Origin of the sequence: Paenibacillus nanchangensis (assembly GCF_046543445.1) — a bacterium.
Classification (GTDB): Bacteria; Bacillota; Bacilli; order Paenibacillales; family Paenibacillaceae; genus Paenibacillus_AQ; species Paenibacillus_AQ nanchangensis.
In genome coordinates this window covers 1-115343 of sequence record NZ_JBHOFD010000012.1, presented here as the reverse complement: position 1 = coordinate 115343, position 115343 = coordinate 1, and the positions used below count along the sequence as shown (strand labels likewise).

Here is a 115343-nt window from a genome sequence, read left to right as displayed (position 1 = left end):
AATGATGCGGATGACCTCGCGTTTGCGTTCCCCTAAGTTGCGGAGATACGTCAGCCGCTCCTCAATGTCGCGCAGCGCGTTTTCATCCAGCTCCCCTGTCATTTCCTTACGGTAACGTGCGATAAACGGAATGGTGTTCCCTTCGTCCAGCAAACCGACCGTCGTGCGGACCTGCTTGGCCGACAGTCCCAGTTCCTTGGCAATCTGCGCGGTGACGGCTTCCTGTTCCCGCCGCGCCGTTTCCGTTTCGTCTACCGCCAGCTTTACGTCTTGTTCAGTCAAATGACAATCCCTCTTTCTTCATAGGTAACCCGGTGCAGGGCGCCGGCCCAATCCGGCCGTTCGCAAACCCTTGTCTCCCTGCCGCAGACCGGCCCAACCTTCCCCGTTCCGCGCTATCCCTAAAAATAAGTGCTCTATCCCAAAAGTGCGGATTTTGCAGCTATCGCTTCCGGGTTCCGTTATGTAAAATAGTATCATACCTGTCCTCAGGTTATCCAGCGGCAGCGGGCGCCGCATCTTCTTCTCCTTCCTGCCCGGCTTGGCTATTCGGGCGCTCCCCCCGCCTTATCAGATCCTTTGCTCCCAGCGTTTTTCAGCAGCCGAATATCTGTTTATCCGTGGTTCATCCCGCTCAGACGGGTAAACAAAGAGTAGGGAACCCTCCCGGCAGAGACCGGGCGATGGGAGATTACGGCAATCGGACCCGCTAACAGCCATATTTTTTGATCCTGTACTGATCTTCCGCAATTTGCTTAACCGGGCGGCGTTTTCCCGTCAGCAGGATGGACCGTATAGTCCATGAACACGCCGGTTTGTACCCGGAGCGAATGTATCCGGTATTTTGCATCTTCCCGCGGTTTCATCCGTTCAAGCGGTGCAAAATGCCTGTTCAACCAACCAATCGACGACTTATGTAGGAGGGATACCGGCATGAACTGGACGATTACCCGCAATGAACTGGAGCTGGAGGAGCTGCTGAATCTGGAGAGCATTTACGCGCTCGGCAACGGTTATCTCGGTGTTCGGGGGAATTTTGAAGAGGATTATGGTTACGGTCTGTCCGGCAGTATCCGGGGAACGTACATCAACGCATTCCACGATGTAATCGATATTCCGTACGGAGAGAAGCTGCACGGATTTCCCGAGACCCAGCAGAAGCTTGTAAATCTGATGGACGCCCAAAGCGTCCGGATCTATTTAGGCAAGGAAGAAGAGCCGTTTTCTCTCAGTGTGGGCACGATCCTCTCCTACGAACGCAACCTCCATATGGACGGCGGCTACAGCGAACGGATCATCCATTGGCAGGCGCCTTCGGGCAGAGAAATCAAGCTGCACTTCCGCCGGCTGGTCTCGTTTACGCACAAAGAGCTGTTCGCGATCGACATTCTGCTCGAACCGGTTAATTTCAACGGCGACATCCGGATCGTCTCCGGCCTTGAAGGCGAAGTCCGCAATTATACCAACAGCAACGATCCCCGGGTCGGCGCCGGACATGCCAAACGCCTCAACGTAACGGAATGCGGCCTGCGCGGCAACGACCTGTACGTTCAGGACGAGACAATGGCCTCCGGTATGGCGGCAGCCTGTGTTACCCGCCATCAGGTGACCGGCCAACACACGGAGGAGACCATCGCGGGCGTAACTTCGGCCACTTTTACAGCCATGTTTGAACTGACGGAACCGGTACGGTTCACCAAATGGAATATCTACACCGACACGCTGCGGCACGACAAAGACCTGGTCGACCGCGGCTTCGCCATTCTGAATACGCTGGAGGGCTTGTCTTTTGACGATGTGCTCAAGCAGCAGCGGAATTATCTGGCCGATTACTGGAAAGCGGCGGACTGCATCATCGAAAACGACGACGAGCTGCAGCAGGGCATCCGGTTTAACCTGTTCCAGCTGCTGCAGTCGACTGGCCGCGACCAGTGCAGCAACATATCCGCCAAAGGCTTGTCCGGCGAAGGTTATGAAGGCCATTATTTCTGGGATACGGAAATATACATGTTCCCTGTTTTTCTGCTGACCCGGCCCCAGCTCGCCAAGCAGCTGCTGATCTACCGCTACTCCAAGCTGGACGAAGCGCGGGCGCGGGCCAAGGAAATGGGGCACGCCAAAGGAGCGCTGTTCCCGTGGCGGACCATTTCGGGCACGGAATGCTCTTCTTTTTTCCCGTCGGGGACAGCCCAGTATCACATCAGCGCGGATATCGCCTACAGCTATATTCAATATTACCTGGCGGAGCAGGATCTTCCTTTTATGCTGAAGCACGGGGCGGAGATGCTGTTTGAAACCGCGCGGCTGTGGATGGAAATCGGCCATTATCATCAAGGCGCGTTTCATATCGACGAAGTGACGGGGCCGGACGAATACACCTGCCTGGTGAATAACAACTACTATACAAACGTGATGGCCAAACACAATTTAAAATGGGCCCGCCGCATTTACAACCTGCTCCATTCGTTCGACGAAGATGATTTGAATGCGCTCTGCATCCGGTTGGGCGTATCCGAAAAGGAAACAGAGGAGTGGGACAAAGCAGCCGAAGCGATGCTGCTGCCGTATGACGAGGAACTTGGAATTAACCCGCAGGACGACACCTTTTTGCGCAAAGCGGTCTGGGATCTCAAAAACACACCGCGCGACAAGCACCCGCTCCTGCTGCATTACCATCCGCTGACGATTTACCGTTACCAGGTGTGCAAGCAGGCGGATACGGTGCTGGCCCATTTTCTGCTGGAGGATGAAGCCGATCCGGAGACGATCCGCCGCTCATACGACTACTATGAAAAAATCACCACCCACGACTCGTCCCTGTCCTCCTGCATCTTCAGCATTATGGCGTCAAAGACGGGGCAGCCGGATAAAGCCTATCACTATTTTATCGAGACCGCCCGGCTTGACCTGGACAACACACACGGCAACACAAAAGACGGACTGCATCTCGCCAATATGGGCGGAACGTGGATGGCCATCGTTTACGGATTTGCCGGCTTCCGCCTGAAAGACAGCGGCATCTGCCTGTCTCCGGCACTGCCGGCGGATTGGGGACGCTACTCCTTCCGCCTTACTTACCGCGGCCGTCTGGTGGAAGTGTCCATTTCCGCCGAAGGGGTGGAGCTGCAGCTGCTTGAAGGAAGCAGTGTGGAGCTGACGCTGTACGGCGAGCAGGTTACGCTCGAACCGGGCAGCTCTGTGAGCCGGCCCCTTGCCGGATGAACTGACTAGAATAAGGAGGCTGATCGTATGAGTAACACAACCAGACTGCAAGCCGTGATTTTTGATCTGGATGGAGTAATCACCGACACCGCCGAATTTCATTACCGGGCCTGGGATGCGATTGCCCATGAGCTCGGCCTTCCGTTCACCCGGGAGTTCAACGAGAATTTGAAAGGCGTGTCCCGCATGGACTCCCTGAAGCTGCTGCTTGGATTGGGGGAACCGCGGAATTTTACGCCAGCCGAGCTTGAGGCCCTGGCAACGCGCAAAAACGAGCTGTACGTCGAATTGATCGGGACCATTACTCCGGACGACCTGCTGCCGGGTGTACGCGAATTTCTGGATGATATCCGGGCGGCGGGGATCCGGACAGGTATTGCGTCGGCCAGCCGAAACGCGTTTACCGTAATCGACCGGCTGGGTGTCGGCAGCGACTTTAACGTTATTGTGGACGCGGGCAAGCTGAAACGGAACAAACCCGATCCCGAAGTATTTCTGACCGCCGCCGAAGCGCTTGGCGCTGATCCCCGTTTTTGCATGGGCGTTGAGGACGCCGCGGCAGGAATCCAGGCAATCAAGGCTGCCGGCATGTTCGGCGTGGCGCTGGGGCCGGAGGAGGGGTTCCCCGGTGCGGATGTGGTGCTGCCGGGAACGCGGGAGCTGCATTTTGGCAGATTGCTGCAGCAGTTTGAAGCGTGGCTGGGTGCGCCGCTTAACAGCAGTCCGTCCCAGTGAGTTGGAGCTTACAAATGAAAAACCTCGAATTGTCGGCGGAAATCCCGCCAAAAAAGGCGCATTGCCCTTACGGCAGTGCGCCTTTCCATGATTATGTTATAAAGTGTCCGGTCAAAAATCGATTAGACCGAGACTGATTTGCAGCGAATCGTCCACCTTTTTCATCGTATCCTCGTCCAGGTGGGTAATTTTGTCGGTCAAGCGCTGTTTGTCGATCGTCCGCACCTGCTCCAGCAGCACTACGGAATCACGGTCAAACCCGTGCGACGCCGCGTCGATTTCCACATGAGTCGGCAGCTTGGCCTTCTGGATCTGGGCGGTAATGGCCGCCACGATGACCGTCGGACTGAATCGGTTACCGATATCGTTCTGGATGACCAGTACCGGTCTCACTCCACCCTGTTCGGAGCCCACTACGGGCGAAAGGTCAGCGAAAAAAACGTCGCCGCGTTTAACGATCAATGTCTACACCCCGCTTACTAAGCGGACAAGAGTAGTGTCTGCATCTTCCTCCGCGAGGAATGCCTCGCATGCCATCGTCAGATTGATCTTGGCCATCTCCATGTAGCCGCGCTGCATGGATTCCCGGATCGACCGTTTTCTCCGTTCGCTCAGGTACAATTTCATGGCCTGTCTGATCAATTCGCTCCGGTTGGAATTCTCCAACTGAACGATCCCGTCCACTTCCTGCAAGAGATGATCTGGCAAGCTAATCATAATCCTTTTGGTGTTCTGCAAATTGGCCAACTTCTCTTCCACCCCCACAAACCTTCTTGCCCTTGTCTTTCCAGTGTAACATTAACCGCGGAAAATTATACAAGGAATATATGCCGCCGGTATATCAAGTATGCTGCATCCCATTATAAACTACAATCGGCGGTTCGTATAGACTTTGCGTCACTTGTTTGTTTACGATTTATTCCTGTTTAATTCCGGTCGGCTGCGGTTACACCCGTCAGGGCTTCGGTTTGAAGGAGCGGATTAACCCGTTTCACCGCTGCTCCACCCTGTATATATACGCGCGGTACACGGTGGGCTAGCATGCAGATCACTTCATAATGAATCGTTCCCAGCTGGAGGGCCAACTCGTCCGCCGTAATGCATTCGCCGGACTGCCGGCCGATGAGCACCACTTCTTCACCCGCTTGAATTTGTTCGGATTCCTCCGCAAATGATTTAAGCGAAACCATACACTGATCCATGCAGATCGTTCCGGCTACGGGAACGCGGCGTCCGCGTATAAGTACCTGCGCCTTGCCGCTTAACATGCGGGAATAACCGTCCGCATACCCGATCGGCAGCGTGGCGATTTGCTCCCCCGCCTCCGCAAAGTAGCGTGTGCCGTAGCTTACGCCCCATTCGGTCTGCAGTGTTTTGACATAGACGATATTCGTCTTCAGCGTCATTACCGGGTCCAGCGCCACCCGCTTGCGGTTCACCTCATCCGATGGATACAACCCATACAAGCTGACCCCCACCCGCACCATATCGTAGGTCAGGCCAGGCGTATCAATGGCTGTGGCGCTGTTGCCCGTATGTATGATCGGGATATGAATTCCTCTGTCCCGGATCGCTTCGACCACGCCCGTAAACCGCCGGTACTGCTCCAGTGTATAGCTCTTATCCTGTTCGTCCGCCTTGGCAAAATGAGTAAACAAGCCTGTCAGCCGCACGCCGGGGATTTCAGCAAGCTCCGCGATGTAATCCGGCGCCGCTTCCGGCAGAAGCCCGATGCGTCCCATGCCGCTGTCGACCTTGACATGGACATTCAGCCTGCGTTCCGAATCGGACGGCAAACGCCGCGCCGCCTCCAGTCCTTCCCGGGTAAACAGGGTAACGTCCACATCATGTTCCATCGCCAATGCCAGGTATTCGGGGGATGTATGCCCCAAAACGAGAATAGGAACCTTGAGGCCAGCCTGGCGAAGCTGCAGCGCTTCATCCAGAAAAGCGACGCTGACATAATCCGCGCCCAAACGCTCCAGTTCCCGGGCAACCTCCACCGCCCCATGGCCATAAGCGTTGCCTTTGACGCAGCCCATAAACTTGATCCCTTCCGGCAAATACTGCCGGAAAGCAGTATAGTTCGCCTTCAAGGCATCCAGACTGATTTCGGCTTCTGTCGGTCGATAACTTGCCTGCACTTTCGGTCACCTTCTCATGATGAAATCAAACCAATGGTCTAATGGTAATCCCAACGGAAGGGGACTGTCAATGAAAGCAGGCTCCGGCTGCGTACCCTAAGTTTACCCAATTGAGGCAAGACGCAAGCATACCGGCTTTATGCAGCCGGCGTCTTCCAGACACAGGAAAAACGGATACCGCGCTGTAGGGGAAGCTTCCTACAATCTAACAGTATCCGCCTACATTTCATTATTTACCCGTTTGCCCCTCCATAGAAGCGGCAATTTGCATCATTTCGTCAAGCGGCAGATCGGAACTTGTAATCCGGTATTCGATGCCGTCGCTCATCCAGGTCAGCGTGCGCTGTTCATCCCCTGTGAGCAGCCCGGCGGTAAAGCCCAAATCGATCAGTGTTCCGGGAGCCAGCGATACGGCACGGTCAAGCGGCCGGGCCTCCATAATGGTGTACCGGTAAGTGCCGTCGTACCGGAGCAGCACGGCATGATCCTTGCTGTCCTCGATTTTGTTGGAGTCCTTGAACTGGACGCCTTCCGGTGTATATCCCGGCTCAATAATTCCGAAATCGCCCAGCTGTGCGCCCGCCGTCTCCGGCAGGGAGGCCGCTTCGCCGCCGGACGGCAGCGGGTTGCCGTTCTCGTCGACCTGGGCAACCGTGCTTTCGGCTGCGCCGCCTCCGGCCATATTTTTTTGCATATCGAACGCGTCGTCGCCAAACTTGGGCTCAAACGTGAAGCTGTCGAATTTTACATCCACAACCACTTTGGCTTCGGAATCGGATACCTGCACTTGTTTAGGCGCATAGGATTTCCGGTCCAGCCAGATTTTCTGGCGGATCAGCGAACGGCTCTGATAATTGGCCGCTACATCAAACACATAGCTGTCCTTCTCTTCGGCGAACTGGCGGTTGTTGTCGGAGACAATGCCGCGGACCAGCGTCTGGTACAAATAGACTTGCCCCTGATTGTCCGGCCAATCGCTTTGGAACCGGAAGCTTTTGTTCAGGCTCGGCGTCAGCACAAACACGCCTTCGTCGTTGCGGAGCACGATCTGCGTAATGTTTTTTTGCGTATTGGACAGGCTGATGCGGTAGTAAGAAGGGTTTTTGTACCAGACCTCCACCTTGTATTCCTGCGGCTGCTCGCCGGTATACAGGGTCATCGTACCCGCTCCCTGATAAGCCCCTTGCTTGCTCTCCAGCTTGTCGGCCACGTCGTTCAAATCATTGATCACGGATGCCGCGTCCTTTTTGCCGCAGCCCGTCATCACCAGGACCACGCTGATAAGAATCGCGAGTGCCCATGATATCCGGCGCATGACATCATCCCCTTAACATGTTTTGAATTCGCATTGATTAGTACATGTCTATGAGGGACTTGGCCGCATTATGCAGACGGGCATGACAAGCTGGAGACTCGGACTCTTTATGCAGATGGACATGACGAGACGGAGATCCGGCCGCATTACGCAGGCGGGCACGACAAGCCGGAGACTCGGACTCTTTATGCAGACGGACAAAGAGCGGCCGCAACTCACTGCATGACTTACACTACCGGCTTAAGCAAATGTTGGCCACCCGCTGAGATTTCTGCAAAAGCAATCGCGAGTACGGAAAGCTCTATCGCTCTTATCCTCCATCATTCTCCAGATCCCGGAAGCGCTTCGCGGACAATGGACCCAACTATCGCCGACGGATCAAGGTAGAGGTCCGCGCTGTAGCGGACTTCCCCGATCCGGCACCCCGGACCGATCCGGACCACGTTTCCGCATACCCGGTCTGCCGTCGTATAGGACAGCTCCACTTCATCCCCTTCCACCTCTGTGCAGCGCAGCCTCCGGAACGGAGCCGTGAGCCAGGCAAGCGCCCGGGAAGACGGAGCGACGGTAATCTGTCCCCCGGCGCGTATCGTTCCGGCGGTACTGCGTCCCCGCAGCCGGAGCTCTGCCGTTTCGGCAGCGAGCAGACTGCCGATCCGCAGCGCGCCTTCGGCATACAGCGAACGGACGGAAGCTTCGTCGTCCACGGCGAAGTAGCCTGCGGCGTCTACCCGGCCGCCGGATAAGCTGGCCGAGCGGAAGCTGCCTGCCGACCGCAGGCTCCGCGCCCGGCAGGCCTGCCGGATCCGACAGCTTCCATTGACATGCAGCTCGCCGGTATCCAGCGAGCCGGAGAGCCGGAAGCTGCCCGTTACCCGGACGGCGCTTCGGGTCAAGTCTCCACGCTGATGCAGCGATCCGGCAACCTTCAGGATTGGATCAGGGTTTATTGCTGACGGGGTAAAGCGGCTGGGATTTGTCATATGCGGCCTCCATTTATTTTAATAATTAAAATATATTATTAGTATAATATATAAATACTAAAATTAAAGTCCTGATCCCCCTTATGCGCCAATCTATCCCCCGGGAATAAAAAAACAGCCAACCCGTTAAACGGATCAGCTGCTCCACCTTATCGCCTTTCATCCAATTTCTGCCCGAAACTTTACTCCAGCACCCCAGCCATCAGCTCCTGGACTTTGGCGAGCGCCTGCGCAGTCCTGGCCAGCTGTTCTTCGCCAAAGGTATCAAACAAATCCGCCACCCGGCTCTCCCCTTCCGCGGTCAACGCAATCCGCACCACCCGCCGGTCTTCCTTTGTCCGCAGCCGCTGCACCAAACCTAAGTCCTCGAGCTTGTCGCACATTGAAGAGGCCGCTCCCGGTGTGATAATAAACCGTTCCGCCACATCGGACACATTCAGGCTTCCGCTAAGTCGCAGCTGCATCAGCAGCATCGTCTGGTTCTGCGTAAGGGAAGAACGTTTTGTAATCCGTTCCGAAAAAGCCTGCGAGCTCCGCTGCACGGCCGCCATCTGATTCATCACTTCTATAATTAAAGCTTCTCTCGAATCCCCGCTCATTTTTCCGCCACATCCCGTATGGTTTGGTCAGCATTTGTATGGTTCCCCGAGCCGTCCTCTAACCGCAAGTAAAAACGGGACAGTTCATCGAAGAAACAGGCTGTATCCGGAGAGTAAACTCACCCGATAATCCATCGATATGGACTTGATGGATGCAAATGCCAACAGTGACTAAAATATATCGGCGTTCGAACCGGGTTGTCAAGCGGACCCGGCGGACCTTCGTGCCATCGCCCATCCCTTTAGAGCCGGCGGAAAGCCGAAGAGCAAAATGATGCAGCACTGCCTAACTTACTGCCGTACGGATTCGGCAATCCGGATCAGTTCTTCCTTGGTGATCTGCCCTCCCATCTGTTTTGCCGAAAGATAATACATCACGCCGTCCGCTTCCCACTCAATAAAGGTTCCGTTTGTTACGGCATCCGCTCCGTTCACCTTCACCTGTTCCAGCTTGTCGGTGGTCGTGCCGTCTGTAGCATTCTCCCGGCTGGCATACCGCTCCTGAAGGAAGAGGCTGCCGCCGGCGGCATCGGTGAAATAAAGGTTCAGATATTCCGGGTTGGCGTTCCCTTGCTCATCCAAGTATTGTTCCCCCCGGTCAAACGCATACCCTTCGGGGAGGTACGCCGGCAGCCCCACAGCAAAGCGGGTATAGTCATTCAGCCGGTCCGTATCGGTCAGCTTCAGGACATCGTGTTCCTGCTGCCCGTCGGTTCCAGGCGCGGACGTCATCACCCCGTTGCCCCAGTCGATGCGGGTGACCGCAGCGCCGTCCGGCCCGAACAAGGGGCCGGTGTCCGGTCCAATCTCGCTGACCGGCTGACCGGCGGCGTCAAATAATTGATCGCGCAGCGATTCGGGAACCGGCAGGACCTTCACCTCAGCGGCGGGCTCCTCCTGCGACATGGTGCTATAACCCACAGAAAACGTAGCGATTACGCGGTCCAGCAGGCTGCTGGCAAATGACGGCTGGGCAAACAGCACGCCAGCCGCCATCGCCGTGCAGACCGCAGCCGCAATTCCCCCGGCATACCGGCTTTTACGTCCGGTACGCGGCTGCGTCCGGCGGCCCCCCATGCGGATTTTACGCATCACGCCTTCTTTATGCGCCGCTGCTCCGAGGTCCGCCGCAGCCAGGCGCCGGCCAAGCTGAAGCAGTCCGGCATCCGGCACTGCGCCGGATTCATCCGTTAACCGCGGCCGCTCCTCCAGCCGTTCCATCAGCTCGGCCGCTGCTTGACGCTCCATTTGTCGTTTACTCATCGTTATCTTCTCCTTCCAGCTCCAGCTTCAGCTTTTTCATCGCCCGGTACAGCAAAACACCAACATTGCTTTCGCTGATCCCGGTAATTTCAGCGATATCCACGTTTCGTAAACCTGCTCCGAACTTCAGCGCTACTACGTGTTTTTCTTTGCTTCTAAGGGTGTTGACCGCCCGGAGCAGCCGATCTTCCGACTCCCGTGTGATAGCCAACGATTCCGGCCCTTTTTGCACGGAAGATTCAAGCCGGCAGTCGTCCAGCGGAAGCAGCCGGCGGCGCCGCTGTGTGCGGAAATAATCGTTCACTGTATTCCGGGCCAGCGCAAACAGCCATACTTCAAGCGGCGAACGGTCTGCCCTGAACGTGCTCCGTTTGGCCGCCATTTTTTCAAACACCTGGCTTGTCAGGTCTTCCGCCGTGTACCGGCAGTGCACACGATAGCGAATATAGTTAAAGATCCGTTCATAGTAGGTTTCAAACCGCTCGGCATCTTCCGCCTCCCAATAGGACGTGCCGGCGGGTGCCTGTTCGGGCAGGGAGTGAGACAGCGCGCGCTGCTGAATCATGTCTCGCCCTCCTTTCGTCAGTTCACGGCGGGCTCCGCACACTTGGCGGGAGCTCTCTACCGCTTTGTTGTCCATAAAAACGAGACGCTCACCGGTCCGTAAAATGACCCGCGCCTTCCATGGCAGACGCCAGCATTTTCCGTCACCGCATGGGTCTTGGTTCTGGACATACTTAATACGCTTCAGCCATTCTTTTCCTTACAGGGTTCGCGCAAAAAAAGACGGCTCCTTCAAAGAAGCCGTCCCCATCTCTGTTTCCTGTTCGCGGTTGAACTATAGATATAAAGGCGAGAGCGCATCACTCCTACAATTCTAAATTGCCTCCGCGCCATCTCCGCTTACCTGCATTTCAGCGGTTCAGTCTTTAAAAGCCGTAGGACCTTTAGCTAAGCGTCTCACCTGCCGCTTTGGGGCGCAACGTCTCCGGGTTGTCTTGGACGAAATCTGGCTGTCTTATGCCAGCGTCCCGTTCAAGTTGACCCGTGTCCGCCTGCCCCTGCCCCTGCCCTGTCTCCGGCCACAACCGCCGGCGCAGCAGGACACCAGCTGCACCAAGTACAGCTACCGCCGCGCCGATCCCGATGAAAATCCGGGATGCGCCAAGCGACTGCACGCTGGCTCCGCCAGCCAGAGGCGCAATCACCATCACCGTGCTCAGCACGGTATGCTGAATGCCGAAGACCCGGCCGGTCATGGCGGGCGGCGTTTCTTTTTGCAGCGCATAGGTAAAGGTTACGCTCAGCAGTCCATTCCCCAGTCCCAGCAAACCGCCTAACAGCAGCACCGAAACGGTCGGGGCTCCGGAGGGCAGCCAGCCAAGCCCCGCCAGCGAAACTCCGAGCAGCAGATAGCCGATTCCGAACTTGCCGCCGTAATTCGAGCCCCGGTTCCATTTGGACATGACCGCCATCATCGTCACGGCGCCAACCCCCGAGGCTGATACCATCCAGCCCAGCAGATAACTCCGCTCCGGGTCCAGTTCCCGGAAAAGGCTCGTGAACTGAAAATCGACGATTTGTATCGCGACCGTCGCCGTAAAGCAAAACAGCAGCGTATTCATCAACGTGCGGCTGCTGCGGACAAACCTCCAGCCTTCGCTCCACATTTTTGCGGCAGGTTCCGCCGGCTGGGCGGCATCGTTCCCGGACCGGGCCGGGGCTGATGCTTCCCGGCTTACGCCTCCCGGCCGTCCGGCCAGGCGGAGCAGCAGATAGGACAGCAGCCGGGCGCAGGCGTTTACGGCGATGCACCACATCGGCGAAAGCACGAGCAGCGCAGCGCCGCCCAGCAGCGGGCCAAAAATTTTGGAGCCCTGGTTGACAAACCCGTTCAGGGAGGAGGCCTGCATCAGCTGATCCTCGCGCACCAGCCGGCGGGTCAGTGATTGATGGGCCGGCATGGCGAATGACGATACCGCCGACCGCAGCGCCAGAATCGGCAGCAGCGCAGCCATATTCGGCGCCGCCAAAATGCATACGGTCAGCAGCGCCGTCAGCAGGTCGCAGATACGCATCAGCTTCAGCTTGTCGATCCGGTCAGCCGTTACGCCTGCCCAGGAGCCCAGCAGGACGCCGGGAAGCGCCAACGCGACGGGAATCATTGCCAGCATGATGGGGCTTACTCCCCACCGGTAGCCGGCAAGCACCTGGATGGCCAGCGCATCAAACCAGTCTCCGAAGACGGCCAGCGCATAGGCGGCATACACCCGTGTGAATCCTTTGTTCCGCAGCAGGCCGCCCGTATTTGGATTTTGTAATCTCATCAAAAGTCCCTCCAACTTGTCTTAAGCATCGGATCATATTCCGTACGTTGATCCTAGTCTTCGATTGTCAGAGGAACATCAGAGGGAGAGCGCTCCCCGAATCACCTGGTCCAGGCGGCCGGGCAAATCCGGAACGCCGGAGTGATAGAGATTCCGTTCGACCAGACGGGAGTATCGTTCGTGCAGTGCCGTCTCTCCTCCAAATCTTTTCGCAAATTGAACAATCGTTATCGCGGCCTGGAGAACCATCGGCACAAAACCGGATGCTTCCAGAACCTGCATTCCTTCCTCTATGCCGGCCCGTCCGCCAGCCTTGGAGCCATGACGCACATCGACAAGCCCCCTGAGTACTTTGTAGCTCCCCGTCTCCCTTAAGTAAGGCCGGTTTGGAAGCAGGCTTTCAATATCCCCGGCGATTTCGTACAACACGGCTGCCGGCTCATCCGCCATCAAACGGGCGGTCAACTCCGCATTCCGGGTCGCAAGCAGAAACTCGGAGTAGTCGGAATCGCTTCCGATCAGCCGGTAGCTTTTTTCAAGACGCTGCAAGGCCGCTGTATTATCCCCCGCAAGGGTGTGGGCGTATGATAAGTTCAGCACATCCAGCTCGGTATGCTTTTCAGGCGACAGCAGACGAAGCGACAGCGCACGTTCACCGTACCGAATCGCATCCTCCGCCGGCTCCATGCAGATCCGCATCAGCAGCAGATAATACAACCGTCCCAGCACGGACGTCTCCTCCGTCTCCAGCAGCCATTTCCAGTCTCCGCGCACAAAATGGACAATCACGTCGTAATCAGGATTCAGCCGGTATCCCAGCACGTCCTGTTGTCCGGCCAGCGTCAGAATCGACCGTCCTTGTCCATACAAATGGTATTTGCCCAGCACCTGGGTCATGGCCGTCTGCAGCTCCTCATCCCGGGCGGCGGGATGGGTATCAATTCCTGCAGGCGGCCGCTCGGTAAGACAATAACCGTATCCGCGCACCGTCCGGATTTCCAGCTGCCTTAGGGGAGCCAGCTTCTTGCGCAGCCGGTAGATGTGGTCGTCCACCGTCCGTTCGGTCGGATAGTCAAGCGGCCACACTTTTTCCAGCAGATGCTCCCGGCTGAAACTCTGCCCCCGGTGGGCGTACAGAAAGGCAAACAAAGCGTATTCTTTAGGCAGCAGAGTGACGGACACCCCATCCGAGGCGATTGTATATTGATCGGGCAGCAGTTCCATAAAATCCGCCCTCCTTTCAATTCATGCTGGTATGTAAAGGGATGCGCAGGCCTAAAAAAGCCCGGATAGGCTGACGGAGAACCGCAGCTTTTTTGCAGTTCCCCGTTTGGATTTCTAATCCTACATTACACTGGCATGAGATGTCAGGCAATCCGTTACCACGGCTGGGCTTGATCCCTCGGCCACGTGTCCGGCCCCTTTTAACTGGAGGCGTCCGCAAAAAAGTCCGCAAAAAAACCACCCGCCGGCAGCGGGTGGTTGTGTCGTTTATCAAATTACCGGGTCAAGGTCGCCGTCTTGGTGCTGCCGGACCACTTCACCTGGGCGCCAAACAGTGCGGGAACATCCTTCAGCGCAATCATCAGCCGACCGTTCTCGTTCGTAGAAGCTGTCATCTTAACATTAGCTCCATTCACAAGCGCCGTCGACGCCAGCGGCCGGTGCACAATCGTGCGCCCGCCCTGCGACAGCGTGAGCACGCCATCGGCTCTGACTGAAATGCCGGCTCCGAGCGCCTTGGCCGTCTCCCGGAGCGATACATACACACGGGCGTCTTCCATCAGCATGGGATCGGAGAGCCGGATTTTTTGCCCGTTTACGACGAGGGAACCGGCAAACGTCTTGCTGTTCAACCGGTAACCCGCCTTGGCGGCAAGGGTGTCCATCGATTTGCTGCTGGAAGTTATATATACCTTCGTATTCCGCTGTACACGCGGGAATAGCCAATGTATATCGTCGTTATGCATCCGGATACAGCCGGCGCTGACATATTTTCCGATGGATCTCTCGTTGTTGTTGCCATGAATGGCGTACGTCGTGCCTTTGGTGCCGTTAACCTCAAGGCCCAGCCAACGGTCCCCGAGCGGATTGGCGGGGTCTCCCCCTGGAATATGTTCTTTATAATAAGGCCGGTTCTTGATTTTGTTGACGATGGGGAAAGTGCCCTCAGGGGTTAACTCCCTCGTCTTGCCGGTTGCGACAGGAAATTCCTTAACCAGCTTGCCTTCGCTGTAAAAGGCCAGTTTGTTCGTTTTCTTGTTGACGATAATCAGATCCGAGCTTGCCGCCGCTTCCGCTGATGACGGAACATAGACGGCTGCAATCAATCCGATTACCGCCAGTACGGCGGCCATCCGCCGAATAAAGTGTTTCACTTGACCATCCCTCCAGTTGTCATGGGTACGCATAAAGCCATTGTATTCGCTTAAGGCGCTGTCCCATCCCTGTTTTCTCTGTTTCTTTGTATAAAGCCGACTGCGGTTACAGGGATTATTACCCAGCTGTATAGGCCGCTGAAATGCATGCTTCTTCCTTATTAACGGAAGATAAAGCTGAAGGTTGCAGTTTGTTTTGTATATTAGGCGCATACTCTCCGCTTTTCCGGTGCAAGTTAACCGCAGATTCCAATATACGGAGGTGCCCTGATTGTTTTACTACAAGGAAAAGTTGATTAATCCGATTGTCCCGGATAAACCGGACCCGTCGGCGGCCAAAGCGCTGCAGGAGATCCTGGGCGGGCATTTCGGCGAAATGCGCACCATGATGCAGTTCTCGTTCCAAACGCCCACCAGAACGCTTACGCAAAAGCGCTGGAGACGCTGGGCGTGAAGTGGGGCAACGTCCTTCCCGTGCCGGACTATGATCTGAACCAGTATCCCGAATGCCGCAAATACATCGAACAAGGCTGGAACAATGTCCAGTTCAATTTCAGATTGGATCCAACCCGGATCGGAGACATCTTCCAGGGAACTTCTCCGGGCCGTCACGGCGGAACACTGTCGGTTGTGGATCCGCCGGAAGGAGCACCGGTTCCGCTGCTGCCTGATCGCCCCATTGAACACAGCCCAGAGATTCCAAAGCCGCCGCTCAGCTAAAAACCTCCCGGTTCTTCCGCGGGACAATGTTCGCCCAGCCTACCGTTGGCATAGGCTAACGCATACCTATAAGTCGGAGGGATCGGATTGTTTAACGAGGAACGCAAGCCCGAAAAGCAGCAGCACCTGGCCTGGCATGAAACGCTGGAAATGCACGAACTGACAGCGTTTCAATCGAATTTCCTGATGGAATTCAAAATGGTCGAAGCCGATATAAAAGACGCCAAGCTCAGGGCGCTGTATACCGAAGCCATTCGCGGAATCGAGCAGAACCTGAAGGAGCTGCTCCAATATTTCCCCAAGGCTCCGCTGTATACCCGAAGCAGTGCACCGGAAGATATGACCGCCTATTACGCGGCTCACCTGCTGATTTTCGCCAAGACCTCCGTGCGAAACTATGCGATTGCAATTACGGAAACGGCCACGCCGCAGCTGCGCGAGACGCTCTGCAAGCAGCTCAACAATGCGATCGCGCTGCACGGCAAGGTCTATCAGTTTATGTATGAGCGCGGGTTGTACCCATCCTACGACCTGTCCCGCCTGCTGGCGAACGACGTTAAAACCGCCAATCAAGCGCTGTCGATGTAGGACTGTAAAGGCTCAATCCAATCAAGATGTGAAGGCGGCTGTCCGGGAACTTCCGGGCGGCTGCCTTTTCTTTTTTGCTGCGATATATTATAGAATCCCGAATGTATAAGGCTGGACGGCGGCTGAGATACTAAGCACGCAACACACCACTGCCAATTTGAGGAGGAAAATAATCTTGAATCAGAATATGAGCAGCCAAATCAACCAATGTGAGCAAATCGTCCAGCAAATGATGCGTCAAACGGAGCAGGCGAGCCAAATGTACCGCCAAATGCTGCAGCAGGAGCAGCAAAACGCCATGCGCCTGGAAGAACTGGCGCAGCGTGAACATAAAGCCGTACAAACAATCCAGACTGCACTGCACGGCCATCAGGTAGCGATGCAGCAGCTTCAGCAAGTCTCCCAGATCTGTAGAGAGCTGGAGCAAAGCAGCCGCCAGACCAGCTTCAGCCCATCTTACGGTTCACAGCCGTTTCAACAGCCTTCTGTAATGCACTCGTCCTTCCAGCCGTCCTCCGTTTCCGGATTCGGCCAAGCAGGATCGTCTTTTGGAAGCTCTATCGCTTCCCACAGCCCGGTCAGCAGTGTAGGCTCTGCGGGATCGGCGGGTTCTTCTTCTTTTGGCTCCGCGGGCTCCTCGTTTGGCCCGGTAGGATCTTCTTCCTCCATCGGATCCGCAGGAAGCTTCGGCAGCATGGGCTCGATGGGCTCCGTTGGATCCGCAGGTTCCTCGAACTTTGGATCGTCCTCGATCGGCTCGATTGGATCGGCCGGTTTTTCCTCCAGCCAAAACCGCAGCTTCCAGTAACTCGCGGATCGCGCCCGGAAGATGCAGGAAGACAGGCCCGCCGGCCTGTCTTCTTTGTTTACCCTGCCCTTTTTTGTCTGCCTATGCTCCATCAGGCCCGCCCGCCAACCGGCAGCCAATGGGAACGGCTTCAGACTACAGTCTGATCTTCAGCACTACTTTTTTGACAGATTCTTGGCTTGAGCTCATTATTCCGGTCATATGGCCGTCCTGTGGATAGCAGACGACAACATCGCCCGGCTGGACCGCCACTGCGGACTGCAGAGGACCGCTGAAAAACACTGCATCCCGTTCTGCACTGTACGCTTCTTTCAGCTCCAGCCGCTCAATCGGCGCGTAGCCGATGGATTCACCCCCGGAGAGCAAGTAGTGAATGTCCAGGTAAACGCGATGGGCTTCCCAGAAGCACTCTTCCGCCGCTTTTGTCTCGTATTCGTTAATAAAATAAAACAGGTCCGCGTCCACCTCATGCCGTCCCGCAGCCTTGCCCGAAAAGTCGGTATTCCGCAAAAATTCCAGCCCCCGCGCCAAACGGGGATCCAGTGTGTCTGCTTGTGCCGTCAAATGAACCAGAGTATCCGCAATCATGTCTTATCCTCCTATAATAAAGGACTGTCCGCCGGTAAAAATACTACCTGTCCCGTCTTACGGCTTGTCCTCCGCGTCTGCCGGTAAAAAGCGCCGGTCCTCTAACGATAACGGACCATTCGCTGGCAGTACTATGTTTTTTCTCACGCTATCCGGCAGCAGCCTCGGTCATCCGGATGTTCATAAAATAGGTACAGTTTCATTTTCGCTTCCTCCTTCTGTTCCGTTCCGGCCGGACCCGGCAGGGTGATTGTTTTCGCCGTGTTAAATTTTCAACCGCCTGGGAAACAGGACAGGTTTTTGGCCGATCCGGGTGGAATACAACAATACCCCATGTCTGCTGGGATATTCAACTAAAGTAAATAACGGAGGCGTAGCACTGTGATGAAACAGATCGTTAATTTTGCCCACCGGGGCGCTTCGGCCGTCTGCCCAGAGAATACGATGGCCGCTTTCAAGACGGCTCTTGAGCTTGGTGCAACAGGCATCGAAACCGATGTACAGATGACGAAAGACGGACGGTTGGTGCTGATCCACGATGAAGACATCCGGCGCACCACGACTGGTGAAGGGCAGGTTCAGCACCTCACGCTGGAGGAAATCCGGCGGGAAGACGCGGGCTCCTGGTTCGGCGAGACGTTTGCCGGACAGACGGTGCCGCTGCTGGAGGAGCTGCTGGAGCTGCTGAGCGGCCGAAACACCGTGCTGAACATCGAGCTGAAGAACGGGATTGTTCTCTATCCCGGCATGGAGGAGAAGGTCGTAGCCGCCGTCCGGGAAGCGGGCATGGCCGGCCGGGTAATTTTCTCCAGCTTCAATCACTACTCCATGGCATACTGCAAATCGATTGCACCCGAAATCCGGACCGGGCTGCTTTATATGGAGGGACTGTACCGGCCGTGGGATTACGCGGCTTCGGCGTCCGCCGATGCGCTGCATGCCCATCACTACGCCGTCCTTCCGGAGTTTGTGGCGGACGCTGCCGCGCACGGCATTGACTACCACCCGTTTACCGTAAATGATCCCGAGCGGATGAAGCAGCTGATTGAAGCAGGCGTCTCCGGTATCATCACCGACCACCCTGACGTGCTCTCCGGCCTGCTGGAGATCCAAAGGAGTGTGAACGGGTGAAAAAAGTCGGGCTGCTTGGCTTCGGATTTTTTAGCATCAGCATCACTTGGGCGTTATACAACGCGTTTGTTCCGTTTTTTCTCGAAAAATATGTGACCAGCGTTGCCCTCATCAGCTTCATGATGACGATCGATAACTACTTCGCCTTGTTCCTTCAGCCGTGGGTCGGCAACCGGAGCGACCGCACCCGGTCCCGCTTCGGACGGAGAATGCCTTATCTTCTGATCGGCATGCCGCTGGCGGCAGTGCTGACGCTGCTCATTCCGTATCACACCGGCCTGTTCACGCTGCTGCTGTACATGATGCTTATGAACCTCGCGATGAGCCTGTACCGCTCGCCGACGGTGGCGCTGATGCCGGACATCACGCCGGAGCACAACCGGACCAAAGCCAACGGCCTGATCAACTTCATGGGCGGCATCGGCTCGATTCTCGCCTTCGGCATCGGTTCCCTGCTCTACGACGCGAACCCTGCCCTACCGTTTCTGTTTGCCGGGCTGATTACCCTGCTGTCGCTGTTTGTGGTGTCCCGCTCCATTAAGGAAAGCAGGGATGGCGTGAACGCTGACCCCCAGCCGGAGAAACCGGCTGCCCCGGCCGCCGGCCGTGTGTCCTTTAAACGGCAGCTGAACCGGACGACGGTATTTCTGCTTGCGGCGATTTTTTTCTGGTTCGTCGCCTATCAGGGAGTCGAAACGCTGTTCACCTTGTATGGCAAAAACCATCTGGGACTCAGCGAAAAAGACGCGTCCTTTTCGCTTACCTTCTTTTCGCTCGCCTTTGTGCTGTTTGCGCTGCCGAGCGGCTGGCTTGGCGCGAAATACGGCAAACGCAATGTCATTTTGACCGGCGTCTGCGGGCTGTTTGCGGTATTTCTTCTTGTCTCCTTTGTGGACAATCTGGTGATGCTGAGAGGCCTGCTGCTGCTAGGCGGCCTGTTCTGGGCCTGCATCAATATCAACTCTTACCCGTTTGTGGTCTCCACCGGACAAGAGGAGAGCATCGGCACCCGCACCGGGCTGTATTATCTCGTCTCCTCCCTTGCGGCAATCGCTTCCCCGCCGCTGCTCGGGCTGCTGATCGATCTGTTTGGCTATTCGGTGTTGTTCTACGGGGCATCGGCCAGCATGCTTGTCGCGATGTTCTGCCTGCTCCAGGTCAGCCGCGGCGAGCGGAACGTCCAGACTGCGCCTTCGCCGGAAGTATAACGCTTTTATGTACATCGGCAGACCGGGCAAACAATGCCGATACGGGATGCCCAATATACAGCAATGACCTCGTCCTCCGCATTAGCGCGGAAGGCGAGGTCATTGTTATTTGCAGGCTGATGCAGCAGGTTAGGGCGGGCGCGCCGGGGCGCCGCAGGCAGTGAATGCGGATGCAGCACGCGTACTGGGTCAACATAAGTTCGGGATCCAGTTGGCCCGCCGGGAGCACCGCCGGTAAGCGAACCCGGCAATCAGGTTCCCGAGCCTGTCCGCAGGTTCCAGTGGATTTCACGCTGAGTGCCGGTCTGGCCGGGATGATAGACGGAGTATCGGCCGGTTCCCAGCTGCTTGGCGTTATACATTGCCGAGTCGGCTTCTTTCAGCAGTTTGGCAGGATGCACCTTACCGCGGCTCATCGCGATGCCGATACTGGCTGACACATTTAGCGAATGCGAATCCAGCTGGTAGGAGCGGGTCACCTTCTCCAAAACGCGCACGGCAAGCTGCTCGGCTTCTTTGCGCGAACTCTTCCGGGCAATAATAACAAACTCATCGCCGCCGATCCGGAAAATATGGCGGCGGCCTTTGCTGGAAAATTGGCTGAGCGTTCCGCCAACAGCCGTGATGAGCTGATCGCCCGCATGGTGGCCAAGCTTGTCATTAATTGACTTAAACCGGTTAAGGTCAAGGTAAAGCACAGCAAGCGGCTCGTTTTCCTTGCAGCGGTTCCAGAAATGCTCCATTCCATTTTTGTTCAGCAGGCCGGTAAGCGAATCTTTGTAGGCCAGCTCTTTAAGCTGTTCCCGTTCCGCGTAAACCGAGCGGACTCGGGTGATCAGCACGGCCAAAGCGGCCATGGTCAGACCGTATCCCGCCAGCGGGAACAGCAGTGTATCGGGATCGGAGGAAGCCCCTCCGGGACGGAAGCGGCCTGCGGCATGCATCGCCGCCAGTCCTCCGAGCAGCAGAGCTGTCCCCGCCGCAAACCGCAGCGCTTTGCCGCGCCAGGACAGGTGCGCGATATCCCGGAACATCCGCAGCACACCTAAAACGGCCGCAGCGGCGATAGCCAGCGTCAGCAGACCCAGACCGTAATTATAGAGCTCCTCCATTGGTTTTTCCTCCTTCAACCCTTCCATTTACAGTACCGATATCAAACAGGTATCTATTATATCGGAACATTCTGAACATTTTCTGAACGTTCTGAATGATTAATATTTTCCAATCCAGCACCTGTTGTTTGGTTAGGACTGGAGTGCGGCACACGAGTAAACCTCCGGCAGGGACCTGTGCGCAAATCCTCCGCATCCCGCTCTAGTGATCCGGGTCCTTTTTTGATAAGGTAGAGCGTAGAACCGGACGGGAGCCAACTTCCCCCGCTTCGGTAAAACGGATCTGGAGGAGCACACATGAGTGAAATCGCAGTGGTAGGAAGCATTAACATGGATATCGTGAACCGGGTAGAACGCCACCCGCAGCCGGGGGAGACGGTTCAGGGACTGGGCTGCGCTTATTTCCCCGGCGGAAAAGGAGCAAACCAGGCCGTCGCGGCCGCACGCATGGGGGCTTCCGTGTCGATGGTGGGAGCGGTCGGCACCGACGTTCACGGCGAGGCGCTGCTTCATACGTTGCGGGATACCGGAATCGAAACCGCGCACACGGCGGTCGTAGAGGGATCATCGGGCATCGCTTATATCACCGTGGACCAGGCCGGCGAAAATACCATTGTACTCGACCGGGGAGCAAACGGCAAAATGCTGCCGGACCGGGCTATCCCGGCATTGGAACGGCTTGAAGGCCTGCAGCTTGTCCTGCTGCAGAACGAAATACCGCAGGAAACAAACGAAGCCGTGCTGAAGTTCTGCGCGGACCGGGCCATTCGGGTGCTCTACAATCCCGCTCCGGCAGCCGTCATCCCGGACTCGCTTTATCCGCAGCTGCATATGCTGATCCTTAACGCATCGGAAGCGGAAACGCTGACCGGCACCGCCGTGTCAGGCGAGCCGGAAGCGATGTCCGCATGCCGACAGCTCCTGGACAAAGGCGCCGGGCAAATTGTGCTGACACTGGGCAGCCAAGGTGTCGTATATGCTTCCCGTACGGAGGCATTTCATATTCCGGCGCTGAAGGTCCAGGCGGCGGATACAACGGCGGCAGGCGACTGTTTTATCGGCGCGCTGGCAGCCGAATACTTGCAGGGACGGAGCATCCGGGATTGTCTTACCTTTGCCGCCGCAGCAGCCGCTTTGAAGGTGACCCGCCGCGGTGCCCAGCAGTCCATTCCTTGGCGGCAGGAAGTCATTGAATTTACCTCCAGCCGCTCAATTTGACGGGAAACCGGGCCCAAAGTGCTATTTTCCAGGCCAAAGGACTTAACAAATAAGGCCGGTCAGCCGAAAAAAAGCAAGACGGGAAAAAGCCGTCTTGCTTTTTTTATTCCGCGACTGTCTTGGTCTACCCCCCATCCCGTCGCATATTGTCAAACAAGGAGACTCGAATGTACATGAAGAAGTTTGCTTCCCTGCTGCTTGCCAGCGTCCTTACCCTCGGTCTGTTCGGCGGGCATGCCCCGGCCGCCAGCGCGGCCGCGGCACCCAAATCGCTTGTCTATGTCGACCCGGACAGCCGGTCTTACCTTCCGCTGCGCGCGCTGAACGGCTTTGCAGGGATGACAGCTGTCCTTAATCCCGCGGACGGCAAGATTCAAATTGTAAAAGGCGATACGTCTTTGACCCTGACCAAAGGGAGCAAGTCCGCCACGGTAAACGGCAAGCCGGCCGTGCTCCGCGAAGCCCCGTTCACCGGACTCGGCACCACCTTCGTTCCGGTGTCGGCAGTCGCCGCCCCGCTAGGCGTTACTGTAAAGTGGAACCGGGAAGCCGGCTCCGCTCTGCTGACTATCGGCAAGGACAGCCTGGAGCTTCCCGTCCACAGCGGAAGTTTATCCGCGCTGGAGAGCAGCCCGGTTGTAGTGAAGCAGCAGACCCTGAAAGCGGCGGGACGTTCCTTTTCCGTCCGCACCGTCACCGTTTCCCTGCTGAACCCGAACGTCTCGCTGGGCGTCGTGCTTGCCGGCGATCAGGTGGGCCGGACGGAAGCGCTCGGAAGCCTTGCGAAGCGGCATCAGGCTACCGCCGCAGTGAACGGAACCTTTTTTGACGCTTATACAAGCAGCAGCTTCAAAGCTCCTTACGGTTACCTCGTTAACGGCGGACGAATGCTAAAAGACAGCCCCGGCGACCGCCGCGCCGTCTTTACGTATGACCGCAATCATCTCGCGCGGCTCATTCCGGGAACGGAATTTGATCAGCGGTTCGACGCCGGGCTGATCTACGGGGCGGTTCAAGCCGGTCCACGCCTGCTTACAGACGGCAAAGTAAGCCTCGATGTGAAAGCAGAAGGCTTCCGCGATCCTAAAATCCTCACGGGCGGCGGCGCCCGCAGCGCGCTGGGCCTGACCCGCGACCACAAGCTCATATTGCTGACCACAGGCGGCGCGACCATCCCGCAGCTGGCGCAAATCATGAAAAGCGCCGGCGCCTACCAGGCGATGAATCTGGACGGCGGTGCTTCAAGCGGCCTGTACGCCGGCGGCAAATACCTGACCACGCCGGGCCGCCTGATCAGCAATGCGCTGATTGTCAAAACCCAGTAGCCCGGGGCAGACATACGATGATATAGAGAGGGCGGCCGCACGGCCGCCTTTTTTATACCGCTGTTTGGAGCTTCCGCATCACAATACAGGGCTTTCCCACTGGTTCATGGTAACTACACGCCGGAAACCGATTTGCTCGTAAAACGGCTGTGAGGGTCCGGTAAACACCTTGACGGCCCCCTTGTCCATTAGCCGTTTAAAGCCTTCATGCAGCAGTGCCCGCGCAAGTCCCAGCCGGCGGTATCCGGCATGTGTGCCGACCGGCTCCAGCGAGCCGATCCGGTTTGCCCTGTCATAAAAAATATTGCAAAATGACACGACATCACCTGCCTCGTTCAACAGGCACAAATCCAGCTCCGGGTCGTAATCCGGCGCGTTCCGTAAATTGCCGTACGTGTGCAGCGTAAGCTCCGCCCGCGGATCGGCGGCATAGCCAAACGCGTGGATATGGCCAAGCGCCTTGGCGCGGTCATCGGCTTCAGCTCCGGCGCACAGCCGGAAGCCCTGCGGAATGCGGACGGGATACCTGCCCGCCGAAGCTTTTGTCAGCTCCATGCCGTTCACCTCGTCAAAGCTGCCGGTTGGAGCATACCCTCTGGCTTTTGCGGCATTCTCCAGCGCCTTCAGCCCATCGGGGATGCAGACCTGGGCCAACGCGGCCCCCTCCTCTTTTGCGCATCGTTCGGCAAATCCGAGCATCTCATCAACCATCCGGCCGTCCGGCTCCAAAGTATCAAACTGAAAATACATGTCTCCGTCGCGGCAGGCTACACCGGCAAGTCCGCCGTCCTCCCGCTCCCACAGTCCCGCGCATTGCTCCCACCGCTTCAGCGTTCCGTTCTGGGTCTCCTGAAAATAAATCACAAACTCCCACCGGTCGATCAGCCAGCAGTTTGGCCGGCCGAGCGCCGTGTAGATACCGCTGAGGAAATCCCTCACCCGCACCAAATCGTCTGGAGTATAAGGCTTAAACCGTACGCCCATGCTTCCGCCTCCTTTTTTTCCATCATACGCGCAACCGATCTCTCCGGGATAGAGCCAGTTTAGCTTAAACTGTTTTTGCCGCCGCTCTTCCGGCGTGGTACTGTTAAGGTATTCCAATAACCGACACGAAAAAGGTGAAACAATGCAGACCCTATTTATCGTCGAGGACGATGCCAAACTGGCGGCGCTGCTGGCCGACTACCTCTCCAAATACGATTACCGCCCTGTTATTTGCAGTGATTTCGGCAGCGTGCTGGACCAATTTGAAGAGGCCGGACCGGATCTGGTCCTGCTGGACGTCAACCTGCCGAAATTCGACGGTTTTTACTGGTGCCGTCAAATCCGCAGCCGTTCGCTGTGTCCCATCCTGTTTATCTCCGCGCGCGACAGCGGAATGGATCAGGTGATGGCGCTGGATAACGGAGCGGACGATTACATCACAAAGCCGTTCCATTATGAGGTGGTTTTAGCCAAAATCCGCAGCCATCTGCGGCGTGCCTATGGCTCGTACGCCCAGGGCCCCGAAGAACGCCGGATCGTCTCGGGCGGACTCAGCTTTTACCCCGAGCGTTATGCCGTGCAGTATGCCGGCGCGTCCGCAGAGCTGACCCAAAAAGAAGCGGTCCTGCTGGAAGCGCTGCTGGAGAAAAAAGGCCGGGTGGTTACCCGGGAGCGGCTGCTGGACCTGATGTGGGAAGACCAGCATTTTATTGACGACAACACGCTGAACGTCTACATTACCCGGGTCCGCAAAAAACTGAAGGATCTCGGTGTTCCCGATCTGGTCGAAACAGTGCGCGGCGCGGGCTACCGGCTGAATCCGGAGGCGGATTCCGAATGAAGTTGTTCTGGAGGGACCAACTGCCGCTGATCCTGTTCTACCTCCTGCAGATGCTGCTGATTCCGCTGCTTTACTGGCTGTCCGGAGAAGGCCGTCCGATCACCATCGTCCTATACGGACTCGCGCTCAGCTCTGCTGTGCTGACCCTCTATCTGGTCTTCCGGTATACGCAGCTGCGTGCGTTTTATTCCCGTCTTGAAGGCGGCGGGGACGATGCCGACCCGCTCGCGCCGATGGGCGGTGCGCCGCTGGCCGAGGCCGCCCACAACCTTCGCCGGCGGGACGACCGGATCTTCCGGGAGAAGCTGTACGGGCACTCCGCGCGTATCGACCGGCATATCGAGTTCATCAACCGGTGGGTGCATCAGATGAAGACCCCGATCTCCGTTATCCAACTGACGCTGAAGGATCTGGACGGACCGGCGGCGGACAGCATCGAGGATGAACTGGAACGTCTGCGCAAGGGGCTGGAAACCGTGCTGTACACCTCCCGGCTGGACCGTTACGAAGATGATCTTCACATTCAGCCCGTTGCGCTGCGCCAAGCGATCAGCGAGACGGTTGCGGAGAACCGCCGGCTGTTCATCCGCAAAGGTGTGCTCCCCGACATCCGCGTGGAGGAATCCGTCCGAGTCTACTCGGACGCCAAATGGCTCCGGTTTATCCTCGCCCAAATCGTAACCAATGCGGTCAATTATTCCGAAGGCTCCGGTAAAACCGTCTCATTTACCGTTCGTCCGCAAGACCGCCGGCTTGTGCTGGAAATCGCCGATCAGGGCATCGGCATTTCTCCGGAGGATATCAAGCGGGTATTTAACCCTTATTTTACCGGGGACCAGGGACGGCATTACCGTGAATCGACCGGCATGGGCCTCTATCTTGTTAAGGAAATTTCTGACCGGCTGGGGCACAGCGTCGGGCTGGAGTCCAAGCTGAATGAAGGCACCGTTGTCCGGCTGACTTTTGCTCCAGCTCCGTCCGATTAGCTCCCAGTGGCAAATCCGTACAACAGCAGCCGAATTAACGAAGCAGATTTACAAGGAAGGCGCCCCCCCAAAGCGCCCTGGCTCCGCCGGGACGCTTTTTGGCATGCCTGCCCGGCCGCTGTACGCGAACACAATCTTAAACAAAGTGTAAGATATTTTTAAGCTAACCCGATGGCAGACCTCCGGCCAATTAGGATAGAGTAAAAGCATGAAGTCCGCCGGTCACCGCGCCACAGGCGGCAGGCAGGAAAGGAAGGTAAGAGTATGAACATTTTAGAAGTTAAGGCTCTGAACAAGGTTTATCCGGGGAAAGTGTCGACCCACGCCCTAACCGATATTCATTTGAATATTGAAGAAGGGGAATTTGTCGGGATTATGGGACCGTCGGGCAGCGGCAAAACCACCCTGCTCAACATGGTATCCACCATCGACGAACCAACCTCGGGCGAAGTGAAGATCGGCGGGAGCAACCCGTTTCTGATGAACAAAAAACAGCTTGCGCTGTTCCGCCGCAGACAACTCGGTTTTATTTTCCAGGATTTCAATCTGCTCGACACGCTGACGGTCGCCGAAAATATCGTGCTGCCGCTTACGCTGGACAACCGCCCGCTGCGCGAAATGGACACGATGCTGAAGGCCACCGCGAGACGGCTTGGCATCGAAGAGATTCTGAACAAGCGCACCTATGAAATTTCAGGCGGCCAACGGCAGCGGACGGCCATCGCCCGCGCTATCATCGGTTCTCCTTCGCTTGTGCTGGCGGACGAGCCGACGGGTGCGCTGGACTCCAATTCCTCGCGAATGGTAATGGAATCGCTGGAGAGCATCAATGCGCGTGAAGGGACCACGCTGATGCTGGTCACCCACGACCCGCTCGCCGCCAGCTACTGCAACCGGATCGTCTTCATTAAGGACGGCAAGCTGGCCGCCGAGATTCACCGCGGGGACAACCGGCAGACCTTTTTCCAAAAAATCATCGACACGCTGTCGTTCTGGGGAGGGAACAGCCATGAGCTTTCCTCAATTCGCGTTTAACAACATCCGCCGGAATGCACGGGCGTACATTGCTTTTTACTTAAGCAGCGCATTTATGGTCATGATTTTTTTCGCGTATTCGGTCTTTATCCATCACCCGTCCGTAAGCTCCGCCAAAATGGGCTCGAACGCTGCGGCGGGCATGTCGGTCGCTTCGTATATCGTTTATATTTTTGCCTTTTTCTTTGTGCTGTTCTCTATCAGCGCGTTTCTGAAGTCGCGGAACCACGAGTTCGGCATCCTGACGATCCTCGGGGCCCAGCCCGGTCAAATCAACCGGCTGGTGTTCATGGAGAACATGCTGATTGGCACGCTCTCCATCATCACCGGGGTGGCTGCGGGCATGCTGCTGTCCAAGCTGTTTCTGCTGCTCAGCACCCGGATTATGGGGATGGATGAGCTGCCGTTCTACTGGCCGGTTAAAGCCCTGTATGTAACGGCGGGCCTGTTTATGGCGCTTTTCGTGGTGATTTCGGTGTTTACGCTGCTGTTTATCCGCAAAAACCGCGTACTTGAGCTTCTGACCGGCACCCGCAAGCCAAAAAAAGAGCCGAAGGTCTCCTGGCTGCTGGCGCTGCTGTGCATCGCCCTGCTGGGGACCGGGTACTGGGCGATCCGGCAGCCGCTGGAGCTCCAGTGGATTGTGATCGCCGCGGTGACAGGCATCGCAGGCACCTACCTGTTCTTCTCGCAGCTGTCGGTGCTGACGATCCGGCTGCTGAAGCTGAGCCGGCGCCGGGTGTGGCGGCGCACGAACCTGATTTGGATCTCGGAGATGGCTTACAAGCTGAAGGACAACGCCCGGATGCTTTTTATGGTCACTGTGGTCACTTCACTTGCCTGCATGGCGACCGGGTTCCTGTTGTCCATTAATGCGCAGAGCCGGGAGGCTTATCTTCAATCGCCGTTCGCTTTTATGTATACCGTATATGAGCCCTTAAAGACGAAAGCGGATCTGGAGCCGATCCGGTCCCGGCTTGATTCCGAAGGAGTCAAATATGAGGAAGCGAAAGCCTCCCTCCTCCGCATTTACGGAGGAACAAAAGATGGAAAAATCCTTCCCGATCTCATCTCGATTTCGGAATATAACCGGCTGGCGGAGTTGGCAGGGGTTGAAACGAAAGAAGCGCCTGCGGAAGGCCAGGGGATTATGGTTTACAATTTGAGCAAACCGTCGGATACACTGTCGTTCGCTCAAGGGGAACAGCTTTCTTACAAGGAGTTAGGGGTCACTTTAGAGATCGCCGATATAACCAATTTAAAGGCCGATCTGTTCAATCAATTTACCACGTATCTGCTTGTGCTCTCCGACGGGCAGTTTCATGACCTGCATGCAACAGCAGCCAAAGCTTATCCTGACGCGTTAACAGACCGCTATATGATTAAAGTTCCGGAGTGGGACGGCGTATTGCCGGACTCCGAAGGGAAAAATGGCGTTCTTTCCACAAAATTGACGGATGAGGCGATGCTGAAAAACAGACAGACCAACGATTACAGCACCGGCCTTAACGCCCGCGCCTATTCTTATTTGGCGACGAAGCAAGGTGCGGCGATGATCGGTTTTAACGGCAGCTTTATCGCGCTGATCTTTTCAATCTCCTCGGCCAGCTTCCTGTATTTCCGGCTGCATTCCGAGCTGGCTGAAGACCGCAGGGTTTACCGGTCACTGTCCAAAATCGGCCTGAGCACCGGAGAGATGTCAGCGGCATCCACCCGTCAGATCGCTGTTCTGTTTTTTGTTCCGATCCTTGTCGCCTGGATTCAAACGCTGGTCGTGATCCGGCCGGTGTTGAATCAAATGCACATCTACCGGGTTACCGTTCCGGTGCTGATTACGATCGGCGGTTTTCTCACGCTGCAGACGCTGTATTTTATTATCGTCCGGACACGATATGTACGCAGTCTTAAAAAAGCGATGGTATAACCCGCAAACTCGGCTCGCGTGGAATAAAAGAATGAAGGGGGAATCCAAATGTATAACGAGCCCTGTGCCGAAAAAATCTCCCAAAACGGCGGTATGGACTTTAATTCCAAGTCCGGTTCCAAGCCTGATGCGGGCGACTGGGCCCGAAGAATTTGGGTCACGCTGTGCCTCTCCGTTGTTTTGCTGGGCGGCGTCGTCTCCGCTATAAAACTGTTCGCGCAGTAAGCAGTAATGCGCTGGACGTGCTGGGGGCAGAAATAAAGCGGCCCGGTATGGCTTGTCCCCGCCCGAGAGACCGGAAAAGGTCATTCAGGCCGGGGCCGGAGCAGCCCCAACATCGTTAACTTCACTGTCAGCGGACATCCCTTTCTCCCGTTTCCTGCCGGAAACGGGAGTTTTTATTTGGAGCTTCCTGCTGTTCCCGGAAGGAACCGCCGGGGCATCCGGCGAAACGGTATTCTGCGGAGGGGCAACACGAAATCTGCCTGCTCACCCGCTGCATTATTTTGTGAACGCCTGGAGGTTATCCGTTTGTCCAAATCCGATCACATGCTCTCCATCTTGTGGACGCTTAGTCAAGGCCGCCGGGTCACCGCCGCCGAGCTGTCGGAACGGCTTGAAATCAGCATCCGCTCAGTCTACCGCTATATCGATTCGCTGTGCGCAAGCGGCGTTCCCGTATTGGCCGAAGCGGGACCGGGCGGCGGGTATTCGCTGCCTGAGCATTTTACGGCTGCGCCTCTTTTTTTCGCCGACGACGAGCTGCGTGCGCTGGTTCAGTCTGCTGCCTTCGCCCGGGCCGGCGGGTATCCGTATACCGAAGCGCTGGACCGGGCGGTAGCCAAGCTGAAGCACTACACAAACGATGACCAGCTTCAGCTCATTCAGCGGCATGAGACCGGCCTCGGCGTCATTCCTTCGCCCTCTGTTCCGGAAGCGGAGTTGCTCGCGGGTCTTGAGCATGCCGCGGCGCACGGACAGACCTTAACCATCCGCTACGCCGGGCAGGGCCGCCCTCAGCAGGACCGGAACATTGATCCTTACGGTCTTGTCTACTGGAAGGGCAGCTGGTATCTCGTCGGCTTCTGCCATCTTCGCGGGGAGATCCGCAGTTTCCGGGCCGACCGGATCGCTGGCTCGGCGCCGACAGGCGGCACGTTTGTCCGCCCCGCCGGATTTGTGGCGCGCGATGCGCTGCTGCGGGGGCTGCTGCCGGACCCCGGCGCCGCTCCCCGGCTCGTTCCCGTGATCATCCAGGCGGATGCCGCCGTCTTAAACGAGCTGTGCAATCACTGGCTGTTCGGCCATACGCTCAGCGGGCGGTCCGACACGGAAGCCCGTTTTTTGCTGGACGAGGAAGCCCTGCTGGGGTATGCGCCTTACTTCCTGCTTCCCTACGGCCGCGCGCTCCGCATTAAAGAGCCAGAGATGCTGCGCGGGCGGCTTGCAGCGATTGCTGCCGGATTGGCGAGCCATTATGGGGGCGAGTGACTGCTTTATTTTTCCGGATTGATCTCCGGTTCTCATTTGAAGGACTCCCGGCGGCGATTAAGACGGCTGCTTCAGACGATCAAGAGGAATACTCTATTTTCCCGGCAGATTTAGGCGCATCTTTAAAATCACTGACCGTATTTGTCAGGGGTTGTCCGGTATATTAAGTTTGCAGGCCGGACTAAAGCGGCCAACAACAAGGAGGATGATCCCGATGAATGAAGCAGGATTTAAGTATGTGTATTATGTGGATGCAGCGCCGCAGCGCGTGTGGGAATGTCTGACCTCGCCGGAGGAGGTCGGGCGGATTTATTACGGCAGCGTGATTCGTTCCGAGATGCTTCCCGGAGCAGACATCGCTTATGTAGGCCCGGGGGCCGAAGGAGAGGAAACGGTGCATGTATACGGTAAAATCCTGGACATCATTCCGGGACAGCTGCTGCGGTTCACTCACTTCCCCGGCCCTTCTTATGTCAAGGACGGCTTGTCCTTTGAATCCGTGATCACGTGGAAGGTTGAACCTGCAGGCTCCTGTACCCGTCTGACGCTGATTCATGACGGCTGGGATGAACGCGATCCTTCGCGCCAAGGCAGCGACGACGCCTGGCCGGTCATCCTCAGCAATACAAAGACGCTGGCCGAAACAGGAAAAACGCTGAACCTCGAAGGCTAAAGTCCATAACCGTCTTAAACGAAAAAACACGCTCCGTTCGCCCCCGAGGCATACGGAGTAGTTTTTTGTCAAACCCTGGTTCTGATTCTGCATCTTGTTCTGGTTCTGTATCTGGTTCTGGCCCTAGTTCTAGCCCTGGTTCTAGCCCTGGTTCTAGCCCTGGTTCTAGCCCTGGTTCTAGCCCTGGTTCTAGCCCTGGTTCTAGCCCTGGTTCTAGCCCTGGTTCTGGCTCTGCCCTCGCTCTAGTTCTGCCCAAGTTCTGGCCCTAACCCAGCCGTGCAGCAGGTTCGTCTCGCGCTAACCGCTTATTTTCTGAGCCCTTTGCGGGCCGTACGGTACAAAAGAGCGCCAAATATGACCGCGGCCGTCGACACGCCGCTTACCGCCGCTGCGGCAACGAGCCGGCTTCCCTTGCTGTCCCCGGACCCATTCGCATTTGCGGGCGAATCCGGGCTTTTGTCTTTCCGGTCTCCGGATTCGGCAGCAGACATGCCGCATGCCCGTCCGGCCGCACGGCTGCCGGCTTCCGGTTCGGCCGCCCGCCCCCCCGATTCCGGTTCGGCCGAAGCAGCGGCGATATTCCCCTCAGCCTGTTCCGCTTCGGCTCTTTTCCAGTGTTCCCGCACCTTTATGTTGATCCGTTCCGGCCGGGCCGACGAGCGAATGGCGGCCTTGGCTCCGGCGTCTTCAGCCGCCAGAACAGTCCCATTGATGACGGCGGCGTTCCGTTCCAGCACAGCACCCGTACCAGGTGATGTCGTGCTGGAGCTGGCGTCCACGCTGGAAGAAGGCAGTGCTAGCAGCACAGCCGTTATCCAGCCCGCGCAGCATAAAGGGCGCAGCTGCCGCCAGGTTCCGTTTCTCATCTCGTCCACCTCCTTGCCTGTTTAGACGGCAGGAAGGGGCGAAGTGTTCCGGTGTTGGCGCAAACTTTTTTTCTAACCGCCCTTGGCTTGGCCGGTCCGCAGCTGATCTGCCGCGGCGCGGAGCCGGCGGATTCCTTCCTTCAGCCTGATTTCGTTCATAAAAGAATAACAGAGCCGAATCCGCGGCGAGGCTTTCCCCAATGGGTCGCAGACAGACCCGGGAACAAAAGAGACGGATTGCCCGCCGCACGCCGCAAACAGCGCCTCCGCCCCTATATCCGGCGGCAGCTTCACCCACAGGTTGAGCCCGCCCAGCGGTGACTGCCACGCCCAGTCCGTCCCCTCCAGCGCTTCCTCCACCGTCTCCTTGCGGATCTGGAGAGCGATACGCAGCTTGCCCAAATGCTGCTGCAGCCGGGGAGAGGTGTAATAGTGAAGAAAAATCTTTTGATTGAGCAGCGGCGTCCCGTTATCCGCCAGCGACTTGGCCGTAATCAGCCTGGACATCACCGGCTCTCTGCAAGCGACGGCGCAAATCCGCAGGCCGGGGGCCACATATTTGCTGAAGCTGCCGATGTAAACCACCCAACCTTCGGTATCGTAGGCAAACAGCGGCGGAGGCGGCGGTTCGGCAAAATACATCTCCCGGAACGGATCGTCTTCGATTAAAAGACAGCGGTAGCGCTCCGCCAGCTCCACCAGTGCTTTGCGCTGCCCTGTCGGCACGGTGAAGCCGGTTGGATTGTGGTGCGTCGGGTTCATGTAAAACACACGCGGGCGGTGAAGCCGCATCAGCTCCTCCACCCGCTCCAGATCGTAGCCTTCCGGGGTAATGTCCACCGGAAGAAGCCGCGCGCCCTCCCGCTTGAAGATTTCCAGCGCCGCGCTGTACGTCGGCCGTTCGATCAGCACCGTGTCCAACGGGCCGACAAACAATCCGGCGAGCAGATTAATCGCCTGCTGCGCGCCGGACGTAATCATGACCTCCTCCGGAGACAGCTGCAGCCCGGCGCTGCGCTTAAAGCTGTCCGTCAGCATCGTTCGGAGCTCCGCATCGCCCTGCACATCCGCATAGGTGCCCATGACTTTGGGGTACAGATCGAAGACTTTTTTTACATACTCGGACAAATACAGATTGGGCAGCAGATTCGGATCGATCAGCGCTTGGGAGAACTGATACTCCGCGGGCGTGCGCTGGATTTCGGACAGCCGGTTGGACAAAGCGTAGGGCGACGCTCCAGCGCTTTCATCCTGTTTCGGATCCTGTTTTGGGGCCTGCTCTGCAGCGCTGGAAGCAGCTACATAGTAACCGGACTTGTCTTTGACATAGACCGCCCCCTCATCCTTGAGTATCTGGTACGCCTTGAACACGGTCAGCCGGTGGACGCCGATCTCTGCGGCTAGTGCTCTTACGGACGGCAGCCGGTCATGAGCGGCCCACTCTCCTCTAGCTATCCGGTTCCGGATATGCCCGCATATCTGGCGGAACAACGGCTGTTCTCCTTTACTGCCGCCCTTTGCATCCCCGCCTCCACCGCCGGTCTCTGCCAGCGTTCCCGTCAGCACCTTCCAGTCCTCTTGTCTTTTCACTGTCCGTCCTCCCCAGTCTGTATATTGGCTCTTATGTATAGCCTATTGTACCGCACCTCCGCCTTGATCTGTTCTATTATTATCCCTCTGTTCTATTCCTTCCGGTCTATGATTAGCCACATACGATTTTAAAGGAGACCTCCGCTATGATTATGGCTGCTTATGTATCCATCTGTCTGATTTTCGGCACCACCTTTCTGGCAATAAAAGTTGGCGTGGACGCGGGGATGCCGCCGTTTTTTTCGGCGGGGCTGCGCTTTTTTCTGGCGGGCGGCGCCATGCTGCTGTGGATGAGTCTGCGCGGGCGGACGAAATTCCGGCAGCTCCCGCACAAAGAAAGCGCGGCGGCGGGCGCCCTGCTTACCTTCGGCACCTTCGCCACGCTGTATTGGGCGGAGCAGCATGTCTCTTCGGGCCTGGCCGCCGTACTGTCCGCTACCGGGCCGATCATGATTTTGCTGCTTCAGACCGGCTCCTCCCGGCAACGGCCGCCGCTTGCTTCGCTGCTCGGCTGTCTGATTGGCTTCACCGGCGTCCTGCTGCTCGTTCTGCCCGGTCTTACGTTTGGCTCCGGCCTATTATGGATGGCCGGCTGCGCTGCCGTGCTGGCAGGCGAATTATGTTATGCCTCCGGCACGCTGTATTCGCGCAGGGTGATCCAGCGTTATGCCGGGACTTCGCCGGTGGCGTTAAATGCGGCCCAAATGTTTTACGGCGGCCTTTTTATGCTGGTGCTGTCATTTTTCACGGAGAAGGTCCGGCCTGAAACGCTGCTGACCGGCAGCGCAGCAGGGTCGCTGCTTTATCTGGTTGTGTTCGGGTCCATGATCGGACATACGCTTTATTATTGGCTGCTCGCCCGCACCAATCCCGTCTTCCCGTCCACCTGGCTGTATATCTCCCCGCCCATTGCGGTATTTGTCGGCTTCCTTGTATACGACGAGCCGCTGACACCGGTGATGCTGCTTGGCGTGTTTACGATTGTCGCCGGAACTGTGCTGGTTAATGCAGAAGGACTGAAGTCGCTGCTCAGCCGCCCCGCTCCGCATACGGCCGTGCCCAAAAAGTAGCTTCCACCATCTAAATCCCCCGGATTTTCCATCTCCCCAAACAGCAGCAAGCCGGCAGCCAAGGAAGATTCCCTGACTGCCGGCTTGTCTTATCTTATTGCCCGCTTTGGCTGAATTCCAGCCCTGCTTCGGGCAGCAGCTCTTATTTCAAGCCACAATTCATAGCTTAGCGGCGTTTGTTGTACAGCGACTCGTCTTCTTCCACACGGGAGTTCAGGCCGCTGAGGCGTTCGTCGCCGCGAACCTGCGCGCCGCCGGTTTTATCGACCCGCGCTTCTTCCCGTTTCACGGTATCCTGCACCTGCTCGGTGCTCTGGATTTCGCGTTTGTGGACCTCGACCTCGCCCGTAACAACCGGACGTTTCGATACCTCCACTTGCTCCTCGCTCACCGGGATCCGGATCGTTTCTTCCTGGCCGATCGGCCCAGCGCTGGTCTCGTCGTGGACCGGACGGCGCTCAATGACGACCTCTTCATGAGAAACCGGCACATTGATTGTCTTTTGCTCTTCCACGATCTCCTTGCGGACCGACACCTCGCCTGTCTGCACACGGTTTTTCGAAATGTTCAGCTGCTCTTCGCGCAGCCGCAGCTTCCGCTCATAGTCCGGATCGTTAACATCCAGCTCCATGTTCGGATCCCAGTCCGTATCCAGCGTATCGTCCGTGGTCCGGTAGCCGCCTACCGCACGCATCTCCTCATCTTCGAGCAGATCCGGCGTGTTCGTGACGGAGCCTGTCATGCCTGGCTGGTATACGTCACGGCTCGCCCGGTCCTGCGTTACGCCCGTCATTGTCCCGGAGTTCATAGTATCCAGACCCGTGTCCGTCCGTCCTTCCAGACCCGAGCCGTTAAACGCGGCGTCAACCGTATTGTTGACGGAACGCGGGGCATCGCCGGCAAGATCACGGTCTTGGAACCGGTCCGCTGTGGAAGACGATACATCGCTGTCGAAATAATCGGAATTCAGGGAATGGTTGTCCCGGAAAATCCGGTATACTTCGGCCTCCTGTGCCGTGTCCGCTTCCACCATGACCAAAATCCTTCCATCGTTAACATATTCGTTGTAGCTCTCCGCTTCATTCTCCGGAATGCCGAGGCCGATCAGACCGCCGACCAGACCGCCAGCTCCCGCGCCAACTGCCACTCCCGTCAGTGTAGCGGCAATTGGTCCCGCTGCAATGATCGGGCCGATCCCCGGGATGGCGAGCGCGCCGATTCCGGCCAGCAGTCCCGTCACCCCGCCGAGCAGTCCGCCGGTCGCGGCGCCTGAAGCCATACCTTCCGGCGCTTTTGTGCCTGTTTCTTCGCTGATTGCATTTACATCTCTTTTATTTCTGGCGATAACGGAGATATCATCTGTCCGAAAACCTTGCCGCTTTAAATCCTCAATGGCGCTAGATGCTTCCTGTTCGGTTATAAAGACACCAACAATTCTCTTATTCATCACGATTACCTCCTCTTGGTTGTCGAAATGTAAAAAGCTTCAGTCGCTTTCACAGCATACTTAACCAAACTGCCGGAGACGAAACTTTCTGGCGGCCTTTCCCAGCGCCCCTATCCTCAAAATTAGTTTTCAAACAGGAAATCCCTGTAATACGAGACCCATAATGTGGAAATAAATGCGGTTCATCGGCTCCGTCTGAAACCGCAAACACTTTTCGCTTTATCCTTCCGGGAATCCCGGCTACAATAACATTAGGCTGCAGACGCGGCAGACGCAGCAGACCAAGCAGACTTAACTGCCGCCGTAACCTTACTTTTCATTTACCGAGGAGGACTACCATCCATGTATTCACCTAGTTCCGCCCGTTACGAAAGCATGACCTATAACCGCTGCGGCCGAAGCGGCTTAAAGCTGCCGGCGATTTCTCTTGGCCTATGGCACAACTTTGGCGGAATCGACTCGTTCGAAAACGGCCGGGCTATGGTCCGGCGCGCCTTTGACCTGGGCGTCACCCATTTTGACCTTGCGAACAACTACGGACCGCCTCCGGGTTCTGCCGAAGAGCAGTTTGGACAAATTTTGAAAAAGGACCTGTCCGCCTACCGGGACGAATTGATTATCTCCACCAAGGCAGGTTATTACATGTGGCCGGGGCCTTACGGCGACTGGGGCTCCAGAAAATATCTTGTCTCCAGCCTAGATCAAAGCCTGAAGCGGATGGGCCTGGACTATGTCGATATTTTTTATCACCACCGTCCCGATCCCGAAACGCCGCTCGAAGAAACGATGGGGGCGCTGGACAGCATCGTCCGCCAGGGCAAAGCGCTGTACATAGGCCTGTCCAATTACCGGCCGGAAGAAACCAAGGAGGCTGCACGCATTCTCCGCGAGCTTGGCACGCCGTGCCTCATTCACCAGCCGAATTATTCGATGCTGTCCCGCTGGATTGAAGAAGGGCTGCAGGCTGTGCTCGAAGAGGAAGGTATCGGCACGATCGCCTTTTCCCCACTGCACAAAGGCATCCTGACCGACCGCTATCTGAATGGAGTGCCGGCCGATTCCCGCGCCGCAGGCCCAAGCGTGTTCCTCTCGGGAGACGAGCTGACGCCTGAGGTAATTGGCAAAGTCCAGAAGCTGAACGAGCTGGCCGGACGCCGGGGCCAGAAAATGTCCCAGATGGCTTTGTCCTGGGTGCTCCGCAAAGGCCGGGTGACCTCCGCGCTGATCGGCGCAAGCAAAGTCGCCCAAATTGAAGATGCGGTTGCAGCTGTAAGCGCGCCTGACTTCACCGATGAAGAACTGCAGGAAATCGAGTCCATTTTGAAGGGCTGATCACGGGGAACCGGCTTGTCCAAGTTCACCAATCCATTGAATGAAAAACAGCCGGAATCCTCCAGCTTAGGCAGGATTACCGGCTGTTTTTTTCGGTTTTTTTTCGCGTTCCCGGCATCGTAAAAACTTGCCCGAGTTCAGCATCCCGAAAAGCATGCCCTATAAGTTGTTAAATCAGCAACTCAGCCGTTAACTCGGCTGAAAAATAAAGTGTTAGACTTGGCAATAAAGTTGTAGACTGAGGAAATAGAACATTAGACTGACAATGCTTCATTAAGCTAACGGGCAGATCGTTTAGAATCATCCGCGCTGGATCTTATCATCAATAGTGGTAAAGCGGAAAACAAACACTGTTGAGTATAGTGTTAATCAAAGGTGAGGGTTATGTTATGCCAAAAAGTGATAATATGCTGACAATTCTATGGATGTTGAATTCGGGAGAGAAATGGACTGCACAGCAAATAGCGGAAAAGTTAGAGATAAATATAAGAACAGTTTACAGGTATATTGATGCACTATGTGCCAGCGGCGTCCCTATCATATCCGACACTGGGCACAACGGCGGGTATAGCTTGCTGCACAATTTTATCAAATCTCCTCTGTTATTTAGTATGGATGAAAAAAAGACACTGCTTCATGCTGCACTATTTGCAAAAGAAGCCGGATATCCTTTAAGTGAGGCATTAGAGAATGCAACATCCAAGTTGAAAATGTATTCGAATCAGGAGCAGGAAAATATACTAAGCCATCAATTAGCCGGATTTGGAGTAATAAACCGCAGGGGATACCCCGCTGTTCAGCCCGTATTGCAGGAATTGGAGCACGCTGTAGCAAATGAATGGTCTATAGAAATTTCTTATCGTAACAGTCATGAAGAGCAGTCCACAAAAAGGGTGATAGACCCCTATGGCGTGGTTAATTGGAACAATAAGTGGTACACAATTGCTTTTTGCCACCTTCGGAATGAGATCCGCAGCTTTCGGGTAGAACGTATTCTGAACATCACACGCACGCCTTTCTCATTTAGGCGTCCCAATGATTTTTCAGCGCGTACTTTTTTCATGAAAAATCTGTTACCAGATGTAGCAGGTAAATCCGGATTAATTTCTTTGATTATTGGCGGCAGGGCAGAGGCGTTGGATGATTTATGCATACATTGGTTTTTGGAGCATCATTTGCAGGAACGGACATCAACGCAAGCAAGTTTTTTACTTGAAGAAGAACTACTGTATACACATGTTCCACATATACTGCTTCCCTATGGGAAATCCATTCAAGTTATAGAGCCACAGAATCTAAAGAATAGACTTGTGGCGGTTGCTTCAGAATTAATGGAATATTATCAAGTTTAACAACTTCACTGACGGCAATTGTCAGTGAAGTTGTTTTATTATAATGATAACCGCTCATTAAAGATGAATGGTTGCTGTTTAATAAACTTTATGAGGAGTACTTAAAAATGAATAATACCGTATATCTTTATGTGTTTGATACCATGTCCGATTGGGAAATAGGTTATTTAGCCGCCGAACTGAACTCTGGAAGATACTTTAGACAGGGGCTGGCTCCAGCCAAAATAGTCACCGTCGGGATAGAAAAGACTCCAGTAACTACAATGGGCGGATTGAAAATAATACCTGACATTAAAGTGGATGAGTGCAGCATTAAAAGCGTAGATGCATTAATTTTACCTGGCGGAAATACATGGACTGAAGCTATTCACGCGCCCATATTAAAAATTGCCGAGATGTGTTTGAACGAAGGAATAGTAGTTGGAGCAATTTGTGGCGCTACCTTTGGACTTGCTCAAGCAGGATTGTTAGATTCACGTTGGCACACAAGCAATGATTTAGCCTACCTGAAAACGATTTGCCATTCTTACATGGGCGAAGAATATTACAAAGTGGAATCTGCAGTCACCGATGGGAAATTGATCACCGCATCCGGAGTAGCTCCATTAGAATTTTCCGTTCAGGTTTTAAAAGCGCTAGATGTATTTTCTTCGACAACATTAGACGCCTGGTATCGTCTTAATAAAACTCAGGAACCTAAATATTTCTACGAGTTAATGACTTCAATCCAATGACAGTATAGGGATATAAGTCTGTGGAGTGCACTGTGTCGCTTATAAAGAAATAGCTTATTGGAGCCACATATACCAATAAGATGGAACTCAGGTTCTGTTTATTCGGGCGCTAATTAAGAAGATCTATAGGATGGGGATCGAAAAAGTATTAACAATATCGTCTTCTGGTGCACAGAAGACGATTCCTTTAGCCATTTTGCTATACCAGTACCCCTAGTCAGCTTGCAGTACAATAACACATTGTGCAATCTGTTCATCCGTATGAATGGAAAGAATGCCAAGTCGGGACGGGTGTGGCGAGGTCCATCTGTTTATTGTCAGATCGTTCTCCATTATACCTAACACTTTGGAACGAATCCTCTCCTGTGGCACACCCGCAGCGGACTACCATCGAACGCGATACCGAGGTTTTTCCGGACCCAGAGGACGTTATTTCTGAAATTCCTGGGCTTTTCGGTTGCCTTGCGGACTCCAGATCCGTTATTCGTACCGAAAACATCCAAACTATGGCTTCTCCGCGTAAATAGGTGCATCTGAGTCCGTAACTTTGCCAAAACACGGAATAATCAGCAAATAGGGCCTTCTGAGTCCGTGCACTTGTACCCCTACTTTCTCTGGCGGCTGCAAAAGGCGGTAATCCGGGATGGGATGAAATCCTGAAGCACGTTACCATTAAACCGGACTTTGGTTACCATTGAACCCGACTTTGAGCAGATGATGATGGATACAACCATAGTACAGTAGGTACAAAGTTCAAATTTAATTTATCGAATAATCTCAGTTTAAATCGTTTTAATCATATTTCCATCAATCACATAGTCCGCACCAGTAATCATTGAAGCCCGCTCCGAAGCAAGGAAAACGGTAAGGTTCGCAATATCTTCGGCTTCTGCAAATTTCCCCAATGTTATACCAGCCATTTTAGGCAGCTCTTCAAAAACTTTTTCGGAAGCCATCGTTGCAAATGAACCGATTGTTTTGGCCATTCCGTGTTCAGGGTCCTGCCACAAAGGTGTTACTACCGGTCCAGGTGAGATCGAGTTAACTCTAATATTACGAGGTCCAAACTCACCAGCCAGCATTTTCGTCAAATTATTTAGTGCCGCTTTGGTTGTTCCATAAATAGGCAATAACAATTCGGGCATTTGTGCATTTACTGAAGAGATATTTACAATTGCACCCTCATTGTTCTTTAGGATATGCGGTAAGGCTGCTTGAGTAAAACGAACAACGCTAAACAGGTTTAAATCATAAAGTTGTTCCCATTCCTCATTTGGCGTAGCCAAAAAACCTTCTCCTCTCCTCTTGTCAACCGCCCCGACACTATTGATTAAAATGTCGACTCTGCCGAACACTCCACCGAGTTTTTTAGAAAGTTCAACTGTATTACGTTCCATACTGACATCAATAGGTAGATGTTTGACTGGTTTGTTTTCAACAAGATCAGCCAATTCCTCCGTTAATGTCCGACTTACCGCGACGACACTTGCCCCTTCCTCAATAAGCTTTCGAACGATAGCGAGCCCGATTCCTTTACTTGCTCCGGTAACGATAGCTACTTTGTTGGCTAATTTAAGATCCATGTTTACCTCCTAAAGCTACGCTTTTAAAATTTAAATTCCTTTATTTCCAGGCATTATTCCTTTGATGAAAACAATGTCTCGCAGCGATCCGACACGAATATCCAGTGCTGCGAAATCATCGATCGTTGCCAAAGGTTTGCCTCTTCCACTCAAGTCTTTACCGCTCACGAAAATATCTCTTACGCTTTCCGGACAGCACTCAAGGAGTTCTGCTCGGTGTTGCATTTTTACTGCGCTGGGCGGAACGGCTGTAGAAGCCGAATCCCTTCCTCAATAGATCCCTCCATCAGTTCTAAGAGCTGGGGCACCAGTTCCTGCATCCGGGGGGCGTTCAGGTGCCGATTGAGCGCATCCCGGTTTTCCCAGCGCTCGTAGATAATGAATGTGCCAGGCTGGCCTTCTACCTCATGAGCTTCGTAGTCAATGTTGCCCGGATCGTTGCGCGACGGGGTGACAGCAGCCGTCATGAATGCCTTCATCTCGGCTTCTCTCCCTGCTTTAGCTCTCGCCTCCCAGAGTACAGTAACGTAACGGTTTATTGTATCGTTCATACTAATTCCTCCTAATTTATAAATACTTCATAGTTTTTGCATTACCGTTTTCTCAAATGGGCAAATTCCCGTTTACCGCAAGAACATCTTGACGAACCGCATCTAAACGGCGTGTTTGGTATTCACTCAAAGCCTTTATTATCGAATTCGGATACTTTTTTATGGCATCCATAATGGCAACCGTATCCTCAAGGGAGTCATTAAAGCCTGCGCCCGTCATTGGTGACATGGTATGTGCTGCGTCGCCGATGATGGCTATTCTTCCTTTTGACAATATATTAGGGATGTATTCATTAACAGGTGTCCCGATTAAACTGCGATCCTTAATCGCGATTTGCAAAACGGCGTCATCTTCTTTGCTCCAATTGGCTTGGCTGGTATGAGATAGTTCTTCCAGCAGCGAATCCGGAATAGCTTCACCATATAACGAATGCTGGGTAATCCCCTCCTTTAACACGCCTAATTCGGACAGCAATGGATTATGCGAACGATCAAACCAGCAAAAACCTATCCATCGCTGGCCAGGATGGGTTCCCCCCTCTTTCCCTGGCATCACCGCAGTTGTCAATGTACCGGCGGCACTATTGGTGAAATAAGCGCTCGACAACTGCCGCTTTTTCCAGTCTTTTTTTGGCAGCAATTTTTCATCCACTTTCCCTACCCAAACCAAATAGCCAGCATAATCTGCAAATGGTCGGTCAGGGCTTAAATAACGGCGGACAATACTGCGATATCCATCGGCGCCAATCAAAAAGTCTCCTTTAAACGTCTGCTCCTCTTCACTGGTAGCCCAAACAGACGACTCATTTTGCCCCACACTAACAATTCGTGTATGGTGCTGAAGGGTAACATCAGGTTCTTTAGCGACCGCATTTAGCAAACGTTCTTGAATGGCCGACCAGGCTTCAACATTGTTGTTCCCATTGGATGCCAAGTGTCTTAATTCTCGTTCAATTTGACTATTACGATAAGGCTTCGTGTGTAAGCGAATAAAAGCACCATTTCTTAATGATGAATCTGCACGTTCAAGAATGGTCACTGCATAACCAGCACGGGATAACGCAAGCCCCATCATTAGACCACCTAAAGATCCGCCTACAATAATGGCATGTTCAAGCCGTTGTTGTGACATCATTCATCTCCCGTTTTGTAATGGCGGACATTCGTAAAATGCCTGTTACTGCAGCTTCATCTGGCTGCGGAGCATCCGGTCGAGGAGTTTGTCTGGGAGAATACGGACCAGTCGGGTCAGCAGTGCCGAATCGCGGCCGACCGTATAGCGGGTGCGCGGCTTATTTACGCGGATTGCTCGTGAAACCACTGCGGCCACTTTTTCGGGGCGGATACCGTCCGTTGCCCATGTTTCAGCCTGAGCCTTCACGGCATCAAAAAGACGATCATGACGCTTGTGCTGGTCCGGTGTCATTAACTTGGCCAGCCGCTCCGCTGTCGTAATCCCTTGTTCCGACAGTCCCGTGCTGACACCACCCGGAGTGATCATGATAACCTTGAATCCGAACGAGGACATCTCTCTGCGAAGGCTGTCATTGATCGCTTCCATGGCATACTTTGCAGCCGAATAAATTCCGAAGCCGGGCATGGAGACCTTGCCGCCAAGCGAACCGATATTGACCACGCGCCCGCCGCTGTTCAGCAAGGCCGGGGTAAGCGCCTGAATAACCGCGACCTGCCCGATTACACTGACTTCGATCTGGCGGCGAAATTCATCGAGCGGAACCATCTCAAGAGGTGCATTAACGGCGATGCCGGCATTATTGACCACGGCCCGCAAAGGGCGACCAAGCGGATCTTGCTCCACCCGTTCGGCCAGCCGCTTTAGTGTGTCGGTATTGGTAACATCGACGATCACTGGCTCGATATTTTTGCGTTTGATTTTGTCGGCATCTTCCTGACGGCGAACCCCCGCCAAAACATGAAATCCTTCAGCGGCGAGCTGCTCCGCAGTAGCCCTGCCGATGCCGCTGGACGTACCTGTTACGACAACTAGTTCTTGAGTTTTAAATGACATAGTAGCCCTCCTAGGTTTTATAAGATATAGATCACTGTATAGCACCGTTATACAGACATTATAGCAGCGCTATACCAAGCTGTCTATAGCGGCGCTATATTTTTTTGAAGTGGTGTCCTGCGGTCTGAACATCGTCTTGACGGGCGTTGCGAGGTGTACTCGGCGCTCACGAAGTACCATGGGGGGGAGTGGGTTTCAAGGGAACTCATACTTGCATCCCCAAACATGAAAAAGATCGCCATCCTCCTGGAGGACCAGGTTGGATACGCGATCTTTTTTATATCTCTCTATTTGGAAGCTTCACCTCTACCATAAAACAAAGCCCCTAAATCGGGGCTTTGCCTGGAGTCTAATTTGTCTGTTCAATACTTTATTTTCTTTGATCATTAATGAAGTTGTGGAGGTTCAGACTTCATCGTATCGTTAAGCCGGGTCACAAAAACCCCTTCGTTCGGGCCAGGGTTATTTCGGAACATTAATTCGTTTTTTCGCTGAACATCAGCGGTTCATCATTCAACAGCCGTCCGTTATCATGCCATTGGCCGTACATCTTGTTTTCTCTCGTGCGTGTGATCAATTTGTCCAATCTGCGCTGAAACAACTCCGGCTGATTCCTGACACTTTGGATCGTGTCGATCCGAACCCGCTGATACAGCGCGGGAAAAGCCAAAAAATTTTCATAAACCTGCTGCTCCTCCCGCAGGCGTACTTCAATCACACGGTCGATTGTAAAAGCAGCAGGATCCATATCGGGAAGCACCTGCCTCCCTTCTTCCCGCATGAAGCCCAGCTTTTCGAGCCGGCGGACCCGTTCTTTGTTCAGCTCCGTCCACGAGCTTTTTTTGCTGCGGGGAGACAGTCTCTGCAGCGTTTCCGAATGATCCGTTTTCTTTTTAATCCCGTCAATCCATCCATGGCATAACGCTTCTTCAACCACGTCCAAGTACAGCAGCACTCCCGGTTTAGGCTTCATGCTGACGGCTACCCAGCAGGCTTGCCCGGTCGGTCCGTTATTACCCAGCCAATTGCGCAGCTCTTCTCTCGAATGAACGGCAAGTACATTGTCGATCTTCATCGCAGCATCCCGGCTAAGAAGTTTAATGGGATTCTACAGGCTTCTGATACCAAAACAGCGCATAGTCGTTCATCACGGAGGCATAGCCCAATTGACGCAGCATTGTCGATACATTCCCCCGGTGATAGCTTCCGTGATTGGCCACATGCAGCACCATTTCTGATAAACGCGTATCGCGGATTCCAGCATACGGATTGTCAAGCCGGACAGGCTGCTCCAGATCGGGCTGGCTCCGGAACCAGTCTCTATACAGCTCCGCCAACCGGTCAAAAGCCAAAACATATTCATCCACCGTATGCATCACATCGGTATTAAGCTGCATACAAGTCTGCAGCGCTTCCGGCATCTCCGTGCCGGTTAGGACCAGGTACCACATTTTATCTACCGCATAAATATGGCTAAGTGCATGGGCAAGGGTAGGAAAGGACGTGTTCACTTCCTGGCTGAGCACATCGGACGGAAGCTCTTGGATTCTGCCCAGGATCGTCCGGTTAGCCCAGATATGGTATTCAAACATTTCCGCAGCGTAATTCATTTGTATCGTCTCCTTTTGATTTTCGTGATATGGGATAGCTCACATTGTCATCATAAAAAAAGAAGTATGACAACAGAACGTCATACTTCTTCATATCGTTTAAGTGCACTCCTCAGCTGCTCCTGTATCATCGCCCGCAGCGCGGGAGGCTCAAGGACTTCGGCGCCGCCGCCGAAACCGAGCAGGATCGACCACAGCCATTTGGCCTTCAGCGGCTGATGCACAGAGATCCGCATCGTCATGCTCCCATCGGCATGAAACTGCTTGTCTGCCTGGGAAAATTGATCGACGGCCTCCGCCAGCGCCTCCGGCCCCACAAGGATTACCACATCCTCCAGCTCCTCCAACTGCTCCTGCCGCGCTTTATCCGGAAGAACCCGTTCTTCCGGCACCTCGTGCCGCAAATGAAAGGTCTCCTGAGTTAAGGACAAATTCAGTATCCGCGATACGCGAAATTCCCGGTATTCCCGCCGTGTCCGGCAAAATCCATAGATGTACCAGTTCCTATATTTAAAAACAAGCCGCACCGGTTCTATATCGCGGGTCGTACGCTCATTATTGGCATTGATATAGTCAAAGCGGACAATTTTACGTTCCAGAATGCCGGTTCTTAGATATGGAAGCGCATCGGTAACCGTCCGGTGAGTTTCGAGGTCTACCGACAGGTTTGATGCCTGATGCTCCGGCCCGATTGTCTGCAGGCGTTCAATGGTTCCTTGAGCGCGGTCGTCCTCAAATACAGTGGAGAGGCTGTGGAGCACGGTGATCAGGGAATTCACATCATAGGAACCGAGCAGGCTTTTGTCCATTTTATACCCGTCCATGATGCCGTATCCGCCGTTCATTCCCTGGTACGATACAACCGGAATTCCCGCGGCGCAGATCACATCGATGTCCCGGTAGATGGTTCTGGGAGACACCTGAAACTCTTCGGCCAGCATCGAAGCAGACAAAACCTCGTGATTCAGCAGCTTGTAGATCATAGCGATCAAACGCTCCAGTTTCATACCTATCCCCGCCCGTTCGTTCTTTTCGTATGCGCCTTCATTATATCACAGCGCTTGCGTTCGCTTATCTTGAACTTGCCGCTTGGCGGTTCGCTATAAGCGGTGATGAACCGGTTTCTATATGGACTGACCTGAGGGAGCCCAGGTAAAGGGAAGCTGTCACTGCGGCGAATTTGGGACTTCCGGTTGCTGTTATTTTCGGAGTTCAACGTTGCTCAGTATAGACTGAACGAATGACACACAGGTAGGGCGAGGCTGTCACTGCGGCGAATTCGGGACTTCCGGTTGCTGTTATTTTCGGAGTTCTTGATTGATATTTAAGTTAGCGGGAGAACTCCGAAAATAAAGGCAAACGCGTTCGCTCCTCCAGCTCCAAATTCCCTCCGTGCCATCCCCGCCATCCTGTATATATCAGCCGTTCAGTCTGTATAGAGCGTAGAACTCCGAAAATAAGGATTGGGCTACCGCTTGCAGCTCCAAATTCCCTCCGTGCCATCCCCGCCATCCTGTATTTCAATAGTTCAGTCTGCATAGAACGAGGAGCTCCGAAAATAAAGGTGGCCGTGTATGTTCCACAGCTCAAATTGCCTCCTGCCATCTCCCTTACCCTGTCACACCAAGGTTCAGTCCATATTAACTTTAATCGGTTCAAAGAGCTTGACCCGGGCAATAAAAAACCGCCCCCGAAAGGGCGGCTATCAGGCAAAAGCGACTTGGATATGCAGCGTTTTGATTCTCGACATCATTTCTTTGTAGCCCGAATTCGATAACATGCAGCCAAAATGACTGCCGGAATCGAAATAAGCTGTCTTGAACAGAGGATTAACCATCCTCACTTTGTCTACATTAACCACTACTGTACGATCGCCCTTTACGAAGTTGAACCCTGAACCGTTCAGAGTCTCCACCCAATACCGAAGCGTACCGGACATATAATAAACCTCGTCCATCGAATCCTCAATAGCGTGAACCGCGATCTTTCCCGTGGAAGGATCGTACTCCATAAACATGATATCCGGAATGGGGATCGGTAAGGTCTCCGTAAGCCCGTTCGGGTCTCTTGTCACAGTGAGTGTGTTCATTGATGCCACCCCACTTTACTTAAGAAGTTCTTCCGGCGTCTCCGGTTGATGAATGTACAAAATACTAAAGCTGGTGACCGCTACTAGTGCGATACCGGACAGGCATGAAGCCAGTCCATACATAACCGTCCGTTTCAAAAATCCCAAGGATTCATCACCCTCTCTTCGTCCTGATTCCTGATAGTAATGTGAGCGATTGAACAAAAAAACTGACGGTTAACGCGGGAGACTCGATAAAAAAAGCGGCCAAAACAAGAACAGCGCCAATCACCTTAAGCTTCGGATAATGTCGCTTAGGGATTCGGGTCTGCTTCTCAACGCCCACCGGCGCCAAAAGAAGGATTAACAGAAAGCTGACGGCGTTCATTCCATACATCGCGGCTTCTCCCGGCCGGATATAAGACATCACGGTAAACGCCAGCGTGGTGACCACTACGCAGGCTGTGCCCGATTTCAAATGAACTCCGCCTGTGAGCTGCCTGAGCACCGCAAAAGAAACCAGAATAACGGCAACTTCCCGGAGGTTGCCGGTAAACATCGAAATGGACAAGCTGAGGGCGACGATAAACACGACGTTCAGAACAACCGTCATAGAGAACGTCAATACAGCCAGGGACGCCGGATGCTCCGGTACCGTTTGCTTGATGCGTCTGGCTGCTGCGGCTGCCAGGGTTTCGATCAATACTCCCGTTCCTTTCTTACTGCGAAATAAAGCAAATATACCGATGTTACAGTGAAGAAAAGTAAGTTAATATAAACCTGATTAAAATACATTATATAAGAAACTGACAGAAGTACAAGCGCAATCAGAGCAATTACCATAATATCTTCAAATTTGAAGCGCAGCCGTTCCATGTCAAACGGAAAGCCGTAGCCAAGCCTGTAGATCAGCCAAGCCGCCAGTATAATCAATACGCCGGATACTCCTTGGAGCGCATATCCGTTTCCTACGGAGGCTTTGGCCGTCTCGATCGACCCGAACATCGCAAGTGCGACGACGGTCTGCACGACACCAAAGATGACGTAACCCGAAATGGTGGTAATAAAGGCCCATGCCAGCGGCATTTTGACGACCGTTGCAAAAAACAGTGCAAAAAACACCATGGTCACCACCGGCATCAGTTCGCCAAGCGCAAATTCATTCCGCAGAATATAACTGGGCAAGTTGACCAGGAGTGTCAGCACCAGGGCCTGCCAAGCATGATTTTTATACGGATAGCGGAACAGACACATGATTAAAAAGTAGAGCGAAAAAGCTTCAATTGTGGAAAAAAACATAAATCCCACAGGTTTCCAAAACATTCCAACGACACCGCCCGACCCAAATTTCTGTGCAGATTTATTATATACCTCCCGGGAAAAGCGGTACATAACTTCTTCAATCTGCTGGTTAAAACACGTTTGAAGTGTTCGTTTGTCCGCATACCGCATAATTCGCACTTGCGGAAAAAACCAAACGTATTTGTCCTATATATCGGCCGGAAGTAGCCGCTTATTTAGCAATCATTTGCTTACTTGCGCAAATTATCTTCATAAGGCTCAAACGTTACCGAAACAGGTTCTAGGCCTTTTTTGCCTGGCCCGTAAACGAACCTGAAATCGCCGGCATACTGTGCAAAGCCGAAGCTTCCGGCCGATTTTGCGATAAGCCGCCCCTCTTCCACGCTGTAGTATGTAATGCCGCCGAATCCCAGTTTGCCGTTGTCATTAAACTTATAATCCCCGCCCATACCGGGTATACGGACCTCCACCGGTTCCTTGCCCTTCACCTTCACGGTGATTTTCAAATCCTCCCCATCCGCAGCTATGGTCGAGTCGATCAGGCGGTCCGCCGCAGCTTCGGGAGGCGTTACCGGCCGTTCTTTGCCGGTTGCCGGGTCCACCACATGAATTTCTTCCGTATGCAGCCCGGTGCCATATCCGGTTATCAAGACGACAACGGCCTCTTTCCGGGAGTCCCCGTCAATGTCGGCATAGTAGAGACTCGGTTCGCGGGATACCATCCGCGGGACTTCCCAATCGTAACGGTAGCGCTTGCCCTCCAATTCCAGCACAAACCCTTTGTAAATAGAGCCTTGTTTGGAAGCGGCGAACAGCTTGGCCTCTTTCGCAGGCCCCGCTGCCGCAAGAGGCTCCTGCGGCGTTCTTACGGTGGTGCTTACGCTGCCGGACTCCACGCGGATCGTTCCTGTGGCTGAGTCCACGCTGGCCGTCGCGCCAGTAAGCATGTTGAGCGCATCGGCCGGAATATAAAGCCGGCTTTTGCGCAGCACCGCGGCGGCGGGCAGCCGCTGCTCGCTCCCAAAATAGGTGAACACCGGGCTCCCGGCATGCAGCACGGAAGTAAATCCGTCATTGGCCGAAGTCAATGTCAGCTTCTTATTCAGGTTGTCCCAATTCAGCTTGTATGGATAATATTCGGTCATCATCCGGACGGGAACATACCACTGCCCTTCGGCAAAAAAAGGGGTTCCGGGCGATACGGATGCCTCGCCGTCAACAAGCAGCTTGGGGGACGCAGCGGCGGCCGCTTGCGGGCAAGCAGGAGAAAACGATGTCAATATTCCGCATAAAGCAATGGAAGCGGCGGTTGCCGCGATGATTTTTTTCAATGAAAACAGCCTCCTGTAAAGTAAAATAAAGCCGTATTCTTTACATTATATAGTAAAGAAAAGGGCTTACGGTTACCCTGATGTAACTTTTTGGAGACAAGCTTGAGATCATGGCAGGCGTTCCGTTACAATGTGGAAGAACATCCGCAGCTTAGCAGCTTTAAACCGCGGGCGGCCCTGAAACGACTATTACCGGCGAATACCGCCGCACTCGGGAGAGAAGAAAACATGAAGAAACCGATTGTAGCCATTGACATGGACGATACGCTCTGCCATCTGGTGCCCCGGGCGATCCATTATCATAATGAATTGTTTCCTAGCCTCCAGCTCGCGCTGGATCATATCACGAGCTTTGACCTAAGCGGAATCTGGCATCCCGAATGCTCGGAGGAGATGTTTTTCGGCAGACCGGGCCTGTATGAGGAGCTTGAACTGTTTGATGAACATACGGTGGAGGAAGTCCGCAAAATGACAGAGATTTACGACGTCATTATTGTTACGGCAGCCCGTCCGGCCTCGGTTCCCGAGAAGTGGCGCTGGCTGCAGCGCCATCTGCCGTTCATTCCGTTCGATAACTTTTTTGTGGCCAAACGCAAATATTTGCTGGACTTCGATCTGCTGATCGACGACGGGCCGCATAACCTGCTGGCCGCAAGGGAAGCGGGCAAAGAAACGATCCTGATTCCCCGGCCGTGGAACGCGCCGATCCAGCCCGAATTTTGCGTAAAGGACGGCTGGGAAGGCATGTTTGATCTGGTTGGCGAACGCCTGGCAGGACGCCGGCTGCCAAAAGCGGCGGCTGGGGAATAAAACAAGCGGAGCCGCGCGCGGCCCCTGCTCTAAACTTCGGCCCTCGACCTTCCGACAATAGGGGAATGAGCTTATTTTATGGAATGGGAGAGGAAGTAAATTGAAAAAGATGGTTGCCGGCCTTGTCGCCGGACTGCTGATCGGATCGGCCGGCATGGCTGCCGCCGCCTCGATCCCAACGGTGCAGGCGATGCTGGTTAAATTCTCGTTTGTCGTGGACGGAAAACAACAGAAGCTGCAGCACGACCCGCTGCTGTATAAAGGAACAACCTATCTGCCGGTGCGTGAAATGAGTGAATTGCTCGGCTATGAGGTTGGTTTTGACAACAAGAAAAAATCAGTGGAGCTGAACCCGCCGAAGGAAACAGACAGCGCGGCCGGAGCGGCCGCTTCCGCCGGGACCAAAACTGGGGACAAAGCCGCCACCATCCCTGCTGAGAACTGGATTTCCCTTAAAGAGCTTAAAAATTTCAACATTACGGTATCCGGCGACCTAGTCCAAACCTTGACGCTGATCTCCGGCCCGAGGGTCGTGGAAATTTCCCTGCCGGAGAAGCAGCAGGGGCGCTACACCGCGCCAACTGCTTGGGGAAAGGTAGAGCTTGAGTTCACCGATAAAGGCATACTGATTGACATAAAAAGTCTGGAAACCGCAGGTTTTTTTGCTCCTTAACCTGCGGGCTTCTTTCCGGCAGGAATCCAATAATCCAATCCCGCCGGACGGCTCCGCAGCTCCGTTTTTAACGGATGCTCTGCGGGGCTTCGCTGTTTTATCGGGGCTTCGCTATCTTATCGAGGCTTCGCTATCTTATCGAGGCTTCGCTATCTTATCGAGGCTTCGCTATCTTACCGGGGCTTCGCTATCTTACCGGGCTTTCAGCCGCCTTAAAGCGGCCCGCCCTCAAATCCAATCGGCCACCCGTCTGCCTTGAACTTAACCTTGTACTGAAACGCATATGGATAATCTCCATACACAAATTCCAGCGTAAAGCCGGTCACCGGCCGCCCCTCATAACTGCGGAACTGCCCGACAGACAGATACATCAGCTCGTAGTCTTCCTCTGGCTGATGCGGAAAAAACTCACGAAGATACCGCAGCGCCCCGGCCAAATGCTCGGGATAACGGCTGACCACCTGTTCCAACAGCTCCAGCATCTCCGGACTCGGAGCTTCAGGCCCGCCGTCCACCCATACCTCCACTCCCTCCCATTTGCCGAGATCGGCGCTGCGGTACCACCGGTATTCCGCTCGGTCACCGTCGTGACCGCCGGTAAGGGTCTTTTCCCGGAGCCATTCGCCATGCGGCTTCAATCCGCTCCCGTTCATGCCTGCATCCTCCTTTAGTTCCAAATTTCCTCAACGGGACGATCTTTTCTATCATTAGATTCTTTTGATATTATAGCATCTGAGTTGACTTCCTTATTGGCGTCTGGACCTTTAATTACGTATCTAAAACTATTCCAGGTAAGACGCACGACACACTCACTATACAGAAGGACCACAGAAAGGAGCAGTCCAGCATGACAGAAGATACCGTGTCTTTTCCTTGCCCGGCCTGTAAGGGGATTGCGGACAAAGCCCCGAAGGAAAGCGACCGCTTCGATATATGCGGGATAGAAGAAGCAGCGGAATGGTCCGATTTTACTCCTGATGAAATTCCCGCGCTGGATGAACGGATTTGGGCCAGGTCGGAGCGGCTCCCGCTGCCCGGCGAGCTTAAAGCGGTCCGGGTTTCCCACCCGTTTCATATGAGCATCGGGGAGACTTTTTGGACACTTTTCCTGCCTGCTTTGTCCCATTTTAACGGCTGGGATTCCCATCCTGAAGAAATAAACGGCTCGGGGTTTGTGCAGTGCACGCTGGAACGCATCCTCGAACGGGGCGAAAATCAGGCTTGGGTTGCCCTCCGGATTAAACGGACCATTAGCCTGCCGGAGATAGACGCTGTGCTGCCGCAGCGGGACGGTTCCGGATATCTTGAACCATTGGGCTGGTATGGTGAGCCTGATGTTTTCCGGCACGGGGAATGGACGTTTTTCAGCGTAAGCGCGCAGGGCAATCTCGGCGTATGGGCGCTAATCCGGCAGCATAAGTCAGCCAACCGCCTTGTCGCTATGGGGGAGTGGGAGTTTCATTCCAGCCTGGTATTTGGAGGCAACCTCGTTGTCCCGGACGATGAGTTCGAGGCGATGCTTGCCAAAGCGGGGGAGTAGCCGGAACAGAGTACATTTTTTCAAAAAATCATCATCTGGGCGGGGCAGCGCCCTTCCCTTCCCTTCCCCTTCCCCCTTTTATCTCGCCTTCTCCGCATTCAGCTATTTTTCAACTTTGCCGTGTAGCATAAAGCTGCCTGTCAAATGAGCTGAAAAAGGAGGGTTCCCATGCGATTTAAAATCGCAACTCAAACGTTGTATTTGATGCTTGCGCTGTTTGCCGGGCTGTTTATTGTATCGTCTTTATTTATCCGGGCCAGGTACTCCTATTATGTATACGGCGATACACCCGTGCTGGAAAAACAGCAGCTTGGCGCCCTTCTGGCGGGAGCCGGACTGCTCCTCGCGTTTGGCTTCCTTCTCCACCGTTTATGCCGGCCGCTGAACAAATACAAACCAAACGCGGTCCTCCCCCTAGTCCTATGCTTGTCCGGCGCCGTGCAAACGGCGGTTGTTTTTGCTTTTACCCGGGTGCCTACCGACGATTCCCAGACCGTGCTCTCCCTGGCGCTGGATATGCTGTACCGCAGCGATTATTCGTCGTTTGAGGGGGGCGGGTATCTGTACATGTTTCCTTTTAATTTTTCGACCGTGCTTTATTTGGAAACCCTGCTGGCCGTATTTCCGGATAACTATCTGGTGCTGAAGGCGGGAAATATCCTGTTTTCGCTGGTGACAAGCCTGATGATTTATTTGATCCATCAGGAGCTGGGCGGCAAAAACAGCGGCAAAAACTATGGGGTTCTGGTGTTCGCTGCGGCATATCCCCCTGCTCTGCTGATGAGCAATTTTATATATAATGATGTGATCGCAACGGCTCTGCTGACGGTGTCCATCTATTTCACCATCCGGTTTGTCAAAAGAAAAACGCTGGCCTCCATCCTGTTCGCATCCATAGCTTTGGCGGCGGGAAACTATTTCCGGGGCGTTGGCGCAATCGTACTGATTGCCGCCTTAATCTATATTTTGTTTAATACACGGTCCATCGGATGGAAAAAAACCGCCGTTTCACTGGCGCTGCTTGCGGTCTGCTTTAACGTTCCCGGCTGGACGCAAACCGCGGTGCTGCAGGCGGCCCATATCACAGACGAACCGGCATCCCGCAACGCGGCTCCGGTTTATATGTGGCTCCACATGGGGCTTAACGAGGAAACCTTCGGGTTCTGGGACAACATGGAGAGCTACAGCATTTATCAACGGGAGGCGGGCTATAACAAAGCCGAAAGCACGGTTCTTTTTAAAGCAGCCATCCGGGAAAAACTGTCCTCCGCAACAGGGAGGGAACTCGCCAGTCTGTACTTCAAAAAGCTGGTGTGGACCTGGACGGAAGGAACTTATCAGCTCGACCGGTACGGTATCGGCGGCGAAGGAGGCATGGCTGCGGACCGGGCGACCGGACCTGTGATGGGCGGATATGTGTATTCTACGGCTGTTTCTGAGCTGTTCCAGGGCGACTCCCCTTACCGGTCGGGTCTTCTTTGGCTGCTCTACTGCATGAATTTTTTGATGTACTGCGGGATGCTGATCCGGCTGATTAGCGGAATCCGGTCGCACCGGCGGGACGAGGTGTTTCTGGTTCTTGTGGTGCTTGGTTTCATCGGCTTCTATTTACTGTGGGAGATCAAATCCCGCTATCTTTTTCCCGTGTATCCGGTGCTGATTGTCCTTTCCTATTCCGGGTTCAGGCAGGCCTATCAGTTGTTGCTGCAAAAAAAGGAACAGCGAAAGTCCCACGCCCTCCGCGCGGAGAAGCCCCTTCCCCCAAAAAGCGCATACCGGCTCGCTCGAAGCCTGTCCCTGCTGGGCTGCGCCGTGCTGCTCACCTCCTGCAGCGCCATTACGGCGCAGCAGATCGGGGACAGCGGCTCCGGCTCCGGGATGAACGGAGCCAGGCCGGGCGACCGGCGCGGCGGCGGGGCGGCAGGTGAAGCCGGCGGGATGCGGCCGGGCGGAATGGACCGGCAGGGGCCGGGGCAGAATTTCGGCCGCCAAGGGCGGGCCCAGGCCGCAGCCGATGTAACGGGCACCGTCGTCGCCGTGGACGGGGACAAGCTTACGGTGCAGACGTCCGGGACGGAGCGGCTGCCCGGGGGGGCGGACGGCAAGGCGCTTGCCCCGGACTCGGCGGAGACGGGCAGCGGGGCGCTTGCCCCGGACTCGGCCGAGACGGGGGACGGGGCGCTTGCGCCGGACTCGGCCGAGACGGGGGACGGGGCGCTTGCGCCGGAATCAGCCGCAGCGGGCGGCGGGGCGCAGGCACCGGAATCCGCGGCGGCGGGCGGCGGGGCGCAGGCGCCGGACTCCGACTCAGCGGACTCGCCCGCACCCAGCCAGTCCGAAATCGCCGGCCCCCAGACCGTGCTTACGCTAACCGGGAGGACCGTGTTTTCCGCCGGGAACGGCGGGGATCCCTCCGGTCAGGACCGGCCGGAGAACTCCCTGAGCCGGTCCGATCTGCAAGCCGGCCAGACCGTAAGGATATGGCTGACTGAGGGTACAACCGAGGCGGAAAGGGTGCAGATTGTGCAGCCTTAGCCTTCTTTTTTTTCGGGACAAACCAAAAACTCCTCAGAGACAAGCGGAACCGGTCCGCGAGTCTTTGAGGAGTTTTCCTGCTGCTTGGTGAGGGGTACAGCTACCCCCAGCCTGTTCATCTCAGATAATGCTTTTTAAAATCCGGGTGCATCGCAAACTTCCGTCTCAGGTCCACCAGGTTTTTGCCGAACGACTGTTCAAGGACATCCCGGTGCTTGTTCAAAATTTCCTGCAAATAGATATCGTGAATGATGACTTCGGTGATCGGCATCACGAGCCCGATATGCATCGTCCAGGCGGCCCGGCTATTCTCCGCCAAAGATACAATGCCCGCCACCACCTCTGACTCGTCAGCGCTGATGACCATCCAGCGTCCGTCATATTCTTTGGTGATTTCTTCGCTTTCGTCATGCTGGTAGATCGTTCCTTGGGGAAACACAATTTCCCCGTAACCCATCACCCAGATCCGGACGCCCCGCCCGGCCGCCGATTCCAGCGCCGCTCTAAGTTCGCCAAAATCCTCTTCCCACACCTCCAGCAGGATGCGGTGCTGCGCCTTCTCGATACAATCAATCGCTTTGTCCAAAATCTCCCGCCGGCCCGTGATGTTCCAAATGTTCTCCCGGTCAGCCGACGATTGTTCGAACCTCTCCAGCGACTGCTCCGCCCGTCTGAAATGCTCCTCCGCCTTCAGCCGGCGGTTGCGGACCAGTTCCTTCGCCTGCACGGGGACATACTGGGGCGTTGATCCGTAGCTGACAAAGATATCGCCGCGCATAACCAGCGCTTCAAGCACTTCGTAAATTTTGGACCGGGGCACCCCGGAGTTTTTGGCTACCGCGTAACCGGTTAAAGGCGATTCCTCCAAAAGCGCAAGATAAGCCTTAGCTTCATATTCCGTAAACTGCAGATTTTTCAGAATCGGCAACAGTTCCTCTTTCATTGACGACCTCCATTTTTAGATAGTCGCTACCTTTGTAACGTTTATTTTATCAAAAAGGATTGAAAGCTGGCAAAACCTTCTGCTAAAATAGATAAAACTAACAGTCGCTACAAAAGTAACTACTAAAGAAGGTGCAGAATGAAACCGGATAAGTCGATTCAAATGTGCTTCCTGGCCTGTATAACGGCCGTTGTCTTGTGGAGCGCCTCGTTTATCGCAACCAAAATGGCCTACGAAACGTTAGCGCCAATCCAGCTCGGGTTCGTCCGCACGCTGCTGGCTGTCATTGTATTCTGGCTGATTCGGCAGGGGACGAGAAACCGGGAACGGCTGGACCGGCGGGATTGGCTTCGCGCAGCAATAAGCGGATTGCTGGGAATGACCCTTTATTTTGCTTTTGAAAATGTGGGGGTAAGTCTGACGACCGCGTCCAACGCAGCGCTGATTGTCGCCTCTTTCCCGGCCATGACGATGCTGCTTGAATTCGTGATCTACAAGCAAAAGCCAACAGGGCAAAAAATCGTCGGCATGGTCCTGGCGCTGGCCGGCGTTGCCGCCTTGACGGGAGTTAACAGCGGTGAGTCGGACAATGCGCTGCTCGGCAATTTGTGCCTGCTGGGCGCTGGGGTCGTGTGGGCTTTTTACAACTTTCTCACCCGCGGCCTTTCGGCAAAATATTCCTCGATGACCCTGACGTATTATCAGATGCTGACGGGAACAGTCTGGTTTGTTCCCATCGTCCTCTTGGAGGGTGCAGCATGGGAAATGCCGACCACCGGTTCTTTGTCGGCCGTGCTTTTTTTGTGCCTGGGATGTTCCGTGCTTGCGTTTGTCCTGTATAACTATGGCCTGAAACAGCTGACTGCCAGCGTATCCGTGTCCCTGCTGAACCTGGTGCCGGTCTTGGGGCTGCTCCTGTCCGTGTGGATTCTCGATGAAACGGTGACGCCGGGGCAGCTTGCGGGCGGTATTGTCGTTATTATCGGGGTGGTGCTCAGCACTGTGTCGTTTAAAAAGCGGCAAAATGTAGAGTTATCCCAGCAATAATCTCCCTGCTCGATCAAAGGCAAACCATGTTGCGAACAGCGCTATACAGCTCCTTTCCACCCGGCGAACTGAATCGGGACAACAAAAAGCAAGAAAAAAAGCTTCCCGCAGCCCTACGCCTTTTCGGGAAGCTTTTGTACCTTTCAACCATCAGGATCAATCTGGGCAAGCAGCCGAATATCCTGGTTCACTCCGCCTCGCCCCCAGCTCAACGCACACGAACCATCTGCGCCATTATGATTGGAATCTTCAATGTCCGGATTTCCTCGGCGTTCAACGGGTTACGGTATATTTCCGTCCACTCGCCGCTGCCGGTGTCATACCGGGTTTGATGCACATTATAGGTAGCAATTTGCTCCTGCCCGTCCTGCCCGTCCTGCCCGAAGAACAGGCGGCTCGAATGCAAATCCGTTACAGCATACGTGTTCCCGGTTCCTTTGGACTGCCGCAGCTCAAATCCTTTTTCCTGAAAAGACACTTGTAAACGGCCCTTGAGGGCTTCCGGCATCTGCAGCACCTTCCGATGGGCAAGATCCAGTGTCAGATAATCCGTATAGTTCTCGTCCGATGTATCCGGAAGCATCAGCAGCTGAATATGCTCAGGCTGGGCCAGCAGGTTGCTCGGAAAATGGAATGTTTCCTGCAGCCCGCTGGTTCCCGCGGCGGTTGATTTGAACACCGGACGCAGCATGACCGTCTGGTCTCCGCTTCCCGTGAACAGCAGAGGCGCTGCCGGTATGGACGGTTGTTCGCTCTCTTTGGAGGTTACCGTTGCCTTCATTTGCAGAGGCGATAACTCCACCTGCTTGATGTTATAGTTATGCTCTTTAAGCTCCACGTCCTGATTGATCTTAATCGTCTCGGAAGCTGTCTTTTTGGTAAAGCGCGGTTCCAGTATCTGCTTCGTTCCATAACCCGTGGACCAGACCTTAACCTCCTCCTTCGGGCTGCCGATTTGAGCCGCATCATACAGCCATAATTCCAGCCCAATATCCATATTCTCCGGAAAGGTCTGACTCTCCTCAAGCTGAATCACACCAATCGCATTAAACCGGTTTCCGCTGTCCGGCACTGTTTTTCCAAGCAGACTGCCCGTTTGGTACTGGTTTCGATCCAAAACGGATTTCCGCCTGCTTATCTCTTCGGCGATCAAGATTTCCGCATCCTGATCTCCAAACAGACTTTGGGTATACACAACCCGTCCGGAATCGGCATCTTTAAGCTGCAGCTGCTTCATCCCATAAACTGCCCGCCCCGGAGGAGGTTCGACGGTATACAGTACAAACAAGAGATTGTCTTCTGCAATAACGGCGTTCAGCGTCATGCTTACACCATCCCAACTAAACATCTCATTAACGGGCTGATAATACCCATTTTGAATAGCCGACACAATGGACTGCTTATACTGGGAAGCACCAGCCAGCTCAATGAACGGTTCCAGCCCCGTCATTTTAGGCCCCTCCGGAAGGTGCGTCTGCTGCGGAACGGATTCGGACAGGCTCTGCGGCAGAAGAAGGGCGAGAATCACCAGCAAACCCGCTACAGCCGCTGCTATCGCAGGCCGGTTAAATCGTATACTGTGTCGGTTAAACCGTATTTTGTTGGGAATCGGCCGCCAAGTATCTGTTGAAGCAGTGCCGCCGCCTGTTTGAGCCGCCCGTATCCCTTCGTGGATCGCCCGCTGCTGATCGAGGTCGTTCGCCCGCATTAACTCCTGACGCATTCTGGCTGCATCATCGGACAAAAGAAGTTCTTCACGATTCTTCATTCTCCCACGCTCCTCCATTCTTCAGCTCTTTTCGAAGCTGCTTTAGGCCCTGCCGCTGCCACGATTTCACGGTACTCTCCGACCGGTTCAGGATGGAGGCAATCTCCGCATAGGTCAGGTCATGATAATACTTCAGCAGCAGCACATGCCGGTGTTTGAGCTTCAGCCGGTCCAGCACCTCCAACATCTCTAGCCGGTCGTAATTCATTCCTTCAACCGGTTCCGGCAGCCGTTCTTCCCGCAGCGGAGCCAGCCTTTTGCTTCGCCTTCGTTCATCAATACACACATTGATCAATATCCGGATCAGCCAGGTCTTGAACAGCTCCGGATTTTTCAGCGAACCCCGCTTGCTCCATGCCCGGAAGGCCGTCTCCTGCAGCGCTTCAAGAGCATCACTGTCACTGCGCAGATAACTGCAGGCGATCGCATAAAGCTGGCTTCTGCACTCCAGCACCGTTTGTGTAAAAAACGCCTCATTTTGCAGATCCGCAGGCATCGTGCGCCGCATCTCCATTTGAGACGGATTCATAGGCACCGTCCCCCTTTCTCTGATCATTAGACGGCGCTGCCGCACAAAAAGACGAACTTGCATAAAAAAAGAACAGCCGCTTTCGGGCTGCTCCCTTTATAGTCAGGAGGGCGCACCTTTCGCGCTGTTCTTTTCGAGTAAAATGCCCGTTTCTCCTTCCGGCAGCTGCTGTCTGTCTCAGCATCACTGCAGCCCACTCTTCGCGGCTAACACTGTTTAGTACTTGTCCGCCACCGCCCCGAGAACCGCCGCGCGGACGTACGGCTGTCCCTGAAGCCGTTCCAGCCGCTGCGGCGTCCCGGTGACGACAACGCCCAGGAGACGTATATCGCTTTCGTCCGGAGCGTCTTTGTCTTTCTTCAGATAATTGTAAATGTGTTCGTATTCCTTGTAATAACGGCCTTTGGCCTCCAGACCGTATTGCACATTCCGCACAAAATCCCCCGCATCCACCTGGTCAGAATCCGGATGAATCCCAAAACCGTAAACGTTGTAGATCTTGGTCATCGGCAGCGGGTAGCTGGTGCCTCCGGTTTCGTCCTTATACGGCTTGAAATGGAAGGTCTCCCGGTTGTCGTACGTATCCACCCAATACCACACCGGTCTTACGCCTTGCGGCAGCATGCTCTGAACTTCAGCCAGCGAATAATCCTTATCAAAGGATAACGCCAGCTCTGCAACTTTAGGAGAGGGAAGGTTCGCCAGCCGGTTTAGATCATTTACTATTTTGCCATTGTAATCCACGCCCGGTATATAAAACATCAGCTCGCGCTGCCCATTGGCCGCGTTGTATGACCGGTTATACTTGTAGTCCTGACGCTGCATCTCGGAATCAGTAACCTGGATCCCGCTTCGGCCTCCCGTACCGGACAGCTTCAAGAAGCCAGGTACCTTATAATCCGTCCAATAGGACCCCCATGGGACCGGTACGCCCTCTACAATTTTATAGGTGGACAGTTCAAGCGTTCCGGATAAAAACCCCCTCTGGTCCCGGTAGCCCCCTTCATACTCATTAGGACTTGTCATTGATCTGTACAATAATTCTTCCCGCAGCGCCTGATCGGAAGCCCGGTACGTCAACTGAAGTGCGCCGAATTGGATCAATATAACCGCGGCGATGCTCACAATAAGCGAAATCGAAATGTTGCGGACCCAGGTTCTGCGTTTTGCTTGTTTTAGCACCTGCTTTAGGGATTCGTCGCCCTGCTCTTCCCATGGCTTGGTCACTGTTTTTCCTCCCCTTCGTATTGTTTGATAAACTGCTGCCGGGCCCGGAACAATGCGGCTTTGACCGCTTCCGGCGTAATGCCCAGCAGTTCGCCGATTTCCCGGTACGATAACTCCAGTTCGTATTTCAGCAAAATCAGCTGTCTGTGTTGAGGTTTCATCGCTGAAAGGGTGTGTTCAATCCGCTCGCGCAGCTCCTGCCGGAGCAGCAGCTGCTCCGGTTCTTCCCTTTCCGGTGCCGCATAGTCGGGAACTTCCGCCGGATAGCTGAACCGGCTGCGCCGGCGGCATAAATCGTAGTACCGGTTAATCGCCGTTTTGTACATCCAGGCGCTGAATTTGTTTTCATCTATTGCTTCTATATATAGCAGCGCTTTGTATAACGTGTCCTGAACCACATCCTCTGCATCGAGGGCCGGAGCGCCCAAGCGGATTAAATATCGTTTGATTTCACCGCATTTGCGGTGAAGGTGGTCGTGAAGCTGCCCGGGCCTCATCCTGCACCTCCCTTCGCCTGTATAACGAACGAACCGGACAAATGTTGTGAACGGGATCAAAATTTACGAAAAAAAGGCCAGCCAGAAAATTTCCGGCTAACCTGGTCATACGAGCAAGAGCCTGCCCGCAATGCAGATTCCTGCTAACTTCCTATACTGATTTCATATCGCGGATAACTGACAGCTGACAGCCGTCAGCCTCACTTTAGGACGACATGACCTGACCTCTTTACCGCCGCCCCTCACTTTAGGATGACATAATTTCCTTGCCGCCGCCCCTCAGCTTGGACAGCTCCGGCAGCGTTACACCGGCAAGAATCAGCACGACCCCAACCCACTGCAGTCCGCTGACGTGCTCATGCAGAACCAGCGTGGACAGCAGCACGGCTACAGGCAGCTCGACCGCTCCAAGAATTCCGGCCATGGCTTCGCCGATCCGGGGCACCCCGACGGCAAACAGCAGCGGCGGGATAAAGGCGCCGAACAGGCCAAGCAGAAATCCGAACAGCAGCAGCGGTCCCCAAATCAGACCATTAAAGAGAAAATGCGGAGGAAACAAAATGCAAAGTAAAATAAATCCGCCTGTCACCATCCACGCACTCCGGTATACCGGATGGGCGGAGGGGACAACTTTGCCGCTAAACAGGATAAACATAGAGTAGCTGACCGCAGACAACAGTCCGAACATCAGGCCCTGCCAGTTAAAATGTTCCGTGCCCTGACCCAAAAGTCCGGCGGCCAGGAATGTTCCGGTGAACAGGATCAGCAGCGTCCACAGCATAATATTGCTGGGCCGTTTGCGGCTGATCGCCGCCTGGATCAGTACGCTGATCCAAGTGAACTGGAACAGCAGCACGATAGACAAGGAAGCCGGGTTATAACGAAGCGATTGATAATACAACAGCCCCGTAGCCGCGGTCGGCGCTCCCGCCAGGATCAGCAGCCCTCTCTGCTTCCAGCTCAGCCGGCTGAGCACCGCCGGGTTGTCCTGGGATTCCCCCTGGCGCCCCGCTTTTCTTTTGTTCATAAACTTTGTATACAGAACCAGCAGCCAAGAAAGCACAAACCCGGTTAGCAGCTGTGCTCCCACCACTTCACCAAGCTGATAGCCATGACCATACGCCTTCACGACAATCGTGGACAGGATGCCGTAACTTACGGCCCCCGCAAATACCGACAACAAATATTTCATTGGTTAAGCCTCCTGTGTGTAGTAAACCCCTGCGCCTTAAACGCAAAAAATCCTAACTAGATGTGAAGGAAATCAATTTCCTCATCATCGTAGTTAGGAAGTATAGGCTCCCTGTAGAAACCCCCGCCCTTGTCTTGCCGACGATTGCAGGGTTATACGAGATACATATTTAAAATTGCGGCAAAAGCTCTATCCATCTTACACAGCAGGACAGATTATTGTCAACCCTCTGTTCCTCTCCATCCCTTTTTAAACTGCACCGCAATACCGTTTCAATCTCCCGCGCTCCCCATTTTAATCTATTTTGCACCAACCTCTCACTTGTTCGGGACGATATGCCGAATATAAAAGTTGAACATGAATATTGGGTGGCCAGCGGAACTTATTGGAAAAGAAGGCGCCGATTTCATGGCTTTTTGGCGTGTGCCAAGTTAAGCTGTGTTTTGAAACCTGCAGCTGCCTCCAGTATGCCGCGGGATTCCATTCATCTAGAGCCACATCAGAGGAGGAAATCAACGTGGGACGAGCCGGAACAACCAAAACGGATCTAAGGGTAAAACTGTATTTAATTATGCTGGTGCCGCTGTTAGCTATGGGAGCATTGATTATGTGGAGTACCCAGTCATCCAGTAAAAACGCTGCAATCACCACAATTCAGGAGAAGACTCAGGAACTGGCCGTAAATACCGCCGGGCTGCTCGGCAGCGATTCGGATCGGATTGCCCGATTGTACAGCAGCGGCTTGGAGACCACCGAGGATTACAAACATCTCAGGGATGAAATTCTAAACGTAAAGCTCCAGTCCGGAGCGCTTTATGTGTATATGTATAATCACACACCGGATGGCTGGATGTATACGGTCGACGGGGCGCCTTGGGACGATGCCGAATACAGTCCGTATGGAAGCGAAATGAAGTTCGATCCCAAAATTGAAAAACGGCTGTTAAACGGCGAGGTAGTCACCACCGGGATTGTTAACGATCCGGTCTGGGGAGCGCTTTTATCCTCGTTTTCACCCATCAAATCTTCTGACGGCACAATTATCGGCTATTTAGGTATCGATATATCCGCGAAGGCAGTTAACCGGATTACAGCCGAAACGGTGACAGATTCCTACCGGGCCGTTCTCCCTATTTTTGCCGCGGTACTGATTATATCGTTGTTCATGATGCTGCTTGTCGTGAGGGGGATTATCCGGCAGGTTCGTGACATTAAAGCAAATCTTGAACAGGTCGCCGGCGGCAATCTTAACGTGGTATCGAAACGGATTACTAAAGATCAGCTGGGGGATGTCAGTGGGTTAATCAACCGGATGGTCTCCCAATTAACCCAAATCCTTATGGGGATTCAGCAGGGATCAAATACGCTGCAGCAATCCTCGCATCACATAGCCGACACAGCCCGGACGAACTTCCGCCAGATTGAGGAGTTATCGCGTGCAGTTGAGGAAATCGCCGAAGGGGCGACAAAGCAGGCAGCCGAAACGGAATCGGCAGTCAAAAACTCCGGTGAGCTCGCTGCGATAATGGATGAAGTGGGGTCCTACGTGCACCAGTTTTCGGATACTTCCAAACGGCTGACGACTGTTCAAGAACAGGTCACCCGCGAACATGAGGTGCTGTTGGAAAAAGGGCGGGCGCATGCCGAAGAGGTCGGGCATTTGCAGGTCATCTCCAAATCATTAACCACCCAATCCGAACTGGCCGCTTCCATAAGCGACCAAATCCACGGTATTTTGAAACAAACACAAATCCTCTCTCTGAACGCTTCCATTGAGGCGGCCCGGGCCGGGGAGGCAGGCAAGGGCTTTGCGGTGGTTGCGGGGGAAATGGGGCAGCTTGCCCGGAAATCAGAACATTCGATTCAGGAGATTGATTCGATTCTGGAGTCCTTTGTGCAGCAGACACACCGGATGGCCAGACATTTTGATGAGAACATGGAGGCGGCCAAAGAGCAGGAGCTCCAGATTGTCGGCTGTCTGAACACATTCGGGCAGATTAATGCAATTTCGGCGGAGGTGCACAGCCTTGCGCTGCGGCTTGAAGACCGGACTGCAAGTATGCATACGATCCGGCAGGAAGTGGAAGAGCATATCAGCTATATCGCATCGGCAACCGAGGAAACCTCCGCGATGTCGGAAGAAGTCGCTGCCGGCGCAATTGAGCAGAAAAAGGCGGCAGAGCAGCTGTCACAGGTGTCAGAGCAGCTATCCGTACTTGCAGGCGATCTCAAATCTTATTCCGATCAGTTTGAATTGGCGGCTCATGCCCAAACCCCAGAAACCGCAGGCGATTCAGTGCGCTGAGCTTGGGATACCTGCATACCTGCATACCCGCGCACCCGCGCACCCGCATACCGCATACCCGCGCACCCGGGTACCCGCATATCGCATACCCGCGCACCCGGGTACCCGCATATCGCATACCCGCTCCGGGATTGATGATAGAAGAATAGTCTAAGAAGCAGGGAGCCGTGCTCGCACACGAATCTCTGCTGTACACCCCCTTCAATTTTACACCCCCATCAAGAGCAATTGGCTTGCGGGACCAATCAGGAAATAGACCGCTATCCTCGTCAGAGAGCGGTCTATTTCTTTTGGTTGGGTCCAGAGCCGCGGCAAGCGCATGGCTAACATCACAGGACAATTTCTATGGCAATGTCCATGGCAATTTTCAAGGTAATTTCCAGCGCAATTATCCGTACACCAACCAACATTACCGCATCATTACAGCTGCCTTATAGTCGCTTAAAGTGATTGCATCAACTTTGTTGTCGTTGTCAAACATCATTGAAACTAGATAACATCTTTCAAGGAGGTTCCTGTCCACCTTTTCAAACGATTCGACATATTCATTATTTTCCGGATCATACAAGTAATCCAGATTTTGTTCTCCGTTCGGTTTTATAAACTTGTCACCATATATTTCTGTTAATTGTTCTTTTGTCGATCCGATTGCCGCTCCCCCGGCAGTTTTGAATTGGTTCGCGGCATCTTCTCCAATGGAAAGTCTGACAACCTTGTTGTCTCTATATAGGACTTGCACACCTGATTCGTACACGTTATACAGCTTTGTACTTTCGTCAGGTTCACCGAGGATTTTCTCCACTTCTTCTCTCTGCATGCCATAATATACTTTGGCTTTCTCATCATCAAGCTTTACCAGCGATAAATCATCCGTGGTGATGCCTTCTTTCGAACCGCAGCCTGCCAATAAAATCAACACCGCGATTAGTAGTCCCTTAAATCTCATCAAATCCCACCTATTCTTTTCCTAGAGTTTACCATTAATAAGATTTGGAAAAAACCCCGGGATGGGATAACATTATTGGGGGACTTAGAGGGCCTGGATTTTATTTAACATGTGAAATAGACTGTTCTCTCGGTATGGGCGGGTCTATTTTTATTACGTACAGAGTTGCGGCCTTGATGAATAAACAGCGCTGTGGTAGTCTAAACATAAAGTAAGGAGCCGTGCTGTAACACGACTCCCCACAATGTACAATCCGCATTAAGAGCGGCGGCTTACGGAACTGGACAGAAAATAGACCGTTATCCTTTCCCGAGGGCGGTCTATTTTCGTTTATGGAAGGAAAGGATCAAAATCACCAGCGTTGAGAACTGAATCATCAACATCAGCGTATCTTTAACCTCCACAGGCATCACCTCCCTTCCGGGAGATTAGCCGACCGCCCTTATGCCGTTGTACGCGCCATATTTAGAGAATGTTAGTAGTCTGCATGTGTCAGATTGTAGAATGTAGGCAGCCCCCCCCAAAGCGGACTGTAACTCAACTATTCAGGCAGTTCGCCAAGCTGGACTGTAATTCCGCTATTCGCTTAGTTTTGCGTTTATTCGTAAGTTTACGGACTGTAGTTCCGCTAATGGCCAAGAATAGGTCTTTAATAAGGTGCTGCTGCTCAAATAGCGGAATCTGAGTCCTACATCCTCATGTTACGGCGATAATATCGAGAATAGCGGAATTCAAGTCCGCTCATGGGTAAGTTGTTGGGAGGGCTGCACAAGGATGGCGATCAACTCCTGCTCTTGGGGATCCGAGCCGTGAACCGCCCAGGCAGAATCTACCGTGGTAAAAATTGCCCTTATAACAGGCCATGTCCGAATCGGATATGGCTTTTTGCTATACCTTCCCTCCAAGATGGGTGGAAAAATGAAGAATAAACCGTTCAAAAAGAAAGAGGCATCTCCAAGTTCAAGTGAACTTGTGAGATGCCTCTTGAATGCCTATAAATGTTACCCTGTTGTTACCCCGGGCGAGGTGGCCAGATCAAAACGCTTGATGCGTAAGGTTTTAAACCTTACATTACATCATTCCGCCCATGCCACCCATTCCGCCCATGTCTGGAGCGCCGCCTTTTTCAGGCTCAGGTTTGTCGGCGATAACCGCTTCAGTAGTCAGGAACATAGCCGCTACGGAAGCTGCGTTTTGCAGTGCGGAACGAGTTACTTTCGCAGGATCGACGATACCTGCCTCGAACATGTTCACCCATTCGCCCGATGCGGCATTGTAGCCAACGCCAACTTGTTCGTTCTTCAGGCGCTCAACGATAACGGAGCCTTCTTGGCCTGCGTTCGCAGCGATCGTGCGAACCGGCTCTTCCAGCGCGCGCAGCACGATGTTAACGCCAGTTTTCTGGTCGCCTTCCACGTTAACCGCGGCAACAGCGTTGTATACGTTCACCAGAGCAGTACCGCCGCCGGATACGATGCCTTCTTCAACGGCAGCGCGGGTAGCGTTCAGGGCGTCTTCGATGCGCAGCTTGCGCTCTTTCAGCTCGGTTTCGGTTGCAGCACCGACTTTGACAACCGCTACGCCGCCGGCCAGTTTAGCCAGACGCTCTTGCAGTTTTTCTTTGTCGAACTCGGAAGTAGTTTCTTCCAACTGCGCACGGATTTGGTTGATGCGGGCTTGGATATCTTCGGATGCGCCGCTTCCGTCCACGATTGTTGTGTTTTCTTTGGTTACGCGTACTTGACGGGCGCTGCCCAGCTGATCCAGGGAAGTGCTCTTCAGGTCGAGACCCAGCTTCTCTGTGATCACTTGGCCGCCAGTCAGAGCGGCGATGTCCTGCAGCATTGCTTCGCGGCGGTCGCCGAATCCAGGCGCTTTAACCGCTACAGCGTTGAATGTTCCGCGCAGTTTGTTGACGATCAGCATAGCTTGCGCTTCGCCTTCGATGTCTTCGGCGATGATCAGAAGCGCTTTACCTTGCTGTACGATTTTCTCAAGCAGCGGGAGGATTTCCTGCGTGCTGCTGATTTTTTTGTCGGTGATGAGGATGTAAGGGTTGTCGAGCACCGCTTCCATCTTGTCCGTATCGGTAATCATGTACGGGGAGATGTAACCGCGGTCGAATTGCATACCTTCAACCACTTCCAGCTCAGTCAGGAAGCCGCGGGATTCTTCAACGGTGATTACGCCGTCTTTGCCCACTTTTTCCATAGCTTCGGCAATCAGTTGGCCCACTTCATCGTCAGCGGCGGAAATCGCAGCAACTTGAGCGATGGATTGTTTGCCTTCAATCGGCTTCGCGATCTTCTGCAGCTCTTCAACCGCAGCGCGAACCGCTTTGTCGATGCCTTTGCGGATTACCATCGGGTTGGCACCTGCCGTTACGTTCTTCAGACCTTCGCGGATCATGGCTTGTGCCAGAACCGTAGCGGTCGTTGTACCGTCGCCGGCAACGTCGTTCGTCTTGGTTGCAACTTCTTTAACCAGTTGAGCACCCATGTTCTCGAACGCGTCTTCCAGTTCGATTTCTTTGGCGATGGTTACGCCGTCGTTTGTGATCAGCGGGCTGCCGAATTTCTTCTCCAGGACCACGTTGCGGCCTTTCGGTCCGAGCGTTACTTTTACCGCGTTTGCCAAAGCGTCCACCCCGCGCAGCATCGAGCGGCGGGCGTCTTCACTGAACTTGATTTCTTTTGCCATTGTGTTGTTAACCTCCCTATGAAATGTAAGTATTGAGGTGTTCCTTATGGACAGTGACTAGGATTAACCCAGGATCGCGTGAATGTCGCTTTCTTTCATAATCAAATATTCCTTGCCTTCGTACTTGATCTCCGTTCCAGCATACTTGGAGAAAATAACGCGGTCGCCTTCTTTAACTTCCAGCGGCACACGCACGCCGTCTTTCAGAGCACCGCTGCCTACGGCGATAACTTTGCCTTCTTGCGGCTTCTCCTTCGCGGAGTCGGGGAGCACGATGCCGAAAGACGTCGTCTCTTCCTGTTCCAGCGGCTCTACCAGTACGCGTTCACCTAAAGGTTTGATCATGAAAAATAGCCTCCTTTGAGATATGTTGTTATGCTTGAAAACAAGGTTGGCGGTGCCGGTCATTTCCCGGCGGCTTGGGCGAAATGCGGCGTCAGTCTGCGGGCAAACCCGCGTCCCTGGCCGTTTTCGCAGCTCTGTTAGCACTCGACATGCTGTAGTGCTAACAACAATTTTTATGATACTCAAACTTCCGGCGGATTTCAAGTCCTTTTACACAAATCCGGAAGAACTTTTGCCAATTTACGGACAAGCTCCTCAGGTTGTCCGCCACATCCTCTTCCATTCTATCCACCAGCCGGAAAAATATGCCTCTCCCCAGAGCCTTGTCCCAATAAAAAAACGCCGGCGGCAGCACGCTCCAAGCAGCGTTTCCGCGGCGTAAAGCCGGCAGCCGCATGCTCCTGCAACGGCCGGAGTATGCGGTCTTTGCAGCAGCACGCGGCCCGTCCGGCTCATGCAGCTGTAATCGATGCGGCCCCAACAAATCCCGGAGCCGGCATACGTCCGCCCTGCCAGCCGCTGTCCGCCCTGCCAGCCGCTGGATCGGCCGTGCGCCTGGCACGGCAGGCCTGCCGCACAGGCTCCACCCTGGAAGCCGTCGCAAGCCCAGAACACCAGCTGCGCGCAGGTCCAGTCAAGCTCCCGGGTTCCGCAGGTAGCGCGCTTCCCGCTCCGCGTCCGCCGCCAGCTGCTTTCGGTACACAAAAGCCGACAGATAGACGCTGAATTCATACAGCGCCAAGAGCGGCAGCGTCACCAGGATATCCGAAATAAAATCCGGAGGCGTAATAACGACAGCGACAAACACAAGCGCAAAATAAGCGTACCGTCTCATCTTGCGCAGCCGAATCGGATTCAGCAGCCGGATGCGCGTGAGAAACATGACAACAAGCGGCAGCTCAAACAGCAGTGCCAGCGGGATGACCAGGTTAAACATAAAGCTAAAATATTGGGCGATGCCAAACGTCTCGGTCAACCCCAGGCTGCGCGTTACCGAAATCGTAAAGGAAAGCGCCATCGGAAACACCACATAATACCCGAAGGCTACACCCGCAATAAACAAGAGAAACACATATGGAACATATCTAAGCGCGGCTTTGCGCTCATCCGGCAGCAGCCCGGGACGGACAAACGCCCATATTTGGTAGGCGATAAACGGCACGGACACCGCAAGCGACAGCACCGCCGCGATTTTCATATACATGCCGACCCCGTCCCAAAAAGCGAACGCGTGCAGCGTAAATCCCTGTGCGCTCTCCGCCCGGACCAGATAATCGTAGATCGGACGGGCGGCGAACAGCCCGCCCGCAAGGCAGGTGACAAAGACGGTCAGCACGTAAATGATCCGTCTGCGCAGCTCCGTTAAATGCTCCACAAGCGACATTTCTTCCCTTTCGGCCGGCATGCTGGCCCTCCTTTCCCCTGACAACCCGAACTTTTTTCTCTAATTCCAACCGGTTATCCTTCTATTATGTATGCCCTGTAAGCAAAAGTCCTTCCCGGTAGAGGAAGGACCTGTATGCCATATGCGTTTACTCCGGAAGACGTCTGTCCTGCGTGACGGCAGCCGGTGCGCTTTGCGGCGGCGTCTGCGTCTCTTTGCGGGACGGCTCGGCATCGCTCACCAGGTCGCGGGCGCCTTCCTTAAACTCGCGGAATGTCCGGCCGACTGCTCGGCCCAGCTCGGGCAGCTTGCTCGGTCCGAACAGCAGCAGAGCAAGAACCACCAGCAAAATAATGCCCGAAGCGCCAATACCATTCATTGTCGCATGCCTCCTTGTCCGGGAAATCCAACATGATATCGCTTACTATGCGTTAATAATACCATAACATAGATCACACATGCACGAGTAATCTTCAACATTCCCCTGAATTTCGGATGAGCTGCGGATACGTTCCGGCTCAGCGGAAAATATACGGAACGGCCTTCCGCATAAACAGCGGCAGTTCCCGGCCGTACTCCGTACACCTGCGAGACAAAAGTTAATCTATTGGCGGAACTGTCCGGTGACCATCAGCAGCGCTTCCGGCAACTGATCCATTACGGCCGCCAGATGTTCGTGCACGCCTTTGGGCGTTCCGGGCAGGTTGACAATCAGCGTGCGTCCCCGGATGCCGCAAATTCCCCGGAACAGCATAGCCGCCCGGTTCTTCTGCATGACGGTGCTGCGCATCGCTTCGGCAATGCCGGGCACCTCCCGTTCAATGACCCGGCGGGTGGCCTCGGGGGTCACGTCGCGAATCGCGAGGTCCGTTCCGCCGGTTGTAATCACCAAATCGGCCTGGAAGTAATCGGTCAATTCAATCAGTGCCGCGATAATTTCGTCCTGCTCGTCGGGAACGATCCGGTACTCAATAATTTCGCCGCCCAGTTCTTCCTCGACCAGTTCACGGATCACCTGGGCGCTCGTGTCTTCCCGTTCGCCTCTGGCCCCTTTGTCACTGGCCGTCAGGATTGCTGTTTTCCACGCCATAGGTTCGCCCTCCCTCTCTCTGTCTGTGTAACTCCTTATTATCCGTTTAGCTGCGGCGTTCGTAATCGCCGTTCTTGCCGCCGGTCTTGGAGACCAGCATTGTCGGGCCAATCTCCATGTCCTTCTGAAGTGCCTTGCACATGTCGTAGACGGTCAGCGCTGCGGCGGAGACCGCAGTCAGCGCCTCCATTTCCACACCTGTTCTGCCCTTCAAAGACACAGTGGCTTCTATATAGAGTTCATTTTTGCCGTTATTCGAGAATGCGATATCGATTCCCGTAAGCGGCAGCGGGTGGCACATCGGAATCCAATCAGCCGTCTTCTTGGCCGCCATAATTCCGGCGACCTGAGCGACGGCAAGCACATCGCCTTTGCTCACCTTGCCTTTCAGGATCGCGGCCAAGGTGTCCGGCGCCATCGTAACCCGGCTTGCCGCCGTAGCCGTCCGCTTTGTGATCTCCTTGTCGCCCACGTCGACCATCCGCGCTCTGCCCTGCTCATTGAAATGGGTCATTTCCATTCGTGTCGGCCTCCTTCGCGGCAGTCTATCCATCCCTGCTCCGTAATGAGAAGGTCCACCCGCGCGTCATGTTCGTCCATCGGCACTTCATCGGCCAGCTGCATGCTGTAGGCCAGACCCGCCCGCAGGGGACGGGCCTGCCCATCCTGCTCTTGGGGCCATGATGCCAGCAGCCGGTCGTAGTATCCCCGTCCGTAACCAAGCCTTCCTCCCTGCCGGTCAAACGCAAGGCCGGGAACTAAGATCACGCCGCGGCGGCCCGTCAGGCCATCAAGCGGCACAGACGGCGTAACCGGCTCGGGAATGCGGAGCGCTCCCGGCTCAAGTTCGCTGCGCCCCGTTGTCCGGTGGATTGTCAGTCTGTCCCGCTCCACGCGGGGCAAATAGACTTCAAGCTTCTGGTCCCAAGCCCATTCAAGCAGCGGTCCTGTATCCAGTTCGGAACGGAACGAGGCGAACGCCAATATATAGGAAGCCCCCGTCTCATCCAGCAGCTGTAAAGCGCATGCGCAGGCCTCGCGCGACCAGCGTTCGCGTGTATGAGGATCCAGCAGGTCGCGCTCGGCCGCGATACGCCTGCGGAGGTCGCTCTTCGCCGCATGCAAATCCGCTTGCGGAAGGGTCATAGGCTTCGCCTCCATTGTCTCCGGTTCGGTATGTACGTTCAGTTTACCACTCTTGTCCCTGGTTCGCCAAGATAGCCGGTCACACGGGAAAAATTCCTGCAGACCGGCCGCTCATCACCGCCATACGCTCATTCGCTCCGATTTAAGCCGGAATGCGGCGGACATTGCCTTCGCCCTGGCGGCAAGCAGCAGCCCCGCAGCGGAGGCGGCGAGAAGCTTCGCCGGAAACGGCAGGTCACCCGGCAGCAGCTCCAGCGAGGACAGCGCATCCGTAAACCCGCCGAACGCCGTGAACATTGCCCAGATCCGCAGTCCTTTAATCGTATGCGCATAAAAAAACGGACGCGGGACAAGTTCTTCCGGCGCGGCTGCGGCTTCCTGCATCACGCTCTTTGCCGGCGCAGCCGTCCGTCACGGCTCATGCAGTGTTTCCCGTTCACGGGCACGCAGTGCGGTGTCCCCGTTATAACTCCGGATAGCCTCCACGGTATATTTTCCCTCACCGGGCGGATTCATCCGCCGAATGCCGGTTTCAATCCGCGACCCGTCAAGCAGCGGGCCCGCCAGCGACCGGAATTTTTTTTGCAGGCTTCCAGATCTCCCCTACGTTCCGCTCCTCCGTTAATCTGCGCAGGGATGAAAAGGCTTCAACCTTGCCGCAACCCGCCTGTTAACGATATGATAGCGGTAGACGGCGATTGCCACAAGCGCTGCGGGCGGAAGAAAATTTGCGGCCACTTTCCGGATGCTGCAAACTCGTTTGCCCTTGGCCGGAGCGGAACGTTTCCCGCCTGGTTTCCGGATGCAGCCGCTTTTTATCCCAGCTGGTTACCGGACATGGGCCGCTTTTTCGCTAGCTAGTTACCGGACGCGGACCGGACCGCTATCCCGCTATTGCCGGAGACAGAAGTACGGACTTCTGCCGGACCGGCTTATTTTGTTCCCTGGAGGTTATTCCCATCATGCTTCTTCAAGCTTCTGGAATTACGAAATCTTACGGTATCACCAATATACTCGAAGGCATCAATCTTCAAATTAACGAAAAAGAACGCATCGGCCTGGTTGGCGTCAACGGAGCGGGGAAATCGACGTTCCTGCAGATTTTGGCGGGTGAGCTCTCCTACGACAGCGGGCAGATCTTCAAGTCCAAAGAAGTAACACTCGGCTATCTGGCCCAAAATGGCGGACTTCAGTCCGACCGCACCATTCGGGAGGAAATGCTGGAGGTCTTCGCCCCCCTGATTGAGGCGGAGGCGGAGCTGCGCCGGATGGAGGAGCAGATCGCCGATCCGGCGCTTGCGGAGGACACGAAGCGTTATGAGGACCTGCTGGAGCGTTATGCGGCCCGGTCCGACTGGTTCAAGGACCACGGCGGTTACGAAATGGAGACCCGTATCCGCAGCGTGCTGCACGGCATGGGCTTTGGCGGCTTCGCGCCCGACACGCCAATCTCGACGCTAAGCGGCGGACAAAAAACCCGGCTTGCGTTGGCCCGGCTCCTGCTCCAGGCCCCCGATCTCCTGATGCTGGACGAGCCAACCAACCATCTGGATATCGAGACACTGACCTGGCTGGAGGATTATCTGCGCGGATACGCCGGCGGCATCCTGATCGTCTCGCATGACCGCTACTTCCTGGACCGGCTCGTAACCTCCATTGTGGAGATCGAACGCCATAAATCCACCCGCTATACGGGCAACTACAGCCGCTATGTCGAGCTGAAGGCCGCTGAATATGAAAGCAAGCTGAAGCAATACGAAAAACAGCAGGACGAAATCGCCCGCCTGGAAGACTTCGTTCAGCGGAACATCGTCCGCGCGTCCACGACCAAACGGGCACAGAGCCGCCGCAAAGCGCTGGAGAAGATGGAACGGATTGACCGGCCGGCCGGCGATCTGAAAAAAGCGAACTTCTCCTTTGAGCCCGCTTTTATGTCGGGCAAAGAAGTGCTGCATGTCGGCGGCGTTTCGGTGGCATTCGGCGACGGCCCGCCGCTGTTCCGGAATGCTTCGTTCGAGCTGCGGCGGGGTGAAACGGCGGCGCTGATCGGGCCCAACGGGATCGGCAAATCGACGCTGCTGCAGTGCCTGATCGGGTCGCGCGAACCGTCGTCCGGCAGCATTACCTGGGGTGCCAAAGTCAAAATCGGCTACTACGATCAGGAACAGACCCGGCTGAACCCGAAGAACACGGTGCTGGAGGAACTGTGGAGCGAATACCCTCACCTGGAGGAAGCCCGGATCCGCACCGTGCTCGGCAATTTTTTGTTCAGCGGCGAAGATGTGCTCAAACGGGTGTCCGCTCTAAGCGGCGGCGAAAAAGCCCGGGTCGCCCTGTCCAAGCTGATGCTGCTTGGCGCTAACATGCTGATTCTGGACGAGCCGACCAACCATCTTGACCTGGTCAGCCGGGAGGTGCTGGAGGCGGCGCTGATGGATTTTGAAGGCACACTGCTGTTTATTTCCCATGACCGCTACTTCCTTAATAAAATGGCGGAGCGGGTACTGGAACTCCATCCCGAAGGCATTGATCCGTACCTGGGCAACTACGACGATTACCTCGCCAAAAAGCTGGAGCTTGAAGACTTGGCCGAGGAGCCTGCCGAACGTCCCGGCCCTGCTGCCGTCCAAAATGCGGACAACGAAGCCGCCGGCGCATCCAAGGGGAACTCTTACGAAGCGGACAAACAGGCAAAACGTGAAGAACGCAACCGCCAGCGCCGGCTGACGGAGGTAGAGAACGGCATTTCCGAGCTAGAGGAGGAGATCGCCCGGATCGAGACCGAAATGACGCGGCCGGAAATCTATCAGGACTATGTGGCGCTCCAGGAACACGAGCGTGAGCTTCAGGAGAAAAAAGCGCGCCTCACGGAGCTTTTTGACGAATGGGAAACGCTCGCGGGCGCATAATTTCCCGGACCCGCAATTTTTTTAACAAATTTTCGATTTGTTCATAAATCGGTTATCCACAAGCTTGTCCCCAGTTTCCGTGTATAACTCCAAGCAAAAAAAGGCCGAAACGGCCTTTTTTTGTGGTTAAATCAAGCACTTCTGTTGTCAAGGAATTTTTATCCACCGAATTATCCACATTATCCACATTTTCCACAACATTCTGTTGAAAAATCCGTGCACTTTTTCCGGGAAATAAAAGGTGGCTCTGCTGCTGATTTTACGCGGTTTTTACACAGAAAGGGCGTTATATGTGGATAACGTTGTCCACAGCTTGACAAAACCTGTCCCATGCCCCTTCTTTCCGTCCCACAGCGGCAGGATGCCGCAGGTTCGGACAGCGCGGGTCAAATAGACACCTTAAAATAATCCGCCTAATACAGCTAAGGCCTAGTTCTCTTCAGCCGCCGGCGCCTCTTGCGCTTGGCGTCTGCCAGACAGCAGCGCCGAATTACAAGCGGCGACATAAGCAAGTCCCGCCGCCATGACAATGTCCTGGTGAATGGCTGTGCCGCGGTAGTTCGCACCCTGCCATTCCACCGCTACCGCCGCTTCGGCGTAGGCGTCTTCCCCGCCGCCAAGCGAATGCAGCTCCAGCCCCATGAAGCGGATTTCCTCGGAAATCCCTTCCCCGATCGCCGCAATGACCGCTTCCAGCGGACCTTCGCCTGTGCGGGTATGCGCGGTCTCCTGGCCGCTGCCGGGATGGCGCAGTGTGACGGCGGCAACCCGAAGCGGTGCAGTGCCGGCGACGACCTGTACTTCGCCTAACTCATATCCCGGTGCGGAATCCCCGGACGCGCCTGCCAACAGCCGCAAAAATTGCTCATCGCTCACCGTCTTCTGATTATCTGCTGTCTGCTTAAACGCTTCGTACAGCGTCTCCATCTGTGCTGTGTCAAGCGTAATGCCGTAAGAGGCAGCCCGGTCTTTCAGCGCGTGCCGGCCGGAATGTTTGCCCAAAATGATCATGCTGCGCGGGATGCCGAGCCGTTCCGGGTCCATGATCTCGTAAGTGCTGCGGTCTTTCAGCAGGCCGTCCTGATGAATGCCTGATTCATGCTGAAATGCGTTTCGGCCGACAACCGGCTTGTTATAGGATACCGGAAAATGCATGGCCTCGCTGACCGCCCGCGAAACGCCGTACAGCTTCGGCAGCACGATCCCCGTCTCCGCTCCGATTGCGCTTTTCCGCGTCTCCAGCGCCATGACCAGCTCTTCAAGCGCGCAGTTGCCCGTCCGTTCACCGATCCCGTTGACCGTTACCTCAATCTGCGTGGCGCCAGCGTCAATCGCCGCCAAGCTGTTCGCTACGGCAAGCCCCAGGTCATTATGGCAGTGGGCGCTATAAGCTACGTTCATCCCGCCGCGCGCCTCCTGCCGCACCCGCCGGAACATTTCGCCATATTCCTGCGGAAGCGCATAACCTACCGTATCCGGCAGATTAATGATGGTGGCCCCCTCTTCAATCACGGCCTCCACCATCTCGATCAGGTCCTCAATCCGGGTCCGCGCGGCGTCCATTGCGGTGAACTCGACCGTATCGCAAAACTGCTTGGCATAAGCGGTCATCTCACGCGCCTGCGCCACCACCTCGGCCCGGCTGCGCTGCAGCTGGTATTTCAGATGAATATCCGAAGAGGAGATGAACAGATGAATCCGCCGCCGGGCGGCGTCCCGCGTTGCCTGCACAGCCGCATCAATGTCTCCCCGTACCGCGCGGGCGAAACCGCATATCTCCACCTCTTGAATCTGCCGGGATATCGTCTGGACAGCGGCAAATTCTCCCGGGCTGGACACCGGAAAACCCGGCTCAAGCACATCTACGCCCAGGTCCGCGAGCCTGGCGGCCAGCGTCACCTTTTGCTCCGGTCTCAGGCTGGCTCCCGGCGCCTGCTCCCCGTCGCGCAGCGTTGTGTCAAAAATGGAAATCCGAGTGTTCTTCTTGTTCATGATTTATACCCTCCTTCAAATTATTTGAATCCCGCTTCAGCCGGACGCCCCGCGCATTCACCTCCTTTGCGGCCCCTGCTGGAAAAAAAATAAACTACGGAAAAACACAAATAACCCGCCGTCTCCTAAGAGACGGCGGGTTGCCCCTGCCGCGATACCACTCTTTTTGACCCCTGTCCCGCACATCCGCCAGAGCGGTTACGCGGGCGGAGTCCGCCTCAGCCTTCCGCCGTCAACGCACCGCAAGCAGCGCGGGTGTTCCGTACGAAAGCGTCCTGTAACAGGGACGGCCGTCCCGGAGTATACCGGGCAGGCGAGTAAGTGCATGGACGAAAATGCGGCTAATCATTCTACAGCTTAATTTCTGCCTGTAGCCGTGCTCCCGCTTTTTTCTGCACCAATTGCCTGCCGGTGTTCCCCGGCCTGCTCCCGGGCGAGATTCAAGGAAGTCCGCGTCTGCGTCGCACCATTACCGCAGCTCTCTGTCCGCCGGCCGTTCCTTTACTGCTCCCGTTCATTGCATTTATCCTTATTCAGTTCTCCAGCCTGCCCAAATCAGTTCCCGCTCCGTCCAGGTACGCCAAAAAGCCCGCCGTCTCTGTCAAGAGACGACGGGCCAATTCCCATCGCGGTACCACTCTTGTTGATCTGCCCCCGGTATACCCGGCCGGTAGATCCCCTTAGTGCGGCGTCCGGAACCTGCGCCCTTCAAAGAAGTGCTCCATTCCAACTTTGCCGCGCCCTTTCACGGAGGCTAACCGTAATGGCGTACCTACGGTTACCGGAGCTCCTGCCCGATGACCGCTTCCGCCGTTCCGCTCCCGGACGAGTTCAGGTCTCCTTCGGCTGCGTCGCACCCACCCGCAGCTCTCTTTGTCCCGGAGTTTCCTTACTGCTTCCGTTCCCAGCGTTTCAAATTTGAATTTTTTCGATTATAACTGCAGACCGCTCGTCCTGTCAATAGCTGTAAAGTCAATAGCTGTAAAAGCAGAAGGTTATACGGACCATTCCTCCAGCGGCAGCCCGGGATCAGCCACCATATCCAGTTCCGTAAATTGGCTCCGCACCCACTTGACGTACGCGGCCGCGCCGATCATTGCGGCATTGTCCGTACAGTACTTGCCGGGCGGCACGACCAGCGGAATGCCTTCCTCTTGGCAGCGACGTGCAAGCGTCTCCCGCAGTCCCCGGTTGGCCGCCACGCCTCCGCACAGCAGCAGCTGCTTCGCCCCAGACGACTTTACCGCACGTATCGCCTTTTCAGTCAGCACTTCGACGACGGATTCCTGGAACCCGCGGGCGATCCCCGGAATATTGGGCTCCTGTCCTTTCATTTTTGCCTGGTTCACCGTGTTCAGTACGGCTGATTTCAAGCCGCTAAAACTGAAATCGTACGAATCCGGCTCCAGCCATACCCGGGGCAGCGGCACAGCTTCCTCCGCTTCCCCAGCCAGACGGTCGACATGCGGCCCGCCCGGATAAGGAAAACCGAGTGCCCGCGCTACCTTGTCATAAGCCTCTCCAACCGCATCGTCCCGGGTGCGTCCGATGATGTGAAAGCGGCCCTCCGCCTCCATCTGCACAAGCTCGGTATGCCCGCCGGAGACAACCAGGGTCATATTCGGGTACTGGAGCTCTTCAACCAGCCGGTTAGCATAAATATGCCCGGCGATATGATGCGTGCCAATCAGCGGTTTGCCCCACGCCAGCGCCAGACTTTTGGCGGCAACAACACCAACCAGCAGCGCCCCCACCAGGCCGGGTCCCTGCGTCACGGCTACGGCGGATAAGTCCTCCGGCTGTACACCGGCTTCAGCCAGCGCCTCTTCGACGATAAGCGTAATCACTTCGACATGCTTGCGCGAAGCCACCTCCGGCACAACGCCGCCAAAAGCGCGGTGTGTTTCGATCTGGCTGGATACGATGTTAGATAAAACCTCGCACCCGTCTTTTACCACGGCGGCGGAGGTTTCGTCACAGCTCGTCTCAATCGCCAATATATAACAAGGCGCTTCCACGCCCTTTTCCTGTCTCATTGCCGGTCCTCGCTTCCTTCGGTTTCGCCTTCGCTTCTATACGCGGGGGCTGGGAGGTCCGCCCACATGATCAGCGCGTCTTCATTGTTGTCGGAATAATAGCCCTTGCGCAGACCGGCAGGGCGGAATCCTTTTTTACGGTACAGATTCTGGGCCACTTCGTTGGACACCCTCACTTCCAGGGTAATCGACTTCATGCCTTCATTTACGGCGGTGCGCATCAGCTGGTCCAGCAGCCGCTCTCCCCACTTCCGCCCCCGGTATGCCTGCAGCACCGCGATATTCGTGACATGCGCTTCATCGACGATAGCCCACAGCCCGCCATAGCCAATCGTTCGCCCGTCCAGCTCCATCACCATATAATGGGCAAAATGATTATGCGTCAGCTCATTGCGGAACGCTTCCTCCGTCCACGGCATCGTAAACGCTTCATGCTCGATTACCATGATATCGGGGATGTCCGCCAGCCCCATTTTGCGAAAAATAAGCTGTCCGCTCTCTTCCCCGGCTCCGTTCCGTTCTGTCAAACGCCAGCGCCCCCTTCTCCCGCGCGGAGCTTCGCCTCCGCTTCCGACAGCTGGGTGTAGTTCGGAACCAGCGCATGCACCGTATCTGGACGGATTTCTCCGCCTTCGGCAAAAAAATGCTCCTCGCCCAGCAGTCCGACCCAGCGGCCCTCCAGCTCATAAGGAAAAATCCGCACCCGGGCCGCAGTCAGGGACGACAGCCGCGCTTCGGCTGTCTCGCCGTGATTCCGCGTCTCGCCGACGAACCAGATTCGGCCGGGCGTTTCCCCGCCAGCCGCCGCCTGGCTAAGCAGCGAGGCGAGCTCGTCCGCCCAGCCGTTCATCAGGCGGATCGCGTCGGGCGCGAGCCGCAAGGGGCTGCCTTCACTCCGCGCTGCGAACAGCGCGGTGTAAACCTGCCCCCGGCGTGCATCGAGCAGCGGCACGATCCAGTCGCCTGCAGCGGCGCGGTCTTCTCCGGCTCCGCCGTCTTCGCGCATCCCGGCGGCCCAGCCGCCCCAGGCCAGCGCCTGCAGGCTGGACAGGCCGGCCAGCGGCAGCTTCCAGGCCCAGGCCAGGCTTTTCGCGGCCGTGACCGCGATGCGCGTGCCCGTGTAGGAGCCCGGGCCAACGCCGACGGCGATGCCCGCAAGCGCCGCTGCTTCCGTGCCCGATTCCTTAAAGGCGCGCTCCACGATCGGGAGCAGGTGTACGGAATGGTTGCGCTCGCCGGTGGCGTTAATTTCGCTGAGCACCGCGCCATCCTCCGTAACCGCTACGCCAAGCACGGAAGTGGCCGTGTCCAGCGCCAAAAACCGCTTGCGCGGCTCTTTTCTGTCATTCGTCATTTGCAGTAACCCCATTCCCGTTCAGACTGCGGATCAGCGACCGGTACGGCTCGCCGGTTCCGGTAACCGTGATGAGTCTCTCCTCAGGCCCTGTCGTCTCCAATTGGATATGCAGCCGCTCCGCGGGCAGCAGCTCTTCAATCAGCGAACTCCATTCCACGAGACAGACGCCTTGTCCGTAAAAATACTCCTCCAGCCCCAGCTCATCCGCTTCCGCTAAAGACAGCCGGTACACGTCCATATGATAGAGAGGCAGGCGCCCCTGGTATTCTTTGATAATCGTAAATGTAGGACTGTTCACTACGCCCGTTATTCCAAGATGACGCGCAAACGCCTGGGAAAAAGCCGTCTTCCCCGCGCCCAAATCGCCATCCAGTCCGATGATATACCCCGGTTCCGCGCTTCGGGCAATGACGGCAGCCAACGCCTCCGTATCGCCGGGACTGCCGGAGCGGTATTGAAAGACCGCCGCCTCGCTGTTGTCCAAGTATACTCCCACCTTTTAACCGGAATATCCGGATTTGCAATACCCTTTATTATATCGGCCCGGCTCGGGGGCCGCAAGAACGGACACGGGCCGGGGTGTTAGGCGTATGCGGTTAGTGCATGGCTAGTGCATGGCTAGTGCATAGTTAGTGTGCGGTTATACCGCGACTGCCTGCATGTTATGCTGCTTGCGGTTCTGTTGCGTGACTCAGCCATCTTGCTTAGTGTATTCCCAACTGGCTGGCTGAAGCCGTGCCGTTAACGGATTTTGGATGGCTGAATTCGTGCGTTAAGCGGAATTGGAGGGCGAAGCCGTTCGTTAAGCGGCCTTTTGGGCGGCGGCTGCGGGAGCGGAGCGGCCCGCGTGAAGACTATGCAGCACCATGCCGGCCACAATGACGGCGATCCCGGCCCAGGACAGCGGCGACGGCGCAGCAGCGGACAACCACAGCATTTCGCCAGCCAGCGCAAACAGCACCTCCAGCGACTGCGTGGCTTCCACCGCCGCAAGTCCCGCCATGCTGCCGCGCACCAGGTCGGTCGCCCGAAAAAACAGGATGGTGGCGATGAACCCGGATAGGACGGCGACAGCGGCGGACTGACCGAGCTGGCCAGCGGACGGCAGACCCGATTGGGTCCAGCCGTAGACCGACAGCAGACCCCAGAACGGCAGGATGGCCAGCGTCATCCCCAGAATCCGCTGGAATACATCCAGCCGTCCGCCAGCTAGCTCCATCGTTTTGCGGTTGCCCAGCGGGTAAGCGAAAGAAGCGGCAAGCACCGGCAGCGCGCCAAGCAGCATTTCGCGGACGCCCAGCGAGCGGGCATGTTCCAGCTGCAGCAGCACTACACCGGCCAAAATAAGGAGGGACAATCCCATTCCTTTTACCGGAATGCGGCCTCTGCGGGACACGGGTCCGTCAGGTCCGTGAACCGTCTGCATGAACGGCGGCGCCAGCAGCGATCCCGAGACAATGGTCACCTGCCAGGTGCCGGCCGTAAGCCAGCCTGGCGCGTACGCAGCTGCAAGGCAGATCGGCGCGTAAAACAGCCCGAAACCAACCGTTCCCCAAAGGAGCCAGGCGGCGGGACGCTCTGCCATCACCCGCAGCAGAGGCTTCCACCTCCCCCGTCCCGCGACGACCGCCAGCAGCAGCGGCAGCGTAAACAGGTAGCGCAGCGACGCGCTCCATGCCCAGTGGCCTCCCGACAGCTCCATCCTGCGGTTCAGGACAAAGGTCGCCGCAAAAAACAAGGCGGACAGCATTCCAAGCAGCAGCGGTCGCATCCGTACTTCAACTCTCTTTCATGGTGAGATGTTAAACCTGCTTGTTCAGTCTGATCCTTTGGCTCGTTTGTTTTCTTTGGCACTTTTGGCTTCTTTGCCTTTTTTAGCTTTTTTCTCTTTTTTAGCTTCTTTGGCTTCTTTCGACTCCTTAGACTCCGTAAACTTCTTAAGTTCCTTAGACTCCTTTAGTCCCTTAAATTCCTTAAGCCCCTTAGGTTCCTTAAGTTCTTTAGATTCCTTGAGTTCCTTAGGGTCCTTAGGGTCCTTAGGGTCCTTAGGGTTCTTAGCTTCTTTAGGCAACTTAGCCTCTTCAGCTTCTTTTGTCTTCTTAGCTCCCTTTCCTTCTCTTACTTCCTTGGCATCTTTAATTTCCCTAGCTTCTTCAGCTTCTTTGACATCCTCGGCTTTTTTGCCCGCATTAACCGCTTTTGCTTCTTGGGCTCCTTGGGCTCCTTGAGCTTCTTGGGCTTCTTGAGTTTCTTCCCCTTCTTTGGCTTTTTTGGCCTCCCTGGCTCTCTCGCCTTCTTCGCTTACTTCCGCTCCCTCAACCGTCTCGGCCAGCGTCTCCCCAAGCTTCAGCCAGTTGGCTTCCGTCAATTCGGCCGCGCTTACCGCATCGCCTTCCCGGAAGGCCTCTATAATCCGCTCGTGCTGGTCCGCTGAATCGGCAGCCCGGTCGGCTGCGAACCGGGCGATCTCGAGCCGCCGCAGCTTCGGCAGCAGCCTTGCCAGCGCGGCCGCGATCTCCGGGTTGCCCGCGGCATCCACAGCGGCGCGGTGGAACGCGTCGTCGGCATCGATCGCCGCTAGCGTATCGCGTGCCGCCGCAGCCTGGCGCAGCCGGGCGTTGCTCGCCCGCATGCTCTCCAGCGCCGCCTCGTCAATCGACGGCGCCGCGAGCCGGACGGCGAGCGCGTACAGCGCTGCCGCCACAACAAACGCATGCCGGGCTTCCTCCGGCCGGAGGGGAGCGACGCGCGTAATTGAGCCTGGGACCGTCTCCACCAGTCCTTCGTCCTCCAGTCGTTTGAGCGCTTCCCTGACAGGCGTGCGGCTGACACCGAATTCTGCGGCCAACGCCGTATCGTTCAGACGGGAGCCAGGCTCAAGCGCAAGCGACACGATGGCTTCACGCAGCCGGGTGTAGACTTCTGCGCGAAACGAGGTTCTTTTAATCGGTTGAATTAGTGAGTTATCCATACAACCAATATATTGGTTTATAGATTAGAGTGTCAATCCCTTAGAATACAGAGCCCGTTTTATGTTGTACCATTACTCGTTTCTCAAAATGATTAAATCTGCAGCTCGAACAGCTTAGCTTTATTACTTTATTACTTTATTACTTTATTAGCTTTAACCAGTGTTCAAGCTTATTTGCCGAATTGTGTTTTTGGCGGCCGCAACGGTTATACGCCAATCTGAATGAAAGGCATCGCCAGCCCTTTATTTTCACGATGATACAATTTCGGCTTTTTGTTCGTCCTCCTTCTATCAAGGAAAGGAGATCGATGCAATGAGCTTATCTGAAATTATCCAAAAAATCAGCGTATACTTCGTGCCGGCCGCAATTGCCGCTATAGTGTTGATAATCGCCGGCGGCGCTTATATTATGCTGCAGCATAAAAAAAATGAAGAAGCGCGCCCCTTAACCCGCTGGCGCAAACCGCTTCTTGGGCTGCTGCTTGCCTGCTATATGGTGGTCGTGTTTGGTCTCACGGGACTCAGCAGGCCGGCGAATTATACGGGGGATGTGAATCTGCATCTATTCAGCGGATACGTAGAGGCTTGGAATTCCTATTCTCTTTATTCGTTTCAGCTGATCGTTTTTAATATCGTCATGTTTATTCCGCTGGGAATCCTGCTGCCGCTCCTGCATGATAAACTGGGCCGGTTCCGGTGGCTGTTTATCGCCGCACTGGGAACAACGCTGCTGATTGAAACGGTCCAGTTTGCGACCGGACGGGGGATTTTTGAGCTGGATGACTTGTTTCATAACACGCTGGGCGGGATCATCGGCTATCATCTTTATCAACTTGCAGCCCGGGTCATGCGGGAACGTAAGGTACGTCTGGCTGAGGCGGTGAAGCGTTTGGCGCTTCCGGCTGCAATCGCCATCTTTTTTGGCGGGATGCATCTAGTTTATATCCAGCAGGAATTCGGGAATATGAGCATTCATCCCGTTTACGGCACCGATATGTCGGGCGTAACCGTCAGTACCAAGCTGCATCTCAGCCAAGAGCCTTCATCGGCTCCTGTTTATAAAAACCGGCACAGCCTGAACCGCGAACGGGGCAGAGAAACGGTCCGGCTGCTGCAACAGAAACTTGGGCTGCCTCCCATTGCCCGGGAAGTACGGGACGGCGCCAATCAACAATTTCTATTCGAGGAAGCGGGCGGTACCCGCTACATCCTCACCTACTTTATTCTTGACGGAAGCTGGGGGCTGTTCGACGATCGTTATCATCCGGAAGAACATCCGGCTGCCGGGACGGGTAACGACAATCAGGCGCTGGCTGAGAAAATCATGAAAGATTTGGGCCTGCTGCCGCCCGGAACGCAGGTAACATTCACGGAGAACGGCGACTACGATTGGCGGCTTCCCAAGGAAGCTTATGGACCCCATAACCGCTGGGACGGCTATACGATAATGACCCTAAAATCCGACGGACAAATTTACTCTATTAACTACGGCTTTACTCCAAATGATTACGTTCGCGATGTTCCAATTATGGCTCCCGCCGAAGCTTTCGACCAAATACGGAAAGGCCGGTTTGATGAAATAAACCCGTTCCGACCTGGAGACAAGCTGGTCATCAACGCATGCGGGGTGTCGTATGTCTATGATACAAAAGGCTATTACCAGCCCGTTTATACATTTGAAGGAACGGTGAACGGCGAGACCCCCTGGTTTCGGCAGATTGATGCCAGACCCTAGCGGGCAATCCGCTGCCTGCCGGACCAAGCAAAGCTGACGCTGGCGCAGTTCTGCGGCACATAACTTAATTTTAGCCTTGAATCGTCTTTAAGACGTGAATCGCGGACTAACTGCATTAAGCCGCCATGTCCTCTATAGGACAGGCGGCTAAAACGCTGCATATTCCGGTTTTTGCCTTCAAGCTCTATTCCGATAGCTCGCCGATAACTTAATAGCCTAGGATGTCGCAGCTTTTCCAATTACTTAGTGGTCGGCATATACGGCGTTATCGCATTATCGGTGTTTTGACGTTATCGGTGTTTTGACGTTATCGGCGTTTCGATTTATCGGCGTTTCGATTTATCGGCGTTTCGATTTATCGGCGCTGCTCCTCCAGCCGCTCAACGCCCACCGTCTGGGTGTTGGTCGGACGGGATCCGACTTGAACGGTCGCCATTCCGTTAGCTTCATCCACATGCTCAATCCACACCGGTTCGCCTTCCAACTGCACGGCAATCATTTCTTTGGATTCATAAATAGCTTTAGCTCGTTTTACATCCATTCCTGCTCCTCCTCATCTGTTTGCAGTTTACGGAAATCCGTCTCCGCCGCGGGCGGTTCGCCAATGGTTGCTTCGGCATCCAGACGGTCTGTTTCCGGCTCCGTTTCTTCCCGCGTCTCGGTTACGCGGAACCAATCCACAGCAAGGCCCGGGATCATGCCGCTGTCCGGTCCTTGATCGATCGTTTCCGTCACTTGGCTTCGCCGCCTTTTTCGTCAATATCAATCGCTGCCGCCCGCCGGATATCTGTTAAACTTTGCCCGCCAACGCGGCTGTTTATGGTGTTGCCCCACAAATGCAGCTGTTTACGGTGTTTGCCCTACAAACGCGGCTGTTTACGGTGTTTGCTCCACAAACGCGGCTGTTTACGGTGTTTGCCCGCAAACGCACCTGTTTATGGTATTTGCCCCGCAAACGCACCTGTTTATGGTGTTTGTTCCACCAACGCAACTGTTTACTGTGTTTGCCCGCAAATGGGCTGTTTACTGTGTTTACCCGCAAACGCAGCGGTTTACAGTGTGTAGTGTCCCCTTTGCTCCCGGAACTTATGTCAGCAGCAGGGCCGTTTTTTCGGGCTACGTCTAGAGTCTTCCCGCTTGACGCATACTAAGCGCACATTTCCTACTCGCGTATCCAAGCGCCAATCGCAGGCGGACAGGGTACGCCGGTCGACAGGAGGCTTCAGAATTATGCATACCGTCTGGAAAGGCGCCATCAGCTTTGGTCTGGTGCACGTGCCGGTCAAAATGTTTTCGGCAACGGAAGACAAAGACATCTCCTTAAGATACATTCACAAGGAATGCGGCAGTCCGCTGTCGTATGTGCGGAAATGTCCCGTATGTGACAAGGAAGTTGTCTGGGAGGAAATTGGCAAGGGTTATGAGTATGAGAAAGGCAAGTTTGTTGTATTTGAAAAAGATGAAATCGATCAGCTCGCCGAACAGGCCAGCAAAAACATCGCGATCCTTGATTTTGTCGATCTGAATGAAATCGATCCGATTTATTTCCAGAAGACATACTATCTGTCCCCGGACCAGGCGGGCGCCAATGCCTACCGGCTGCTTCATCAAGCGATGCGGGACACGGGCAAAATCGGCATCGCCAAAATTTCGATCCGCTCTAAAAGCAGTCTCGCAGCGATTCGGGTGCTGGAGAGCTGCCTTGCGATCGAGACGATTTTTTATCCGGACGAAATCCGGCCGGTTTCCCAGGTGCCTAACCTTCCCGAGGCCGCGGGCGTCAACGACAAAGAGATGGAAATGGCCAAGCTGCTGATCTCCCAGCTGTCAACACCGTTTGATCCAGAAAAATATACGGACGATTACCGCCAACGCATGCTGGATCTCATCAGCAGCAAAGTGGCGGGCGAAGAAATCCATATCGCCCCGGCCCGCCAGCAGACGAACGTGATCGATCTGATGGCGGCGCTGCAGGCCAGCATCGAGGCTGTTCAGCCGGTCGCCGCCGATCCCGGCCCTGCCCGCAAGAAAGCCGCCGGCGGGCGCAAAAAAACCGCCGCAGCCGAACCGGCGGCCGACAGCGCTCCAGCTCCGGTAGTGACGCCGAAGCCAAAACGCCGCAGCTCCAAAGCGGCCAAAGACACGGTCTCCTAAGGCGCGGCGATGAGCTTCGATATCGTCGTTCCGTTCGAGCCGGTCATGGCGGCAGAGCTGCCTTCCGGCGGGCGGTGGATCGCGCAGATTAAGTGGGACGGCGTCCGGATGCTTACCTACTATGACGGAAACCGGACCGAACTCGTGAACCGGAGAGGCAACAACCGTACCCGCCAGTACCCGGAGCTGGCCGACGCCACCGCCTTCTGCAGCGCCGATTCCGTTATCCTCGACGGCGAGATCATTGCGCTTCACGAAGGCAAACCTTCCTTTCACGAGGTGATGCGGCGGGACAGCGTCCGCACGGAGGCCAGCATACCGGCAGCTATGCGGCAGGTGCCAGTGCTGTATATGGTGTTTGATCTTTTGTACCTTAACGGCAGATGGGTCACGGAGCTTCCGCTCCGTGAGCGGCAGGCGCTGCTGGCGGAGGTGCTCCGTCCGCATCCAAGCGTGCAGGCGGTGCCAAGCTACCCGGACCCTGCCGGCCTGTTCACCTCCGCGGTAGAGCATGGGCTGGAGGGCATCGTTTGCAAGGACCCCGACTCCGCTTATGCGATCGGCGGCAAAGACCGGAGATGGATCAAACGAAAAATCATCTCTGATCTGAATGCCGTCGCGGGGGGCGTCACCTTCCGGGACGGTATCGTTAACGCCATTTTGCTCGGATTATACGGCAAGGACGGCCGGCTGCATTATATTGGCCACGCCGGCACAGGTCGGCTTACCGTTGCCGACTGGCGGGCGCTAACGGAACGTGCGCTGAAGCTCGGCACGCAGGAAATGCCGTTTGCCGAGCTTCCCCAGCGGCGGCAGGGGGCGTTTTGGATTCGGCCGGAGCTGGTGTTCAAGATTCATTTTCTCGAATGGACGCCGTCCGGTACGCTCCGCCAACCCAGCATTCAGGCCGAAGTTCAGGTTGCACCGCAGGATTGCATTTTGGAACGCGAACGAACCCGATAGGAGGAGATCGGTCATGCCTACCGCAGTCAAAGGTACGATCACCGTGCAGGGACAAACCCTGACTGTAACGAATCCCGACAAGCCGCTGTGGCCGGAAGCCGGCATTACCAAACGCATCTACCTGGAAAAGCTGGCCGAGCTGGCCCCTTACCTGCTTCAGTACTGCAGGGACCGGCTGCTGACCGTTATCCGCTATCCCCATGGCGTGGGCGGCACCTCGTTTTACCAAAAAAACGCACCTGATCCGCTGCCCCCCTTCGTCCGGACGGCGCTGTATGAGGGCATTGAATACATCGTGCTGGACGGGCTGCCTGAGCTGCTGTGGCTCGGCAATCTGGCGGCGCTGGAATTTCATCCTTCGCTGCATTATGCGGGCAGCCCGCTTCCCTGCGAATGGATGATCGATCTTGATCCTTCACTCGAGGTCGAACCCCGGATTATGGAGGCCGCGGACATTGTGGGGAACGTGCTGCGATCGCTTGGCCTGGATTCCGTGCCGAAGACTTCAGGGGCAACCGGTGTGCAGATCATCGTCCCGGTCCGTCCGGGCGTGACCTTTGACGAGCTGCGCAAAATCGGGCATTTTGTCGGAAGATACGTAACCGAAAAACATCCCGGCCTCTTCACGCTGGAACGGCTGAAGAAACATCGGGGGGACAAAATTTATTTCGACTATCTCCAGCATTACAGCGGAAAAACGCTTGCGGCCCCCTATACGCCCCGCGCCCGGCCGCTCGCAACGGTATCGACGCCGCTGACCTGGGACGAGGTGCGCCGGAACGTAAGCCCCGCGGATTACCATCTGCTGAATATCGGAGAGCGGCTCCGTCAGGTCGGCGACCTGATCGGCAAGGTTCCCCCGCAGCCGGTGGAAGCGATTATTTCCCGCCTGTGAGCGCTAAGACAGCAGGCCTCTGTTTCAGCAAAAAGCGGCGGTAAACGCAGGTAAGCCCGGGGCGTCTCATGTAGAACCGCCCCGGGCTTACCCGCGTTTCGCCTGCTCCGGCCGGGAAACCGGCAGGACAAGGAAACCGCGCTAATGGATTGCTTTTTTCTTAAACCGTCCGCCCTTCACATCGTGAATGTTGCCGACTGCAACAAACGCATCTTCGTCCCAGTCCTCGACAATCGATTTCATCTTGGCTTCCTCCAGGCGTGTGATGACGACGAAAATCACTTTTTTATTCTCTCCGGAGAAGCCGCCTTCTCCTTCCAAATACGTCACGCCGCGTCCCAGCCGCTCCGTCAGTGCGTCCCCGATATCACGGTATTTATCGCTGATAATCCATACCGACTTCGACTGATCCAGTCCCTCCATCGTCACATCAATCATCTTGAAGGCGATATAATAGGCGATCAGGGAGTACATCGCATTATTCCAGCCAAACACAAAACCCGCGCTGGTCAGAATAAACAAATTGATGAACATAACGAATTCGCCGACGGAAAAAGGCAGCTTTTTGCTGACCAGAATCGACACAATTTCCGTGCCGTCCAGCGAACCGCCGTAGCGCACAACGATCCCGACTCCTACTCCCAAAATGGTTCCGCCGAATACGGCAGCCAGCAGCGGCTCAACCGTCAGCGGCTTGACCGGATGCAGCAGCGCTGTGCCAATCGACATAATAATAACCGCAAACAGCGTAGAGAGCGCAAACGTCTTTCCGATCTGCTTATAGCCAATAATCAAAAACGGCAGGTTCAACAGTGTAAGCAAAATGCCCAACTTAATGTGAAAGATTTTGGACAGCATAATCGAAATCCCTGTGATCCCGCCATCGATAATCTGATTAGGTACTAAAAATATTTCAAGAGCGACCGCCATCAATACAGCTCCAAGCAACAGCATAACTACCCGATGCGCCACCCGCACCCAGTTGGTTGTGCCCGAATGAGGAGGAAGCTTACCGCTCCTGTTCTCTGCTACCGCTTGCCCCATCTTCATAAACCTCCCCCTTGAATAAATGGTATAATCATTCGCATTATGCATAAATTCCGTGGCCGTCTTCCCTCTTCGAATTGCCAAAAAGAGCGTATCTCCTACTACAGGTAGTATATTAGAGGCGGAACCAGTATAGATATGCCATCTGCTTTTAAAAAGAACTATATTTAATTATACCATAGTTAGACCTTCTCTGCCCTTTAAATGTAACTGCACACAAAAAAAACCGTATGGCGTCAGCCGCATACGGTTTTACAGCAAAGGAGACAGCAGCCGGGACAAGGTTTCCAGCAGCCGGGCTTTGCGCCCTCTTGCCCGAAATACCGCCGGGTGGATGTAATCGCTGTGCCGCAGGTCATGCTCCAGGATGCCTGCCAGCCTGTCAACGGTGTCGGGATGCAGCAGCACCGCCGTCAGCTCAAAATTGGCATAAAAGCTGCGCATATCCAGGTTGGCGCTGCCGATCGAGGCGAAATAACGGTCGACGACCATCAGCTTGGAATGCATGAACCCCCGGCGGAACAAATAAAATTTGACTCCTGACCGCTGCAGCTCCTCCACATAAGACAAAGAGGCGTAATAGACCAGCCGGTTGTCGGGGTGTGCTGGCAGCAGAATCCGCACGTCGACTCCGGCAAGCGCTGCACTCTCCAGCGCTTTGACGATGGCTGGGTCGGGTATGAAATACGGCGAAGCAATCCAGACGCGCCGGTCCGCCGAGGACAAAGCGCCAAACACAAGCTGCTCAGCGGTGTCCAGCTTGCCGCCCGGGCCGCTTCCGACAATCTTCACCGATTCTTCGCCGCTGCAGGCATGGGACGGGAACAGACGGGGATGGCTCAAACAATCCCCTGAGGCGAGCCGCCAGTGCTTCAGGAACGCAAATTGCAGCTCATATACGGCATCCCCCTCAATACGGAGAAACATGTCTCTCCAATACCCAAGCTCCGGATCCTGGCCCAAATATTCATCGCCTATATTCATGCCTCCGGTGAACCCGACCTTACCGTCGACGATCAGCAGCTTCCGGTGACTCCGGAAATTCAGCCGCCGTTCGGCGGCAGACATCAGCAGCGGCAGGAAAAAGTGCACCTCCACGCCGCCCCTGCGAAGCTGCTGCACGAATTTTGCGCCAAGACTGATGCTACCCATGCCGTCGCAGAGCAGGCGGACCCGCACTCCCTGCCTGGCCTTCCGGAGCATCATTTCCTGAAAACGTCCTCCCGAATAATCGTCACGGAAGATATAGAACTCCATATGAATATGCTCTTCGGCCTGCTCCATCGCCTCCAGCATGGAGTCGTATGCCTGGCCCGCTTTGGTCAGCATTTGCGTCTGGTTGCAGCCGGATACCGGCGCGTCCGACAGCTTGCCGATCAGCCGGAGCAGACGGCGCCGGCCGGCCGCTTCGTCTCCGCTTCCCGCCCCCGAGTCCGATTCACGCAGCCGGGCCGACACTGCTTTGCGGATGTCCTGCATCAGGCGTTCCCCTTTGGGGTCCGCTTTACGCGCGTTCGCATATTCTTTTCCCAGGAAATAATAGACCAGAAAACCAAGCAGCGGACAAACATACATTATAAACAACCAGGCCCTCAGCCTCTGGGGGCGGCGGTACTCCAGCAGAAAAATCAAACCGGTTTGAAGAATAAATACCATAAATATGAGCGTTAGCCACTTCATGCTCCGCCCTCCCTCGCGAACCCAAAACTTTCAAGCCGTTGTTCAGCTATCCCGGTCGGCAAAACCCAAGTTTTACGCGGGCCTGCCTAACCCTTCACCCGCGAAAGCACACAGCCCCGTAAGGCTGCTCTAGCGCGGTATGCAGACACACTCTAGTACAGCTTTGACCCGAAAACGCTTCTTTATTCACGTCTGACTCACACGCGGCCTGTCATGATTCGGGAGAAAGCCGAATACATAGAGTAGTAGAACGGATACGGATGAGCCCTTATTAGAGGCGAACCGTCCTAGTGACGGCGCCCGGCGGCCTGGGCCGCAGAAAGGAGACGCTATGAAGAATCGGACAGATTCCGGCCGCTACACGCTGCTGGTGCTTGGAGACGCGGACCGCCCGGTCAGGCAGCTTCGGGTTTCCAAACCGCTCGCATTTGCCCTGCCGGCCGCGGCGGCCCTCTCTCTGTCGAGCCTGGTCACTTCGATGCATGTGTATTCCGAACGCAACGCCGCCCGGCTGGAGGCGGAAGCGGCTTCGGCGAGCCTGAACGCGATGCAGCTGGAGCTGCAGGTGAAAGACAAAGATCAGACGCTGCAGAGTCTAAGACGCGAGGTGGAGGGATTGTCGAAGGAGGCCGATACGATCCGGGCCAAAATGAAAGCGGTCAGCGAGCTTGAACTGCAGCTGCAGCAGCTGATCCGCAAGCAGGAGTCCGAAGACGAAGGCGGGAAAGGCGGGGAGTTCGAACACGGCGCCGAGGCGGGAGTTGGGACTGAGACGGGGGCTGGAGCCGATACAAACATCCTGGCCACTGCAGAAACCCCCGCCGTCAAAAAGGGCGCGGCCAAGGTATCCGGGCTTGTCGGCGGCGAATACATCGCCGTGCATTCATCCGCTTCAGCTTATGCGCTGATTGAGGATACCCGGGATGACTTCGCCGAAATCCGCCGTCTGCTGGACGAGATGGCCGCCAGCCTGCCGCGGACGATCAATGAAGCCCGGCGTTTCTCGGAGATGCCCGCCGCTTCGCCGTCCGCTTCCGAACGGAGAGATACAGCTAAAGCCTCAAGCACTGTATCGGGTCATGCGGCATCAGGCCGTTCAGCGCAGCATGGAGCTGCTTCCGGTGTCCTGTGGCCCACCACGTCCCGGGCAATCTCCTCCAATTACGGATACCGGTCTGACCCTTTTAAAGGCTCTTCCGCCTTTCACGCAGGAATCGACATTCCGGGACGCACCGGAGACCCGGTTTACGCCGCGGAGGAAGGCCGGGTCACCGCCGCCGAACAGTCGGGAGCGCGCGGCAAATACGTGATTATCGGGCATGAAGGCGGACTGGAAACCTGGTACATGCATTTAAGCGCACTGGATGTGTCGCCTGGAGAACAGGTGGCCAAGGGGGATGTAATCGGCAAGCTGGGCAATACGGGCCGCAGCACCGGCCCCCATCTTCATTTTCAAGTAGTAAAACATAATAAAACCGTAAACCCGCTGGAATATGTCAAGCCCTGACACTCGCCCGGGCCCTGATTCTGTCTGAGACCCTGATTATATCTGAGACTCTGCTTTTGTCTGTGACTCTAAATCTGTCTGTGACTCTAAATCTGTCTGAGACTCTGATTCGGTCTGAGACCCAGCTTCCGCCTAGGCCCCCTGCTCTACCTGGCCTGGAAACGGAACAAATCAAATAAAGGAAACGGAGGAGGATCACGCATGATAGGAAAGAAAAACCAATCCGCAGTCAAAGGTACGGATACGCTGATCGGCCGCGGCGGATCGCTTGAAGGCAAACTGCAGTGTGACACGAACATCCGAATCGACGGAAGCTTCAGCGGGGAGATCGAGTGCAAAGGAACCGTGACTGTTGGAGAGCATGGCGTCGTTCACTCTACTATTTTAGCCGAAGAAATTGTAATTGCGGGCACGGTGTACGGCGAAGTTACAGCCGGCAAAAAACTGCTGCTCGCTTCCGGGGGAACGCTGCACGGAAGCGCCGCGGCCACAGCAATGATCATGATGGAAGGCGCCTGCCTGAACGGCTCGGTGTCGGCGGAAGGCAAGCCGGCGGAAGCCGGCGCCGGACAAGACCCGGCACCCGCAAAACGTTCCAAACGGTCCGCCGCAGGAAAAAGCGCAGCCGCGGGATAACGGAAGCTACTTATAAACCGTAATTAAAAAACGGCGTCCGGCCGGTTCTTCGCTGAACCGCCAGACGCCGCTTTTTTTAAATTTAGAACATGCCCGTTCACCAAACAAGTGAAAGCTGCCGGCCGGATTGGCTTTTTTTACGCGGCAACGTCCCGTTTGGAGAACACCGTCCAAGCCACAGCAAGGAACAGCACGTAATAAGCGCCCAGCACGCCAACCGAAAACCAGAGCGATACGCCGGCCGGTCCGGTAGCCGATGACAGATACCCGCTCAAATCCATATGCGGAAACGGCAGGTAATTGGCCCAGGGATACGTGGACGGATTGAAGATCAGCAGCATGATATTTTTGGCGAACAGAATAAACATCGATAGGCCGATCGCCAGCGCGCTGGCCCGGAATACCGCGGATACCATAAAAGCCAATGCCGCAGTAAGGAACAGCTGGATGTAACTGCATAGAGCCATAGCCAGCGAATAGGAAGCCTCGGTCCATCCTTCAGGCACGCTGGATGTTACGCCCTGCGTCGAAAAAATCATAGACGAGCCGTAAGCGCAGAGGAGCAAAAGCGCTGTTGCGAACAAGCTGAACAAGATCAGCGAGACATATTTGGACAGCAAAATTTTGGACCGGCTCCAGGGCCGGATAAGCAGCAGCTTGATGGTTCCCCATGAAAATTCCCCGGCAACTGCATCAGAGGCGATAACCACCGTAAAGATGGTATTCATAAAGAAACACACCATGACAGTCATCTGAAAGCTGTCCCACAACGCAATCTCGCTGGAATTCCCTCCCGTGAGATAAACCAGTGCAGGCAGCATAATTCCCATCCCCGCCAAAATCACCAGCATGACCCAGGTCCGAATGCGGCGGTATATCTTGATGTTCTCGTTATGTACGAGCGACATGAAATTAGCCAATGCCTTCGCCCCCTGTCATTTCTAGGAATTGATCCTCCAGCGTGCGGGTCAGCGGCTTGATCGCATATACCTTGATTCCCGCCGTCACCAGCACTTCATTAATCTCCGCAATTTGGTCCCTTGCAGCGGATACGACAAGCCGGCCGTCCTGAATTCTGCCAAAACCAAGCAGCTCAAGCGCCGCCTCCGCATTGCCGACCTCAAACGCCGTCTCCAGCTCTTCGACCCGGGCTTCCCCAACCGATTTCAGCTGCCGCACGTCCACCAGCCGGCCGTTCTGAATAATGGCCACGCTGTCGCACATCAGTTCCATTTCTGACAGCAGGTGGCTGGACACGAACACTGTCGTCCCTTCTTCGTGGCACAGCCGGCGCAAATAATCGCGCAGCTCCCGAATCCCCTGCGGGTCCAGCCCGTTTGTCGGCTCATCCAAAATAAGCAGCTTGGGGCGGTGCAGGAGTGCCTGTGCGACACCTAGCCGCTGACGCATCCCGAGCGAATACGTTTTAACTTTGTCGTGGATTCTGGCGGTCAACCCGACCAGTTCGACGACCTCGTTGATCCGCTCTTTCGTTACTCCGCGCACCATCCGGGCATACTGCCGCAGGTTCTGATACCCCGATAAAAATTTGTACATCTCCGGATTTTCCACAATAGCCCCGACCTGGGCGATCGCTTCTTCAAAAGAATCCTTGATGCTGTTTCCGCAAATCCGGATATCGCCTTTGCTGATCGAAATAAGTCCGGTCATCATCCGAATGGTGGTCGTTTTACCCGCGCCGTTGGGTCCCAGAAATCCGAAAATCTGGCCTGAGGGAATATCCAGCGTCAAATCGTTGACGAGCGTTTTCCCTCCAATTTTCTTGGTGACGTTCTGCAGCCGGGCTACCGGCTCCAGCTTATCGACCGTTGACATGGTGTTCTCCCTCCCTTGTTGGATTGTTGTTAGTGTGACATCCTTCCATTCCCTTACACGTGCGCTTGCGCAAAAATGCTGCGGTCTTTCCCGCCGCCTTCTTTGCGTCATTAGCTGCACCTTTCCGCCGTTCATCCTATCATTAGACGATAGTATCAAGAGATAACCCTGCAAATCCTGCAAGAAATCGACTTGTTACATACGCATGTTTCTTCCGGAAGGTTGCATGAACCTCTTATATACGAAAAAAAAGCCCGGTTTCCCCGCAGGGAAACCGGAGCTCTTCTCCATCACCGTCATCGCGTCAGCGATAGCGGCCATTCCTATCCTTAATCTCCGTTTAACCGCCGACGCGAGCCAGTTCACGCATATTGGCTTCAAACGCGGCCAGCAGCGCCGCTTCGCCAGTCAGCCCGCTTTCTTCCACTTTGCGGATCTGCTGCAGCATCCGCTTGTAGTCCTTCGGAATAACACGGACGAATTTCGGCAGGTTCTGTTCCCAATCGGCCAGCACCCGCTCGCCTGCCGCGCTGCCTGTCAGCTCCACATGAGCAGCGATCAAGGCGCGCAGTTCCTCCGCCTCTTCCCGCTCCTCGATCCGCTCCAGCAGCACCATTTCCAGGTTGCAGCGTCCAACAAACGTATTCTCCGGATCGTATACATAAGCGATGCCGCCCGACATACCCGCCGCAAAGTTCCGGCCGGTTCCGCCGAGGACGACGACACGTCCGCCGGTCATGTACTCGCAGCCGTGGTCGCCTACACCTTCAACAACGACTTTGGCGCCTGAGTTGCGGACCGCAAACCGTTCGCCGGCAATGCCGTTGATGTACGCTTCGCCTCCGGTCGCTCCGTAAAACGCCGTGTTGCCGATGATGATGTTCTCTTCCGCAGCGAATGTCGCTTTCGGTGACGGCTTCACAATCAGTTTGCCGCCGGAGAGGCCTTTGCCGACATAGTCGTTGGAGTCGCCTTCGACCGTGATCGTGATACCCTTCGGCACAAACGCGCCAAGACTTTGTCCCGCCGAACCGCTGAAATGGAGACGGATCGTATCTTCCGGCAGACCGGCTGCGCCGTATTTGCGCGTCACTTCGCTGCCGAGAATCGTGCCGACGGCACGGTTAACGTTCGTAATCGGCAGAGACACTTCCACCGGCTGGCCGGATTCGATTGCTGGGGCGGCAAGCTCAAGCAGCTTGCTCATATCCAGCGTCTCTTCCAGGCCGTGGTTCTGGAACTTGCTGCGGTAGCGCGTCGCGCCGGCCGGCAGTTCCGGACAGTGGAGCAGACTGCTGAGATCCACGCCTTTTTTCTTCCAGTGGTAAGAAGCCTTGATCGCATCCAGACAGTCGGTCCGGCCCACCATCTCTTCGATGGTGCGGAAGCCGAGGCTTGCCATAATCTCCCGGAGATCCTGAGCGACAAACGTCATGAAATTCACGACATGCTGCGGATCACCCGTAAAGTTCTTGCGCAGCTCCGGATTCTGTGTCGCCACGCCGACCGGACAAGTATCCATTTGGCAGACACGCATCATGATACAGCCGACAGCGACCAGCGGCGCTGTAGAAAATCCGTACTCTTCCGCACCCAGCAGAGCCGCAACCGCGAGGTCGCGTCCGCTGAGCATCTTGCCGTCCGTCTCCAGTACGACGCGGTCGCGCAGGTTGTTCAGCATCAGTGTCTGATGCGTCTCGGCCAGTCCAAGCTCCCACGGCAGACCCGCATGACGGATGGAGTTCATCGGCGATGCGCCGGTTCCGCCATCATAACCGCTGATGAGGATGATGTCCGCGCGGCCTTTGGCCACACCGGCGGCGATGGTGCCTACGCCGACTTCGGACACCAGCTTCACGTTGATATTGGCGCGAGGGTTGGCGTTCTTCAGATCATAGATCAGTTCGGCCAAATCCTCGATCGAATAAATGTCATGGTGCGGCGGCGGCGAGATCAAACCTACGCCCGGCGTGGAACCCCGGACTTCGGCGACCCAAGGATACACCTTGCGGCCTGGCAGCTGTCCGCCTTCGCCCGGCTTCGCGCCTTGGGCCATCTTGATCTGGATTTCATCCGCATTTACCAGGTAGTTCGATGTAACACCGAACCGGCCCGATGCCACCTGCTTGATCGCGCTGCGGCGCGAGTCTCCGTTGCTGTCCGGGAGGAAGCGTGCAGGATCCTCGCCGCCTTCCCCGGTATTGCTTTTGCCGCCGATGCGGTTCATTGCGATCGCCAGCGTCTCATGCGCTTCCTTGCTGATTGAGCCGAAGGACATGGCTCCCGTCTTGAAGCGGCGCATGATCGACTCTACCGATTCGACCTCTTCGAGCGGTACCGGTTCGCCGACCGGCTTCAGCTCCAGAAGCGAACGCAGCGTCAGATGTTTTTCGCTTTCGCCCTGAACAAGCGCGGCATATCTCTTGTACAGATCGTAGTTGCCGGTCCGTACGGCGTTCTGCAGCAGATGAATCGTCTGCGGGTTGAACAGATGCTCTTCCCCGTCCGCACGCCATTGGTAGTCGCCGCCGGAGTCCAGCACCTTGTCAACGCCGTCTTTGTCAGCAAATGCCCGCAGGTGATGCGCCAGCGTCTCCTCGGCCACCTCTTCGAGACCGATGCCGCCGATCCGGGACGGCGTCCAAGTGAAGTACCGGTCCACAAATTCCGATTTCAGGCCAACCGCTTCAAAAATCTGCGCGCCCCGGTACGATTGAATTGTGGAGATACCCATCTTGGACAAAATTTTCACAACGCTCTTCGTAGCGGCCTTGATGTAATTCTTGACGGCCTTCTCATGCGAGATGCCGCGCAGCAGTCCTTGCGTAATCATGTCGTCCAGACTCTCAAACGCCAGGTAAGGGTTCACGGCGCTGACGCCGTAGCCGAGCAGCAGCGCGTAATGATGCACTTCCCGCGGTTCGCCGGATTCCAGCAGCAGGCTGACTTTGGTCCGCGTACCTTGACGAATCAGATGGTGATGCAGGGACGAAACAGCGAGCAGCGCCGGAATGGCCGCATTGTCGCGGTCTACGCCGCGGTCGGATAGAATAAGAATATTATGCCCTTTAGCGATGACGCGGTCAGCCGCCTCATACAGCCCGTTCAGCGCCTGCTCCAGTCCGGCCGCTCCTTCGGATGCCGGGAACAGGATCGGAATGGTCATCGATTTGAAGCCCGCACGGCGTACATGACGGATCTTCGCAAAATCCTCATTCGAAAGAATCGGTGTATCCAGTGCGATCTGACGGCAGCTCTCCGGCTCCGGCTTCAGCAGGTTGCGTTCCGGTCCAATCGTCGTTGTCGTCGACGTAATCAGCTCTTCGCGGATCGCGTCGATCGGCGGATTGGTTACTTGCGCGAACATTTGTTTAAAATAGTTATAAAGACGCTGCGGCCGGTCGGACAGCACCGCCAGCGGCGAGTCGTAGCCCATCGATCCGACGGCTTCCGCTCCGGTGGAGGCCATAGGCTCCAGCACTTTGCGCAGGTCTTCAAAGGTATAACCAAAGGACTGCTGAAGCTGCTGCACGTTGTCGTGCTTCGGATTCGGCAGCTCGGGAGCGTCCGCCAGCTCGTCGAGGCCGATCAGATGTTCATTCAGCCATTCGCGGTAAGGATGCTCGCCCGCAATGGCGGATTTCACTTCTTCATCGGAGATAATCCGGCCTTCCTTGGTGTCAACAAGCAGCATCCGGCCAGGTCTCAGCCGGTCCTTATACAGTACGTTCTCCGGCGGAATATCGAGTACGCCTGCCTCCGAAGACAAAATAATCAAATCGTCTTTCGTTACATAATACCGGGAAGGACGCAGTCCGTTCCGGTCCAGAATCGCACCGATCTGAACGCCGTCGGTAAAGCCCATCGCGGCCGGACCGTCCCACGGCTCCATCAGTGTGCTGTGATATTCATAAAATGCTTTTTTGTTATCATCCATGCTCTCATGGTTGCTCCAAGGCTCTGGCACCATCATCATGGCGACATGCGGCAGGGAACGTCCGCTTAAGTACAGGAATTCAAACGTGTTGTCGAACATTGCCGTATCGGAACCATCCGGGTTGATGACCGGTTTGATCTTCTCCAGATCGTCGCCGAACACCTCGCTTGCGAACAGCGATTGGCGCGCATGCATCCAGTTCACATTGCCGCGCAGCGTGTTGATCTCTCCGTTGTGAATCATGAAGCGGTAGGGATGCGCGCGTTCCCAGCTCGGGAACGTGTTGGTGCTGAAACGCGAGTGAACCAGCGCAATCGCCGATTCCAGCCGCTCATCCTGCAGATCGAGATAGAACTTCCCGACCTGTTCCGTAGTCAACATGCCTTTGTAAACGATCTTGCGGCAGGAAAGGCTCGGCAGATAAAAGGATTCGCCTTCTTCCACGCCTCCGTACCGGATCGCCAGCTCGGCGCGCTTGCGGATGACGTACAGCTTGCGCTCGAACGCAAGGTCGTCGGCCAGGCCGGCCGAACGGCCGATGAATACTTGGCGCACATAAGGCTTGGCGGCCTTGGCCGTTTTGCCCAGCATTTCATCATAGGTCGGCACAGTACGGTAACCCAGCACTGTCTGGCCTTCTTCTTCAATAATATTGCTCAGAAGCTCCTCATGGTGGGCGCGGATCTCTTCGTTGTGAGACAGAAAGATCATGCCGACGCCGTATTGCCCCGGTTCCGGGAGCGTAAAGCCAAGCGCTTCAGCCTCAGCGGCAAAAAAGCGGTGCGGAAGCTGCAGCATAATGCCCGCGCCGTCACCGGAGTTCGGTTCGCTGCCTTGTCCTCCCCGATGCTCCATATTAAACAGCATGGTCAATGCGTTGCTAACAATATCATGGGACGGCTTGCCCTTGATGTGGGCGATAAATCCCATGCCGCAGGCGTCTTTTTCAAACTGGGGGTCGTAAAGTCCCTGTTTGCGTGGCAGTTCTGTGTGTCTCATCATACGCAACCTTTCTATAATAAAGTGAACGCAATCAGAAGCAAATTTTTCATATTAAAATCTTAATAATTATTCAGACCAGATTGGTTATATTATTTTATCATCGACCTGACATGAGCGCAATTTAAACTTTTTTATGAACTTGATTAACAACTGTTTTTGCGACAACGCTGTATCAAGGGAAAGCGTAAAAAAACCTTTCGTTGTATATTTATTCAGTATTAGTGCATAAGCCCTTATTCAATGAAAACGGTTCATTCCTGTTTCCAACAAATTTCTCCGCATAATCCCCTTTATTTTTCCTGGGTAAAGCGTAAAAAGCGTTCCCGAAGGAACGCTTTTTATGTCGATGCCTGGAGAACCCGGCTGTCGAATTATGCATTCAAAACTTGTTCACTTTTTACTACAGCCCGGCTGTCCCGGTCGCGGGTCATGAAATAAGCCAGCGTAAGCAGCAGGAACACCACCGCATATCCGCCGAGAATGGCGGCTTCATGCCACATCAGACCAAAGTCTCCGGAAGAGATCACCGCTTTGTAGCCTTTGACGCTGTAAGTCATCGGCAGCAGCGGATTCAGGGCTTTCATCCAGTTCGGAATCAGCTCCAGCGGGAAGGTGCCCGCACTTGTCGTCAGTTGGAAGATCAGGATAACGATGGCGACAAACCGTCCCGGCTGGTCAAGCCAGGTTACAATAGCCTGAATAATCCACATGAACGTCAAACTGGTTACGAACGAGAAGAGCAGGAACAGCGGAACGCTCTGTACGCCGAGGTCCAGTCCATACAGCACTACAAGAGCGGCCAGCATGGATTGCACCAGACTCATCAGCGTAAACGACAGCGTCCGGCTGAAGAATCGGCTGAAGCGGCTTGCGCCTTCCACTTCCGATTCGCGCATCGGGATGACCAGCGTGCTGATCAGCGCGCCGACAAACAGGCCAAGCGACAGGAAGTAAGGGGCAAAACCTGTGCCGTAGTTCGGCACTTCATTTAATTTATGCTCTTCAATTTGAACCGGCTGCGCGAACATATCCACCAGCGCATCGGTCTTCTTCACGCTTGCCGTCTGATCCGCCGCGTCGACGAGCTTCGTTGCCAGCTCGTTGGAGCCGGACTTCAGGTCATCCATTCCGTCTTTCAGTTCGCCCGCACCGTTTGCCAGCTTGTCGGAACCGTCGGCCAGCGTACCGATGCCGCTGCCGAGCTGATCCACGCCGCCAAGCAGCTTCGTTGTACCGGCTTCCAGCTGCGCCCCGCCTTCGGCAAGCTTTTTGCCGCCTGCGGCAGCTTCTTTCAGCTTGGTACCAAACTGTGCCATACCTGCTTTCAACTGGTCACCGCCCGCAGCCAGTTTATCGGCTCCGGCCGCCAGTTTCTCTTGACCGCCTACCAGCTGCTTGCTGCCGGTGTGAAGCTGAACGGCGCCGCTGTGCAGCTGGCCGATTCCGGCGTCAAGCTGCTGCGCGCCTTGGTGCAGCGCTTGTGCGCCTTGCAGCAGCTGCTGCTGTCCGGCGTTCAGCGAATCCGCTCCGGCCGCCAGCTTTTGCTGGCTGGCGTTCAGCTCTTCGCTGCCTGCCGCCACCGCCTGGCTTGCCGCGATCAGCTTCTGCAGCGCGGGATTTTCGGCCAGCTGCGGGCTTGCTTTGGCCAGCTGCTGCAGCCCTTCGGCTACGCCTTTCGCGCCTTCCGCTACCTTCGCGCTGCCTGCCGAGGATGCCTGCAGTCCCGCTTGCAGCTGTGCGCTGCCGTCCGCCGACGATTTCAGGCCGTCCGCGAGTTTGGCGGCGCCGCCGCTAACGGACTGGCTGCCCGCTTGCAGCTTGGCTGTGCCGTCCACTGCGGACTTCGCACCGGCTTCCAGCTTCTTCGCACCGGTCAGCGACTGATCCAGCCCCGCTTTCAGCTGGTCTGCGCCATCCGCCGACTGTTTCACGCCGGCTTCCAGCTTCCCGTGGGCCGCCGACAGCTGGCCAAGTCCGCCAGCCAGTGTGCTGCTGCCTTTAGTCAAGGCGGCTGCGCCATTGTGCAGATCGTTTACGCCTTGGGTCAGCGGAGCTACGCCGTCTTTCAGCTTGCCTGTGCCTTCCTTCAGAACGATCAGGTTTTCTTTCAGCTTGGCGGCACCGTCATCCAGTTTGACCGCCCCGTCCGCCAGCTTCGATGCGCCGTCGCCGGCTTCACCCAGACCGTCGGAGACTTTGGTGATTTTGTCAAATACCGATTCGGTATAGGCTTCCGTTACTTTGGCGGATACTTTGCTTTTGATTTCCTTGACCGCGGTTCCGCCGATCTGGCCGGCAAGGAAGTTATAACCTTCGTTTGGTTCAAAAATAATGTGCGCCGGCTGCGGCTCGTCATCCAGCAGTGTTGTTGCTTTGGACGAGAAGTCTTCCGGAACGACAATGGCCATATAATAGGTATTGTCCTTCAGTCCGGCTTCCGCTGCTTCACGGCTGACGAACTTCCAGGCGAAGTCGTCGGATTTCTTCAGCTCGGTGACCAGATCATTCCCGGCCGTCAGCTGGCGGCCTTCGTACTCGGCTCCTTTATCCTCGTTAACCACAGCTACCGGCAGCTCATTCATTTTGCCGTACGGGTCCCAAAACGCCTTCAGGAACAGTCCGCTGTACATCACGGGGATGAAAAGAACGACGAACATGGGGATCAGCACTTTCGGATTTTTCAGCGCCGCGCCCATATCCTTAAAAAATACGGATAATGACTTCATTACAGTTCTCTCCTTCTCTATAATCGAACGCTGATTTGAGCGCCGCGGACCGTCTATATAAACTGAATCAAAGAATTACAGGTGAAGCTGAGCTGTCGCTGCGGCAAATTTGGACTTCCGGCCGCTGTTATTTTCGGAGTTCTTGAAGACTGAACTGAATGCACACAGGTGGACCGGGGCTGTCACTGCGGCAATTTGGGACTTCCGGTTGCTGTTATTTTCGGAGTTCTTGTTTGATATTTCTAAGTTAGCGGTAGAACTCCGAAAATAAAGGCAAACGCGTTCGCTCCTACATCTCCAAATTGCCTCCGTGCCACCCCCACCATCCTGCGAATAAATAGTTCAGTCTGGATAGATCGTAAACTCCGGAAATCCAGGCAAATGCTTCGTTCCTACAGCTCAAATTGCCTCCGCGCCATCACCGTATTCCTGTCATTCAATTCTTCAGTTTTTGTAGAGGGTCCGGATGTTCTAGTCAATCATTCTTCCGCGGTTTGATTTGCGGAACTTACAGTAACACTACTTGACCATTTTCCCCAATCGGTCAGTTTGAAGCAAAAAAAAATTCCTTTTGCCCGTCCCGGAAAATTTGTCCCGGTCCGGTGCCGTAGCCCGCAGATCATCGCGGGCCGCGAATGCCGGCAGCTGCAAAGTAGCGAAACCATGCGCCTCTTACACGGCCAACCCTTCCGCCAGGAACAGCCGAAAATACGTCTTGATTTGTTCCTTGTCCAGCGGTTCGTGCAGCTTGTTCAGTTCGGTGGTAAGCACCATGTACAGCCGAAGCATAACAAGTGAGACGACTTTGGCGTCACAGGGCTTAATCTCTCCCTGCTTGATCGCATGCTCCACCTCCCGTTCCAAATATCCCAGCACGGCATTCTCAATCTTGTCGAGTCCTTCCTGCGCCTGCGGGGTTCCGAATTCCCGGTTCTCCTGGGACAGCTTGATAAACAGCTCATGCTTGCTCCGGAACTGCAGCAGGGCGTCCAGCACGCGGTGCAGGTTATCGAAAAACGGCTTGTCGCGGCGTACCTCGCGCTCGGCGATTTCCTTCATTTCTACCAGTACGTCGAGCAAAATCTCGTCAAACAGTTCTTCCTTGTTCGTAAAAAACGTATAAATCGTTCCTTTGCCCACGTTGGCGATCCGGGCCACCTGGTCCATTGTGGTAGCCTTGTAGCCGAACAGCGAAAACGATTTGGCCGCCGCTTCCAGCACCTGCTGCCTTCGGTCAATCACAGCCATTACTCAAGCACTCTCCTCTCCCGGGAATGTTGCTGCGCTTTGGACTTCTGACCGTTTTACTAATCCGGTCATTTGGTCAATGCCTACTATACCACTTTGCCTCCGCCTATGCAATGCTTTTGCCTGAATTTTTTATTTAAAAATTATTGCAGTGTTTTAACTTTCCAATTACGTCTTATTTGTATAATGGAAAAAAGAATCCATTCCAGGCGCATCAACGTATAAATTATACCTGATGTAAGATATAATCTATTTTAAGAAGGAAAGTAGCAGGTGAGTATAATGCGAAAGAAAAGAGTACTGCTGTTCTCGGAAGGCTTCGGCACCGGCCATACGCAAGCGGCTTACGCCCTTGCCGAAGGAATCAGACAGCTGAATCCGGAAATCCAGTGCCGAGTTATCGAGCTGGGCAAATTTCTGAACCCGACAGTCGGTCCTTGGATTCTTTCCGCTTACCGAAGAACCGTGAGCAGTCAGCCTAAGCTAGTGGGCATGATGTATAAGACCCAGTATAACAAGTCGCTGAAGCCGTTGACCCGGCTGGCCCTGCATAGGGTATTTTATTCCCACACTTTGCAGGTGGTGGAACAGCTGAAGCCGGATTTGATCATATGCACTCATCCTATTCCCGCAGCAGTCATCGCGCGGTTGAAGCGCCACGGACTGAATGTGCCGCTATACACGCTCATTACCGACTATGATGCTCATGCGAGCTGGATCAACCCGGAGGTAAACCGCTACCTCGTTTCGGCGCCCAAGGTTGAAGCGCTGCTTCGTTCGCGCGGCGTTCCGTCCGAGATTATCAAGGTCACGGGCATCCCCGTGCACCCCAAGTTCTGGGAGCGCCACAGCAAGAAGCAGCTGCGCAAAGAACTGGGACTTGCCGACCTGCCCACGGTCCTGATCATGGGCGGAGGCTGGGGGATGCTGTTTGGACAGGATATTCTCGACGCGCTGACATCCAAGCTGGACCGGATCCAGCTGATCTTCTGCATGGGCAGCAACGAGAAGCTGATAGCCAAGCTAAAGGCCGATCCCAAGTTTGCGCACCCGAACGTCACCATCTTGGGCTACAGCAACGAGATCGACAAGCTGATGGACGCTTCCGACCTGCTCGTGACCAAGCCGGGCGGCATGACCTGCACCGAAGGTCTCGTAAAGGGCATTCCGATGCTGTTCTACAAAGTGATTCCGGGCCAGGAAGAGCAGAACTGCCAGTATTTTGTCGAGCAGGGATTGGCCGAGGTGCTGGATAACGAAGCGGTTGCCTACAAATGGCTGAACCTGCTGTCCGGCAAATACGAGCTGCTTGAGGAGCAGCGCCGGCTCAGACTTTCTCCGGAGCGGCTCCAGCCCCAGCGCTGCGCCGAAACGGTTGCCGGCATGCTGGTCGGAGAGGCCCCGTCCGATTGCCCCCGCAAGGAACGGCCGATCCCGATGGGCCCCGAAGTGGAGGAGCCCGTGTATATTACGCCGTAACCTCTATACTAAAACTGCGGCGCAGAGGCCGGGGAGCGAAGGTTAGCTTCCCCGGTTTTTTGATGACTTGCAGCAGATTAAAAAGGCCGTTCCCCTCTACTTTCTCCGGGAACGGCCTTGTTTTATTCGTCAGCGGTCAGTCATAGGGGTTCAAGTTACACGCTGTCTATACTTCCAGACTTTCGCCCGGCTTCAGCGCGTGTCCCTGCACGCCCTCTTGACGCAGCCGGTCGCAGAACTGCTCGCCGTCCTGTTCAATTGCCGGGAATGTGTTGTAGTGCAGCGGAATGACCGCTCCTGCGCGAAGCCAGCGCGCAGCAAGCAGCGCATCGTCCGGCCCCATGGTCAGCATATCGCCGATCGGCAGCGCGGCCACGTCAATGGCGTTGCGTTCTCCAATCAGCCGCATATCGCCGAACAAGGCCGTGTCCCCGGCATGGTACAGCGTCTTGCCTCCGGCTGTCAGCAGTACGCCGGCAGGCTGCCCGGCATAAATCCATGTATCCCCTTCGGTAATGGACGAGGAGTGGAACGCCAGCGTGAACCGGAGGCTGAAGCCTTTATACTCGCAGCCGCCCCCGATATTCAGATGCCGGACATCCGCGCCTTTTGAGCGGCAGTATTCCGCCAGCTCGTACACTGCAAAGATAGGACAGCTGTTGTTTTTGGCGATTTCAACCGCATCGCCCAGATGGTCCGAATGCCCATGGGTCAAAATCACCGCGTCCACACGGATCGCATCGGGCGATATGCCCGAATCCGGATTGCCGGATAGAAACGGGTCGATGATCAAATTCGCCGTCTCCGTCTCCACAAGAAGTGCCGAATGTCCGTAATAAGTAATTTTCATAAAATGGATGCGCCTCCCGCATAAAAGATGTGGGTACTGCTTGAGCGGATTTTGCATCGTTCCCTTGGGCTGCGGCGCTGAATGCCGGTGAACCGTCCAAAGCAATGCAAAACGCTGACTCTTATAGTTTACCCTAATGGGAGGACGCCGCTTCAAGTGAAGATGGAATTATTTATAAAACGTATGGTTGCCGATTGTCGCGACATAAGTCTGTGAATGATGGACAGTGAGATCCTGCGCCAGCTTTAGGGACAGGAAAAAATACGTGTTGTCCGGGACCTCTTTGACACCCGAAAGCGCCGCATTAACCGCATCAACCGACTCTTTGTTCGGCTGGACACGTTTAAGACGCCCGTTGGCCACAGGACTAAACTGTCTTTTTTGATAAATAACCTCTTTGATCGTATCGGGAAAATTGGCTGACCGCAGCCGGTTTAAGACAACGTTGGCGACTGCCACCTTGCCTTCGTACGGTTCGCCTTCCGCTTCCGCCATGACGATTTTTTGCAGCAGAAGCAGATCTTCTTTGGACACGGTGTAGCTCCAGGCGGCCTGTGCGGCCTGTTCCTTGCTTAATAACTGTGTCCGCGAGAAGTATAGTGTTAGGGGGGGAGTGGTTATGGATGTCTTGACGGTCTTTGCCGTATTCCCCTTATTCGGCGCAGGCACCGGCTTTGCCGTCCGCTTGGCGGGCAGCGCGGCCGTACTCTTCGCCGCGGCGCCGGACACCGCCAGCTTCGCTGCGGCTGCCTTGCTAGGAATCGCAGGGCCGGCTGCCGCTGAAACGGACGGAACTTTTGGCGCCGGCGCTGCCTTTGTCCGCTCCTTTAGCGGACTGGAATCAATCCAGCCGTCAGGCGCGAGCTTGGTCCAGGCAGCGCTGGTGAGAGGATAGGTACGATGCGTATGCAAAGGTACTCCGGATAATTTAATCTTGGATACAGCTCCCTCGGCCAGTTTCCCGTTCTGGACCGATGGGCTTTCATTCTGCCGGTGCGGTTGGGGCATCGGAGGAAACAGCTTGCGCTGCAGCTCGGGCAATAGGGCGGTTCCCCGTCCGGTCCCTCCTGCTCCTTCCTGGAACAGCAGAATGATTGCAGAGAAACACACTAGAATGACGCCCAAGATGAGCGTGATCCAGCGGTTTTGTTTATAAAAGGTCATATTTCTCCTCCTATTAACGGCACATTCCTTTCTTATGTAACCGAAAATGAGAGGTTTGAATACTTTTTCAGCTATTTTTCTTTGGAAATTTCAGAGATTCGACGATCTCATACATTGGACTGGCTCCCATTCGCGTCGCAAAAACAACAAAACCTTCCACTTCCCACCCTTCGCCGGACGCCTGTGCGGACAGGTCTGCGCCGGGCCAGCCCTCCAGCTTGCCGGCCGAAAAAGGCGCCGCTCCCCGGTATTTGCGGGCCAGCGTGAGGTGCGGGGAGTAAGGCCGGTCCTCCGGGACAAAACCCAACGGTCCGGTAGCGGCGACAACCCGCCGGTGCAGCGCCTCAAGTGCCGCCCGGTCGCCCGCTACCCCGGCCCACAGCACCCGCGGCGACTTGGCTGTGCCGAAGGTTCCGGCACGGCTCAGCTCCAGCTTAAAGGGGTTTGCTTCCGCCGCCGCGGCTTTCAGCGCGTCTATGAGCGCGGGAATCCGCTCCCGGCCGGTATCGCCGAGGAACTGCAGCGTAATGTGGTAATCCTCGGGATGCACCCATTTGGCGAACTCCAGCTCCCGGCTGAGCCGCGCGCAGTCTTCTCCAAGAGCCGTCCGCAGCGGCTCCGGGAGCCGGACGGCAATGAACAAGCGTTCGGGCCGTGTGCGGTTTGAGTCGTTATGCATGTCATTTCCCCTTTTCCGCAAGATTTGCTATGCTGATAAACAATTGGGAGTATGTCTCCCGCCAACCGTACGAAAAGCAACTGTGAAACGGAGGAATCCCTATGTCTAAAACGATTGTCAGTCTGAATCGGCTGTCGCCGGAGCAGGAGGAGCTGATCCGCCGGTCGGCGCCCGGCTACAACCTGGTCCAGACGCCGGCCAAAACACCCGATCCGGCCGTGCTGCGAAGCGCCGAAGTCGTGCTCGGCTGGTCCGCTGCCGCTGCGGAAACGCTGCTTGAGCCGGACACGCCGCTGCGATGGGTGCAGACCTGGTCGGCGGGCATCGACAAGCTGCCGCTGGAGCAGTTCCAGGCCCGCGGCGTGCTGCTCACCAACGCCAGCGGCGTGCATGCGGAGCCGATCTCATCCGTTATTTTTGCCTATATGCTGAACTTTACCCGCGATATGCATCTGTCGATCCGCAATCAAGTTCAACACCGCTGGCATTCCGGCCGCGGCGAAGGCGAGCTGCACGGTAAAAGTATCGCGATCTGCGGCACCGGCGCCATCGGCGCGGAGACGGCTCGGATCGCCAAGGTCTTTCGGATGAAGACGGTTGGCGTCAGCCGTTCCGGCCGGCCGCTGCCCGATTTTGACGAGATGTACCGCACGCCGCAGCTGCGTGAGGCGGTGGCCCAAGGCGATTTTGTGGTCAATACGCTGCCGCTGACCGACGAAACAAAACATCTGTTTGACGAAAAGATGTTTGCCGCCTTTAAACCCGGAGCCTGCTACATTAACATCGGGCGCGGAGACACAACCGATACCGAAGCGCTTATGGGCGCGCTGAAGAGCGGACATCTGCGCGGCGCGGGGCTCGATGTGTTCGAGACGGAGCCGCTGCCCGAAGATCATCCGCTCTGGGAGATGGAGCAGGTTATTATCACGCCGCATAACGCCGGCATGACGGATGTGTATACCGAACGCGTGCTTGATATTTTTACCGGCAATCTGGCTTCTTATGTGTCGGAAGGCGCGCCCCGGCGAAATCTAGTAGATTACGAACGCCAGTACTAGGCTTAATGTTTGGGTTGACCTTAGTAAAATCCGGTACACGCTTCGGCTGTCCGGCCAGATTAAATTTAATGCCGGGGGATAGCCCTTGGCAAAATCCGGTCCTGGTTCCGGGTACGGTTCTGGCCCCGGCTTCCGTTCGGGTTGTCCGGCCGGATAGCTACCGGCACAACCACAGTTTTCGGGCAAAAGATCCCTTGGCGGCGGTACAGGCGTCTTCGATGCCGAACCCCGCTTCGCGGATCTCCGCCTCGATCGGCTGCGTGGAGATAACGACGGCACGGGCCGTCAGCCGCCTGAGCGCGGCCAGTATCTCCAGCGTCTCCTCGCTCGTAATCACCGAACACAGGTTGTAAGGCATGTCGAGCAGCGCAGTGTCATATTTTCCTTCCAGCTTGCGCATATCGCCCAGCTGCACCCGGTCTTCCGGATAACCGTAATGCCGCAGGTTGCCCCGGGCTCCCGTTACGGCAAGCGGATTCAGATCGCAGCCCGTCATGTCCAGCCCCATCGACAAACCTTCGATCAGCACGGTCCCCATCCCGCAGCAGGGATCCAGCATCCGCCTGCCGGCCGCTCCGGCTGCGGCGATGTTCACTGCCGCCCGGGCAAGGGGTACGCCAAGTCCGGTAGAATAGGCGTGCGGCTTCTGGATATGCGCCCTCCAGACTCTCCCGCTTTCCTCGTATTCCCCGAACCGGTACAGGCCGTCCTGCAGAACCAGTGCAAACATTTTTGCCGGTGAATGCATGTCCGCTTTCCCCCGGACACAAGCCCCGATCTTCCGTTCCAGCTCCCGGCTGTCCCGGTAGTTGGGATGGGCACCTTCCTTCAAGCACAATACCTTAAAGGTCTCCCCCTCCGCCAGTTCCATACCCGAAGCATAATGGCAGATATCGTCAAGCGATGCCGATACGGCCTCCACTTTCATTTTGCCGTACACAAAAGGGCTCCGGTCCGCATCAACATTCCGCTGCGATTCCGTCAGCGTTGGCGTCAGCGCATGGCCGCCGGTCAGCGCCCGGAGCTCCATCCGGCACAGCTCCTCTTCCGTCTCGTGCGCGCGGTGCGCATACAGATAGGCGGTTTCTTTACCGTTTGTTCTATTGCTGTTCGTTTCTTTGCTGCTTGTTCCTTTGTTGCTTGTTCCTTTGCTGCTTGTTCCTTTGCTGTTCGTTTCTTTGCTGTTGTTTGTTTCTTTACCATTCATTCCGTCCATTCCGTTCCCTTCTTCCCGGCCCTGCCTTCAAATCCGGCCGCTTCGGCCAGCAGCCGGTAGGACCTTCTCCGCTGCTCATAATCCCCGGCAGGCGTATAAATGAGGAAGCGGCCGGTGCCGTACCGTTCCTGCCGATCCCGCAGCCCGGCGAGGACTTCTTCGGGATCGCCCGCCAGCACCGGGGCGGCGGAAGCAGCCTTGTCCTGCCCGGTACCGCGAACAGCTGCTGCATCTGCCGCCGCTCTTGGTGTGGTGCTGCCAGTGCTCTCCCCGGCTCCAGTCTCCGCAGCTCCTGCCGCCGCTTGCGGGCTGGCGCTGCCGGAGCTCTGCCCGGCATCTGCGGCCGTTTGCGGACCGGTGCCGCCAGGGCTCCCCCCAGTGCCTGCCGCCGCTTGCGGGCTGGCACTGCCGGAGCTCTGCCCGGCATCTGCGGCCGTTTGCGGACCGGAGCCCGGAAACGCGCTGTCCGCCGCCAGCCTGCGGGCTTCCTCGCCTGTCGGCGCGCATACAACTGCTACGGCGACCATAGCTTCGGCCTCGCTGAGCCTCGAAGAAGGCTGAAACGCCCGCCGGTAACCGGCGATGACGTCCGCCCCTTCTTTGTCGCTCATATACTCGCCGAACACGTAGCCTGCGCCAAAGCGGGCGGCGTACTCTGCGCTGCGCGTGTTGGTGCCGAGCAGCCAGAGCGCGGGCGGATGCTCAGGCAGCGGCCGGGCAGTCACCGGTGTGCCCTCATAGGCGTAAGCATCCTCCAGCAACTGGGTCAGCGCGTCCAGCGCCCCCGGCAGCTCGGCCACATGCTGCAGGTAGTTTCCGCTAAGCGCCATCGCCGCGTGCGGCGGTCCGCCCGGGGCCCGGCCGATCCCAAGCTCGATCCGGCCCGGACAGAGAGCCGACAGCAAATGAAAGGATTCGGCCACCTTCAGCGGGCTGTAATGCGGCAGCAGCAGCGCGCCTGATCCGAGCCGGATCGATGCTGTAACCGCCCCGATGTACCCCAGCAGCACTTCGGGCGAGGGGCAGGAGAGCCTGGAAATATCATGGTGCTCCGCCACCCAATACCGCTCATAGCCCCAGGACTCCGCGTCCTGCGCCAAACGCACCGCTTCTTGCAGCGCCGCTTCCGCAGTCGTGCCGGACGGCCTTGGAGCCAGGTCAAGCACGCCGAGCTGCAGCTTGTTCATACCAATTCCTCCTTCGCGCCGGATCAGCCGGCGGCATGCCAGTTGGGGACTTGCTTTCCGGCCTCTCCACCGTACGGAAGCTGTCCAGCCGGCCCGGCCGGCCTTCTCTCCGGCCAGTCCGCCCAATCTAGTCCAAATCGTAAATCGATCCCACTTTGAGCCCGTACAGCTCGTTGTAGATTTTTTCGGCAAAAGCATCGGTCATTCCCGCAATATAATCAATCACCATATGCTCCCACGTCCAGATCGGGTTCGGCTTCCGCTGATCGCGCTCAAAACGCTGCAGCCAGTCGGTCGGGATAATCGCCTTCGACGTCTCCGGGTCCAAAAACGCGCCCCACAGACGGCGCAAAATCCATTCGCTCCGCTTCTGCAGACGCTGTACCCGAAGGTCGCGGATCATCGTTACCCAAGCAAAACTTTTGAGCACGCTCACCGTCCGCAGCATGTCCTCGTCCTCGCGGCCTTCCTTGACGAACGTAACCTTTTTCCAATCGCCGTCCGGAATTACGCCAAGCGAAGCGACAAAAGTGCTTACCCAGTAGGCTTTGACCTCGCGCCGGGTGCGGGAATAATCGTTTTCGCAGGTCGGCAGCTTTTCCTTCCACACGCGCAGGAACGAAGTGAGCACTTCCTCCACCTTGGTCCGGATATTCGCATCCGTCCACCCCGCCCAGAAGAAATCATCCAATGTAAGGATTTTTTCCACAATCAGCCGCAAAATGTAGGGGTCCTGCAAAAAATACTCATGTACCTCAATTTTTCCCGCCTTGATGCCGTCCTCCAGGTCGTGGGCGGAATAAGCGATGTCGTCGCACAGGTCCATCAGCTGCGCTTCGAGCGTTTTTTTGCCGTCCGGGATGCCCCAGTCGGCCCGGATTTCGGAGATGTACCGCCATTCGTTCAGATACATGCCTTTTTTGATGACCGTGCCGGGATAAGGGTATTTGTTCACCCCAAGCAGCACCGCGTCGGACAAATTAAGTCCGTCCACATTCTCCCGCTTCTCCAGGAACATCATCAGCCGGAAGTTATGCGCGTTCCCTTCAAAATGTTCATATTTCCTGCGCATCGCATCCCGGATTGCCGGGAGCTCGGCGGGAGGCGCTTCGGCGGCGCGCTGGGCGGTTTTTTCCTCCACCAGACGGTCAAGAATGCCGTCCAGCACCTCCTCGCCTTTATGTCCAAAAGGCGGATGCCCAAAATCATGCGCAATCGCGGCGCACTCCACTACCTCGGGATCGATTACGAGTCCGGGGTTGTCCGCCCGTTCGGTCTCGACCTCGGGATAGGCCCGCAGCAGGCTTTTGGCCGCTTCACGGGCGATCTGCGCCACTTCCAGCGAGTGGGTCAGACGCGTGCGGTAATAGTCCCCGGTGCCTGCTCCGAACACCTGTGATTTGCCCTGCAGGCGGCGGAACGTCGGCGAATGGATCAGACGCGAATAGTCGCGTTCGTATACGGCGCGGGAGGTCTCCAGCCGGGCCGCTTCCGGGTATTGTCTGTGTTCTCTTTTGTCCGTCAAAGTCATGGCGGTTTCCCCCTTTACATCAGTAGTCGAATCGAATACTTCATTATAAAGTATTTTCACCGAAAGTTTCATCCGATTATCACTCCCTTTTTCATCCCGGTAGGAATCCCCCATAGCGAAGCGATCCTGTTTCAAAAGACACCATATGGGACAGGGGAGTACGGGCGGTTTGAGAGCTGTTGTATCCAGGGTGTGGTACGCAAACTGTAAATTAAGGAAATCACATATTTTGGTGAAATGAGCTAGGAGACAAAGAAACAAGATAACAGACTGTGAGTGGGTGGGAAGTTGTATTGTCAGATCGATCTACGAATCCTCTCCCGTGACACACCCGCAGCGGATGACCACAGAACGCGATACAGAGGTCTTCACGGACTCAGCGGCCGTTATTTCTGAAATTTTTGGGCT

Annotated in this window: 104 protein-coding genes, 2 pseudogenes and 1 riboswitch (1 of these 107 running past the window's edge); of the genes and pseudogenes, 34 read left to right on the top strand and 72 right to left on the bottom strand. The window is 55.4% G+C overall.

Annotated features, from left to right (window positions below; all coding sequences use genetic code 11):
* Nucleotides 1-261 carry the 5' portion of a Tex family protein gene (locus ACE6ED_RS11510; RefSeq protein ID WP_410827345.1) on the bottom strand. It extends 1944 nt beyond the left edge of the window, so the window shows 261 of its 2205 coding nt (coding positions 1-261); the start codon lies at nt 259-261; its stop codon lies beyond the left edge, outside the window.
* A 672-nt stretch (nt 262-933) separates the two neighbouring features.
* Here ACE6ED_RS11510 and ACE6ED_RS11505 point away from each other — a divergent pair.
* Together ACE6ED_RS11505 and pgmB are read left to right on the top strand one after the other, a co-directional pair.
* Entirely contained in the window at nt 934-3222 is a 2289-nt protein-coding gene (locus ACE6ED_RS11505) for a glycoside hydrolase family 65 protein (protein ID WP_410827258.1), read from the top strand.
* Between the two features lie 27 nt (nt 3223-3249).
* On the top strand, nt 3250-3957 hold the full coding sequence (gene pgmB, locus ACE6ED_RS11500) for a beta-phosphoglucomutase (protein WP_410827257.1): 708 nt from the start codon (nt 3250-3252) through the stop codon (nt 3955-3957).
* Nucleotides 3958-4068: 111 nt separating this feature from the next.
* On the opposite strand, the gene ACE6ED_RS11495 is transcribed toward pgmB, so the two are convergent.
* The 11 genes from ACE6ED_RS11495 to ACE6ED_RS11445 form a co-directional block, all read right to left on the bottom strand.
* The gene (locus tag ACE6ED_RS11495) at nt 4069-4419 is read right to left on the bottom strand and encodes a type II toxin-antitoxin system PemK/MazF family toxin (RefSeq protein WP_410827256.1); all 351 of its coding nucleotides are present in this window, start codon (nt 4417-4419) and stop codon (nt 4069-4071) included.
* A 3-nt stretch (nt 4420-4422) separates the two neighbouring features.
* Nucleotides 4423-4704, bottom strand: coding sequence for a CopG family ribbon-helix-helix protein (locus tag ACE6ED_RS11490; RefSeq protein ID WP_410827343.1), 282 nt, complete (start codon nt 4702-4704; stop codon nt 4423-4425).
* A gap of 179 nt (nt 4705-4883) precedes the next feature.
* The gene (gene alr, locus ACE6ED_RS11485; protein ID WP_410827255.1) at nt 4884-6101 is read right to left on the bottom strand and encodes an alanine racemase; all 1218 of its coding nucleotides are present in this window, start codon (nt 6099-6101) and stop codon (nt 4884-4886) included.
* A gap of 229 nt (nt 6102-6330) precedes the next feature.
* Nucleotides 6331-7416 carry an outer membrane lipoprotein-sorting protein gene (locus ACE6ED_RS11480; protein WP_410827254.1) on the bottom strand — a complete coding sequence of 362 codons (1086 nt, stop codon included), beginning with the start codon at nt 7414-7416 and terminating at the stop codon, nt 6331-6333.
* A 320-nt stretch (nt 7417-7736) separates the two neighbouring features.
* Nucleotides 7737-8399: a hypothetical protein gene (locus ACE6ED_RS11475; RefSeq protein WP_410827253.1), complete on the bottom strand. Its 663-nt coding sequence runs from the start codon at nt 8397-8399 to the stop codon at nt 7737-7739.
* 182 nt (nt 8400-8581) lie between these two features.
* The gene (locus ACE6ED_RS11470) at nt 8582-8998 is read right to left on the bottom strand and encodes a MarR family winged helix-turn-helix transcriptional regulator (RefSeq protein ID WP_410827252.1); all 417 of its coding nucleotides are present in this window, start codon (nt 8996-8998) and stop codon (nt 8582-8584) included.
* Nucleotides 8999-9289: 291 nt separating this feature from the next.
* Nucleotides 9290-10261: a DUF4367 domain-containing protein gene (locus ACE6ED_RS11465; RefSeq protein WP_410827251.1), complete on the bottom strand. Its 972-nt coding sequence runs from the start codon at nt 10259-10261 to the stop codon at nt 9290-9292.
* Entirely contained in the window at nt 10254-10826 is a 573-nt protein-coding gene (locus ACE6ED_RS11460) for a sigma-70 family RNA polymerase sigma factor (protein WP_410827250.1), read from the bottom strand. The genes ACE6ED_RS11465 and ACE6ED_RS11460 overlap by 8 nt, the downstream gene beginning before the upstream one ends.
* A 382-nt stretch (nt 10827-11208) precedes the next feature.
* Nucleotides 11209-12588, bottom strand: coding sequence for an MFS transporter (locus tag ACE6ED_RS11455; protein WP_410827249.1), 1380 nt, complete (start codon nt 12586-12588; stop codon nt 11209-11211).
* A gap of 78 nt (nt 12589-12666) precedes the next feature.
* The gene (locus ACE6ED_RS11450) at nt 12667-13812 is read right to left on the bottom strand and encodes a winged helix-turn-helix domain-containing protein (protein WP_410827248.1); all 1146 of its coding nucleotides are present in this window, start codon (nt 13810-13812) and stop codon (nt 12667-12669) included.
* A 275-nt stretch (nt 13813-14087) separates the two neighbouring features.
* Nucleotides 14088-14966: a L,D-transpeptidase family protein gene (locus tag ACE6ED_RS11445; RefSeq protein WP_410827247.1), complete on the bottom strand. Its 879-nt coding sequence runs from the start codon at nt 14964-14966 to the stop codon at nt 14088-14090.
* 271 nt (nt 14967-15237) lie between these two features.
* Here ACE6ED_RS11445 and ACE6ED_RS11440 point away from each other — a divergent pair.
* Both ACE6ED_RS11440 and ACE6ED_RS11435 read left to right on the top strand, forming a co-directional pair.
* Nucleotides 15238-15686: pseudogene (locus ACE6ED_RS11440) on the top strand (manganese catalase family protein).
* Nucleotides 15687-15836: 150 nt separating this feature from the next.
* Nucleotides 15837-16274, top strand: a complete 438-nt coding sequence (locus ACE6ED_RS11435) for a spore coat protein (RefSeq protein ID WP_410827341.1) — start codon at nt 15837-15839, stop codon at nt 16272-16274.
* A 130-nt stretch (nt 16275-16404) separates the two neighbouring features.
* Here ACE6ED_RS11435 and ACE6ED_RS11430 read toward each other — a convergent pair whose 3' ends face one another.
* From ACE6ED_RS11430 to ACE6ED_RS11420, 3 genes are all read right to left on the bottom strand, one after another.
* A complete protein-coding gene (locus ACE6ED_RS11430; RefSeq protein ID WP_410827246.1) occupies nt 16405-16671 on the bottom strand; it encodes a hypothetical protein in 267 nt (88 codons plus the stop codon).
* Between the two features lie 77 nt (nt 16672-16748).
* Nucleotides 16749-17201: a hypothetical protein gene (locus tag ACE6ED_RS11425; protein WP_410827245.1), complete on the bottom strand. Its 453-nt coding sequence runs from the start codon at nt 17199-17201 to the stop codon at nt 16749-16751.
* A 16-nt stretch (nt 17202-17217) separates the two neighbouring features.
* Complete coding sequence (locus ACE6ED_RS11420) at nt 17218-17670, bottom strand: YhcH/YjgK/YiaL family protein (protein ID WP_410827244.1); 453 nt, start codon at nt 17668-17670, stop codon at nt 17218-17220.
* 384 nt (nt 17671-18054) lie between these two features.
* Here ACE6ED_RS11420 and ACE6ED_RS11415 point away from each other — a divergent pair, with 384 nt between their 5' ends.
* Both ACE6ED_RS11415 and ACE6ED_RS11410 read left to right on the top strand, forming a co-directional pair.
* A complete protein-coding gene (locus ACE6ED_RS11415) occupies nt 18055-18801 on the top strand; it encodes a glycerophosphodiester phosphodiesterase (RefSeq protein ID WP_410827340.1) in 747 nt (248 codons plus the stop codon).
* On the top strand, nt 18798-20009 hold the full coding sequence (locus ACE6ED_RS11410; protein WP_410827243.1) for an SLC45 family MFS transporter: 1212 nt from the start codon (nt 18798-18800) through the stop codon (nt 20007-20009). The genes ACE6ED_RS11415 and ACE6ED_RS11410 overlap by 4 nt, the downstream gene beginning before the upstream one ends.
* 251 nt (nt 20010-20260) lie before the next feature.
* Here ACE6ED_RS11410 and ACE6ED_RS11405 read toward each other — a convergent pair whose 3' ends face one another.
* Complete coding sequence (locus ACE6ED_RS11405; RefSeq protein WP_410827242.1) at nt 20261-21121, bottom strand: diguanylate cyclase domain-containing protein; 861 nt, start codon at nt 21119-21121, stop codon at nt 20261-20263.
* A gap of 297 nt (nt 21122-21418) precedes the next feature.
* Here ACE6ED_RS11405 and rbsK point away from each other — a divergent pair, with 297 nt between their 5' ends.
* Nucleotides 21419-22339, top strand: coding sequence for a ribokinase (rbsK, locus tag ACE6ED_RS11400; RefSeq protein WP_410827241.1), 921 nt, complete (start codon nt 21419-21421; stop codon nt 22337-22339).
* Between the two features lie 173 nt (nt 22340-22512).
* The gene (locus tag ACE6ED_RS11395) at nt 22513-23664 is read left to right on the top strand and encodes a phosphodiester glycosidase family protein (protein WP_410827338.1); all 1152 of its coding nucleotides are present in this window, start codon (nt 22513-22515) and stop codon (nt 23662-23664) included.
* 78 nt (nt 23665-23742) lie between these two features.
* On the opposite strand, the gene ACE6ED_RS11390 is transcribed toward ACE6ED_RS11395, so the two are convergent.
* Nucleotides 23743-24648, bottom strand: a complete 906-nt coding sequence (locus ACE6ED_RS11390) for a GNAT family N-acetyltransferase (protein ID WP_410827240.1) — start codon at nt 24646-24648, stop codon at nt 23743-23745.
* 142 nt (nt 24649-24790) lie between these two features.
* Here ACE6ED_RS11390 and ACE6ED_RS11385 point away from each other — a divergent pair, with 142 nt between their 5' ends.
* The 7 genes from ACE6ED_RS11385 (at nt 24791) to ACE6ED_RS11355 (ending at nt 31598) form a co-directional block, all read left to right on the top strand.
* Complete coding sequence (locus ACE6ED_RS11385; RefSeq protein WP_410827239.1) at nt 24791-25489, top strand: response regulator transcription factor; 699 nt, start codon at nt 24791-24793, stop codon at nt 25487-25489.
* Nucleotides 25486-26475 carry a sensor histidine kinase gene (locus tag ACE6ED_RS11380; protein ID WP_410827238.1) on the top strand — a complete coding sequence of 330 codons (990 nt, stop codon included), beginning with the start codon at nt 25486-25488 and terminating at the stop codon, nt 26473-26475. The genes ACE6ED_RS11385 and ACE6ED_RS11380 overlap by 4 nt, the downstream gene beginning before the upstream one ends.
* Before the next feature lie 264 nt (nt 26476-26739).
* Entirely contained in the window at nt 26740-27510 is a 771-nt protein-coding gene (locus ACE6ED_RS11375) for an ABC transporter ATP-binding protein (protein WP_410827237.1), read from the top strand.
* On the top strand, nt 27485-29434 hold the full coding sequence (locus tag ACE6ED_RS11370; RefSeq protein ID WP_410827236.1) for an FtsX-like permease family protein: 1950 nt from the start codon (nt 27485-27487) through the stop codon (nt 29432-29434). The genes ACE6ED_RS11375 and ACE6ED_RS11370 overlap by 26 nt, the downstream gene beginning before the upstream one ends.
* Before the next feature lie 48 nt (nt 29435-29482).
* On the top strand, nt 29483-29659 hold the full coding sequence (locus tag ACE6ED_RS11365; protein WP_410827235.1) for a hypothetical protein: 177 nt from the start codon (nt 29483-29485) through the stop codon (nt 29657-29659).
* A gap of 306 nt (nt 29660-29965) precedes the next feature.
* Nucleotides 29966-30925, top strand: a complete 960-nt coding sequence (locus tag ACE6ED_RS11360) for a helix-turn-helix transcriptional regulator (protein ID WP_410827234.1) — start codon at nt 29966-29968, stop codon at nt 30923-30925.
* Between the two features lie 214 nt (nt 30926-31139).
* Nucleotides 31140-31598, top strand: coding sequence for an SRPBCC domain-containing protein (locus ACE6ED_RS11355; protein ID WP_410827233.1), 459 nt, complete (start codon nt 31140-31142; stop codon nt 31596-31598).
* Nucleotides 31599-31903: 305 nt separating this feature from the next.
* On the opposite strand, the gene ACE6ED_RS11350 is transcribed toward ACE6ED_RS11355, so the two are convergent.
* Nucleotides 31904-32464: a hypothetical protein gene (locus tag ACE6ED_RS11350; RefSeq protein ID WP_410827232.1), complete on the bottom strand. Its 561-nt coding sequence runs from the start codon at nt 32462-32464 to the stop codon at nt 31904-31906.
* 72 nt (nt 32465-32536) lie between these two features.
* Nucleotides 32537-33955, bottom strand: a complete 1419-nt coding sequence (locus ACE6ED_RS11345) for an aminotransferase-like domain-containing protein (RefSeq protein ID WP_410827337.1) — start codon at nt 33953-33955, stop codon at nt 32537-32539.
* 245 nt (nt 33956-34200) lie between these two features.
* Between ACE6ED_RS11345 and ACE6ED_RS11340 the strand changes: the two genes are divergently transcribed.
* The gene (locus ACE6ED_RS11340; RefSeq protein WP_410827231.1) at nt 34201-35124 is read left to right on the top strand and encodes a DMT family transporter; all 924 of its coding nucleotides are present in this window, start codon (nt 34201-34203) and stop codon (nt 35122-35124) included.
* 166 nt (nt 35125-35290) lie between these two features.
* Here the strand turns inward: ACE6ED_RS11340 and ACE6ED_RS11335 are convergent, their stop codons facing one another.
* Complete coding sequence (locus ACE6ED_RS11335; protein ID WP_410827230.1) at nt 35291-36571, bottom strand: YsnF/AvaK domain-containing protein; 1281 nt, start codon at nt 36569-36571, stop codon at nt 35291-35293.
* Between the two features lie 342 nt (nt 36572-36913).
* Between ACE6ED_RS11335 and ACE6ED_RS11330 the strand changes: the two genes are divergently transcribed.
* From ACE6ED_RS11330 to ACE6ED_RS11320, 3 genes are all read left to right on the top strand, one after another.
* A complete protein-coding gene (locus tag ACE6ED_RS11330) occupies nt 36914-37903 on the top strand; it encodes an aldo/keto reductase (protein WP_410827229.1) in 990 nt (329 codons plus the stop codon).
* A gap of 389 nt (nt 37904-38292) precedes the next feature.
* Nucleotides 38293-39255, top strand: a complete 963-nt coding sequence (locus ACE6ED_RS11325; RefSeq protein WP_410827228.1) for a helix-turn-helix transcriptional regulator — start codon at nt 38293-38295, stop codon at nt 39253-39255.
* A gap of 107 nt (nt 39256-39362) precedes the next feature.
* The gene (locus ACE6ED_RS11320; RefSeq protein WP_410827227.1) at nt 39363-39989 is read left to right on the top strand and encodes a type 1 glutamine amidotransferase family protein; all 627 of its coding nucleotides are present in this window, start codon (nt 39363-39365) and stop codon (nt 39987-39989) included.
* 782 nt (nt 39990-40771) lie between these two features.
* Here the strand turns inward: ACE6ED_RS11320 and ACE6ED_RS11315 are convergent.
* The 13 genes from ACE6ED_RS11315 to ACE6ED_RS11255 form a co-directional block, all read right to left on the bottom strand.
* Nucleotides 40772-41572, bottom strand: coding sequence for an SDR family NAD(P)-dependent oxidoreductase (locus ACE6ED_RS11315; protein WP_410827226.1), 801 nt, complete (start codon nt 41570-41572; stop codon nt 40772-40774).
* Nucleotides 41573-41602: 30 nt separating this feature from the next.
* Nucleotides 41603-41740 carry a hypothetical protein gene (locus ACE6ED_RS11310; protein ID WP_410827225.1) on the bottom strand — a complete coding sequence of 46 codons (138 nt, stop codon included), beginning with the start codon at nt 41738-41740 and terminating at the stop codon, nt 41603-41605.
* A gap of 59 nt (nt 41741-41799) precedes the next feature.
* Complete coding sequence (locus ACE6ED_RS11305) at nt 41800-42123, bottom strand: putative quinol monooxygenase (RefSeq protein ID WP_410827224.1); 324 nt, start codon at nt 42121-42123, stop codon at nt 41800-41802.
* Between the two features lie 52 nt (nt 42124-42175).
* Nucleotides 42176-43255: an FAD-dependent monooxygenase gene (locus tag ACE6ED_RS11300; RefSeq protein ID WP_410827223.1), complete on the bottom strand. Its 1080-nt coding sequence runs from the start codon at nt 43253-43255 to the stop codon at nt 42176-42178.
* Between the two features lie 45 nt (nt 43256-43300).
* Nucleotides 43301-44152, bottom strand: coding sequence for an SDR family NAD(P)-dependent oxidoreductase (locus ACE6ED_RS11295; RefSeq protein WP_410827222.1), 852 nt, complete (start codon nt 44150-44152; stop codon nt 43301-43303).
* A gap of 475 nt (nt 44153-44627) precedes the next feature.
* Nucleotides 44628-45227 carry a YdeI/OmpD-associated family protein gene (locus ACE6ED_RS11290; protein WP_410827221.1) on the bottom strand — a complete coding sequence of 200 codons (600 nt, stop codon included), beginning with the start codon at nt 45225-45227 and terminating at the stop codon, nt 44628-44630.
* A 22-nt stretch (nt 45228-45249) separates the two neighbouring features.
* Nucleotides 45250-45762, bottom strand: a complete 513-nt coding sequence (locus ACE6ED_RS11285; RefSeq protein ID WP_410827220.1) for a DinB family protein — start codon at nt 45760-45762, stop codon at nt 45250-45252.
* Between the two features lie 80 nt (nt 45763-45842).
* Nucleotides 45843-46769 (bottom strand): helix-turn-helix transcriptional regulator, encoded by a 927-nt coding sequence (locus ACE6ED_RS11280; protein WP_410827219.1) that lies wholly within the window; start codon nt 46767-46769, stop codon nt 45843-45845.
* 698 nt (nt 46770-47467) lie between these two features.
* Complete coding sequence (locus tag ACE6ED_RS11275) at nt 47468-47851, bottom strand: LytTR family transcriptional regulator DNA-binding domain-containing protein (RefSeq protein ID WP_410827218.1); 384 nt, start codon at nt 47849-47851, stop codon at nt 47468-47470.
* A gap of 15 nt (nt 47852-47866) precedes the next feature.
* Nucleotides 47867-47974 (bottom strand): cyclic lactone autoinducer peptide, encoded by a 108-nt coding sequence (locus ACE6ED_RS11270; protein ID WP_410827335.1) that lies wholly within the window; start codon nt 47972-47974, stop codon nt 47867-47869.
* 31 nt (nt 47975-48005) lie between these two features.
* Nucleotides 48006-48533: an accessory gene regulator ArgB-like protein gene (locus tag ACE6ED_RS11265; RefSeq protein ID WP_410827217.1), complete on the bottom strand. Its 528-nt coding sequence runs from the start codon at nt 48531-48533 to the stop codon at nt 48006-48008.
* On the bottom strand, nt 48530-49153 hold the full coding sequence (locus ACE6ED_RS11260; RefSeq protein ID WP_410827216.1) for a hypothetical protein: 624 nt from the start codon (nt 49151-49153) through the stop codon (nt 48530-48532). Before ACE6ED_RS11260 ends, ACE6ED_RS11265 begins: the two co-directional genes overlap by 4 nt.
* Before the next feature lie 209 nt (nt 49154-49362).
* Nucleotides 49363-50463 (bottom strand): copper amine oxidase N-terminal domain-containing protein, encoded by a 1101-nt coding sequence (locus tag ACE6ED_RS11255; RefSeq protein ID WP_410827215.1) that lies wholly within the window; start codon nt 50461-50463, stop codon nt 49363-49365.
* Between the two features lie 228 nt (nt 50464-50691).
* Between ACE6ED_RS11255 and ACE6ED_RS11250 the strand changes: the two genes are divergently transcribed.
* Together ACE6ED_RS11250 and ACE6ED_RS11245 are read left to right on the top strand one after the other, a co-directional pair.
* A complete protein-coding gene (locus tag ACE6ED_RS11250; protein ID WP_410827214.1) occupies nt 50692-51273 on the top strand; it encodes a 5' nucleotidase, NT5C type in 582 nt (193 codons plus the stop codon).
* A gap of 109 nt (nt 51274-51382) precedes the next feature.
* Entirely contained in the window at nt 51383-51946 is a 564-nt protein-coding gene (locus tag ACE6ED_RS11245; protein ID WP_410827333.1) for a stalk domain-containing protein, read from the top strand.
* A gap of 212 nt (nt 51947-52158) precedes the next feature.
* Here ACE6ED_RS11245 and ACE6ED_RS11240 read toward each other — a convergent pair whose 3' ends face one another.
* Nucleotides 52159-52599 carry a hypothetical protein gene (locus ACE6ED_RS11240; RefSeq protein WP_410827213.1) on the bottom strand — a complete coding sequence of 147 codons (441 nt, stop codon included), beginning with the start codon at nt 52597-52599 and terminating at the stop codon, nt 52159-52161.
* 194 nt (nt 52600-52793) lie between these two features.
* Between ACE6ED_RS11240 and ACE6ED_RS11235 the strand changes: the two genes are divergently transcribed.
* Together ACE6ED_RS11235 and ACE6ED_RS11230 are read left to right on the top strand one after the other, a co-directional pair.
* Nucleotides 52794-53486, top strand: a complete 693-nt coding sequence (locus tag ACE6ED_RS11235; RefSeq protein WP_410827212.1) for a hypothetical protein — start codon at nt 52794-52796, stop codon at nt 53484-53486.
* Between the two features lie 168 nt (nt 53487-53654).
* Nucleotides 53655-56021 (top strand): glycosyltransferase family 39 protein, encoded by a 2367-nt coding sequence (locus tag ACE6ED_RS11230; RefSeq protein WP_410827211.1) that lies wholly within the window; start codon nt 53655-53657, stop codon nt 56019-56021.
* Nucleotides 56022-56136: 115 nt separating this feature from the next.
* Here ACE6ED_RS11230 and ACE6ED_RS11225 read toward each other — a convergent pair whose 3' ends face one another.
* Entirely contained in the window at nt 56137-56964 is an 828-nt protein-coding gene (locus ACE6ED_RS11225; RefSeq protein WP_410827210.1) for a TrmB family transcriptional regulator, read from the bottom strand.
* A gap of 138 nt (nt 56965-57102) precedes the next feature.
* Here ACE6ED_RS11225 and ACE6ED_RS11220 point away from each other — a divergent pair, with 138 nt between their 5' ends.
* The gene (locus ACE6ED_RS11220; RefSeq protein WP_410827209.1) at nt 57103-58011 is read left to right on the top strand and encodes a DMT family transporter; all 909 of its coding nucleotides are present in this window, start codon (nt 57103-57105) and stop codon (nt 58009-58011) included.
* Nucleotides 58012-58219: 208 nt separating this feature from the next.
* Here the strand turns inward: ACE6ED_RS11220 and ACE6ED_RS11215 are convergent, their stop codons facing one another.
* The 5 genes from ACE6ED_RS11215 to ACE6ED_RS11195 all read right to left on the bottom strand — a co-directional run bounded on the left by ACE6ED_RS11215 (nt 58220) and on the right by ACE6ED_RS11195 (nt 63224).
* Nucleotides 58220-59779: a DUF4179 domain-containing protein gene (locus ACE6ED_RS11215; protein WP_410827208.1), complete on the bottom strand. Its 1560-nt coding sequence runs from the start codon at nt 59777-59779 to the stop codon at nt 58220-58222.
* Nucleotides 59766-60308 carry a sigma-70 family RNA polymerase sigma factor gene (locus tag ACE6ED_RS11210; RefSeq protein ID WP_410827207.1) on the bottom strand — a complete coding sequence of 181 codons (543 nt, stop codon included), beginning with the start codon at nt 60306-60308 and terminating at the stop codon, nt 59766-59768. Before ACE6ED_RS11210 ends, ACE6ED_RS11215 begins: the two co-directional genes overlap by 14 nt.
* A 216-nt stretch (nt 60309-60524) precedes the next feature.
* Nucleotides 60525-61535 carry an anti-sigma factor gene (locus ACE6ED_RS11205; protein WP_410827206.1) on the bottom strand — a complete coding sequence of 337 codons (1011 nt, stop codon included), beginning with the start codon at nt 61533-61535 and terminating at the stop codon, nt 60525-60527.
* Nucleotides 61532-62032, bottom strand: a complete 501-nt coding sequence (locus ACE6ED_RS11200; protein WP_410827205.1) for an RNA polymerase sigma factor — start codon at nt 62030-62032, stop codon at nt 61532-61534. The genes ACE6ED_RS11205 and ACE6ED_RS11200 overlap by 4 nt, the downstream gene beginning before the upstream one ends.
* Before the next feature lie 247 nt (nt 62033-62279).
* On the bottom strand, nt 62280-63224 hold the full coding sequence (locus ACE6ED_RS11195; RefSeq protein WP_410827204.1) for an EamA family transporter: 945 nt from the start codon (nt 63222-63224) through the stop codon (nt 62280-62282).
* Nucleotides 63225-63294: 70 nt separating this feature from the next.
* Nucleotides 63295-63404: riboswitch (purine riboswitch) on the bottom strand.
* Nucleotides 63405-63741: 337 nt separating this feature from the next.
* Here ACE6ED_RS11195 and ACE6ED_RS11190 point away from each other — a divergent pair.
* A complete protein-coding gene (locus tag ACE6ED_RS11190; RefSeq protein ID WP_410827203.1) occupies nt 63742-65529 on the top strand; it encodes a methyl-accepting chemotaxis protein in 1788 nt (595 codons plus the stop codon).
* Nucleotides 65530-65938: 409 nt separating this feature from the next.
* Here the strand turns inward: ACE6ED_RS11190 and ACE6ED_RS11185 are convergent, their stop codons facing one another.
* The 10 genes from ACE6ED_RS11185 to ACE6ED_RS11140 all read right to left on the bottom strand — a co-directional run bounded on the left by ACE6ED_RS11185 (nt 65939) and on the right by ACE6ED_RS11140 (nt 73527).
* Complete coding sequence (locus tag ACE6ED_RS11185) at nt 65939-66475, bottom strand: hypothetical protein (RefSeq protein ID WP_410827202.1); 537 nt, start codon at nt 66473-66475, stop codon at nt 65939-65941.
* Nucleotides 66476-66795: 320 nt separating this feature from the next.
* The gene (locus tag ACE6ED_RS11180) at nt 66796-66885 is read right to left on the bottom strand and encodes a putative holin-like toxin (RefSeq protein WP_410827201.1); all 90 of its coding nucleotides are present in this window, start codon (nt 66883-66885) and stop codon (nt 66796-66798) included.
* A gap of 661 nt (nt 66886-67546) precedes the next feature.
* A complete protein-coding gene (gene groL, locus ACE6ED_RS11175; protein ID WP_410827200.1) occupies nt 67547-69175 on the bottom strand; it encodes a chaperonin GroEL in 1629 nt (542 codons plus the stop codon).
* 63 nt (nt 69176-69238) lie between these two features.
* Nucleotides 69239-69520, bottom strand: coding sequence for a co-chaperone GroES (gene groES / locus ACE6ED_RS11170; protein ID WP_410827199.1), 282 nt, complete (start codon nt 69518-69520; stop codon nt 69239-69241).
* Between the two features lie 634 nt (nt 69521-70154).
* Nucleotides 70155-70925, bottom strand: a complete 771-nt coding sequence (tatC, locus tag ACE6ED_RS11165) for a twin-arginine translocase subunit TatC (RefSeq protein ID WP_410827198.1) — start codon at nt 70923-70925, stop codon at nt 70155-70157.
* 127 nt (nt 70926-71052) lie between these two features.
* Nucleotides 71053-71283, bottom strand: a complete 231-nt coding sequence (locus ACE6ED_RS11160) for a twin-arginine translocase TatA/TatE family subunit (protein WP_410827197.1) — start codon at nt 71281-71283, stop codon at nt 71053-71055.
* A 225-nt stretch (nt 71284-71508) separates the two neighbouring features.
* On the bottom strand, nt 71509-71994 hold the full coding sequence (locus ACE6ED_RS11155) for a MogA/MoaB family molybdenum cofactor biosynthesis protein (RefSeq protein WP_410827196.1): 486 nt from the start codon (nt 71992-71994) through the stop codon (nt 71509-71511).
* A gap of 46 nt (nt 71995-72040) precedes the next feature.
* On the bottom strand, nt 72041-72514 hold the full coding sequence (moaC, locus tag ACE6ED_RS11150) for a cyclic pyranopterin monophosphate synthase MoaC (protein WP_410827195.1): 474 nt from the start codon (nt 72512-72514) through the stop codon (nt 72041-72043).
* A complete protein-coding gene (locus tag ACE6ED_RS11145; RefSeq protein ID WP_410827194.1) occupies nt 72505-73140 on the bottom strand; it encodes a 5-formyltetrahydrofolate cyclo-ligase in 636 nt (211 codons plus the stop codon). The genes moaC and ACE6ED_RS11145 overlap by 10 nt, the downstream gene beginning before the upstream one ends.
* Nucleotides 73141-73254: 114 nt before the next feature.
* Nucleotides 73255-73527, bottom strand: coding sequence for a hypothetical protein (locus tag ACE6ED_RS11140; protein WP_410827193.1), 273 nt, complete (start codon nt 73525-73527; stop codon nt 73255-73257).
* Between the two features lie 575 nt (nt 73528-74102).
* Between ACE6ED_RS11140 and ACE6ED_RS11135 the strand changes: the two genes are divergently transcribed.
* The gene (locus ACE6ED_RS11135; RefSeq protein WP_410827192.1) at nt 74103-76049 is read left to right on the top strand and encodes an ABC-F family ATP-binding cassette domain-containing protein; all 1947 of its coding nucleotides are present in this window, start codon (nt 74103-74105) and stop codon (nt 76047-76049) included.
* A gap of 429 nt (nt 76050-76478) precedes the next feature.
* Here the strand turns inward: ACE6ED_RS11135 and ACE6ED_RS11130 are convergent, their stop codons facing one another.
* The 7 genes and pseudogenes from ACE6ED_RS11130 to ACE6ED_RS11100 all read right to left on the bottom strand — a co-directional run.
* A complete protein-coding gene (locus ACE6ED_RS11130; protein ID WP_410827191.1) occupies nt 76479-78041 on the bottom strand; it encodes a 2-isopropylmalate synthase in 1563 nt (520 codons plus the stop codon).
* 995 nt (nt 78042-79036) lie between these two features.
* Nucleotides 79037-80077, bottom strand: coding sequence for a tRNA (adenosine(37)-N6)-threonylcarbamoyltransferase complex transferase subunit TsaD (gene tsaD, locus ACE6ED_RS11125; RefSeq protein WP_410827190.1), 1041 nt, complete (start codon nt 80075-80077; stop codon nt 79037-79039).
* Nucleotides 80074-80604, bottom strand: a complete 531-nt coding sequence (gene rimI, locus ACE6ED_RS11120) for a ribosomal protein S18-alanine N-acetyltransferase (RefSeq protein ID WP_410827189.1) — start codon at nt 80602-80604, stop codon at nt 80074-80076. Before rimI ends, tsaD begins: the two co-directional genes overlap by 4 nt.
* A complete protein-coding gene (gene tsaB, locus ACE6ED_RS11115; protein WP_410827188.1) occupies nt 80601-81431 on the bottom strand; it encodes a tRNA (adenosine(37)-N6)-threonylcarbamoyltransferase complex dimerization subunit type 1 TsaB in 831 nt (276 codons plus the stop codon). The genes rimI and tsaB overlap by 4 nt, the downstream gene beginning before the upstream one ends.
* Nucleotides 81421-81918, bottom strand: a complete 498-nt coding sequence (gene tsaE, locus ACE6ED_RS11110; RefSeq protein ID WP_410827187.1) for a tRNA (adenosine(37)-N6)-threonylcarbamoyltransferase complex ATPase subunit type 1 TsaE — start codon at nt 81916-81918, stop codon at nt 81421-81423. Before tsaE ends, tsaB begins: the two co-directional genes overlap by 11 nt.
* 318 nt (nt 81919-82236) lie before the next feature.
* The gene (locus tag ACE6ED_RS11105) at nt 82237-83205 is read right to left on the bottom strand and encodes a DMT family transporter (RefSeq protein WP_410827186.1); all 969 of its coding nucleotides are present in this window, start codon (nt 83203-83205) and stop codon (nt 82237-82239) included.
* 558 nt (nt 83206-83763) lie between these two features.
* A pseudogene (locus tag ACE6ED_RS11100) lies at nt 83764-84405 on the bottom strand (GntR family transcriptional regulator); the annotation flags it as partial.
* A 313-nt stretch (nt 84406-84718) separates the two neighbouring features.
* Between ACE6ED_RS11100 and ACE6ED_RS11095 the strand changes: the two are divergent.
* Nucleotides 84719-86140 carry a VanZ family protein gene (locus ACE6ED_RS11095; protein ID WP_410827185.1) on the top strand — a complete coding sequence of 474 codons (1422 nt, stop codon included), beginning with the start codon at nt 84719-84721 and terminating at the stop codon, nt 86138-86140.
* 355 nt (nt 86141-86495) lie between these two features.
* Here the strand turns inward: ACE6ED_RS11095 and ACE6ED_RS11090 are convergent, their stop codons facing one another.
* Nucleotides 86496-86681, bottom strand: coding sequence for an H-type small acid-soluble spore protein (locus ACE6ED_RS11090; protein WP_410827184.1), 186 nt, complete (start codon nt 86679-86681; stop codon nt 86496-86498).
* Complete coding sequence (locus ACE6ED_RS11085) at nt 86672-86875, bottom strand: hypothetical protein (RefSeq protein WP_410827183.1); 204 nt, start codon at nt 86873-86875, stop codon at nt 86672-86674. Before ACE6ED_RS11085 ends, ACE6ED_RS11090 begins: the two co-directional genes overlap by 10 nt.
* 495 nt (nt 86876-87370) lie before the next feature.
* Here ACE6ED_RS11085 and ku point away from each other — a divergent pair, with 495 nt between their 5' ends.
* The 3 genes from ku to ligD are packed head-to-tail and all read left to right on the top strand — an operon-like array spanning nt 87371 to nt 90152.
* Complete coding sequence (gene ku, locus ACE6ED_RS11080) at nt 87371-88294, top strand: non-homologous end joining protein Ku (protein WP_410827182.1); 924 nt, start codon at nt 87371-87373, stop codon at nt 88292-88294.
* Between the two features lie 9 nt (nt 88295-88303).
* A complete protein-coding gene (locus tag ACE6ED_RS11075; protein WP_410827181.1) occupies nt 88304-89257 on the top strand; it encodes an ATP-dependent DNA ligase in 954 nt (317 codons plus the stop codon).
* Between the two features lie 13 nt (nt 89258-89270).
* Complete coding sequence (gene ligD / locus ACE6ED_RS11070; protein WP_410827180.1) at nt 89271-90152, top strand: non-homologous end-joining DNA ligase; 882 nt, start codon at nt 89271-89273, stop codon at nt 90150-90152.
* 141 nt (nt 90153-90293) lie between these two features.
* Here ligD and ACE6ED_RS11065 read toward each other — a convergent pair whose 3' ends face one another.
* A complete protein-coding gene (locus ACE6ED_RS11065) occupies nt 90294-91196 on the bottom strand; it encodes a YitT family protein (protein WP_410827332.1) in 903 nt (300 codons plus the stop codon).
* A 255-nt stretch (nt 91197-91451) separates the two neighbouring features.
* Nucleotides 91452-92879: a cardiolipin synthase gene (gene cls / locus ACE6ED_RS11060; RefSeq protein WP_410827179.1), complete on the bottom strand. Its 1428-nt coding sequence runs from the start codon at nt 92877-92879 to the stop codon at nt 91452-91454.
* A 331-nt stretch (nt 92880-93210) separates the two neighbouring features.
* Between cls and ACE6ED_RS11055 the strand changes: the two genes are divergently transcribed.
* Together ACE6ED_RS11055 and ACE6ED_RS11050 are read left to right on the top strand one after the other, a co-directional pair.
* On the top strand, nt 93211-94386 hold the full coding sequence (locus tag ACE6ED_RS11055) for a M23 family metallopeptidase (RefSeq protein ID WP_410827178.1): 1176 nt from the start codon (nt 93211-93213) through the stop codon (nt 94384-94386).
* Between the two features lie 201 nt (nt 94387-94587).
* Nucleotides 94588-95022: a bactofilin family protein gene (locus ACE6ED_RS11050; protein ID WP_410827177.1), complete on the top strand. Its 435-nt coding sequence runs from the start codon at nt 94588-94590 to the stop codon at nt 95020-95022.
* 137 nt (nt 95023-95159) lie between these two features.
* Here the strand turns inward: ACE6ED_RS11050 and ACE6ED_RS11045 are convergent, their stop codons facing one another.
* The 5 genes from ACE6ED_RS11045 to ACE6ED_RS11025 all read right to left on the bottom strand — a co-directional run bounded on the left by ACE6ED_RS11045 (nt 95160) and on the right by ACE6ED_RS11025 (nt 105771).
* Nucleotides 95160-95942, bottom strand: a complete 783-nt coding sequence (locus ACE6ED_RS11045) for an ABC transporter permease (protein ID WP_410827176.1) — start codon at nt 95940-95942, stop codon at nt 95160-95162.
* The gene (locus ACE6ED_RS11040; protein WP_410827175.1) at nt 95935-96858 is read right to left on the bottom strand and encodes an ABC transporter ATP-binding protein; all 924 of its coding nucleotides are present in this window, start codon (nt 96856-96858) and stop codon (nt 95935-95937) included. Before ACE6ED_RS11040 ends, ACE6ED_RS11045 begins: the two co-directional genes overlap by 8 nt.
* 340 nt (nt 96859-97198) lie before the next feature.
* Nucleotides 97199-101794 (bottom strand): glutamate synthase large subunit, encoded by a 4596-nt coding sequence (gene gltB / locus ACE6ED_RS11035; RefSeq protein WP_410827331.1) that lies wholly within the window; start codon nt 101792-101794, stop codon nt 97199-97201.
* Nucleotides 101795-102168: 374 nt separating this feature from the next.
* Complete coding sequence (locus ACE6ED_RS11030; protein ID WP_410827174.1) at nt 102169-104523, bottom strand: YhgE/Pip family protein; 2355 nt, start codon at nt 104521-104523, stop codon at nt 102169-102171.
* A 672-nt stretch (nt 104524-105195) separates the two neighbouring features.
* Nucleotides 105196-105771, bottom strand: a complete 576-nt coding sequence (locus ACE6ED_RS11025; protein WP_410827173.1) for a TetR/AcrR family transcriptional regulator — start codon at nt 105769-105771, stop codon at nt 105196-105198.
* A gap of 282 nt (nt 105772-106053) precedes the next feature.
* Between ACE6ED_RS11025 and ACE6ED_RS11020 the strand changes: the two genes are divergently transcribed.
* Nucleotides 106054-107250, top strand: coding sequence for an MGDG synthase family glycosyltransferase (locus ACE6ED_RS11020; protein WP_410827172.1), 1197 nt, complete (start codon nt 106054-106056; stop codon nt 107248-107250).
* A 166-nt stretch (nt 107251-107416) separates the two neighbouring features.
* On the opposite strand, the gene ACE6ED_RS11015 is transcribed toward ACE6ED_RS11020, so the two are convergent.
* The 3 genes from ACE6ED_RS11015 to thpR form a co-directional block, all read right to left on the bottom strand.
* Nucleotides 107417-108100 carry a metal-dependent hydrolase gene (locus ACE6ED_RS11015; protein WP_410827171.1) on the bottom strand — a complete coding sequence of 228 codons (684 nt, stop codon included), beginning with the start codon at nt 108098-108100 and terminating at the stop codon, nt 107417-107419.
* Nucleotides 108101-108268: 168 nt separating this feature from the next.
* Nucleotides 108269-109264 (bottom strand): cell wall hydrolase, encoded by a 996-nt coding sequence (locus tag ACE6ED_RS11010; protein ID WP_410827170.1) that lies wholly within the window; start codon nt 109262-109264, stop codon nt 108269-108271.
* A 67-nt stretch (nt 109265-109331) separates the two neighbouring features.
* Complete coding sequence (thpR, locus tag ACE6ED_RS11005) at nt 109332-109943, bottom strand: RNA 2',3'-cyclic phosphodiesterase (RefSeq protein WP_410827169.1); 612 nt, start codon at nt 109941-109943, stop codon at nt 109332-109334.
* A gap of 101 nt (nt 109944-110044) precedes the next feature.
* On the opposite strand from thpR, the gene ACE6ED_RS11000 reads away from it, so the two are divergent.
* On the top strand, nt 110045-111001 hold the full coding sequence (locus tag ACE6ED_RS11000) for a D-2-hydroxyacid dehydrogenase (RefSeq protein WP_410827168.1): 957 nt from the start codon (nt 110045-110047) through the stop codon (nt 110999-111001).
* Nucleotides 111002-111158: 157 nt separating this feature from the next.
* Here ACE6ED_RS11000 and ACE6ED_RS10995 read toward each other — a convergent pair whose 3' ends face one another.
* The 3 genes from ACE6ED_RS10995 to ACE6ED_RS10985 form a co-directional block, all read right to left on the bottom strand.
* On the bottom strand, nt 111159-112217 hold the full coding sequence (locus tag ACE6ED_RS10995) for an RsmD family RNA methyltransferase (protein WP_410827167.1): 1059 nt from the start codon (nt 112215-112217) through the stop codon (nt 111159-111161).
* Nucleotides 112205-113404, bottom strand: coding sequence for an MsnO8 family LLM class oxidoreductase (locus tag ACE6ED_RS10990; protein WP_410827166.1), 1200 nt, complete (start codon nt 113402-113404; stop codon nt 112205-112207). The genes ACE6ED_RS10995 and ACE6ED_RS10990 overlap by 13 nt, the downstream gene beginning before the upstream one ends.
* Before the next feature lie 127 nt (nt 113405-113531).
* On the bottom strand, nt 113532-114935 hold the full coding sequence (locus tag ACE6ED_RS10985) for a deoxyguanosinetriphosphate triphosphohydrolase family protein (RefSeq protein WP_410827329.1): 1404 nt from the start codon (nt 114933-114935) through the stop codon (nt 113532-113534).
* Nucleotides 114936-115343 lie beyond the last annotated feature (408 nt).

Excerpts from the sequence above, each read along its gene's own strand:
- ACE6ED_RS11385 (WP_410827239.1), top strand. The coding sequence starts at position 24,791 with ATGCAGACCCTATTTATCGTCGAGGACGATGCCAAACTGGCGGCGCTG.
- groL (WP_410827200.1), bottom strand. The coding sequence starts at position 69,175 with ATGGCAAAAGAAATCAAGTTCAGTGAAGACGCCCGCCGCTCGATGCTG.
- ACE6ED_RS11390 (WP_410827240.1), bottom strand. The coding sequence starts at position 24,648 with ATGGGCGTACGGTTTAAGCCTTATACTCCAGACGATTTGGTGCGGGTG.
- ku (WP_410827182.1), top strand. The coding sequence starts at position 87,371 with ATGCATACCGTCTGGAAAGGCGCCATCAGCTTTGGTCTGGTGCACGTG.
- tsaD (WP_410827190.1), bottom strand. The coding sequence starts at position 80,077 with ATGAGACAGGAAAAGGGCGTGGAAGCGCCTTGTTATATATTGGCGATT.
- tatC (WP_410827198.1), bottom strand. The coding sequence starts at position 70,925 with ATGCCGGCCGAAAGGGAAGAAATGTCGCTTGTGGAGCATTTAACGGAG.
- ACE6ED_RS11340 (WP_410827231.1), top strand. The coding sequence starts at position 34,201 with ATGATTATGGCTGCTTATGTATCCATCTGTCTGATTTTCGGCACCACC.
- ACE6ED_RS11105 (WP_410827186.1), bottom strand. The coding sequence starts at position 83,205 with ATGCGACCGCTGCTGCTTGGAATGCTGTCCGCCTTGTTTTTTGCGGCG.
- ACE6ED_RS11200 (WP_410827205.1), bottom strand. The coding sequence starts at position 62,032 with ATGAGGCCCGGGCAGCTTCACGACCACCTTCACCGCAAATGCGGTGAA.
- ACE6ED_RS11250 (WP_410827214.1), top strand. The coding sequence starts at position 50,692 with ATGAAGAAACCGATTGTAGCCATTGACATGGACGATACGCTCTGCCAT.
- groES (WP_410827199.1), bottom strand. The coding sequence starts at position 69,520 with ATGATCAAACCTTTAGGTGAACGCGTACTGGTAGAGCCGCTGGAACAG.
- ACE6ED_RS11075 (WP_410827181.1), top strand. The coding sequence starts at position 88,304 with ATGAGCTTCGATATCGTCGTTCCGTTCGAGCCGGTCATGGCGGCAGAG.
- ACE6ED_RS11350 (WP_410827232.1), bottom strand. The coding sequence starts at position 32,464 with ATGAGAAACGGAACCTGGCGGCAGCTGCGCCCTTTATGCTGCGCGGGC.
- ACE6ED_RS11025 (WP_410827173.1), bottom strand. The coding sequence starts at position 105,771 with ATGGCTGTGATTGACCGAAGGCAGCAGGTGCTGGAAGCGGCGGCCAAA.
- ACE6ED_RS11270 (WP_410827335.1), bottom strand. The coding sequence starts at position 47,974 with ATGTATGGACTGGCTTCATGCCTGTCCGGTATCGCACTAGTAGCGGTC.
- ACE6ED_RS11215 (WP_410827208.1), bottom strand. The coding sequence starts at position 59,779 with ATGAAGAATCGTGAAGAACTTCTTTTGTCCGATGATGCAGCCAGAATG.
- pgmB (WP_410827257.1), top strand. The coding sequence starts at position 3,250 with ATGAGTAACACAACCAGACTGCAAGCCGTGATTTTTGATCTGGATGGA.
- ACE6ED_RS11055 (WP_410827178.1), top strand. The coding sequence starts at position 93,211 with ATGAAGAATCGGACAGATTCCGGCCGCTACACGCTGCTGGTGCTTGGA.
- ACE6ED_RS11325 (WP_410827228.1), top strand. The coding sequence starts at position 38,293 with ATGCCAAAAAGTGATAATATGCTGACAATTCTATGGATGTTGAATTCG.
- ACE6ED_RS11460 (WP_410827250.1), bottom strand. The coding sequence starts at position 10,826 with ATGATTCAGCAGCGCGCGCTGTCTCACTCCCTGCCCGAACAGGCACCC.
- ACE6ED_RS11160 (WP_410827197.1), bottom strand. The coding sequence starts at position 71,283 with ATGAATGGTATTGGCGCTTCGGGCATTATTTTGCTGGTGGTTCTTGCT.
- ACE6ED_RS11405 (WP_410827242.1), bottom strand. The coding sequence starts at position 21,121 with ATGGAGGAGCTCTATAATTACGGTCTGGGTCTGCTGACGCTGGCTATC.
- ACE6ED_RS11185 (WP_410827202.1), bottom strand. The coding sequence starts at position 66,475 with ATGAGATTTAAGGGACTACTAATCGCGGTGTTGATTTTATTGGCAGGC.
- ACE6ED_RS11260 (WP_410827216.1), bottom strand. The coding sequence starts at position 49,153 with ATGTTTTGGAAACCTGTGGGATTTATGTTTTTTTCCACAATTGAAGCT.
- ACE6ED_RS11130 (WP_410827191.1), bottom strand. The coding sequence starts at position 78,041 with ATGAACAAGAAGAACACTCGGATTTCCATTTTTGACACAACGCTGCGC.
- ACE6ED_RS11415 (WP_410827340.1), top strand. The coding sequence starts at position 18,055 with ATGAAACAGATCGTTAATTTTGCCCACCGGGGCGCTTCGGCCGTCTGC.
- ACE6ED_RS11040 (WP_410827175.1), bottom strand. The coding sequence starts at position 96,858 with ATGTCAACGGTCGATAAGCTGGAGCCGGTAGCCCGGCTGCAGAACGTC.
- ACE6ED_RS11375 (WP_410827237.1), top strand. The coding sequence starts at position 26,740 with ATGAACATTTTAGAAGTTAAGGCTCTGAACAAGGTTTATCCGGGGAAA.
- ACE6ED_RS11300 (WP_410827223.1), bottom strand. The coding sequence starts at position 43,255 with ATGTCACAACAACGGCTTGAACATGCCATTATTGTAGGCGGATCTTTA.
- tsaB (WP_410827188.1), bottom strand. The coding sequence starts at position 81,431 with ATGACGAATGACAGAAAAGAGCCGCGCAAGCGGTTTTTGGCGCTGGAC.
- ACE6ED_RS11095 (WP_410827185.1), top strand. The coding sequence starts at position 84,719 with ATGAGCTTATCTGAAATTATCCAAAAAATCAGCGTATACTTCGTGCCG.
- ACE6ED_RS11420 (WP_410827244.1), bottom strand. The coding sequence starts at position 17,670 with ATGATTGCGGATACTCTGGTTCATTTGACGGCACAAGCAGACACACTG.
- ACE6ED_RS11145 (WP_410827194.1), bottom strand. The coding sequence starts at position 73,140 with ATGACCCTTCCGCAAGCGGATTTGCATGCGGCGAAGAGCGACCTCCGC.
- ACE6ED_RS11180 (WP_410827201.1), bottom strand. The coding sequence starts at position 66,885 with ATGCCTGTGGAGGTTAAAGATACGCTGATGTTGATGATTCAGTTCTCA.
- ACE6ED_RS11030 (WP_410827174.1), bottom strand. The coding sequence starts at position 104,523 with ATGAAGTCATTATCCGTATTTTTTAAGGATATGGGCGCGGCGCTGAAA.
- ACE6ED_RS11475 (WP_410827253.1), bottom strand. The coding sequence starts at position 8,399 with ATGACAAATCCCAGCCGCTTTACCCCGTCAGCAATAAACCCTGATCCA.
- rbsK (WP_410827241.1), top strand. The coding sequence starts at position 21,419 with ATGAGTGAAATCGCAGTGGTAGGAAGCATTAACATGGATATCGTGAAC.
- ACE6ED_RS11505 (WP_410827258.1), top strand. The coding sequence starts at position 934 with ATGAACTGGACGATTACCCGCAATGAACTGGAGCTGGAGGAGCTGCTG.
- thpR (WP_410827169.1), bottom strand. The coding sequence starts at position 109,943 with ATGCATAACGACTCAAACCGCACACGGCCCGAACGCTTGTTCATTGCC.
- ACE6ED_RS11090 (WP_410827184.1), bottom strand. The coding sequence starts at position 86,681 with ATGGATGTAAAACGAGCTAAAGCTATTTATGAATCCAAAGAAATGATT.
- ACE6ED_RS11155 (WP_410827196.1), bottom strand. The coding sequence starts at position 71,994 with ATGGCGTGGAAAACAGCAATCCTGACGGCCAGTGACAAAGGGGCCAGA.
- ACE6ED_RS11280 (WP_410827219.1), bottom strand. The coding sequence starts at position 46,769 with ATGAAACTGGAGCGTTTGATCGCTATGATCTACAAGCTGCTGAATCAC.
- ACE6ED_RS11210 (WP_410827207.1), bottom strand. The coding sequence starts at position 60,308 with ATGAATCCGTCTCAAATGGAGATGCGGCGCACGATGCCTGCGGATCTG.
- ACE6ED_RS11305 (WP_410827224.1), bottom strand. The coding sequence starts at position 42,123 with ATGAACGATACAATAAACCGTTACGTTACTGTACTCTGGGAGGCGAGA.
- ACE6ED_RS11050 (WP_410827177.1), top strand. The coding sequence starts at position 94,588 with ATGATAGGAAAGAAAAACCAATCCGCAGTCAAAGGTACGGATACGCTG.
- ACE6ED_RS10985 (WP_410827329.1), bottom strand. The coding sequence starts at position 114,935 with ATGACTTTGACGGACAAAAGAGAACACAGACAATACCCGGAAGCGGCC.
- ACE6ED_RS11465 (WP_410827251.1), bottom strand. The coding sequence starts at position 10,261 with ATGAGTAAACGACAAATGGAGCGTCAAGCAGCGGCCGAGCTGATGGAA.
- ACE6ED_RS11365 (WP_410827235.1), top strand. The coding sequence starts at position 29,483 with ATGTATAACGAGCCCTGTGCCGAAAAAATCTCCCAAAACGGCGGTATG.
- ACE6ED_RS10995 (WP_410827167.1), bottom strand. The coding sequence starts at position 112,217 with ATGGACGGAATGAATGGTAAAGAAACAAACAACAGCAAAGAAACGAAC.
- ACE6ED_RS11355 (WP_410827233.1), top strand. The coding sequence starts at position 31,140 with ATGAATGAAGCAGGATTTAAGTATGTGTATTATGTGGATGCAGCGCCG.
- ACE6ED_RS11455 (WP_410827249.1), bottom strand. The coding sequence starts at position 12,588 with ATGAGATTACAAAATCCAAATACGGGCGGCCTGCTGCGGAACAAAGGA.
- ACE6ED_RS11285 (WP_410827220.1), bottom strand. The coding sequence starts at position 45,762 with ATGAATTACGCTGCGGAAATGTTTGAATACCATATCTGGGCTAACCGG.
- ACE6ED_RS11320 (WP_410827227.1), top strand. The coding sequence starts at position 39,363 with ATGAATAATACCGTATATCTTTATGTGTTTGATACCATGTCCGATTGG.
- ACE6ED_RS11480 (WP_410827254.1), bottom strand. The coding sequence starts at position 7,416 with ATGCGCCGGATATCATGGGCACTCGCGATTCTTATCAGCGTGGTCCTG.
- ACE6ED_RS11000 (WP_410827168.1), top strand. The coding sequence starts at position 110,045 with ATGTCTAAAACGATTGTCAGTCTGAATCGGCTGTCGCCGGAGCAGGAG.
- ACE6ED_RS11230 (WP_410827211.1), top strand. The coding sequence starts at position 53,655 with ATGCGATTTAAAATCGCAACTCAAACGTTGTATTTGATGCTTGCGCTG.
- ACE6ED_RS11135 (WP_410827192.1), top strand. The coding sequence starts at position 74,103 with ATGCTTCTTCAAGCTTCTGGAATTACGAAATCTTACGGTATCACCAAT.
- cls (WP_410827179.1), bottom strand. The coding sequence starts at position 92,879 with ATGAAGTGGCTAACGCTCATATTTATGGTATTTATTCTTCAAACCGGT.
- moaC (WP_410827195.1), bottom strand. The coding sequence starts at position 72,514 with ATGGAAATGACCCATTTCAATGAGCAGGGCAGAGCGCGGATGGTCGAC.
- ACE6ED_RS11450 (WP_410827248.1), bottom strand. The coding sequence starts at position 13,812 with ATGGAACTGCTGCCCGATCAATATACAATCGCCTCGGATGGGGTGTCC.
- ACE6ED_RS11395 (WP_410827338.1), top strand. The coding sequence starts at position 22,513 with ATGAAGAAGTTTGCTTCCCTGCTGCTTGCCAGCGTCCTTACCCTCGGT.
- ACE6ED_RS11435 (WP_410827341.1), top strand. The coding sequence starts at position 15,837 with ATGCACGAACTGACAGCGTTTCAATCGAATTTCCTGATGGAATTCAAA.
- gltB (WP_410827331.1), bottom strand. The coding sequence starts at position 101,794 with ATGAGACACACAGAACTGCCACGCAAACAGGGACTTTACGACCCCCAG.
- ACE6ED_RS11335 (WP_410827230.1), bottom strand. The coding sequence starts at position 36,571 with ATGAATAAGAGAATTGTTGGTGTCTTTATAACCGAACAGGAAGCATCT.
- ACE6ED_RS10990 (WP_410827166.1), bottom strand. The coding sequence starts at position 113,404 with ATGAACAAGCTGCAGCTCGGCGTGCTTGACCTGGCTCCAAGGCCGTCC.
- ACE6ED_RS11275 (WP_410827218.1), bottom strand. The coding sequence starts at position 47,851 with ATGAACACACTCACTGTGACAAGAGACCCGAACGGGCTTACGGAGACC.
- ACE6ED_RS11315 (WP_410827226.1), bottom strand. The coding sequence starts at position 41,572 with ATGGATCTTAAATTAGCCAACAAAGTAGCTATCGTTACCGGAGCAAGT.
- ACE6ED_RS11245 (WP_410827333.1), top strand. The coding sequence starts at position 51,383 with ATGGTTGCCGGCCTTGTCGCCGGACTGCTGATCGGATCGGCCGGCATG.
- ACE6ED_RS11220 (WP_410827209.1), top strand. The coding sequence starts at position 57,103 with ATGAAACCGGATAAGTCGATTCAAATGTGCTTCCTGGCCTGTATAACG.
- ACE6ED_RS11225 (WP_410827210.1), bottom strand. The coding sequence starts at position 56,964 with ATGAAAGAGGAACTGTTGCCGATTCTGAAAAATCTGCAGTTTACGGAA.
- ACE6ED_RS11195 (WP_410827204.1), bottom strand. The coding sequence starts at position 63,224 with ATGAAATATTTGTTGTCGGTATTTGCGGGGGCCGTAAGTTACGGCATC.
- ligD (WP_410827180.1), top strand. The coding sequence starts at position 89,271 with ATGCCTACCGCAGTCAAAGGTACGATCACCGTGCAGGGACAAACCCTG.
- ACE6ED_RS11295 (WP_410827222.1), bottom strand. The coding sequence starts at position 44,152 with ATGTCATTTAAAACTCAAGAACTAGTTGTCGTAACAGGTACGTCCAGC.
- ACE6ED_RS11240 (WP_410827213.1), bottom strand. The coding sequence starts at position 52,599 with ATGAACGGGAGCGGATTGAAGCCGCATGGCGAATGGCTCCGGGAAAAG.
- ACE6ED_RS11065 (WP_410827332.1), bottom strand. The coding sequence starts at position 91,196 with ATGGGGCAAGCGGTAGCAGAGAACAGGAGCGGTAAGCTTCCTCCTCAT.
- ACE6ED_RS11290 (WP_410827221.1), bottom strand. The coding sequence starts at position 45,227 with ATGAAGATCGACAATGTACTTGCCGTTCATTCGAGAGAAGAGCTGCGC.
- ACE6ED_RS11015 (WP_410827171.1), bottom strand. The coding sequence starts at position 108,100 with ATGAAAATTACTTATTACGGACATTCGGCACTTCTTGTGGAGACGGAG.
- ACE6ED_RS11010 (WP_410827170.1), bottom strand. The coding sequence starts at position 109,264 with ATGACCTTTTATAAACAAAACCGCTGGATCACGCTCATCTTGGGCGTC.
- ACE6ED_RS11370 (WP_410827236.1), top strand. The coding sequence starts at position 27,485 with ATGAGCTTTCCTCAATTCGCGTTTAACAACATCCGCCGGAATGCACGG.
- ACE6ED_RS11330 (WP_410827229.1), top strand. The coding sequence starts at position 36,914 with ATGTATTCACCTAGTTCCGCCCGTTACGAAAGCATGACCTATAACCGC.
- ACE6ED_RS11020 (WP_410827172.1), top strand. The coding sequence starts at position 106,054 with ATGCGAAAGAAAAGAGTACTGCTGTTCTCGGAAGGCTTCGGCACCGGC.
- ACE6ED_RS11380 (WP_410827238.1), top strand. The coding sequence starts at position 25,486 with ATGAAGTTGTTCTGGAGGGACCAACTGCCGCTGATCCTGTTCTACCTC.
- ACE6ED_RS11470 (WP_410827252.1), bottom strand. The coding sequence starts at position 8,998 with ATGAGCGGGGATTCGAGAGAAGCTTTAATTATAGAAGTGATGAATCAG.
- ACE6ED_RS11235 (WP_410827212.1), top strand. The coding sequence starts at position 52,794 with ATGACAGAAGATACCGTGTCTTTTCCTTGCCCGGCCTGTAAGGGGATT.